This is a genomic window from Adhaeribacter arboris (assembly GCF_003023845.1).
Classification (GTDB): Bacteria; Bacteroidota; Bacteroidia; order Cytophagales; family Hymenobacteraceae; genus Adhaeribacter; species Adhaeribacter arboris.
The window spans coordinates 1324800-1440142 of the sequence record NZ_PYFT01000001.1; the positions used below are offsets into that span (position 1 = coordinate 1324800).

A 115343-nucleotide genomic window follows, 5' to 3' on the forward strand; every position below is an offset into this window, starting at 1 on the left:
ATAATAACCTACCAAAGCTTTCCGGAAGAGATTAAAATCTAATTTCGCTTTATCTAAACCCGTTTGCATAAACAAAGTATGCAAATACGTTTCGAAAGCCTGGGTTTTAACCGCCACCGATATTTCATCGGCCGCCATGTGTTTTTTAGTAAAGTTATTTTTCAGAGAAGAACCCGGCGCAAAGCTTTTGGCCGGATACCCAAAACTCACCATTAAAAAAGCGAAATAATAAATATATCTTTTAATCATTAATCGGGAATAAATTTATTTTCTGAACGACAAACGCCACTTTTTATTTAATTTGTTCCGATAAAGATGCCGAAGAAAGTTAATAAGTTTTTCCGGTGCCGTCGAAACTAGTTATTAAAAGTCGGATATTTCATGTTTTTAGCTAATCAATTAATTTGCCGCTTGTCTTTTGCTATTGTATTGTGGGGATTAGCCGCTGGCTGTAGGCCAAAAATATCTTTTCCGGATTTTAATTCCCAAGCCTGGATGAGCGATTCCTTTGCATGCCAATCCGTGCGCAGTAAAATGATTCCCGAATTAAAAAAGATTAAATCGAAACTTGAAGGATTAGCTACTACCCAAGTAATGGGAGTTTTAGGGAAACCGGACGGCGAAGCTTTACTGGCCAGTAATGAGCGGATTTATTATTATTATTTACAGCCGGGTTCCCAATGCCAGAACTCCCGCGAATTATCCACGGCCAATAAATTAATGGTGCGCTTTGACGCACTGGAAAGAGTGAAAGAAGTTTTGTTCGAACAACCCATACCTTAACGGAATCAAATAAATAAGCCGCAACTAATTGGTGGCGGCTCTATGGGGTATTCAGCTAAGATTTATACGCTAAATTTCATTAGCTTCTTTGCGCACTTTGTCTTCGCTACGAGAACGGTCGAAGTACATCATGGTAATATAGCCGGTAAAGGCACCAATCATTATTCCTAGTAGAGCATTAGCCCCGAAAAGCATTAAAGGCGATAAATTAGAGCCAAAATAATCTTGGGTCCGTAAGTCAGCCGTAAACTTCTGATCCACAAAATAAGTGTATAAGAACATAAATATGCCGTTTACTAAGGCGCTTACTAAACCAACAATAAAACCAATTCCCAGGCCGCTCAGGTAATACATGCCTTTACTTTTATGGCGCGAGTAGTAATATATAGCCATTCCAGTAGCCACAATTATAAGGAGCATACCCAGAAAACGAACCGTATCGTTGCTATCTAAGCCGATAACTTTTAAAATTAGGAAATAAACAATCATCGCTAAACCACCATAAATGCCGTAACGGATGCCGGTTTTTTCGAGGGAAGGAGTATTGGAAGCCATATGCAAAATGCTTTTATATAATTTAAGAAGCCAGCTTATCTAATACAATTAGCTGTTAGTAAAATATTATTAAACCCATTTACTTAAAACTAGCGCGGCATGTTGTGTTTTAACGCAATTTTTTATTTGGATTATTCCTAATAAAGTGCTTTTCAGGAAAATAATTAAGTTAAAGTAATCAATAAAGGTCTGTCAATTTCTTCTTATATCTTATAATTTCTATATAAAACCAAGTAGTTATTTAGTATAAAACTAAGTTTATCCTCTAAGTAAATCGGGGCAAATTCTGGATTAAGTAGATTTATTTTCGTAATTTTGCACCCGATTTTTTATTTATAAGCATTGAAAATTTATGATTAGTACTTCCAATGTAAGTTTATCTTACGGTAAGCGGACATTATTTGAAGATGTTACCATTAAGTTTGTTCCCGGCAACTGTTACGGTTTAATCGGGGCAAATGGCGCGGGCAAATCTACTTTTCTAAAAATACTTGCCGGCGAAATTGATCCCCGGACTGGTAAAGTAGAAATACCAGCGAACCAACGCATGGCGGTTTTAAAACAAAATCACTTTGAGTTTGATGAGTTTCCGGTACTTCAAACCGTAATTATGGGGCACAAACGTCTGTATGATATTATGCAGGAGAAAGATGCTATTTACGCCAAAGCTGATTTTACCGAAGAAGATGGTATCCGGGCTTCGGAATTAGAAGGTGAGTTTGCCGATTTAGAGGGTTGGAACGCCGAAAGCGACGCGGCTACCTTACTTAGTGGTTTAGGCATTGGCGAAGATTTACATTATTCTTTAGTTAAAGATTTAAGCGGTAACGAGAAAGTACGGGTTTTACTGGCGCAAGCGCTTTTTGGTAACCCGGATATTTTACTGCTCGATGAGCCTACCAACCACCTGGATGCCGAATCGATTATGTGGCTGGAAAACTTTCTGGATCAGTTTACTAACACGGTAATTGTAGTGTCGCACGACCGGCACTTTTTAGATTCGGTGTGTACCCACGTGGCCGATATTGATTTTGGAAAAATCAGTTTGTACGCCGGGAATTATACTTTCTGGTACGAGTCGAGTCAATTGGCTTCCAAACAGCGTTCCGAAGCCAACAAGAAAACCGAAGACAAACGGAAAGAACTCGAGGAATTTATTCGTCGTTTCAGCGCCAATGCTTCTAAATCCAAGCAGGCTACTTCGCGGCAGAAATTATTAAACAAACTGACCTTAGAAGATATTAAACCTTCGTCGCGCAAATACCCACACGTGCAGTTTAAGCAAGAGCGCGAAGCGGGCAACCAGTTGTTGCACCTGGAAGATATTAGTAAATCTACGGAGGATGGCACCTTGTTATTTAAAGACGTAACCTTTACGGTAGAAAAGAAAGATAAGATAGCCATTTTGGGACGCAATGATTTATCAGCTTCTACGTTCTTTAAAATATTAATGGAAGAAACTCAGCCCGATAAAGGTACTTTTAAGTGGGGAACTACTACCAACGTGGCTTTTTTTCCGAAAGATAATGCCGAATACTTTAACACCGATTTAAACCTGGTGGATTGGCTGCGGCAATACTCCGTCGAAAAAGACGAAAGCTTTATCCGCGGCTTTTTAGGCCGGATGCTGTTCTCGGGCGAAGAGTCGTTGAAAAAAGCCAATGTTTTATCGGGCGGAGAAAAAGTGCGGTGTATGTTGTCCCGGATGATGCTGCAAAGCGGTAACGTTTTAATTCTGGATGAGCCTACCAATCACTTAGACTTAGAATCGATTACGGCTTTAAACAACGGATTAAAAGATTTTGCGGGCACGGTGTTATTTGCTTCGCACGATTTACAATTTGTGGATACCATCGCCAACCGCATTATTGAATTAACGCCGAAAGGCATTATCGACAAACGAATGAGCTACGAAGAATACCTGGCGGATGAAAACATTAAGGAATTAAGACAAAAAATGTATTCGTAGTTTACTTTGTTTATGCAACCATTTATACATAAATGGCATCTACCATTAATCAGTTTCACTTAATACCACAACTTTAAAATGACTACCTTATTTATAAATAAAAAAGCTTTCGGTATATTACTGGGAGCTTTATTTTTTTATTCCGTTTCCGGAGTGCAAGCGCAGGTTAAGGATTCTACCAACCAAAAACCGGCTCTTAATAATGAATTGCCCGGAGCGCCCGTGCCGGTACCCACCCAGCCCAACTCAACATCGCCGGCTACACAGCCAACCGCTCCGGTTCAACAACCCGCGCCGCAAAAACAACCCGTTCCCAGAACCACGCAGCCCCAGCAGGATGACCAAGGTGCGCCCGTTTACCAGGCCGATCCTAATTTAGAGCCACTGCACCGGAAACCAATATCAGAAATTAATAAATCCGGGGAAGAAGCGCCCCAAACTTTCCTGGACCGGACATTTATTGGCAGTACCGGTGGAATAGGTTTTGGTTCGGATTCTTATTCGGGCTCGTACTTTAATATTAGCTTATCTCCGTTTGTAGGGTACCGGATTCTGAGCCGTTGGGCGGTAGGTCCCGGAGTTACGTATGAATACGTGGGAAGCAATGGCTATCACCTTTCTACTTACGGCGGTAAATTATTTACCCAGGTAGATTTGTTTAAAGGTATTTTGTTTCACGCCGAACATGAATTATTAAGTGTTGCCGATTTAGAATTGAATACCAGTCAGCAAATTGTAGAAACGCGTCGTAACATCAGTTCTACTTTAGCGGGCGGCGGTTATCGCCAAATGAATGGTAATTTTGGGATGGATTTATACGTCTTGTTCAACTTAAATAACGGTGTGTACCAGTACCGTTCCAACCCCGTGGTGAGAGTAGGCTTTATTTATAATTTACATTCCCGCCGTTAATCATTTACCAATTACCATTTATTAACTACCAATTATTTTTCCGGTTTGTTTTATTTACTGGATATACAACAGACCATTAATAATACCTGGTAAAAGGTAAATGGTAAATGGTATAAAAGCAAAAACCACCTGTTTTACCAGGTGGTTTTTTTATGCCAATAAGAAATTCAAATCTATCAAGCGCCCCGGATTAATCTCAGGAGAATGGCAATTACTGCTATCACCAACAGAATATGGATCAAGCCTCCTACGGCATCCGGAAAGCCCAGAAAGCCAATTAACCATAAAATAATTAACACAACGGCGATAATATACAAAGTGTTTCCCATAGTTTTTTGTTGTTTAGGTTTGTATTGGTAAAGGTTAGAGATAGATAAAAATTAAATGAAAGCATTAAGCTCTACGGATTAACCGCAAAATAACGGCAATAACCGCAATAACTAACAAAATGTGAATTAAGCCTCCCACAGCACTGGGAAAGCCTAAATAGCCAATTAGCCAAAGAATTACTAAAATTACTGCAATTACATAAAGCAAATTTCCCATAGTTTTTATTTGATATAGTTTGGTTCGGATGAATAAATTGGCTGAGTAGAATAACTCTAGAAATAGCTTTATTTATTCCGTTTTTTGTTTTTACGCACAAACATCAGAAAAGATTTATATTGGATTATTTTTTAAAATTAATGGGCAAGTACCATTTTATTTAAATTTTTGATCAAATTACTTTTATCGGTTAATTATTTTATTAAAATACCAGATAATTAGACACTTATCGCTTTTACCATTAACAATAATAGTAATATAAGATAATTCAGACCGCTAATTCAATTATTGCTATTAATTTAACTTTTTAAAGGTAAATAGCCATTAGATTAATATTATAAAATATATATTTGCATTTTTTATAAAATCCCTTTATAATTTAATTCTTATAAAAAATAATAAAAAAATTCTATGAAGAAAATTGCGGTTATTGGTTCGGGCACGATGGGAAACGGTATCGCGCATGTTTTTGCGCAGCACCAATTTAAGGTAAACCTGGTGGATATTTCAGCCGAGGCTTTACGTAAAGCGCAGCAAACTATTGCCAAAAATCTGGACCGGATGGTGGCTAAAGAACAAGTAACCCCCGCACAGAAGGAGCAAACCATTCAAAATGTTACCTTTGAAACCGATCTTGCCAACGGGGTGCAGGACGTAGACTTAGTTATTGAAGCCGCCACGGAAAATCCAGAGATAAAAAAGCAGATTTTCCGGGATTTAGAGGTAAACACCCCCCTGAAACTATTCTGGCCACAAATACTTCGTCGATTTCTATTACGCAAATTGCCTCCGTCACCAATCGTCCGGATAAAGTAATTGGGATGCATTTCATGAATCCGGTGCCGGTAATGAAGCTGGTAGAAATTATAAAAGGCTACAATACCTCCGAAGAAGTTACTCAAACTATTTTTCAGCTTTCGCATACTTTAGGTAAAACGCCGGTAGCGGTAAACGATTACCCGGGCTTTATTGCCAACCGGATATTAATGCCCATGATTAACGAAGCCATTTATAGTTTATACGAAGGAGTTGCGGGTGTTACCGAGATTGATACCGTAATGAAATTAGGCATGGCGCACCCGATGGGGCCGCTCCAATTGGCTGACTTTATTGGCTTAGATGTATGCTTGTCTATTTTAAAAGTATTGCACGAAGGTTTCGGGAACCCCAAGTACGCCCCCTGCCCTTTATTAGTGAACATGGTACAAGCCGGTCACAAAGGCGTAAAATCCGGTAATGGCTTTTATTCTTATACTCCCGGCAGCAAAGATTTAGTGGTAGCTGAGCGGTTTCGGTAGAGGCAGGTTACAAGTTGCAAGTTGCAGGTTACAAGTAGGAAGGTTTTAAAGTTGAAAGATTAGAAAGTTGAGGGTGTGGCGCAGAATTATAGGAACTAAAATTTTAAGTTTTTCCACTATGGCGCGGAAATTTCTTCCGTGACTTGCTTTTACTAATAGTTATGCCTCTCTTCGCTCTTAATCGGCACTATCTACTACTAAAGAGAGAGGCACGGAAGTAACTTCCGCGCCATAAGGAACTTTACAACCTTTCAACTTTAAAACTTTACAACCTTCCAACCAACTAAACTGCCACGCTGTTTTCGCGCAGAGCTTCGTTTAAAGAGGTTTTTAAATCGGTGCTTTCTTTCCGCTGGCCAATAATTAAAGCGCAAGGTACCTGGTAATCGCCGGCCGGGAATTGTTTGGTGTACGAACCAGGAATAACTACCGAACGCGGTGGCACATAACCATTGTAAATGACGGGTTCGGGTTGCGTTACGTCAATAATTTTAGAAGAGCCGGTAATACAAACGTTTGCGCCAACTACGGCTTCTTTGCCAATGTGGCATCCTTCCACTAAGATGCACCGGGAACCAATAAAAGCCCCGTCTTCTACAATTACCGGCGAAGCCTGCACGGGTTCCAGAACGCCGCCTAATCCTACTCCCCCACTCAGGTGCACATTCTTACCCACTTGCGCGCAAGAACCCACGGTAGCCCAGGTATCTACCATGGTACCTTCGTCCACGTAAGCGCCAATATTTATATACGACGGCATCATAATTACCCCTTTGGCCACGTAGGCGCCGTAACGGGCAATAGCGTGGGGTACCACCCGCACGCCCAACTGTTCGTAATTTTCTTTTAAAGCCATTTTATCGTGAAACTCAAATGGCCCGACTTTAATGGTTTCCATTTTCTGGATGGGGAAATACATTAAAACTGCTTTCTTAATCCATTGATTTACTTGCCATTTACCCTCACCGGTAGGTTCGGCCACCCGCATCCTTCCTTTTTCAAGATTTTCAATTACTTCGCGAATAGCATCGGTGGTTTGTGCTTCCTGCAATTTGGTCCGGTCGGTCCAGGCTTCTTCAATTAGTTGCTGCAATGTCATGTTCGTCGTATATGAGAGTATATTCGTGGCGTAAAAGTAGCAGATTCTCTCTAATGAAGAAAACCCGCATCTTACTATCTTCCGTTTTAAAGCCCGTTAATGACACCCGGATGTTCGAAAAAATCGGCGCCACTTTGGCCCGTTTACCCCACACGGAGGTCCATATTGCCGGCTTTCCGGGCGAAATTCCTTCTACCAGCGAACGCATTACCTTTCATCCATTCCATTATTTTAAAAGAATAAGCTGGGGCCGGATAAAAGTACAGTATCAGTACTGGCAATTGCTGCGGCAACTTCGGCCACAATTATTAATTATCAGTACGCACGAGCTTTTATTCATTTCTATCTTCTATAAGCTGCTCTACAGCGGAAAAATCTGGTACGATGTCCGGGAGAATTATTTTCTGAATTTAACCACTCAAAATACTTATTCCCTTTTTTCGAAATATATAGTAGCGTATATAGTCCGGATGGTAGAATATCTTACTTCTCCGTTTATAAATTATTATTTACTCGCCGAAAGAAGCTACGCTACGGAGTTGCCTTTCTTAAAAAATAAATATATCGTTCTGGAAAACAAGTTTAAGCCAAGCAAGTCCTCTGTTCCTACAAATAAAAAATTCCCGGTTCGCTTAAATTCTAAAAAAGTTAAAATGCTTTATTCGGGAACCATCTCGGAGATGTACGGCATTTTTGAAGCCGTAGAATTAGCCCGGCAATTACACCAGCAACATCCGGGCTTTTCCCTTACCATAATTGGCTATTGCGCTTTCCCGGCAACATTACAAAAGCTGCAATTCTTTATTCAGGATAAGCCTTATATTACCTTAATTGGGGGCGATCAGCTCGTGCCGCACCAACAGGTTATTCAGCATATTCAGCAAAGTGATGTTGGGTTGTTGCCTTACCAGCCCCATCCCAGCACTTTTAATTGCACTCCTACTAAATTATTCGAATACCTGGCCAATGGATTGCCCGTTTTAGTGCAGCAAAATCCCTATTGGGCAAATCGCGTACATCAGTATCAGGCAGGTATTAACCTAAATTTTCGAACATTCAATGCGCAGGATTTGATCGAACAATTGCAAAAAAAAGCATTTTTCCCGCGGGGTATTCCTACCGAAATGTTCTGGGAAACAGAGGAATCCAAATTAATTCAATTATTTACTATATCATTTTAAGATTAACTTGATAATAATATTAAATATTTTTAAAAATAATTTTAGACTTATCTAAAAATTAAAATTTTTGTTTACATTTGCTTCGAGAAAAAATACCTATGAGAAAATCTAAAATTGCAGGAGTTGGTCATTATTTACCCGAGAAAGTAGTAACCAACGCGGATTTAGAAAAAATAATGGAAACCTCAAACGAGTGGATTCTGGAACGCACCGGCATCGAAGAACGCCGCTATTTTGAACCTGGGAAAGATACTACCGCTAATATGGGAGCGAAAGCCGCCGTAAAAGCATTAGAAATGGCAGGTTTAGATAAATCGCAGTTAGACCTGATTGTATTTGCTACCTTAAGTCCGGATTATGTTTTTCCGGGTTCGGGCGTATTGTTGCAGCGCGACTTAGGTTTAAAAAATATTCCGGCAATAGATGTGCGTAACCAATGTTCCGGTTTTATTTATGCCTTATCCGTAGCCGATCAGTTTATAAAAACGGGCATGTACAACAACGTGCTGGTAGTGGGCTCCGAGATTCATTCTTCCGGATTAGATATGACTACCCGGGGCCGAGCCGTATCGGTAATTTTTGGAGATGGCGCCGGCGCCGTGGTACTTACTCCTTCCGAGGATGATACAAAAGGAATTTTATCTACGCATTTACACGCAGATGGCGAACTGGCCGAAGAATTATCTTGCCTGGCTCCCAGCAGCAACGCTCCGGAACGGCTAACGCACGAGATGATTGAAAATGCCTCTATTTATCCCATCATGAACGGGCAGACGGTATTTAAGAATGCCGTGGTACGTTTCCCGGAAGTGATTATGGAAGCCTTAAATAAAAATGGTTACCAACCAAGCGATATTGATATGCTTATTCCGCACCAGGCTAATTTGCGGATTACCTCTTTTATTCAGCAAAAAATGGGCTTACCCGCCGAAAAGGTTTTTAGTAATATTCAGCGCTATGGCAATACTACGGCCGCTTCCGTGCCCATTGCTTTAAGCGAAGCTTTGGCCCAAGGAAAAATAAAATCCGGTAACTTGGTTTGCTTGGCGGCTTTTGGCAGCGGTTTTACCTGGGCCTCTGCCCTTATCAGGTGGAACTGATTATAGTTGTTAGTTGGTGGTTGTTAGTTGTTGGTATTTAGTCTATGGTCGATAGACGATAGTCCACCGTCGACAGAATTATCAGATCACTAAACTATCAAATGCTGAATTGCTAAAAATACAACTTTACAACCTTCTAACTTTACAACGTTCTAACAACCATCAACGAACAACTAAAAAGAAGTGCTGAGTTATACCGAAGAAAATTATATTAAAACCATTTACAAGCTAGCGCAAATTGGCAATCAAGAGGTAAATACCAATGCCATTGCGGAAGGGCTGCAAACCAAAGCGGCTTCGGTGAGCGACATGCTTCGGAAGCTAAGTGGCAAAAATATTATTTATTATGTTAAGTACAAAGGAGTATCATTAACGCCGGAAGGACAGCAAATTGCCTTACAGATTATTCGTAAGCACCGGCTTTGGGAAGTTTTTCTGGTAGAAAAACTTAAATTTAATTGGGACGAGGTACACGAAGTAGCCGAAGAACTGGAACATATAACTTCTCCCCTGCTGGTACAGCGCCTGGATGAGTTTTTAGGATTCCCGAAAATAGATCCGCACGGCGATCCAATTCCAACCGCCGAAGGCATTATAGATTACCCGGACCAAGTGGTGGTAGCAAATTTGGGCCTTAATACCAGCGGGGTAGTGAGTAGCGTTAAGGATACCCAACCCCTATTTCTACAACACCTGGATAATATAGGACTATGTTTGGGTATGAAAATAACGATCGTGAATCAGATTGCTTACGATAAATCTTTGGAAATTAAACTGGATGATCATAAAACCTTATTGATTTCGCACGAAGTTGCCCGGAACATCCTGGTAATTGTTTAAATACCATGCTTTCGCACGTGGAGGAAAGTTATAATGAAAGTAATATAAATAATTCGACGAAATTAGTTTAGACTACTAATTAAGATAACTTTTTGATTTCTAAATATTTATTAGTCGAATAACGAATAACGAACAACCAATAACCAATAACTAGTTCTTACTATTAGCCTTCAAACAGCGCCATTATTATTAAGCAGTTAATTCACCAAATTACATAAAAGAATATCCTGGATTAATCATCTTTACCTTCTTGTCTATGTTAAATCAAAATACTTTACCCAGGAGTAAATCTTTAGAAGAAGTAAATGCCTCGGTAGATACCACCCACCAGAAAAGTTTTTGGCGAAAATTATTCGCTTTTATGGGACCTGCCTACCTGGTAAGTGTCGGCTACATGGACCCAGGAAACTGGGCGACCGACATTGCCGGGGGCAGTCAGTTCGGCTACAAGTTAATTTGGGTATTACTTATGTCGAACTTAATGGCGCTGCTGCTGCAAAGCTTAAGTGCGCGCCTGGGAGTAGTCCGGGGCAAAGATTTAGCCCAGGCCTCCCGCGAATCGTACCCCAAAATCATTAATATTCCGCTTTATATCTTAGCCGAAATAGCTATTGCTGCCTGCGACCTGGCCGAAGTACTGGGAATGGCGATTGGTTTACAGCTTTTGTTTGGGTGGCCGTTAATTTGGGGCGTAAGTTTAACCGTGCTCGATACCTTCCTGCTCTTATTTTTGATTAACCAAGGCATGCGCAAAATGGAAGCCTTCATTTTGGTGCTGGTGAGTATTATTGGGGGCGCTTTTGTGCTCGAAATGCTTTTTGCCAAACCGGCATTTAGCGATATTGCTTCTGGCCTAATCCCAAGTATCCCGAATAACACTGCTTTGTACATTGCCATTGGTATTATCGGCGCCACGGTTATGCCGCATAATTTGTATTTGCATTCGTCGCTGGTGCAAACGCGTAAGTTCGAACGGTCTATCGATGGAATCAGAAAGGCTATAAAATTTAATTTTATTGATTCCGCCATTGCCTTAAACCTGGCCTTGTTCGTAAACGCCGCCATCTTAATTTTAGCGGCCACCGCTTTTCATAAAAACGGCATGTTTGCGGTTGCTGAAATAAAAGATGCGCACAAATTCTTAGCTCCTTTATTGGGTACTAAATGGGCACCCATCTTATTTGCCGTCGCTTTAATTGCGGCCGGCCAAAGTTCCACGCTTACCGGTACCCTGGCCGGACAAATAGTCATGGAAGGTTATTTAAACTTGCGCATTCAACCGTGGCTCCGGCGCATGATAACCCGTTTATTGGCCGTAGGTCCGGCTTTATTTGTGATTATTTATTTCGGGGAAGAATATACGAGTAAACTACTGGTATTGAGCCAGGTAATATTAAGTATGCAATTAGGCTTTGCCGTTATTCCGCTTATTCATTTTGTCAGCAACCGAAACGGAATGGGTGAATTTGTCATCGGAACCTGGATTAAGATCGGCGCCTGGCTAGCGGCTACGGTAATCATTCTTTTAAATATCAAATTGGTTTTTGAAGAAATTTCCGGCTGGCTGGCTACAGCTTCGCATCCAACGGTTATCTGGCTCACGGCAGTTCCTTTAGCTGTAGCTGCTTTATTTTTGCTTTTGTACATAACTTTTCAACCTTTGGTGGTAAATGCTTTACGACCGCATACGGTAGCGCCGCATCACCGGGCCGTAGAATACCAGCCGCTAGCCAAACCTATTTACTCGCGCATTGCCATTACCTTAGATTTTAGCGAAGTAGATAAACACGTCATAAACAATGCTCTGGCCATCGGCAACCAAGCGGCCGAATACGTCCTCATTCATATTGTAGAAACCGCTGGAGCTTTAGTTTGGGGCGAAGACATTGAAGATTTTGAAACCAGCTCCGACCAGAAAAACCTGGATCGTTACGCCAAAGACTTGCGCGAAAAAGGGTACCGGATTAAGGTAGAATTAGGATACGGCAACCCGAAGAAATGCATTCCGAAGATTGTAAAGAACTTTGACGCCGAATTATTGGTGATGGGGTCGCACGGCCACCGTTTAATGAAAGATTTAATTTTAGGCACTACCATCGACTCGGTCCGGCACTCCGTAAAAATTCCGGTTCTGGTGGTTTAAATGGTATACTTTAAATTTTGTAGAATTCAAGATTAAACCCCCGGAACAAATACGGACTTACGGCTTGTTGCGTTAAGAATAGGTACCATTCGTTTATTCCGCTGAATACCTGGGTAAACCTTGGATTGTACCTATTCTTAAAATAATATCAACTATGCCCTTCGCCCGAATTCTGTCTTTTTTATTGCTGATTAACCTGGTGTTTACTTTTTCTACACATGCCGGTAATATGAGCAACCCTAAACCCGGTAAAGTTAAAAAAGCTACTATCCAGTGGCTTACCTTTGAAGAAGCCGTAGCTAAAAGCAAAAAAGAACCCCGTAAAATTTTTATTGACGTATACACCGACTGGTGCGGTTGGTGTAGAAAAATGGAAAAAAGTACCTTCACCGACCCAACGATTGCCGATTACGTGAATAAAAATTTTTATGCCGTACGTTTAGATGCCGAAGGAGAAACTCCCATCACGGTAAATGGCAAAATTTATAAATATAATGAGGCCAACCGTTCCCATGAGCTAGCCTTTGCTCTGCTGCAAGGACAATTAAGCTTTCCCACTACGGTGTACCTCGACGAAAATTTAAAAATGATTTCGCCGGTACCAGGCTACCTCGATGTAAAAACGTTTCGGAATATTATTACCTACTTTGGGGAAAACCATTACAAGAAAGTAACTTTCGCTCAATTTACGTCCGGACAAAAGCCAACCGGTAAATAACCAACAATCTAATCTCTAAATTGTCAACCGCATCCTATTTTTCTAATAAAGATACCATTGTAGCCGTAGCTACTGCTGCCGGAAGGGGAGCCATTGCTGTCATTCGTTTATCCGGACCGCAAGCCATTATAATTGCTCAATCCGTTTTCCGGGGCAAAGACTTACGCCAACAAGCTACTCACACCATACATTTTGGCACCATCCGCGATGGGGCCCGGTTAGTAGATGAAGTTTTAATTTCCTTGTTTTTAGCGCCTCACTCCTACACCAAAGAAAACGTGGTCGAAATTTCCTGTCATGGTTCCGACTATATCGTGCAGGAAATAATTAAGCTTTTACTAAAAAATGGTGCTCGCCTGGCCCAGGCCGGTGAATTTACCAAACGGGCTTTTTTAAACGGGCAGTTTGATTTAGCCCAGGCGGAAGCAGTAGCTGACTTGATTGCCGCCGACTCGGCGAAATCGCACGAAGTAGCTTTAAAACAAATGCGCGGCGGTTTTTCCGCCGAAATTAAAGCCCTTAGGGGGCAACTTATTCATTTTGCCTCTTTAATTGAGCTGGAACTGGATTTTGGCGAAGAAGACGTAGCGTTTGCCGATCGTTCGGCGCTTGAAAACCTGATTCACGAATTACAAAGGCTTATCCGTAACTTATTGCAATCTTTTGCTTTAGGCAATGTTATCAAGAACGGCGTCCCTACGGTTATTGTGGGCAAACCCAATGCCGGTAAATCTACTTTGCTCAACGTATTACTGAACGAAGAAAAAGCCATTGTTTCCGAAATACCAGGTACCACCCGGGATTTTATTGAAGATGAAATATCCCTTGAAGGCATTACCTTCCGGTTTATTGATACCGCCGGCCTGCGCGAAACTCAGGATAAAGTAGAAGCTATTGGGGTAGAACGCTCGCGCCAGAAAATAGAAGAAGCGGCTCTTATTATTTATTTGTTTGATGTTAATGAGCTATCCCCCGCGGAACTGGGTTCAGAACTACAAGCCTTAAATACTTCCGGCAAGCCCGTTTTAGCCGTAGCCAACAAAGTGGATTTGGCGCGTAATCTTGAACCAGCCGCTTACGAAACGGTAGTACCTGTGTTATATATTGCCGCCGCCGACAAAGTAGGTATTGAAACCCTTAAGCAAAAGTTAATTTCTACGGTAAACCAAGGTAACTTAAATACCGGTTCCAGCACCATTGTTACCAATCTTCGGCACTACGCCAGCTTAGAACAAACCAACCAAGCCCTCGATGCTGTTTTACAAGGCTTAGCTCAAGGTATCAGCGGTGATTTCCTAGCCGCCGATATCCGGCGCGCCTTATACGCCCTAGGTGAAATTACCGGTGAAATTACTACGGATGATTTGCTGGAAAATATTTTTAGTAAGTTTTGCATTGGAAAGTAATTTTGACATACAGGATAAAAAACTCCTGGATAATAATACCTGAATGAATCGTATTTCCTAAGTTGTCCTTTAAAAATAAAACATTGCTTTTTAAACACTTACATTTAATTACTTTATTTAATTGAACCATAGGTCAAAAAAGGACGAAAAAGAAATTTATAGGGTTCACTTAAATTTAACTTACATGTATACAACCACCATCGCCATTAATAATCCGGAAGTTTATATTAAAAGTCCGCATTTACTTAGAGAAGATGTACTTACCAGGCTTTGTGCGGAAGCGGAAGCTATTAATGGTACGAAACCAGGTAAAGATGAAATTGACATAATAAGCGGTTTCCCGGAACTCCTAAATAATGAATTATTACCATTTAAAGTAGAATGGGAGATTATACCGAAAGTATAACCTAGAAGAAAGCCCCTCCTTAAAAAGGAGGGGCTTTTTCATAAATTAATTGTGCCTTTAGTAGGGTGTTAAATACTTTATAAAAAGCTAATTTCTCCTTCTACTTTGGGAGTTTCTTCCCTTCTGCTTTTTATATCTGTTTTCTCTTAAATTAAATATTATTTCAACACTTCCTTGATTGTCCGCTTAGAGTAAGTGGTTGAAATTTAATCTTCGTCCTGAAGCAGTAACTGAAGCTCTAAGTATTCAGGAGTCATATTCAGTTCACTGACCACGTAAAACCCAACATTTCTTAGTAATTCTAATTCCACTTTGCTAAATCCAAAAATCTTATTAAACCTGGCTAAATCGACCAACATTCCTTTGGTTGGCGTATAAGGAAGGTAAAAAACAACCCCATTTACTTTTTTAAGAATGGAAAAGTGTAGCCCTTTATTTTCAAAATCATACAGGTAATTATCTACTGGTCCTTGTAATAAGTAAAATGCTACTTTCATTTTCTTAAATCGTACGTTTTAAAAGCAGGGTAGTATTTACTTTGCCGTTCTAGGTAATGGTAAGGTTGTAATCGGAGTTTAAGCTAAGCATATCTCTAAATAATCTTTACAGATAATAACATCTTTTATCTTATGATGGGAGTTATTATCGTCAATCCATTCTTTAATGGTATCATCCAGTTTGTCGTAAAATTGGCCTAAATCAATTCGCATACCTACCTGAGGGATCACGGGTAATTGAACTTTGTGGCTCAGGAAGTATTCGTAAATAACCTTGTTTATTTGTTGAATTGCTTCTTGTTCTTCCTGGGCGTATCCGGTAATAGCATCTTCAATGGAAAGTATGGCATCAATCATATTAAGATAGTTTAGAGGTTGTTTATATTGGATTTAGCTTAACATTCTATTTTACTGGTTCTGTAAATTAAATTTCCCTTTTCCGGTTAAACACAAACTTTAGTAAGTCAGCCGTGATGAGACACAAAGTGCCTGGGTACAATCTAGGGTACTAAGGGTAATTAAAAAAGGTAGGAGTGATTTTTTCGCAATATACGTAAATAGGGCCCTATAGAGTTGTTACCAAGTTAGGACAGTATTTCGGCAAACAACATCAAGTGGGTTTTAATGGGCTATCTTTCGGCTAATACAAAGCAATCAAAGGTTAGTCATCCTGACCTCGGATTGCTTTGTATTAGCTGGTTATACTCGGCCCATTAAAATAAAGGAAACAATCCAAAACAAAACTGTTTCTTGTTACTTCAATTTTGTGTTAAAAAAATCGATGGTACGTTTCCAGGCAAGCTCTGCCGCCGCTTTGTCGTAACGGGGAGTGGTATCGTTATGAAAGCCATGATTGGCATTCTCGTACATGTAAGCGGTGTATTCTTTTTTATTTTCTTTCAGGGCTTTTTCATACGCCGGCCATCCTTCATTCACGCGGGTATCCAGGGCGGCATAGTGTAATAACAAAGGTGCCTTGATTTTTGGAACATCTGCTACTTCTGGCTGGCCGCCATAAAAGGGTACAGCGGCGGCTAGATCCGGAATACGCACGGCCATCATATTGGCAATCCAACCACCGAAGCAAAAACCGACTACTCCTACTTTACCATTACAATCCTTGTTATTTTTTAAATAGTCATAAGCCGCGATAAAATCTTCCAACATTTCATTTCGGTCGCGTTTACTTTGCAACTCTCTACCTTGATCATCATTGCCCGGATAACCGCCTAAGGGCGTTAAAGCATCCGGCGCAATGGAAATGAATCCGGCTAAAGCTGCTCTTCTGGCTACGTCTTCAATGTGCGGATTTAAACCCCGGTTTTCGTGAACTACAATAATGCCCCCTAATTTCTTTTTAGCATCGGCGGGCCGGGACAACAAGGCCTTAATGGTACCGCCTCCTTTAGTAGAGGAATAATTTACGTATTCTGATTTTAAGCGAGAATCGTCCGCTTTAATTTGAATGCCACCTTTGTAATCGGGCATGAGAAAGCTCATCAGAGAGGCTACCGTAAGACCACCAACCGCGTAGGCGGAAAGTTTTTGCATAAATTCCCGCCGGTCTACCCGGTTATGCGCGTAATCATCATAAAGGTCAAATACTTCTTGTTTGATGTCTTCTTTTTTTATGTCGCTCATGTTCGTTGGTCCTAAATTTATTCCTGAATATAAATAATTTTACATTACCCGCTTTCATTTTCATAAAAGCAAAGATTTATTTAGAATGGATCGACCATTTCTTGCCCAAATGGACTAAATGACATTACTTTTCTAAATAATCATCTGGTGAAAAATTGTTTAACTATAAAATGAGCACTTAAATATTTAATTTTTATTTAAGCTGATTTCAAAAAAATGACACTTTAATTTTCCCAATTTCTACTATTGGGTTAGTTGAAAATTATATTGTAACGAAGAATTGTTATCCAGGTAAAGTTCTGGAATAGGCTTTATGGGTTTGCCACCAACTGGTAACAGCCAACAGTGCTAAACCAAGCACCAGCCAAATTGCGTAATCAGCGAGTTGTTCAACCCCGATAGTTATAATATTGGCTTGACCTGATACCCGTTCCAGCACCCAGGCCAATGCTGCCATTCCCGCCAGCATTGCTCCCACTATTCGGGTAGCCTTATAAATACGGGTTTGACTTAATAATATCAGCCAGGGAATTACCAAGGCAACAATACTTAATTGCATTAACTCAATACCTAGATTAAAGCCAAATAGGCTCCACAACAGCGGACCAGATTCAAGGTGCAGGTTGGTGAGAGTATCGGCAAAAGCTAATCCATGCACCAAGCCAAAACCACCTGCCACCCATGCCTCCCGACCAGGAAAAAGGGGCCGAATGGCGTGTACCGCGGAAACCAGGATAGACACGGCAATGAGAATTTCTACCGGTTGGCTGGGCAACTTTACCCATGCTAGCGTACCCAATAGCAAAGTGAATGAGTGCCCAATAGTAAAAGCAGTTACAATCAGCAGCAAACGCCGAAGGCTATAACGCACTCCCCCAAACCCATGCCATTTACTACCTGTAACCAGCAAAGGAGCCGGCAGTAGAAGCACTAGTAAAAAAAGTAAATGGTCTGTACCTTCGGCAATATGGCGAATTCCGAGCTGTACCATCGCCCGAAATCCCGTCCAGAGGCTACCCGTTTTCAGGTTCACCGGCAGAGTTGGTATCCGGTTATTAATAATATCCAGTTCAATAACGCCTACTTGGGCCGGAGACTCTTCCACTACCTGCCCCCGCACCCAATCTTGCCGAACAGAAACCAGAATTTTATGCGTGACGACCTGATGAAGAACTGCATCGTAGCGAAATACAAACTGCCTAACATCTTGCCCGACTGGTGGTACTAATCGAACTTGGGCCGTTAATTCGCGGTAAGTGCCATTAATTGGGTTCTTGGTTTCTTGTACTTTTAATGCCCCCACTGCTACAGCCCAAGGTTGGCCGTTGAGGCTTACCGGTCGAATGTGCTGAGATAAGTATTCCCGCAAATCAGGGCCAAGCCGGGCCACCAGACCAGTAGAAGAATCATTAACCGCATGCCCAAAAGCAGCTTGTAATTCACTCAAAGGAATCTGCACTTCGGCGTCAATCCGGTCGGACTGGATATTGAGTAGTACCACGGAATTAGGCATTGGGTGCGCTAGTGACGTATAAAACCGGCTTACTATTAGCAGACTGATGAGCAAAAACCTCCGCCAACCGGCTGGATAACAGAGGGTAAAAAATAAGTGCTTCACTTTAATAAATATAGGTAAGTTATTGCCCGCCATAGTCGCTGGTACGGTCGCGCCATACGGAATGTGGGTGCGGAGTACCCCGGATCACAATGCCCCCCTGATACGAAAACTCAATCCAGACACTCGGACCATCAATGCGGATATAGTCATTCTCTGAGGTAACGGCGGTTGAACCCGCAAAGGCAATGTAGGTATTATCCAGCTCGGAAGTGTATTTGTTCAGGAAGGCAGTAGCTGTTTCGCTATCCAGGTCATTTGTGTATAACTGAATGGCATTCAGGACCAAAGTTTTCTTGTCGGCACTCAGACTACCTACCTGCAGGCCCTGCTTAGTAGTAGGAAACTGCGCGTCTTTACCCGGGCCTAGCAATACGTCGTTAAAAGAGGAAGAAAGCTTGGCTGTAGTTTGTTCCGCGCTGCTTAAGGCTCCCAACATGGCCGCAAATGCTTGTCGCTCTTGTTCCATTGGCTGGTAGTTTTTGTTATTGGCCGAAACAGCATCCATAGGCTCAATGGCCCGAAAGGAAGGGGTTACACCCGCAATGGTACCGTTATTATAGGTATTGGCAAACGTGTAGTGGTGGCCGCCAAATTGTAACTCCCATAAACCAGTAACACTAGGTATACCCAAGAAAGCTAAGTAGTAATTACCGGCACCGTAGGTAGAACCTCCACCGGCAGTATTTAGATAATCGTCGGCAACTAAATTACCCAGCATTTCGTCGTAGCCCTCATTGCTGGTGTTCAGCGTTAGTACTGCAACCATCATGTCCCTGAAGGCAGCTAATTGCGTTTCATCTAGCGACGCCAGATCCAGCCCCACCCGGTTACGGTATAAACCTTCGGGCAAGTTAGACCAACGCTGGGCATTGGCTTTGCTGTACGTTAACTGTACCGCCGATAATTGCGTGGCATCAAGCGTAGACTTAAAAGATTCGGCCAGACATACCACTTTTGCCAAGCCGGTAGCTGAGCCGCAAGTGGTATTGGCGCTGGTAGTGTTTGACAATACTGTTGTGATGGAGGTGGAGAAATCAGGTGTTGTAGTCGAATCGTCTTCGTTCTCCTTACAGCCAGTTATAACATTTAACAGAAGCACGGCTGGCAAAGCATAGATTACAAAATGTTTTCTCATAAAATAAAAACTTAATTAGAAAGGCTGGCTTACAGCGAAACAAGTATTAATTGGATAAGTAAATTTACCTGTACCCGGATGGAATGCAGCTTATGTATAGATAAAGAGGCTTTATTTATCGGTGAATGGGTGATTTATCAATACAGGAACATCTGCAGGAAAAGCTCTTTAATCCGGAAAATTTTAAAATTATACTAGTTGGGATTTAAACACAACATTAACGCAATATATGTACTACCTAATTTGGCCTGCTCTCGTAATACAATCAAATCAAGAGAGGAGCAGAAGAGAATGAAAATGATAAAGCAGATCCTAGTGTTTTGTTTTTTGTTGTTATTGATAGGAATAACCGCTTGCAAAACCAGTAACACTTCTACCAATTCCACCAATACGGCTAACAGAAATCTGGCACCCCAAAATGTTGATATACGGGGAAGCATTAGTACGAGGCATTATGAGCAAGGACAGGTCATGATTGAAGTAGAAAGCTTTACTGCGCAGGGAACCCGGTATAATCGAGCGTACGTACTCGTTTTACCCACCACGCAAATTGTTGGCCCGGATGGTCAGTCTATTAGTTTAAGCGAGTTACAACAAGGGCAAATGGTAGCTGCTTTTTTAAGAGGCGGTGGCAAAGGAAATTTGGTAGGATTAGGCGTTGCCCGAAAATTGTGGGTAGAGGCAGGTATTTAAAACAGGGCAAATGAATCCTACATTCCTGCTCCGTTCTTCATCTACTACCGAAAACCTATTTTTTAAATTAATTGTTAGGTAAGTTTTAAGGATTTTCAAACTAACCAGTTTAAGAAGTACTCTTGCAATTATTATTTAGTTAAAAGGAAAACTAAAAGGCTTTTTGGACCGTGGGCACCCAGCACCAACGATTGCTCGATATCGGCGGTTTTAGAAGGACCGGCAATAAAGGTGGCGAACCCATAATCCAATGTTCCGATTTTAGCGTAAGCATCGTGCATAGTCGGTACAATATTTTCCGGATGGATAATTAACGCCAGGTGCTGGGCAATAAACGGTAAGGCCCGTTCCTGCAACAAATCCTCCGTTACCCAAACAGCACCATTTTCGGCTACGGCTAAATGAGCTTCCACCACGGCTAACTCTAAGTCGGCAAAAGCATGGGCGTTGGCGTAAGTAATGCCGGTATCCACTAATTCGGTTAATTCCTTTGCCGAAGTAAATATGGTTTTATTGCCAAATTCTTCTTTTAAAATCGTATTTATTTGGGCATAAGAAGAAACCGGGTGCACCTCCCCTCCTATGGCTTGTACCACTTCCGAAAACTTTTGTGCTAAATCGGTAAAAGGCTGCTCAAAAAACGGAATAGCGGGTAAACTTGTATTTTCCGGTTGATTCCTTTTTACGGCATCTAATATCTTTTCGCGGCTATGCATGACCATTCTGCTGGCGGTTTTTTTTATACCAATCGTGGAAAGATTCCTTGGGAGGTTCGGGCATATCGCGTTGCTTAAACCAAGGGTTTAAATTATTATTAATTACAAAAGGAGTAGTTTTCATAAACCATTTGCCGGTTTTACCCGCCATCCGGTAAAAAGCCGGGTGACTAAAAGTAAAAGCCATTCCCTGCATCGCTGCTTTTTTAGCAGCAGGGGCATATCCTTCCTGTACCAAGACCTGCCGCCATTTGTACAACTGATCGTGAATATCAATCTTTACCGGACAAACATTAGTGCACGAGCCGCACAACGTTGAGGCAAATGGTAAATCGGCGTAATCTTTCATATTCAGGTTGGGCGCCAGAATAGAGCCAATGGGTCCGGCAATGGCATTGTGATAACTGTGCCCTCCGCTTCGGCGGTAAACCGGGCAGGTATTCATGCAGGCGCCGCACCGGATACATTTTAAAGAATTACGGAAATCTTTGCGGCCTAATTGGCGGCTGCGCCCATTATCAACCAGCACAATATGCATTTCCTGGCCAGGCCGGGGCTTTTTAAAATGACTGCTGTAAGTAGTAATGGGCTGACCGGTAGCGCTACGGGTTAACAGGCGCAAAAATACTCCCAAATGCCGGCGGAGCGGAATAAGTTTTTCAATGCCCATACAGGCAATATGTACCTCAGCTAAGTGGGCTCCCATATCGGCGTTGCCTTCGTTCGTACACACCACAAACTCCCCGGTTTCAGCTATGGCAAAATTAACGCCGGTAATAGCTATTTTACGGGTCAGGAATTTTTCGCGTAAATGCAAACGGGCGGCGGCGGTTAAAAAGTCCGGATCGGCATTTCCGGCCGGGGTGCCCAAATGCAGGTGAAACAACTCTCCTATTTCTTCTTTCTTTTTATGAATACACGGTAATACAATATGACTAGGCGGCTCTTCCGCTAATTGCACAATGCGTTCTCCTAAATCGGTATCAATTACTTCTATTCCTTCCTGCTGAAGATACTCGTTCAGGTGACATTCTTCGGTGAGCATGGATTTGCTCTTGACGAGCTGCGATACGCCCTGCTTTTGCAAAATACTTTTCACAATGGCATTATGTTCTTGCGCATCGGCGGCCCAATGCACCTGAATACCATTTTTTAAAGCGTTTTCTTCAAACTGAATTAAATATTCGCTCAAATTAGCCAGAACATTGTGCTTAATCTGGGAGGCCAGGTTGCGTAATTCTTCCCATTCGGGTAAGGTATGGGCGGCTTTATCGCGTTTGGCCCGCACCCACCACAAAGTCTGGTCGTGCCAGTTTACCCGTTCTTCATCCTGGTTAAATTTATCTGCTAAGGCGGGGTGTTCGGCTATTGTTTTAGGCATAGCTATTTAAGATTTCGGCAATATGTTTTACCTGTACTTTACTTTTTTGACGTCGTAAAATGCCTTCCAGGTGCATTAAACAACTCATATCGGCTCCGGTTATAAACTCGGCGCCGTGCTCCAGGTGATCTTTTACCCGGTCTTTTCCCATTTTGGCGCTGATAGCTTCTTCGGTTACACAAAAGGTGCCGCCAAATCCACAGCATTCGTCTTTACGGCTCAATTCAATCAGTTCCAGGTCTTCTACCATGCGCAATAATTTCTCGGGTTTGGAGAATGGTTCGGCTACCAGTTCGCTCATCTGCGAAATTTTTAAACCTCTTTGTCCGTGGCAACTCTGGTGCATGCCTACTTTGTACGGGAATCGGGCCTTTAAATTTTCTATTTTTAAGATATCCGTTAAAAATTCCGTCAGCTCATAAATTCTTTTCCGGATATGGTGAGCAACTGGCTCGTCAGCAGCATTTTCCGCGTGTAAATGGTCTTTAATATGCAACACACAACTGCCCGAGGGCGAAACAATATAGTCTACGTCTTTAAAATTTTGCATAAACAAATTATTGCAGCCTTGGGTTAAGTGCGCGAAGCCGGAATTTGCCATGGGCTGACCGCAACACGTTTGATTAAAAGGATACACCACTTGTAGTCCTTGTTTTTCCAACAGCTCCAAAGTAGCAATCGCCGCCTTCGGGTAAAACTGATCCACGTAACAAGGAATAAATAAGCCTATTGTCATAAATGAACTAGATACGATTGAACCTACTATTTCAGTTTTAAAGTATACTTGGTAAAAGGCAATGTGATTAAAAATTTAAAACCGGAACCTTTAAATATAGAACCTGGGTCTTTTCCACAGCAAGAATTTCAGTAAGAAAAATCTTCAACTAAAATTAGGAGAATCACAAATGGTAAGTATCCTGTACTGTACTGTTGGTTACCCGATAATTTTTAAGAATTAGAAAATGTTATAAATACTTTTTTCTTCTTACCATTATTTTCCCTACTGGTAACGCTTGGTAAAAAAATTACTTTTCGGCTATCCAAGTTAAATTCCGTTCGTAAACGTTTAGAAATTGTTTTAACTAAAATTACGGCTATGGATGAGAAAATGGAAGGAATGGATGAAAGTATGAAAGCCATGCAACGGCGTTTAGAGGAAGTAGGTAAAAATAATGAGGGGCAGAATATAAATATTGGCGGCAATAAAAAAGTGCAAGACCAGGACCAGGACAGAATGAATCCGGGAGCAATGGCAGGTGCTGCCGGGGGTACAGGCGGTCTTGGTACCGATAAAAATTCGGGCGGTGAACTGGGTGTTCCCACCGGAGAAGGCGTTAACGGTCATGTAGGGGGAACCGGCACGGAAAACGGCTAAACTTAAAAATCCAAGTAAAACAAAAAAGCTTTCTTAGGATGGAGAAAGCTTTTTTGTTTTGCTGTAAACCTTGGGTATTTTAAATTAAGCGTTAGGACAAAAGCAGTAATTGAATAGGGAAAAAGCTAACAATCTAATTATCTTAAGCTGATTAAAACCCACTCCAGATTCTGATTTTATTGCTTTAATCTAAGAAAAACACTGATCTTTAATAAATTATGTTCGTCTTTTAGATCCTATTATTGGGTATTTAGTGGCCTTTATATTTTCTGAAAGGGGGTGTTTAAAACATCAAAGGCATAACCAATGTCGTACAGCCAAGCAGCTACCAAAAACATTACTAATTTAGCTTTGTTTTATTCACTTTTATATGCAATTTTTCGGCGGATTTTATCCGTTCTTTGGTATGTTCCAAGGTAAAAAACATAGTAGCTGCCGGTACCTTTTCGGTTAAAAGAGCCGTAGCACAAGCTTTTGTTTCTTCCAGAATTAGCCGAATCAAGAGTAGGTAAGCAAAGTTTGGGCTGGTTAGGCGCTCATTTTTGTAAAATGAAAAATGCTGGTAAGTAAAATAGCCGTTTGCAGCAATGCCTTAGCGGAATAAGATTGCTGTCGCAAATAATACATGGCTATTAAGGTCTATAAGGCTTTGAATCTGCTTATTCTGTAGTAATTAAAATACTCTGGGTTTGGTACTTTAAAAATTTCCATTGAGTTTTTATTCAGGAATTCCCGGGCTTTTAAAGCTTCTTAAAAGAAATATAAACCGCTGAACTTCAAAAAAAACTATTATAAATTTAAAGATATATAACTATTTCTTTGCTTTTACTTTTAAATAAACCTTCCTTATCCTCAGGGCTGTTTGTAGTTGGAAAAATTCAGATGTTTAATGATTTTGCTATAATAGATATTATTTCAAACTCTTGGAAATAAGTTTAATTCAATCTTGGCTACATTTTCCTCTCAGAAGATAGCGGGTTAGCGGGCACAGTTATGGAAGGAGTATATCTAAATACCGATTGGACCATTCATAATTTTTAGAGGAAGTCTGTTTATTCTTTGCATTTTTCTTCCGCAAGAATGGTAACTATAATTGCCTTTTGGTTAATAATTGCCTTGCTCTTATCCGATTGCGCTACCTTTTTTTGTTAAAAGTGCCCTAAAAATGAACACTAAACTGTTCGGTTTCGCGACACTTTTCTGGAAAGCTTTAAGTAGAAAGTAGCTTAATGAGCTTGTTTAAGCCCTTTCTCCTTTTGGCAGATCATTTGTTAAACAAATATGAAGATAATCCACTTTCATCCAGACCAGCATGGGGAGAACTTATTTAGGAGAATTTGAAGAGTTAGTTTTATTAACCGTAGCCTCCCGTAAAGAAGAGGCGTACGGGGCCGCCCTCACCCAAACCATTCACCAGCAAACGGGGCGGATCGTGGTCCTGAGTGCCGTGCACGTCGCCTTGTACCGGCTAGAAGAGAAAGGTCTGGTTACTTCCTCGCTGGGAGGAGCGACCCAGGAAAGAGGGGGACGCCGGAAAAGATTGTTTCGCATCACGGCTTACGGCCTGCAAGTACTAACGGAAATCCGGCAGGTACGCGAAGAATTGTGGCAACTAATCCCAAAAAACATCCAGCCTTTTTCGCTATGAAAATGAAACTGCAACCACCGGCCTGGCTCGACCAGCTTTTAACCTGGCGCCTCCCTGCCGAACAGTTGGAGGAAGTACAGGGGGATCTGCACGAATTATACAATCAATGGACCGAAGAAAAAGGGAAAAGAAAAGCCCAATGGCAATATACCCTTTCTGTCTTGAGCTTCTTACGGCCTCTGCCCAAACGGAATAGCCACTTTTCCCAAACTAACTATTCATCCTTAATTTTTCAATCCGATATGATTCGTAGTTATTTAAAAATTGCTTTTCGCACTCTGGCGCGCAACAAAGTTTACTCGGCTATTAACGTGATGGGGCTCAGTATTGGCTTAGCGGCCGCCATGCTGATCATGCTCTATACCAAAGATGAACTCAGCTACGACCGTTTCCATCGCAATAACCCGCACATTTACCGGATTACCGGCAAGAATATTACCCCGGAAGGTAAAGTCAGCAATTTGATGGCCAGTACCGGTTTGTTCCAAGGACCAAAATTTGCAGCAGCCGTGCCGGAAATTCAGTCCTTTGTTCGCTTTCATGAAAACCGTCATGACCTGAAGCGAGGGCAAGAAATTATTAGTCAAACTATTTTGCGAGCGGATTCCAGTTTCTTTTCCATCTTTTCCTTTCCGCTGCGGAGAGGCAATCCTAAAACGGCTTTGCAACAACCTAATTCGGTGGTGATTTCGGAAAAAATGGCCGAGCAACAGTTCGGAACCACGGATGCCCTGGGCAAAGTCATTTTCTTAAAAGATTCCTTTGCCAAAGACAGCCAATTTGCACCCTACCTGATAACCGGAGTGGCTCGAAATTCCCCGCAAAATTCGTCGATAAAGTTTGATGTGCTGCTGCCGTTCGTAGAAAAAAAAGAAGACATGCAAGACAACGAGAACTGGTTTAATATCTTCTTGAACACTTTCGTAGTACTGCGCCCGGATGCAAACATTAAAGCGGTGGAAGCAAAAATGAACCGCGTTTATCAAGCGGATGCCAAAGAGGCTATCCTGAAGGCGGCGGAAAAATACGGATTTAAAGACCGGCAGGAATTTAGTTTACAACCTTTCACGGCCATGCACCTGAGTAAAGATTTACCGGCCGATAATGGGCTAGTGGACGCGAGTAATCCGATGTTCAGTTACATTTTATCCGGTATTGCGGTGTTCATTTTACTAATTGCCTGTATTAACTTTATTAATTTAACCGTAGCGCGGTCGCTCAAGCGGGCCCGGGAAATTGGTGTCCGGAAGGTAATGGGAGGTGGACGTTTGCAACTAACGGTTCAATTTCTGGGCGAATCGTACGTGTTATGTTTCCTGGCCTTTTTATCGGCTTTGGCTTTGGTGTACCTAACTTTGCCTACTTTTAATCAACTGGCCAATAAAGCCCTTTCGCTTTCTTATTTACTCGATACCAAATTGGTGATGGGCTATTTAGCATTATTCCTGGTAACCGGACTATTATCTGGTTTTTATCCAGCGTTGGTGCTATCGAGTTATAATCCCGTTCAGACCTTGTACAATCGATTTAACTTAGTGGGTAAAAATTACTTGCAGAAGTTTCTGGTGGTGCTGCAATTTGCTATTGCCTCCTTTCTGATTATTGGAACGCTAACGATTTATTCGCAATTCAATTATCTCACCCGTAAAAACCTGGGTTATGATGATAAGCATGTCATAAGCGTTGAAAAGGCAAATTTAACCCGACCAGAAGCAAAGTTATTGCAAGAACAATTAACGCAGAATCCAAACATTTTAGCCGTTGCTCCCAAAAATGGCGGCAGATGGGGAACCCTGGCTAAAGTCAACGGCGATGCGGAAATTAATTTTGAATACGAAACCGTTGATCCGGCCTATTTGTCCTTGTTCAAAATTCCGGTAATAGCCGGACGAAACTTTTCGCGCACTCATCCTTCTGATTCGGTAAAATCGGTACTGGTGAATGAAGCATTTGTGGAACAAGCAGGCTGGAAAGCGCCCCTTGGACAAACGGTAGATTTTTGGTACAATAATGAAAAATACACCGTAATTGGCGTAGTGAAAAATTATCATTACGCTGCGTTAAATGAGAAAATCGGTCCCCAACTATTCACGATGCGAGCAAAGAATGGCTATGGGAAAATCTTCCTCAAAATTAAACCGCAAACCGAAAGTGCGAGCCTGCAGTACCTGGAAGAAACATTTACCAAGCTATTTCCCCTTCACGCCTACAAGTATGAATTTCTGGATGAAAATAATTTAAAAAAGTACGAAGCAGAAGCCAAATGGAAACAGATCATGCTATTTGGCGCGCTCCTAACTATTTTTATTTCCTGCATCGGTCTTTTTGGGTTAGCTACGTTTACCGCCGAACAGCGCACGAAAGAGATTGGCATTCGCAAAGTGCTGGGTGCTTCGGTCACCAGTATAGTCCGTTTACTTTCTTCTGACTTTCTGAAATTAGTTGGTTTCTCCTTTGTATTTGCCTTCCCGGCGGCATATTACGCCACTGCCAAGTGGCTACAAAACTATCCTTACCGCATTGATATAAGCGCCTGGACCTTTGTAATAGCGGCCGTATCAGCTGTTTTAGTTGCCTTTTGCACGGTTAGCTTTCAATCCATTCGGGCAGCACGCGTGAACCCGGTGAAAAATCTACGGAGTGAATAAAAGAGTAAAAAGTAACCGGACAAAAATGTGTTAAACCATTCCGACCTGCCGAAAAAACCTAGTGAGCTACCTAGCCGGGTAGTTTCCTCCGGAAGGACACCCCTACTAAAGTTGCTCTATTCAAACTCATTTTAATTGCTTCAGTAATTCGACTAAATTAATTTAGATTGCCATTTATTTAATCTGGTGATTGGTAAATTTTTACTAATCGAAATAACCAACAACTACTTACTACCAATTAGTATAACCAATAATCCGTAGGAAAATACTTTGCCCGCATTTTCCTACGGATGCACCTAATTTTTAGGCACTGCCGCTTCCGTTATAAGTTTCCCAAGATAAAGTTAAGGTACAACCAGAACCATTGGAAATAGGGAATCCGGTTAAATGAGCGCCGGCATAAAACTCTTGTTCAAAAGTGAGTTGCAGCGGCAAGGGTGGAATCAGGCTGTCGGGTATCCGCAGACTCAGAGCCGAGGTATACTTAGGTGGCAGGTATTTGGCAAAGAACATGGAAATTACATCGGCGGTTATTACCGGGGTTCGGGTACATGGCCCGCGGCCATTCTCGCAGGAACTGGTGCCGGATTGTAAATAATCCCAGTGGCGGCCATCTTTAAAAATAGCCAGGTGCTTCTGCAGGGCCAGGGAGGACCATAAGGTATTACTCACATTGGTAAACCAATCATCGGTTCCCCGGACAAATAAGGAAGGCTTATTCCAGCCTTGAATAGGCAAGGGTCCGGATGGCCAATCTTCCCACACCCCGGCAATGGAAACAAAAGCGGCTAATTGATTCATGCTGGCAAATCGGGCCGCCAGCAAAGCGCCAAAGGAATGACCGATTATACCCGTATGCACCGCCGAAGAATAAAGTAAATTACTATGCGGCCAGCCCAATCGCATCCAGGTTACTATTTGGCCCAGGCGGGTTAAACTAGGGTGTTCCGGGTGGGAAGGATGGATAGAAATACCGGGCATTTCGGGCACCACTACCACGTAGCCACACCGGGCCAGTTGAGCCGGTAATTGAAACCACTTCGTATAATGATTCATTTCGTCGCAATGGCCGTGGGCTAGAATTATAAGCGGATAAAGGTAACGGGCCGGTAAAATAGCAGCATTTTGGGGCGAACCATCGATACTCGGGTAAAATACCCGGCATTTACCCGGTACCCCGTCGGTGGCACTATAGTCTTTAAATCCGTAAAATACCGGGGTTAAGGCGTGTGGCTGCCAGCTAATGGGCGAAGGATTTGGGGGATTATCTTTACAGCTTCCTAATAAAAGTCCGCCTAAGCCCAGGCCGGCTAACTGCATAAAGGTGCGTCTGTTAAAGGCACGGGAATTTGCCAGGTTGCCAGATTCTAAACTGTTTATAAGGGATGGATTATCTGTTTTCATAGTAGATTATAGTTTGGAATAGAAGATGAAATGCATATTTGTCCGCGATAAAGGGGCGTACAGGATAGTTGTAAGAAGGAAGGGGCTTAGTTAAGTAAGTTTACCTTCCGGATGGGAATGCAGAATCTCTTTTTGAATTACTTCCTTAGCAATTACTTATGAAGTACCATTTTCTTGGTGTCCACCCGTTCATTTTCTACCAGTAGCGAGTAGTAATAAATACCCGGAGTAAATTGACCGCCTTCAATTTGTAACTGACCATTTCCGTTGGCCGCCACCGGATAGGTTTTAACAATTTTGCCGTTGAAATCGGTGATTTCAATAACCGCACTACCGGCTTTTTGCGGCACATAATAGTGAATGGAGGTAGTTTGAGTAAAAGGATTAGGCGCATTTTGGGTAAGCACGGCCAGATTAGTATCCGCACTCTTTTGGGCGGAACCCGTATTACCCGGTAGCGATCGGGCGCCTAAAAGCTGATTTACCTGGGCGGTGAGCTTTTCTATTTGCTGGTCCTGGAGGGTTATTTTCTCCTCTTGTTCCTGGACCGCTTTTACCAGGATAGGAATGAGCCCGGTATAGTTTAAGGCTTTAAATTCAATAATTTCCGATTTAATTTGCGGTTGCCGCACGATATTTCCTTTCGCATCCACCTTGGACGGCAATGCTTCCAGGGCAGTATCAAACTTGGTATTCTTTACCAGGCCGGGCAGTACTTTTTCAACTTCTTGGGCCAGCAGGCCGTACTGTTCTTCGGTCGGCAATTTTAATAGTTTGTAAGCGCCATCCTGGCGGTATTGGTATTTCTTTGGGTGCAGCTGATTTATAATGCCCAAGGCGCTGGTAAAATCCTGGATATTTTGTTTTAGCTTTTGGTCGGAACTGGAATAATAGCCGCCATTTACAAATATACTTTTGTTAAAATAGGCAGCATAGGTAGCGTGGGTAGTAGTAGCATACAAACCATAATTCGTGGACGAGGACCCAAATAATCCGAGCCCCGATTGACTAAATGCCGAAACTCCAGTGCCGCTACCGCCGTGACTTCCTTCCACTCCTGCGGTTCCCGCTTGCCCGTTTTGAGCATGCCCCGACACACCGCTGCCATAAAGAGAGGCATACCCCACAATGCCGCTGCCTGGTCCGTCGGTAACGCCCATGATAGTAGCGCTTGAAAAAATGGCGGATAAATTACGAACATACACGGCGTTACCATAACCTGATTTTTCGCTGTACAAGGCAGAAGCGTTTACCGGATCTTTTACAAAAATACCCCCGCTGCCAATAGCTACCGCGCCCCCTTTAAAATTTAAATTAAGGGTATCCGCCACTCCGTTCTTTCGTGCCTGTATCTTATTAAAATCAAAGGCAAGATTATTGGATTTAAGCGAACCTATTAAAAAGTTGTCCGTGGTAGAAAGCGAAACATTGCCTCTAGAAGGTATATGCAGGAGCGCTTGGGGGGAAATAATGCCGATTCCTACAAAACCATTACCGAGTATACGCATGCGTTCCCGGTTATTGGTCCGGAAGACAAGTGATCTATCATCTTTGGTACCAATAAAGTTTGAGGCGGGATTGGTGCCCGTATTACCCGTAAGCGACCAATTCTGGGCTTGAGCGGATAGGGTAGCTGCGCCAAACAGGATAGCAGCTATAATTATATTTCTGTTTTTCATTTCTTTTTACTGTTTTATAATGAGTTGGTGGTATTTGTTCTTTAGTAAGATGGGTTAAAGAGTAAATGATTAGTTGATGGAATTGATTTTAAAGTTCTTTCCAGGTCTGAAAAGCCTAAGATGGGGAATGGTAGAAATGCTTTTATTCGTTTTCTACCATTCCCAGTATTGATGACCTTGTGGCTATTTAACTAAAATAACTTTTTGAACGGTTACCGCGTGGGAAGTACTTAGCCGGAGGATATAGATACCCCCTTTTTCGGAAGTAATTTGCCAGCTCAATTCATACTTTTTGCCGACTTCTACTGTTCCTTTAAACAAGGTTTTTACTTCCGTACCCTGATTATCGTACACCTTAAGGTTAACTAATCCGGTTGTTTCCGGGGTAAAATCAATAGAAAGTTTATCCGTGAAAGGGTTGGGATACGTATTTAGGCGAAGGGTTTGTTTTACCGGCCCTTGTTCCGGCGCTAAGGTTGGTTCCACTTCTGAGATAGCTTCCGCTGGTGGCGCTATGGCTCCACCTGTAGGCGATACTTTTACCAGCCAGTAATCCGTGCCTCCCTGAGTCGGTTGGGTTCTATCACCCGAAAGATCCGATTCTGATCTACCCCCGAGCAAATATCCGCCATCTGTTGTCTGCACCACGGAACGTAAGTTATCATCGGCATTGCCGCCAAAACGCTTGTCCCATTGTTTAGTACCGCTGTTATTAGTTTTTACAATCCAGTAATCGTAGCCGCCCTGACTGCCTTGTGATTTATCGCCGCTGTTGCCGGAGTTGGAACGGCCACCTAATAAGTAACCGCCATCGTTCGTTTGAATGAGGGACTGAAGTTCTTCCACATCGGTGCCGCCAAAGCGTTTATCCCATAATTTGGTGCCGCTGCTGTTCATCTTCACGAGCCAGTAATCGGTACCGCCCTGGTTGGTTTGCGAATGATCGCCGCTGGCGTATGATCCGGAAGTACCCCCTACTAAGTAGTTACCATCGGAAGTACGAATTAGCGTTTGTAAGTCATCGTTTAAGCTGCCACCAAAGCGTTTGTCCCATTGCTTCGCCCCATTCGCATTAATCTTAATAACCCAGTAATCTCTACCACCCCGCGAAGGTTGGGTTTTATCGCCATTTTGTCCCGAAGTGGAGCGGCCACCGAGCAACAAACTGCCATCGGTATTTAGCACGGCGGCTTCTAACCAATCGTCGCCGGTGCCACCATAACGCTTGTCCCAGATTTTGTTACCGGTGCTGCTGATTTTAACTACCCAGTAGTCGGTGGCTCCCCAGTTTTCTACGGTTTTATCGCCATTGTCCCCGGATAAGGAATGACCCGCCAGAATGTAATCGCCATTGGATAATTGAATTAAAGCGCGTAGATCATCATCTAAAGTACCGCCGAAACGTTTGTCCCACTGTTTCACCCCGTTGGCATTGACCTTGACTACCCAGTAGTCTTTATTTCCCCGGGAACCTTGGCTTTTATCACCCGCTATCACCGAAACGGAGTTACCGCCCAGTAAGTATCCGCCATCGGCCGTAGCAATTAAAGCATTCAGGTTGTCATCGTCGTCGCCGCCAAAGCGTTTGTCCCATTGTTTGTTGCCCAAAGCATCGGTTTTCACCAGCCAGTAGTCGTTGCCGCCACGGCTGCCCTGGGTTTTATCGCCGCTGACCGAGGAAGGAGAATGACCACCCAGTAAATAGCCGCCATCCTTGGTCCGAATGACCCGGGTGAAGTTATCCGTACCAGAGCCGCCAAAGCGTTTATTCCACTGCGAAGAAGCTACCACCGAATTAGCAATGGTAATAGTATAATCTTCCACTTCGCCGTTGGCAAAATCCGAACAAGCATCGGTACTCGTTACTAAGGTATTATACTTGCTCATTACCCGTAGCCGGCGTTGTCCGGTAGAAACAGTAGCCGGAATGGTAACAGTAGTACTAAAGAGCTCCGAACTAGCAGTAGGAGAAGCATACACAAATTCTCCGGCATCGTCGAAATCCTGGTCGTTGTTGTAGTCAATCCAAACCCCGAAGCCTTGCGGAAAAGAACCCGCCTGCACTTTCAGGGAAAATCTTTTTCCTTTAACCACGGTAGTGGTATTCGAACCCGTAGCCGGAAAATTGGTATAACCGCCAATTATTCCATCGCAGCCCGATTCGTTGTGCACCAAAGTGTTAAAGCTGAAATTATTAATGTAATCGCCTTGCTGACAGTTAAGGGTTGGGACACAATAGCCAATAGCCACAGTATAATCTTCGGTTTCGCCCACATTAAAGGTGGTACAAGATTCATTGGCGGCAGGCACCGCAAAATATTTGGTTCGTACCCGCATCCGCCGTAAACCGGTCGAAGCATTGGTTGGCACCGTTACCGTTCCGGTAAATACATTTTTGCCGGCCGAAGGAGATTTATAGACAAATTCGCCGGTATCGTTAAAATCTCCGTCATCGTTGTAATCAATCCACACCCCAAAGCCTTGCGACAGGTTTGGTCCACCTTGCAGGCTGATAGAATAACTCTGCCCTTTTAAGAGGCGGGTGGTATTGGTCCCTACCGGCTCATAGTTAATATAGTTGGCGGTTTGCCCGTTGCAGCCCGAATTATTATTGATAAGGGTATTGAGGCTAAAATTATGAATAAAATCGCCGGAAGAACAAGGATTTTGGATAGCCGGTATACAGTAAGCGGATATGATCCATTGAAAAGGGCTGGTGCCGGTGCCGGCGGCATTGCTCACCTGGATGTATCCCGAACCCGCTCCAGCCGGCGATTTGGCCATAATGGTAGTTTCGTTCACGACGGTAAACTCTGCGCTAACCCCGTTAAAAGTAACCGAACCAGCGCCCAGGAAATTTTTACCAATGATTTTTACGCTGGTACCCACTGGTCCGCCAACCGGTTCAAAACCGTAGACAAGCGGTAAGCCCTGAATAAATTGTAAAGCTCGATAAGCATTCACCCGGCCGTATCCCATTTCATTGTTCCAGGTACCGTACGGGTGACCAGCGAGCGTTAAATATTCATAACCGCCTACTTTTTCGGCTGATTTTTGAAGGGCAATGGTATAATTAAGCGCGCTGTACTCCGGACGAAGGGAAGCCATTAATCCTACTACCCCTGCTGCAATAGGGCAAGCGGCCGATGTACCATCGAACAGGGTGTAATCGTCGTTGACGTACCCGGATAATCCGCTCCGGTCGGTGGTAATGGTACTAACACCAGGAGCTACAATATCCACGTATCCCCCGTAATTAGAAAAACTGGCTCTTTTATCACTTACATTGGTGGCTCCGACACCTACCACGAATTCATAATTGGCCGGGTATAAGATAGGCGTATTTTTATTATCGTTGCCGGTTGAGCCCAGGATTACCGCACCCAGGCCTCCCCGACTGTTGTAGTGCATGGCCGAAAAACTAGCTTCTACGGTAGCAGCAAAATCATTTGAGCCGAACGTGTAACTATTACTCACCGCGACTACTCCGGGGGTATTGATAATCCGCGAGGCAGCCCGGGCGATAATGTCGGCATTGGTATACCACCGGCCATTGGGTTCCACGTTGTAGCCCATCATTACTGGCATTACCTTTATATTGTTACCCACACTGGAACCACCAATCCGATTGTTGGTGGCACCGGCAATTAAACCGGCGCAGGGAGTACCGTGATTGGCGTACTCATTCTGGGGCAAAGGAGAATTATCATCATTGGAGGCATCGTAAGGATTCACTATTTGCCCAGCCATGTCCGGATGGGTTAGGTCATAGCCGTGCCCGTCAATTACAGCTACCACTACCGAAGAAGAACCGGCAGTAATGTCCCAGGCTTCCGGGGCATCAATGTCGGCGTCCGAGTCCTGACTGAGGAACCACTGCGAAGGATAGAAAAAATCGTTAGGAAGATAGTCGGAATGGCCCGAGAACGTAAAATCCGGCTCGGCGTATTCTACCTGGCCGCTTTCAAACAATTTATTCGCCACTCTAAAAACATCCTCTCCTTTTTCAATGGCAGCTACGTATATTTTTCGGTCTCCTAAGTCAATTTCTGCTACCAGAGCGGTTTTATGATTATTCAGAAAGGTTTTGACCTGTGCCGGGTTATGGCCTTTTTTAATTGTGTAGATTATTTTATTGCCGACGTATACTGTTTCTTTCCCGATTTTAAACGCGGGATAAGCCGTAATTACGTCCGGATTACTGGTAAATTGTTTCGTAAGGACTGGTACCGCACCGGTCATGGCTTTATTCTGGGAATTTATTCGGTACCGAACTGCATTTACCGGCGCAAATACATCTTCCTGCTGAACTTTTGTTACCTGGTTTTGTAGTTGATTGGCAAAAGTTTTTCCTTTGGCAAGATTCACTTTAGAGGCAAAGGATACAAAAACTTCGTTTGTTTGGGGAGTCAAAAGTACTTTTTTACCTTTTCGGTAATAGGCATACTCAACCGGGTCAGTGAGTTTAGGTTGTGCAACGGCGGTAAAACACAGCAGTAAAAAGCACCAGAAGGTAGTAGTAAAATTAGTGATTTTCATGTTTGATTTAAGAAATTAATTAATTGTTAGAAGGATTTTGAAGTTGTATTCCGGCGGAGTACATTTTTATTTGGCGGTGTGAAACTACCAATCAAGGCTATCCCGCCGGATTAATTTTTACCAGTTAAACAAAGGCCTTTGCTGCTGATTTACAGATTAGTAGCTAACCTGAGAAAAAGGTTAGCAGGAAAAAGTAAAAAAATTTACTAATGGTAGAAAAGGTTAGAAGGGCGTACGTTTAAAGCCAGGTACACTTAATTAGCCTTAAAAGTAGGCCTTAATTTAAAAGGTAGAAGATGGTGAAAAAGCCTTAATTGCTCTCCCACCATCTTCCGTAGAGCCCTCTTTATTATTTTCTCAGGATAACTTTTTGGTAGGCTGTTGTGCTCGGCGAAACGAGTCTCACCACATACAAATCGGCTTTTTCGGAAGTAACCGGCCAGATTAATTCCATCTTTTTACCCGCTTCCACCTGGCCTTTCCACAAAACTTTTACCTCAACCCCTTGGCTGTTGTAAACCTTCACGGTAACAGATTCGGTTTTGAGTGGATGAAAGCGAATGGTAAGTTTATTTGAGAAGGGATTGGGAAAAGTTTCTAACCGGAATACTTCTTTCTCTGGCGCCTGCTTGATCAACAAGTCTTGTTTTGGCTCCTCCTGGATACTGGCTGTGGTAGTAGGCACAATGGCTGCCCCGAAGGATGACACTTTAACCAACCAATAATCTACGAGTCCTTGGGAGGGTTGGGTCTTTTCACCCGAGACTCCGGATTTGGAACGGCCGGCTAACACATAATTGCCATAAACGTTTGGTAGTCCGCTTCGTATGTCTTCTTCCAGTAGGGTACGTAAGTCTTCCTCGGCATTGCCGCCAAAGCGCTGATCCCATTGCTTGGTACCGGTACTGGTGGTTTTCACCATCCAAAAATCATAATCACCTCGGCTACTTTGCGTTTTATCCCCATTGATGCCCGAATCTGACCTTCCGCCTAACAGGTAACCGCCATCGGCAGTGGCAATAAGCGTTTGCAACTCATCCGACGCGCTGCCCCCGAAGCGTTTATCCCACAATTTGGCGCCACTGTTATTAATTGTAATTATCCAGAAGTCGTTCTCGCCCCGACTGCCTTGGGATTTATCGCCGTTTGCGGCCGAGGCCGAGGTACCCCCTAACAAGTAGTTGCCCTCCGAAGTACGGGTTAAAGCTTGCAGATCATCATCCCCGCTGCCGCCATAGCGTTTGTCCCATTGTTTTACGCCGTTGGCGTTTATCTTCACCAACCAGTAGTCTCTTCCACCCCGCGAAGCTTGCGATTTATCGCCATTTTGGCCGGAAGCCGAGCGTCCGCCTAGTAACATGCTACCATCGGTATTCAGCAGAGTAGCTTCTAACCAATCTTCGCCGGAGCCCCCAAACCGTTTGTCCCAAAGTTTAGTACCCGCGCTATTAATTTTCACTACCCAGTAATCGCTTCCTCCTCTGGAGGCTTCGGTTTTATCGCCACTGGTGCCGGAGGCCGAATAACCCGCCAGCATATAGTCTCCACTAGGCAATTGTACCAAGGCCCGTAAGTCATCCTCCCCGGTGCCACCAAAGCGTTTATCCCACTGTTTTACCCCATTAGCATTTATTTTTACTACCCAGTAGTCCTTGCCGCCGCGGGAAGCTTGCGATTTGTCGCCGGATTTACCCGACAAAGAATTGCCGCCGAGTAAGTAGCCGCCATCGTTGGTAGCAATGAGAGCGTTCAAAAAATCATCTTCCTGGCCGCCATAGCGTTTATCCCAAAGTTTGTTGCCATCCCCATCCGTTTTCACCAGCCAGAAATCCTTGCGCCCTTGAGTGCCCTGACTTTTATCCCCGCTGGTGGGCGAAGAAGAATGACCCGCTAGTAAGTAGCCGAAATCCGCCGTCCGGATCATCCGGGAAAAGACATCGGCGCCAGAGCCGCCAAACCGCTTGTTCCACTTAGTAAGGGATACTTCGCCATCCTTAATGGTAATCGTATAATCTTGCGTTTCGCCATACTCAAATGGGTAGCACGATTGCTCCTTTGTCATAACAGCCCCATTCCGACTTCTTACCCGCAAGCGTTTCTGACCGGGAGAAATATTGACCGGAATGGTAATTGTTCCCTTAAACACTCCCGTTCCGGAGGCAGGCGAACGGTACACAAATTCTCCGGCATCATCGAAATCCTGGTCGTTGTTATAATCTATCCATACACCGAAATTTTGGGCTTTCGGGCCGGATTGCAGGCTGATGGGATAACTCTGGCCCAGGTTTACGGAAGTGGTGTAGAAGAAAGGAGTTAAATTGGAGTAATTTCTTGGGTAATCATAACAGCCGTGGTTCTCGTGCACCAGAGTGTTAAAACTAAAATCATCAATATAATCGCCGGAAGAGCAAGAGTGGGCATATACCGGTACACAGTAATCAATTTCAATTGTGTAGTCTTCGGTTTCCCCGCTGGCAGCAAAAATTTTATTAGCTTCTAAAGCCGTAGGAACATAATCATAAACGCTCCTTACCCGCAGTCGTTTTATACCCGTAGATATATTCTGAGGAATAGTTATGGTTCCGGTGAATACTCCGGTTCCGGCTACGGCCGAGCTGTAGACAAATTCCTCCGGGTCATCAAAAACCTTATTTTCATTATAATCAATCCAGACACCAAAGCCCTGGGGTCTGGGTCCGGATTGCAAACTAATGGTATAGGTTTGGCCCCGGTGAACCTGGGTGGTTTTACTACCAGTTGGTTCGTGATTGATGTAGTTGTTAGCTAAACCGTTGCAACCGGAAGAGTTATTTACCAAAGTATTCAGGCTGAAATTATTGATATAATCGTTAGTGCTGCAATAGGGATAAGAAAGCGGAAAATCATAGCCGCCCGAAGACAGAACGTCGCCGACGGTAAATAATGCTTTGTATTGAGAAGGAGAGCCGGGTTCGAACACGGAAATACCATGAATATTAATACCCGTGCTGGCGTTGGTATACGTTCTGGAATTGGGATAAGTAGCATCGTTAAACGCGGTTTTATTACCCGAACCGGGAAAAAGATCGCCCGCATCACCCCGATTAATCCTGTTGTCTAAATCATTCCGGCCATCTGCTTCTTCTAAATCCACCATTTTCATGTTTTCGTTGGCATTACCTGACTGGCCGGATAAGTTAGAGTTAACATGGTAAATGGCCAGGCCACTGCCTCTTAGTCCAACATCCAAGTTTAATTTTTGGCGGTTTTCTATTAAAAAATATTCGTTGGGTAAAGCAGTAGGAATCTTATAACCTATGCTGCCAAAATACAAAGAGTAGTTGCCCGGCCGGCTAATTTCCCAAGGTGTCATCCACCCGAGCGTTGTTCTCGACCAGGCACAAAAATTTCCGGGAGTATGCTCGTCGCCTAGCCAGGCGGCACCCGCCATTAACGACCATTCTCCTAAACCTTCCGAACTACCATCTATATCGTATAAATCGGGTAACCCGAGGAGATGGCCAAATTCGTGGCAGAATATTCCCCGGCCTACAATATCATTGGTATAAATTCTTCTTTCCGGATTAATTATATAATCGTCAATCCATACACCATCATACTTTACCTGATTGTTTCCCGCCGATAATACCCACCGGTGCGACCAGATATATTGTAATTGGGAACCTTCTTCTGCGCCCGGGCCGGCATGAGCCACCATAATTCCGTCCACGTTACCATCTTTGTCATTATCGTATTTAGAAAAATCTACTCCTGCTAACTGGGCGGCATCTACGGCTTCCCTTATTAGGGCAGTGGCTCGTTGGTCACCATTTTGGCGGCCATAATACTCGTAATTATGGCCAGCAGTATACCATCCCACTACGTCGGTGTCTACCAGCAAACTTCCTACGGAACTACTGTAATAAAAATCCCGGAAACTACCAATACCCTTGAATTGGGGATGGTTCATCAGGTTTTCGAAAAAGAAATGGTTGTAGGTGTTGGGGAGGTCTGGATATTGAATTAGAATAAGAAGGGCTTTTCTTTGACCTGTTACCGGAAAGCCCGCTTTTTGCGGTCCGGATATTGTTTGTTTGGATTCAAAAAAGGCCGGTGTATTGGCTTTAGCCGGAGCATCGGGTTTAATAGATTTCACCACTTTTTGCAGAAAGGCAGCATCGGCAGGTTTTCGATCGCCGGCATTTCTGGCCACTATGCCCGTAGGCACCAGTTTGCCTTTTACTTTATTAGCATATTCGTAGTTGCCGTTTTTATGAACGAGCGTATACCCGTCTACCGTCTCGGTCCAGGAATTTAACAAATTACCTTTGCCAATAATCGTCAGGGAGGAGCCATCGGCTTGTTTCACGGTAATAGGATACGGTGAAGCCTGGCAGTTAGAAATTTGCTGAGCCGATACCGGTATCCGCAGCAGAATTAAAAACAGCCAAATAGTAGAAATTTTAATTTTCATAGGTGGGTTTTAAAATGGATTGTTCAAAAAGGTATTTAGTTTGTTTTGGAGGTAAGAAGCAGCGGTCAATCACCGCTTTATCTTAGCAATAAAACTATTCTTAGAAAAATTGGGCAGCAGAAAGCCTTACCCTGGTTTTTAGTTTAAAAAACCAGGGTAAAAGCAAGAATTAGTGAGTGGAAAATTAAGCTTTAATAAGCTTGCGGCACTTTCCGGTTTAAATGGAGTGATACTCTAGATTTAGGATATTATGCCTACAGGAGCTATTAAAAGTTGGATAAATGAAACTTAGCCAAATGCGGTATAAACAAAATAACTCTGCTTTAAAGCTACCAGCAAGTGATTTTAAAATAGTGTGATGTAGCAACGGTAATTAAAACTTTTATTTTCTGCCGGAAATAATTACGGCTCCATAGTCCAAAGCCGCTTTTTGATCGGGGCATTTCTCGTCTACTACTCTAAAAACTTCCTGCTTAATTTTATCTATGGTGGCGGCGTCGGCTTTACTTAACGCCGCTACCACCGGGGCTACTACATCGTTGGTAAAATTCCAGTAAGTATCGTTGTTACCGCAAGGCAATTTGCCTCTTACTTCCGTTTCCGTGATATTTTTTAATCCGGCTTGTTCAAACAAGTTAGTTATAAAACCGGGAGCGCTACATCGGAACAGACCCGGAGATCCGGGAGGAGGAGCAGGGAGCTGCATATTTTTGTTAATAACACCCATGGTGGCCGTGCCCCAGAAATTTTTATCCGGTGTTCCCCAAATGGCAGTAGCTATTCTGCCGCCGGGCTTTAATACCCGGGCCATTTCTTTAGCGGCTTGCAACATATCCGGGAAATACATAAATCCTAACCGGCAACTTATTGCATCAAAGGTTTCATCTTCAAAAGGCAATTCGCTGGCATCACAAACTTGCGTTTGAATGTTCGTCATTCCTTTTTTAGACGCATGGTCGCGGGCTACTTCCAGCATTCCCTCGGCCAGGTCAGTAATTACTACTTGTCCGTTTTTTACGATGCTGGCAATGGTTAGTCCCGGTTCGCCGGTTCCGCCGGCTACATCCAACACGTTATCGGTAGGCTTTAATTGCAAGGCATGAATAATTTCTTCGCCCAAGGGTTTTAACCAGTTCATGGTAAAATCGTCCCATTTGCGCCAGCCCGGCGAAAATTTGTTCCAGGTTGCTTTTTGTTGATCGCGGATTTGTTCTAATTCTAATTGCATGGTTTTTTAATTGATTAATGGTTAAATGGTTTTATTTTTAATTGTTTGGTTTTCGACAAGATGGATGCTGCATTTAAAAGGAATAAAATACTGTTTTAGAAGTCCTTAGATTCATTAACTTTATTGTTTTAAATCAACCGTAAATCAGTAAAGGTATTTAGTTTGTTTCCCCGACCTATTTATGTAAATGCTTATAGGGGAGTACTTTGCTGCGTTTCCGGAATAGTACTTTTTGGCCGGTTTACAGGTTAGTAGCCTGCTTTTAAAAAGGTTAACAGCCATAACAAAAAAATTTTACGTAAAAATCAGTCCTGGTGCTTAAGACAAGAGTTCTAAAGGATTTTTGCGCGGGTGGCATATTTTTTTAAGCGTAGATGTTAACCTTTTGCCCTACCGCTTACTAATAATTAAATACAGGTTAATCTTATTAAACATTATTATAATTCTAAATAAGATTTGAAGATAACACACCAATCCGACGAAGTATTAATCCAAGGGCTTCAAATAGGAAGCCGGCAGGCGCTCGAGTTTATCTATAGCACTTACTGGCCCATGATTGCCAATTTTGTGCGGTTGAACAATGGTAGTCCAGAAGAGGCGGAAGATTTATACCAGGAAGGAGTTATTATCCTGTATGAGCAGGTAAAAAAAGGTAATTTTTCTATGAATTCCTCCCTTAAAACGTATTTATACGCCATTTGCCGCAATAAATGGTTGAGCAAGCTGAAAAAGCAAGTACCTATTACCGACGTGGAGGAACAGTTACAACAAATTCCGATGGAAGAACCGGCAATGGACACTCCTTACGTGGAGGAGGCTGCTTTAAAACAAGCCATTGAGAGTTTAGGGGAACCTTGCCGCTCCGTGATTGTAGGATTTTATTACCATAAATTAAGTTTAGAGCAATTAGCCGCAGACTTGAACTATTCTAATGCGAATGTTGCCAAACAACAAAAGTTTCGCTGTGTGGAACGCTTAAAAAAGAAATTTCTTCATTTATCTTTATAAAACACAAAAAATGCTACCCGGAAACGAAAGACCTTTACATACCGAATGGATTGAACGGTATTTATTGGGAGAACTACAAGGCGAGGAGTTAGAAAAGTTTATTTATCGTTTGCACCGCGATAATACTTTCCGGCAGGAAGTAACCGTGCAACGCTCCATTGTAGATCAGGCTCATGTAATTGGCCGGGAAGACCTGCGCCAGGATTTAAAAAGCCTGCACCGCCAGCTTGGCTTTAACAAAGGAGAAAATAATAAACAAGAAAAAAATACCTCCTCTTTTAATTTTTACGCTGTTGCCGCTTCCATACTTTTGCTTTTGGCTGCAACGGCGGTATTTTATTTTGCTTACCACCCCTCCGAAAAAACTCCTACTGTGGCTCAGGTTAAAACGCCGGAATTATCTAGCCAGCCCCAACACTTGAATATCAAGTATCAAATAATCGGGCAAGATCCGGCCATTGGTTTTTCGGGCACTAATACTGATTCCAACACTACTATTTTGCTGTATCAAGCATCCTCTCCTGCTTATCGGTTCGATGACACCTTACGTTTATACGGTAATTTCGCGGCTAAACAGCTTACCTTGCAATATAACCAATCTAAAGAGCAATATACTCTATTGATTGATTCCCTTTCTTACCCCTTACAGCGTTACCGCCCGAAACAAGCCCTTAAGCAATAGTTGTTAGTTGCTGGTTGTTCGTTGGCAGTAGGTTATTTGAGCTGAGGAAAAGAAAAATGCACAGGGATTTTAGTAAAGCAAAGCTCTTAGCTGGTGCGCGTTAATTACTCGCATTACTTTTCGCTTCTGAAATATAGCGCTACGAGACCTAGCTCGCACTAACAGGTAAGAAATATAATTTTTTACACACGTTGTTTAGTGATGGCCCAGCCGGTAGCACCGTCAGGCCTATGTATACCTGGTGTTAACAACAATATATTTATATTCCTGAAGTTTTATTTTTATTAAATAATACTAATAATCCAACCAACCACATACCCGAAAATTAGGTTGATACCAATCATAAACAAATAAGTGAGGGTATAAGCTTTAAAGATTTAAGCTTGGATAAGCGATTGAAAAATTGGGAATAACACCAATACATTAAAATAAATTGCAAAGCCTGCGCGATAAGTGCATAGTATTTCATATTATCACCACCACTATTCTGATAGGTATAAAGCACCGGAAAGAACAAGAAACTAATCACCAGTATCTAAACCCATATAGAAAGTATTTAATACTAAATGCTCCACAAAATTAAAGCGCATTTTTTTAAACACTAGATAGGAGGCAATGGTATAACTTAGGATTAATACCAAGGAAGCGTAAGCAAAATGGTCGATAGTCCATTTGATTAACTTTTCATAAGCACTTACTATATTCTCTTCGGCATGTAAGGGTTGAACGTTAAAAATATCCTTAATAAAATAGTGATAATGCAAGCCATACAAGGTTGCCAGAACTACCACCAGCGATAAGGGTTTAAAATGCCGGACTCTTTTCCCTTCAATAAATTCCCGGATAGTATGGCCGGGCCTAGTTACAAGTTGCTTGATAGAGTAGAAAATGCCGTTGTCGAAATGAAAAAGCCCATGTTGTAAATCATGCCAGATAAAATGCAGGTTCAGCTTATGGGTAGCAGCTGCTTGTCCACAATGGTTACAAAAGTTGCCTTCGAAATGATTGTTGCAATTTTTGCAAATAGTGGCCATGCTTTTTATTTTTGTTTATCTACTTTCCTTCTCTTAGATTTTGCCGCTAACTATTATAATCAAGAGGTGGTTATAAATTATTTGTAATTTAGCTAACTATTTGCCAACTAAAACAAAAGGTGCCCAGTAAAAAGGAGGATGATACTTCCGCTGCTTCGCCATTTTCCGTTTGGCGATTTGTAAAGCCTGGGCTTTGTCTTTTCCGGAAAGTAAAGCGGCATAGAAGTTTTCCATTAATTCCGCCGTTGATTCATCGGGAACTTTCCAGAAAGAAACCACCATATTACGTGCCCCCGCGTACAAAAAAGCGCGGGTTAGACCAATTATTCCTTCTCCGCTGGCCAATTTTCCCAAACCTGTTTCGCAAGCCGATAAAGTAACCAACTCCGCCTTTAATCGAAGATTATAGATTTCACCCATATACAAGATTCCGTCTTCCTGGGCCGTACTGTCCTGGGCCAATAATAACCCGGATAATTCCGGATAGCTTTCATTCACAAAACCGTGGGTGGCTAAATGCAAATAATTGTAATTTTCTACTTCCCCGGATTTGAGCTGTTCTTCGCGGGCTTGGTTATACAAATATACTTTCGCCGTATTTCCCCGCTGCTGAAACCTTAAGGCAATTGATTCTACTTCGCGTATAGAAGCCAGCAAAGGTGAAACGTACTGCCCGTTCCGTAACCAACCCCTGGTAATATCATTTGGATTGCTTTCTGCTTGGTTTTTACGAACGCTACTAACAATTGATTTTCTTACCGTACTATCTGAATTTTGCACCAATAAGGAATAATTCGTGTCTACCATTGCGTTTGTACCTGAATCGGCAAAAACCGGCGCTAAGGCCAGGAGCTGTTTTCCGGAATTTTCGTCGGGTTGCGTTAATCTTTCAAAAAGCAAGCGGGCAGAGTACGCGTAGCTAATGGTATATTGATGCATTAAGTAAGAGTTAGCCCGTTTTTTATGGTTTTGCGTTAGTAAGGCTTCAAAAGGTAACGTTGTGAGTTCGCCATCGGGAATAATGAGTAACTGCTGAATAGATTTAGGTAAGAGAGAAGGCAGTAATATTTTAGACAAAGAAAAAGCTGTTTGCTGGTACAAAGCCGCATCCTGGCTAAGAATAGCGTGGCGAAAAGCAGCTATTTTCCGGCGAAAAGTGCTGTCAATAGTTAAAGACTGTACCTTAAAAGACTGGCGGGTTAGCGTAAATATTTGCAAGAGTGTATCGCCCACTACGTACTCCAGCATGGCTGTTTTATCGTCCAGTAGTTTTTGAATTTGAGTAAAGTCAATGGTATTTGGCCGGTATTTGAGATTATAATACTGCGGATATTTTTTTTCGAGCTTGCTAATTAAATTTTCTTGCTGGCGATGCGCCGTAAATAATAAAGTTTGGTATTTCTGCAATTTATTGTTACTTCCGGCGCTATCCGCTTGCACCAATTCTTGCGCCACTTGCTGGGAATAATCTGCAATTTGGGTGCGAAGTTGTTGGTCTTTTAGTAGCAGGGAATCGGCAATCCCGGCAAAAGTTTTCGCTTTTGCCTCGGCTAGCGTAGCGCTCAATACGATAGCCTTTCCTCTTTCGGCAAAGTAAAAAGCTTTATTCAGGTAATCCGGTTCCTGGGTAACGCGGTGTAGTTGCATAGATACCCCTAAGGCGGCCTGGTAAACTTGCCGGGTTCTATGGGTAAAAGCTACTTTGTCATTTTCTCTCGTGTAAGCTTGCTGAATCCGGGCCATTAAGGTATCCGCGGAGCAGTAAATCCGGTAAGCCTGTTGTAAATCCGGCAGGGCATGCGATTGGGCAAATTGCATCTCCAGAATAATCCCTTTTGCTTGCAGCGAAGAGAGTAAATAATTTCCGTCCAGATAAATTGAGGCTTGATGGGCCAGGGTAGGATTAGAGGTAAGTAAAGTATCCTGAAAAGTAACCACATTCGCCACCATCGCTTTTTGATAATACCGCAGGGCAGCAGTATAACTACTTTTACCCAGGTAAGCGGCCCCGAGCGCATTATAAGCCGCCGCCAGGTTAGGGCTTTTTTGTCCGATGGATTGAAGCAGAATCTGCAAATTAGTTTGATAATATTCCAGGGCTTTATCGTAATCGCCTTGCGTAAAATATACATTACCAATGCCAAAGTACGACTCCGCTACATCGTCGTGCACTTCTCCTAAGGACTTTCGCCGGATTTGCCAGGCTTTTTGCAGGTTTTGTAAGGCTAGTTCAAAATTTTTCTGTTTGGTATATACCGTACCCAAATTATGGTAAACGCTGGCTAAATCCGGATGATTTTCGTCGAAAGATTGCAGGAGAATTTGCAAATTTTTCTGATAATATTCGGCCGCTTTTTCGTATTCGCCTTTTTCCTCGTAAATGGTTCCGATATTATTGTAAGCGGCCGCTACATTGGGGTGCGCCTCACCGAATGCCGGTAACCAGAGGTGCAAGGCTTTAAAATTGTATTCCAAAGCCTTATCTAGCTCACCTTTAGAAGAATAAATATTACCCAGGCTATTGTAGGTATTGGCTAAATCAGGGTGAAACTCTCCGAGCGCTTCTTGTTTAAACTTTAGGGCTAGTTGCGTGTAAGTAAGGGCCTGCTCGTAATCTCCTTTATCGAAATACACGTTGCCGATATTCCCGTAGGAAGCTCCAATACTCACGCGGTTATCTCCGTTTTTTTTCAGGCAAACCTGCAAGTCCTTCTGATAATACTCTAATGCCTGTTCGTAATCTCCTTTCCGGTAGTAAATAATGCCGATATTATTATAAGAAGAAGAAAGATTCGGGTGGGTATCGCCCAGCAAAGCAAGTTTAAGTTGTAAGGCTTGCTGGTAAAATTGCATGGCCTGGTCGTAATTACCGCGGTAATAATGCACAATACCCATTACATGCAGAGCGTCGGCAACAACGAGATTGGCTTTTTTTAGTTTAATTTTACTTTCGTGCAAGGCGACCAAAGCATTTTGCAAAGCAACTTCGTATTTACCCTGCATTAAAAGAACGCGGGTAATTTCATTGGAGCAGTTTATTTGTTGGCGCCAAAGTTTATTTTTCTGGTAAATTGCAGCTGCCTTTTCCAAGAGTATTTGCGCACTATCGGCACTGCCTTTTTGCTTTAAAGTGAGCGCCTGTTGGTACCATTGCCGCGCCAAAGTAGTATCCGCCCCAAATGCTTGCTTCTGGGCTAGCACCCAGTGGTTACCCCAACTAAAAAATACCAATGCAAAAAAGAGCAGAATTTTCATGGGCCTTGTTTACTTATCAGGAAAGGGTTCCGGTGCGGGTTATTTCATTGAAGCGGATGAATTTTAAGGATTTATTTTTAAATTCGAATTATCAGGGAAATTACGAAATGTAAGGCGGATTTGAAATTATTCTTTATTTTTTTGCCTATAAGCGGCTAACCTAATGCAAAAACAGCTACTAATAATGGTTGAATAAAGTATAAGAAGAACGAACCATGAAGGCTTTAAATAACCCAGGTTACTTGTTACAGCTGCTTTCTAATTTTTGGGGGAAAGTAGGCTTAAGTAGCCTTTATTTACTTTTTTTTAGCCCTAGCAGCATGGGTTACGCGCAAAACCTGCTGCCCGAAACCTCCCCGAAATACGTGGTAACGCGCCAGGTATTCGACCGCTTAACTTACGTTTTTGCGAACAGCCGGCCGCAACCGCAACTGGAAATCAGAGCGAGTAAATCCAACCTGCCAAAAATTATTGCGCAATATCAACCGGGCAATCGCCCGGTTATTCAGTTAAGCGAAGAACTGTATGATTTATGCCGCGGCTTGGGTAAAGATTCGCTTCATGCCTTGGCCGTATTGCTCAGCCATGAATTGGCGCATCATTACGAAAAACACGATTGGTATTACACTTTCGGCATTGGTAAAGCTAGCCCGTCAACTTCTAAGAAGGATATTGAACGATTTGAATCGGAGGCAGATTTTTACGGCTGTTTCTACGGCGAACTGGCCGGATTTTCTACCGGACGGGTATTTCCGCAGATTATAGATGTATTGTACCAGCGCTTTCGTTTAGCCGATCAGTTGCAAGGTTATCCCAGCAAGGAAGAACGAAAAGCGATTTACCGGAAAAAGCAAACGGAGGCCGGCCAAATGGTAGCCATTTTTAAAGCCGGTCAATTTATGTATTTGCTGCAGGAGTTTGACTACGCGGCTACCTGTTTTGATTACTTACTTAACCGCTTTCCCAGCCGGGAAATATTAAATAATCTTGCCGCCGCAAAGCTGCAGCAAGCTTTGGTATTGTACCAAGCCACGGAGCCACCCGGATTTACCTACCCCGTAGAATTAGATGCCCGCAGCCGATTAACGGCCCTTCATCGGGCAGCCCCCGATCCGTTTAAAGCCAAACAATTAGGACGATTATTAAATGAAGCCCGGCGCTACTCCGAAAAATCGCGGGAGATTGATCCGGGTTATTTGCCGGCTTACATTAATTTAGCTTGTATTTATTCGCTTCAGGGAAACCAGGCAGCCGCTATTGGGGTAATTAATGAGCTAGAACCCGCCAAACTAACGGGAAATGCCTATACTATCCGGGCGATTGCGTATTACCAAGACAAACAACCCGATAAAGCCCGGCAGGATTTTGAGTTGGCCCGGCAAAAGCAAGCGTACATGGCTTTATACAATTTAAATTTATATACGAAGCTGCAGGAACCGTTAAGGGCCAATTTAGCGGAATGGATCCGGAATTGGTTTGACCAGGAAGAATCTGCTCCGCTCCCAAACAAAAATAAAGCTGGTAAAGCTGAGCAAATTAACGGCGAAATAGCCAGTGTTGCTTTACCAAATCCTACTGCAACGCTAAAAATAAGCGAAAAACCGTATTTACTCTTACAATGGAAAACAGAACACGACAAGTTATTCTTGGGGGTACAAACTTCTGACTGCCGGTATTTAGTCCGGTACACGCCAAAAAATTACGCTGGAAAAACGAATAAGGGCATTCGATCCGGCAGCGCTGCTGCCGCATTAATGCAGCAATACGGACCGCCCACCTATACTTACCCGGCCACTTTAGGCGAATATTGGCTATACCAAAACCAGAAATTGGGTTTTGAATTAGGGCCGAATAAACAAGTAGTAAACTGGTTCATTTACGCCAAATCCATGTAGTAGCTGTTCTTTTACTTTTCAAATAAAAAAAGATGGGTAATCAGGTAATTTTATAAAGTTTCATAATGTAAGTAAACGAAAATTTCAAATACAGATTAAATTAAAAAGATATTCTTTCCAGACTTAAAAGGATATCTGATTGTCGGCACAACTAACCTTAAAAAATTAAAGTAGGCGGAAACGGTAAGAAAATAATGTAAAACAGAGAATACTATAACCTTTCTTTACTACCAAACCCACCGGCCAAGGCACTGGCTTAGGCTTGTCGTTGAGCTACGATATTATTACCAAAGGAAATGGCGAGAATTAAAGGTGGAAACGAGAGATGGAGAATATTCCGAATTTACAATTTTTGTTACCATTGTAAGTTCCTACTTAAAGTTTATAAACAACTATAGGTTACTCCTTTTATTTTCCTCTTACAACAACTTACTACGCCTCAAACGTATTTTCATTTATTCCCAGCTTGTTTTTCGAGTGAAGTTCCACCGGAAATCCCCATAAATACCGAATATGTTCCAGGGTTTCCTGGGTGCTTTCAATATCGAGTTTGCGGTCTTTTTGAATTGTATGGGTCAGGTATAATTTACTGGTTTGATGCTGATCTACTTTGGTAACCTGGATGTTCGGAACATAGGAAGAACGGTCGTATTGGTTACTCAGTTGTTCCCGGATTTTTTTGTAGCCCCGCTCGTTGTGGATTGCTCCTATCTCGTATTCATTCTCCTGTTCATTATCCACGATGGTAAATAGTTTCATATTCCGGATAACTTTAGGAGACAGGTATTGTAAAATAAAACTGTCGTCCCGGAAATTTTCCATTACATAATGCACCTGCTCCAGCCAATCTTTGCCAATCAGATCCGGAAACCATTGTTTATCTTCTTTGGTGGGGCTTAGACAAATCCGCTTAATATCCATAAAAATGTTAAAACCTAGGGTGTACGGGTTCAGGCCGGAATAATATTTACTGTTGTATTCCGGTTGGTATAAAACACCGCTGTGGCTTTTTAAAAATTCCAGCATAAAGCCATCGTTTACGTATCCTTCCTCAAAAAGCTTATTGATAATGTGGTAATGGGTAAAAGTGGCAAAACCCTCGTTCATTACTTTGGTGGCTCCCTGGGGGTAAAAATATTGGGCTACTTTTCTCCCTATCCGGATAATTTCTCTTTTCCAGGCGGGCAAAGCGGGCGCAAACTTTTCAATGAAATACAGAATATTTTCTTCCGGCTCTTTCGGAAACTTTTGGTCCTCTCCGGAAGTTGCCTCCGGTAATTTTAGACCCGTAGGCAGGGTTTTCCAGAGTTCGTTAAAGTTTTCTCTTTTTATGGCTATCAGTTTTTTCAGCCTTTCGTTTTCTTCTACCGACGATAACCGGAAGGGCTTTTTGTAATTGTCTACTCCCTGGTTCATCAGGGCATGGCAGGCATCCAAAACATTTTCTACTTCTTCTTCGCCGAATTCTTCTTCGCATTTTAAAATAAAATCCCGGGCAAAAACCATATAATCCACGATGGTACCCGCCGAAGTCCATTCCCGGAATAAATAGTTATTCCGGAAAAACGCATTGTGGCCCTGGCAGGCATGGGCAATCACCAGCAGCATCATACAAGTGGAGTTGTTCTCCATATTATAACTGATGCAGGGGTTGGAATTGATCACCATTTCATAGGAAAGCCCCATGCGGCCCTTGGTATAATTATTTTGATTCAGAACGAAATCTTTGCCGAATTTCCAGTGCGGGTAAGAGGTGGGTAAACCGGTTAAGGCATACGCATCCAGCATTTGCTCCGAGGTTACAATCTCAATTTGGTTCGGATACGTTTTTAGTTTCAGGTACTCCTTCCCTATCCTACTGGTAATTTCATCTGCCGCTTCCAGGGTGGCGTAATCCCAGTTAGGATTACAGAACATCGCCCGGTATTTTTCTTTATCCATCATTACTTAATTTTTACCCAACTCTAACCTGCTTTTACGCCGTTTCTTTTCCGGAAAAGCCCCTGAAATACCGGCCAAATGTCAAATACTTCGTTAATGTGTCTTATGGCAAAATTTTCATCGTTGCTGATCTGGTTGTAGGCTTGCCACAGATCGCTTTGTTTCGTTCTATTGTTTATTTCGATGTAGGCCATGTATTGAATAGCCGGTAAAATAGTTTCCTGCACCAGGTTTTTACACTCCATAGCGTCCTGCTTCGACCATACGTCCCCGTCCGATGCCTGGCAACAATACACGTTCCAGCTTTCATCGTACCTTGTGCGAATAATCTGGTGCATTAATTTTAGGGAAGGAGCTACAACCGTTCCCCCGCTTTCTCGGGAGTTGAAAAACTCCTCTTCGTTTACCTCTTTGGCTTCGGTATGGTGGCGGATAAATACTAGCTCTACGTTTTTATACAGCCTAGTAAGAAAGATATATAAGAGCGTGAAGAATCTTTTAGAAATGTCTTTTTCGTGAAAGCCCATGGAACCCGAAACATCCATGATACAAAACATAACCGCCGAAGTAACCGGAATCACTACTCGTTCGAAATTATTAAACTTCATGTCAATATCTTCGAAAAAAGGAACAGTGGTAGCCTGACGTTTTACTTTCTCTATTTCTTCTTTTAAAGCAGCTATCTCATTGGGATGGGTACTGTTAGCTAATTGCTCCTCCAGGTTCTTTAGTTTTTTATCTAAAAAGCCTTTTAAAGCCAATCGCCGGCCAAGCGATTGCTGAAAAGTACTTTTTATGTTTAAACGGGAAGGGACACTATCGCGGGTATAACCCGCTCGTTTCATTTCAAAGGTTTCGGTGCTCGCCATTAATTTCTTTACCAGGTTGGGGAGCGCCAGGTCATCAAAAAAATATTTCAAAAATTCTTCCCGCGATAAAACCACGGTAAACTCATCTTCCGTTACTTCCGGATTGTTGGACCCTTTTTGCCTACCCATACCGCCCTCGCCCTCCTTGGGTTTAGGTATCCGGTCGCCTTCGTTAAACCGGTCGTTGCCTGGCCTTACGATTTGCTTTTTGCCGGTTTTGGGATCATGTTGAAAGCTGGGCTCATCCAAACCACGCACGGGTACCTTCACATTGCCCCCCGTATGGCTGTCTTTGATGCTTTCCTGGCTAATTATATCCGGAATAGCCTTTCTGATCTGGCCTTCCACCCTTTTCAGGAATTTCTGCCGGTTACCCGTAGACTTTCCCTTATCGTTTTTTCTTCTATCAATTATATGGCTCATGGATGATTTTGAATTTCTGAATGAGTGAATTTTAAATGAGTAAATGGATGAATTTCTTTTAATACACTTTACTCGCAGCAAGTTCACCTTACCACAAATTGAGTTGATGACCCATTCAGTCATTCAAAATTCATTCATTCACTCATTAAACCTACGCTAGCGTTTTTCTTACCCGCATAAACCAATCTACCAGTATCCGGATTTGTTTGTCGGTGTAGCCGCGCTCCTTCATTCTTCTGGTAAAATCTTTATGCTTCTTCTCATCTTCTTCGTTGGTTTTAACCGTAAAAGAAACCACCGGTAACAAGTCTTCGGTATTGGTGAAGATTCTTTTCTCAATTACGTTTTTAATTTTTTCGTAAGAATCCCACCGTGGGCTTTTACCACCATTATTGGCCCTGTAACGCAAGAAGAAATTCGTTACTTCAGCCCGGAAATCTTTTGGGTTGGCAATACCCGCTGGTTTTTCTATTTTCTCCAGTTCATCATTCAGAATTTTCCGGTCGAGCATCTCCCCGGAGTCCGGATCCCGGTAATCGTTATTCTGCATCCAGTGATCGGCATAGATAACATACTTCTCAAAGATGTTCTGACCGTAGGAACTATACGATTCGATGTAGGCTTTTTGAATTTCGTCGGAGATAAATTCGGCGTACTTGCTGGCCAGTAACGATTTTATCAGGTGCAAATACTTGGATTCGGTTTCGGGTGGCAGCATCATTTTAATTACTTCCTGCTCCAGCACATAAAGTAAATGCACCGGGTTGGCCGCAATTTCTTCACTATCAAAGTTGAATACCTTCGATAATATTTTAAAGGCAAACCGGGTGGAAATACCTTGCATTCCTTCATTTATCCCGGCATCGTCGCGGTATTCTTGTATCGACTTGGCGTTCGGGTCGGTTTCCCGTAAGGTTTCCCCGTTATACACCCGCATTTTAGAGTAGATAGAAGAATTTTCCGGTTCTTTCAGCCGCGACAGCACCGAAAATTCAGCCAATAATTCAATAGTTTTAGGGGCACAAGGCGCATTCCGGAGGGAGCTTTCCCGGATAAGTTTCTCATAAATCTTGATTTCCTCGCTCACGCGCAAACAATAAGGTACCTGTACTTTATAAATTCTGTCCAGGAAGGCCTCGTTCTTTTTGTCGTTCAGGAATTTGGCCCATTCCGACTCGTTGGAGTGCGCCAGAATAATGCCGTCGAAAGGAATAGCCCCGATTGGTTCCGTGCCTTTGTAGTTTTTCTCCTGGGTAGCCGTTAACAAAGGGTTAAGCACTTTTATCGGCGCTTTAAACATCTCCACAAATTCCAGTAATCCCTGGTTAGCCAAACAGAGGCCACCCGTGTAGGAATAAGCATCCGGATCACTTTGCTGGTAATCCGCCAGTTTCCGAATATCTACTTTACCAACCAGCGTGGAGATATCCTGGTTATTTTCATCACCGGGCTCGGTTTTAGAGATCGCAATTTGATCCTGAATGGAAGGATACAATCTAATTACTTTAAACCGGTTTATATCCCCGTCAAACTCCCGCAGCCTTTTAGAAGCCCAGGGGCTCATGCAACTGGGAATATAACGCGCCGGAATACGATATTCTTCTTCCAGTTCCGCGGTATAATCGGCAAACAAACCCAGCGGACTCTCAAATACCGGGCTTATTTGGTCACCCGCTTTCAGCGCGTAAATGGGAAACTGCTGCATTAAATGCTTCAGCTTTTCGGCTAAAGAACTTTTACCCCCGCCAACCGGGCCCATCAGGTACAAGATTTGTTTTTTTTCTTCCAACCCTTGGGCCGAGTGCCGGAAGTACGCAACAATTTGCTCAATGGTACTCTCCATACCATAAAAGTCTTTAAAGGCGGGATAAATTTTAATTTTTTTGTTAGAGAATATTCGGCTCAGCACCGGGTCCTGGCGGGTATCCAAAATTTCCGGTTCGCCGATGGCATCCAAGATTCTTTCTGCTGGTTTGGCATAAGCTTTCGGGTCCTTCTTACACTCCTCTAAATAGGCCGCAACTGTCATTTCATTCATTGAGGCACTGTAATTAGTCTTAATTTTTTCTAAAATGTTCATAATGGTAATCATTAATTCAACTTATCAGAATTATTTTATACCCTAGACAAATTAACAGCTGATCAAATTATTATTTCGCAAGTGTCGCTTACGGCAACGCAAGTAGATAACCTGATTTTAGTTGTATTTAAAGGTTTCGGTATAAAATAACTGCCGTCATTTAATTTACTAAAAATATCTGTAATAGGTAATATGTTGATAGTTATATTTATAACGCTTTTAGTTTTGCATTTAACATATCATTCATAATTAAACTATCCGGCATACCTCTTCCAGCCCTTCGGTACCACTAAACAATCCGGACAAGGTACTGGTTTAAGTTTATCCTTCCATTATGCTAGTACCCTTAAAGGGCTGGAAAAGAAATAAAAGTAAAAATCGGGAAGGGGAATTCATCCAATGTATTATTCTACTGTAAAAAGCAATAGCCAATACCTAATTTGCTTTCTAACAATAGTCTACTTACTTGATTTTACTACTTATTACCTGTATATTAACCTTAAATTAATAGTATTTCAGAAACTTTACCTTATTATCCTATCTAATTTGGAGCTGGCGTTGATCCGCTCTTTCTTTTACCTGGTTGTGCCCATTTATTGCGTGAATAAGTACCCGGTCGATTAAAACCCGGCCATACTATTTAATTGATTAAGTGCCTTTTGTGTTTACCGCTCCGTAATAATTAGATTTTCGGATAATAGTTTCCCGCAAAATGTTAGAAGTAAAGTTTTCAAATTTTATTTCTAGACTTACTTAAGCCGGTTAAGCCGGAACTAATTCAGATTCAGGAGCAGCCTTGCCCTTTTATTTTTTACCAAAGGCCTTGTAGCGTACGGAGATCGGTAACCGAAGAGAATGAGTTGGCTGCGTGAGCCGTTCCGTTTACCAGAAACAAAAATTTAAAAGAACCATACTCGCATGAAACTTCTTCTAACGGTCTTTATTATTTTAATATTTGGAGGTACCGCCTTTACTCAAACGGCCAAGCTCGATAGTTTAAATAAACTTATCAGCCAAGCTTCTACGGATACCGCCCGAATTAATTTAAAGAACAAAAAAATTTCTATTATCAGCAGAATCGATATCGACTCTGCTATTGCCTTAAGCAAACAAACTGTTAAAGAAGCCATAAACATCCATTACCAGAAAGGGGAAGCTACCGCCAGATTACAACTGGCCAGCAATTATTGCATGAAAGGCACCTATCCCTTAGCGGCACAGAACCTGCTTTTATCCAAAAAAATATTTCTCTCTTTAAAAGACTCTTTGGGTTTTTGTGATACCTATTCTGTTTACGGGATGATGTATGGCATGCAAAGTAAGTATGATACCTCTATTACCTACTTAGAAAAAGCCATTGCTGTGGCCGAACGAAATAAATACAAAGAAAGGTTAAACGCTTACTATAGCAATCTTGCCATTGGCTACCAAATGAAGGGGAATTATTTAAAAGCCTTAGAATTTTACCAGAAATCATTAGACCTCGCTAAAGAGAAAAAAGACACTGTTGCTCAGGCTAAAACAGATTTAAATATGGGCTCAGCCTATATTAATACGGGAGATACCATTAGAGCCCGAAGATTTATTCTGGAAGCTATCCGGCTTGCTAAAAAGGAGAACTTGAAAAATGTGGAATTATACGGCTATACTAACCTGGCCGAACTTTACTTGGAAATGCAGCAACCCCAACAAGCTTATACGTATGCTTTGCAAGCAGCTAATCTGGGCAAAGAAATGGGCGATAACGGAATTAGATCCGTCAGTTTGGCAAAAGCGGCTAAATCACTTGCCAAAATGCAAAAATTCACAGAAGCGCTCACCCTAGCCAAACAAGCCATCACCATGGCCGATTCTTCCGGTCAGACCTATAATCGATACCAGGCTTATTCTATTATGGGTTCCATTTTAAAACAGCAACAGCAATATAAAGCCGCTATTCCTTTCCTGGAAAAAGGCTTGGCGGTATTAGAAAAAACCGATTTTTATGGAGAAGATGTGGGAGTTACGTATACTACTTTATCGCATTGTTACGAAAAAACGGGCTATTATGAGAAAGCTTTATCTTTTTATAAAACGTCCAAGCAAATTGCCGATTCCATCCTTACCCGGGATAATATCCGCAAAACCACGGAACTCAGCATGAATTATGAGTTTAATAAAAAGCAAGAAGCCCAGCGGATCGAACAAAAAAACAAAGATGCCATTACCCAAGCCCGGCTGTTAGCGGTACTTATTATATTTGTCTTAACTTTAATTTTGGCTATGGTGGCTTTTAGGGCCTACCGCAATAAGCAAAAGGCAAACGCGCAACTGCAACTTCAAAAAGAAGAAATCCAGAAAACCTTATCTAAACTCGAACGCACCCAAGCGCAACTCATCCAACGCGAAAAAATGGCTTCGCTCGGTGAGTTAACGGCCGGTATTGCCCACGAAATTCAAAACCCTTTAAATTTTATCAATAATTTTTCGGAGATAAATACCGAATTAATTACCGAGCTAAAAGAAGAAGCGGATAAAGGAAACTTAAAGGAAATCAAAGAAATAGCCGCTAATATTGAAGAAAACGAACAAAAAATAAATCAGCACGGTAAGCGGGCCGATAACATTGTAAAAGGCATGCTGCAACACTCCCGTACCAGCACCGGCGAAAAACAACTTACTCCTATTAATGCTTTAACCGAGGAATACCTGCGTTTGGCCTACCATGGCTTGCGCGCCAAAAATAAGGATTTTAATACCACCTTAGTTACTGATTTGGATAAAAGCTTAGGTAAAATAGAAGTGGCGCCGCAGGAACTCGGCCGCGTGTTACTCAACCTGTTTAACAATGCCTTCTACGCGACCCAACAGAAAAAAGCCCGGCTTAACGGCCAGTACGAGCCCGAAGTAAAAGTAACTACCCGCCAACTAGACGGCAGTATCCAAATTAGGGTCCGCGACAATGGCATGGGTATACCGGAAAATGTGCAAAGCAAAATCTTTCAACCTTTCTTTACCACCAAACCCACCGGGCAAGGTACGGGATTAGGCTTGTCGCTGAGTTATGATATTATTACCAAAGGGCACGGGGGGGAACTGGAAATGCAATCGAAAGAAGACATATATACCGAATTTATTATCCGTTTGCCATTAAAGAACAAAGAATTCTAAGTTAAGGTATTTTCCTGACCAATAATAACATGAAAATTCAGCTTTATTCCAAGGTACTTTTAATTCAATTGCTCTTTACTAGCCTAATTAGTTATGGGCAAATCGGGCAAGTTAAATTTAACCTGGTGGAAGGAATGAATGGGATTTCTGTAGGCAAAGTTACCGGCATCACCCAAGACCCACAAGGATATGTGTGGTTTGCTGATCAGACACAAAGGTGCATTACTCGGTTTGATGGTTACCAAATGAAAAGTTACCGTTATAACCCTTCGAATCCGAATTCCTTAGGAGGCAATTATCCCGAAAGTATCTGGGCTGATTCAGCCGGAACTATCTGGATAGGGTTTTATGGTATGGGACTAGATAGGTTCGAGCCGGAAACAAATACATTTACTCATTACCGCCATAATCCGGATGATAACACCAGTTTAAGCAATGATAGTGTTACGGCGATATTGGTGGATCACAAGGGGATTGTTTGGATAGGCAGTTACGGAGGGTTGGATCGGTTAGACCCCATAACCGGTAACTTTACGCATTATCGCCACCATCCTGAAGATAAAAATAGCCTGAGTAATAACCGGATTAGGGCGCTTTATGAAGATCGACAGGGTACCTTATGGATTGGTACGGGTTTACCGTGGGAACCTAAACCGCCAGAAATAGGTGGACTGAACCGATTTAATCGGCAAACAGAATCATTTACCCGCTACTTACATGACCCCCAAAATGCGCACAGCCTAATTGACAATAATGTACGAGCCATATATGAAGATACCCGGGGAACTTTTTGGGTGGGCACAGCTGGGGATGGACTGCACACCATGGACCGGGAAAAAGGGAGTTTTATTCGTCATACTTATAATCCCGCCCAGCCAAATCAGCTCAGTCGACCGCCAGTAAAGAAAAGCAGTATTTACGATCATATTACCTTTATTACAGAAGATGGTGCGGGAGCTATCTGGATTGGTACTTTTTTAGAAGGAATTACCCATTATGATCCAGGAACTAAAAAACTTACTCATTACAGTAATGATGTAAACTCCTCAAGTGGTTTTAAAGATAATAGTGGTTGGGTGAGTTATACTTCCCGCGATGGTATACTTTGGGTTAGTACGCAACAGAATAATTTATACCGCATTGATCCCTTCCATAAACAGATTCCGCATACCAATTTAGAAAGTCGGGTACTTGCCTTACAGGAAGAAATGCCAGGTATTTTATGGGTAGGTACAGAGAATGGGCTTAAAATTCACGACCGGAATAAAAATAAAATTCAAACATTCATCCACGATCCAAGTAATCCCGCAAGTATCAGCAGTAATATAATTTATTCCATTTATAAAGATAAAAGCGGCACTATGTGGGTAGGCACTCTTAATGGATTAAGCTATACCCAAGCTCCTAACCGTGCTTTTAATAAGTATCTGTTTCAACACCTTAATAATGAAATTTTTGCAGGAAGGTTTGTAACAGCCATTTTCGAAGATGGTAGTAGGCAATTCTGGTTAGGAACCCATAGAGGCTTGATTTTGATGAACCGAAATTCTAGGATGTTTAAATACTTCCTGCACCATCCCAAGGATCCTACTAGCTTAAGTAATAATTATATTTCGGTTATCCAAGAAGACCAGCTAAAAAACATTTGGGTTGGTACCTGGTATGGTGGAGGAGTTAACCTATTTAACAAACAAACCGGCAAATTCCAGCGTTTTCTAGCTGGCTATACTGTTAATTCCATTTATGAAGACGCCTTTGGTAATATTTGGGTTGGAACGGAAAATGGCTTATTCCGCTTTGATGAGCATATAAATAAATTTATCAACTTTCATCATTCACAATTTGATTTAAGTACAGCCTTCGTTACTAGTATCATAGAAGATAATCAGAAAAATCTTTGGATAAGCACTTTGTCCGGCATATACCGCCTTAACCAGAAACAAAATGAAATAATAGTTTATGGGAAGAATTATGGGGTTAATACCACCAGCTTAATGGCTGCTGCTGTTTATAAGACTAAGCAGGGGGAACTTCTTTTTGGAAATTCAAATGGTTATTTTACTTTCTACCCAGAAAAAACAGTCAATACCTCCCAACCACCCAGCATTCTTCTTACTGATTTTAAAATAAACAATCTACTGGTAAAAAGGGAAGCAACAAGCCCTTTAAAAAAGCCTTTGACCCAATCCAATTTGATCAAACTTCAACATAACCAAAATAGTTTTTCCTTCTATTTAGCTGGAATTCATTACGGAAATCCGGCAGGAAACCAGCACTTTTATAAATTGGATGGTTATGATAACACTTGGCGTGAAGCTGGTACGGATAATACTATATACTATCCTAAGGTGCCGAATGGAAGTTATAACTTGCGGGTTAAAGTTGCCAATAATGATAGTTTATGGGCTACTAAATCTATCCGTATTATTATTCTTCCGCCTTGGTGGCTTACCTGGTGGGCTTACACTGTATATGGTTTGTGTTTAATAGCGATGGGCATTGCTTTTGACCGTTACCAACGAAAAAGGCTGATTCAAAAAGAACGGGAAAAAGCCAGGGAGAGAGAACTAGAGCAAGCCCATGAGATAGAAAAGGCCTATCACAAATTGAAGCAAACCCAAGAACAGTTGGTGCAAAAAGAAAAGATGGCCTCCTTAGGAGAACTCACCGCCGGTATTGCGCATGAAATCCAAAATCCTTTAAACTTTGTCAATAATTTCTCGGAAGTAAGTACAGAATTGATTGATGAAATTAAGCAGGAAACTATTGCGAACCATACTAAGGAAGTGTTGGCGATTGCCGATGATTTAAAGCAGAACTTAGAAAAGATTCACCATCATGGAAAACGAGCCGATGCTATTGTGAAAAGTATGCTGCAACACTCCCGCAGCAGCACCGGCGAAAAAGAACTTATTAATATCAATGACTTAGCCGAAGAAAATTTACGATTAGCTTACCATGGGTTAAGGGCAAAGGATAAAAACTTTAATGCTAGCTTGCTTACCGACTTTGATAAAAGTATTTATAAAGTAGAAGTAGTGCCCCAGGAAATAGGAAGAGTGCTGCTGAATTTATTTAATAATGCCTTTTACGCCACCCAACAGAAAAAAGCCCGGCTTAATGGCCAGTACGAGCCCGAAGTAAAAGTAACTACCCGCCAACTAGACGGCAGTATCCAAATTAGGGTCCGCGACAATGGCATGGGTATACCGGAAAATGTGCAAAGTAAAATCTTTCAACCTTTCTTTACCACCAAACCTACGGGCCAAGGAACGGGATTAGGCTTGTCGCTGAGTTATGATATTATTACCAAAGGGCACGGGGGTGAGCTAAGAGTAGATTCGAAAGAAGGTGAGTTTACCGAGTTTAGTATTATATTACCGCGTTCAACGAAGGCATTAATTGTTTAATTAATTACCTTTAGCCTAAATTCCAGCCGGTTACTGTATGTATTTTTTTACGTTACTTTCTGTTTTTCTGCTTCTGCGGCGCCTACTTAAATCTAATAGGGGTACTTCCCAGACGTTTAAGTGGGATCAATGGCTGAACGTTTCCAGTTGGATTACGTTGGGTCTTATGTTTGCCATTGGCAGTTTTTTAAGCGACGAAGTATCTAATTTTAGCGCGGCTATCTACCTGTGGTTGGTTATATTCTTCATCTACAAAGAACCCGATTTTTATTCGTCCCGCGCCTTTGTTACGCCTATTTTGCCGTTTGCCGTTATTGCTTTTTTAAGCGGTTTTTTAAATTTAATCGTGCCTGATTTTTACAAAAACTGGGAAGGTTATTGGAGTGCGGCGATAATGGGAGCATTCGTCTGGAATTTTGCCAGTTGGATAAACGCGAATAAACGGGAGAAAGAACTGGATTACGAACGCCAGCAAAGGCAACTGGAAGAACAACAAAAATTAGCTCTCTCCGTCCGTAAAGACCAGTTAGAAGTGTTAGTAGCCGAGCGGACCGCCGAAATTACGCAGCAAAAAGAAGAACTGGAAGCCACGGTAAAAGAATTACAAGCTACCCAGACCCAACTGATTCAGCAGGAAAAATTGGCTTCTTTAGGCGAACTCACCGCGGGCATTGCCCACGAAATTCAAAATCCCTTAAATTTTGTTAATAATTTTTCGGAAGTAAGCACCGAATTACTGGAGGAGCTAAAAGTAGGACCTTTGCAAAAATTACCGGAAAACGAAAAACAATACGCCAATGAAATTTTGTTTGATTTAACGCAGAATTTAAACAAAATCTCGCAGCACGGCCGGCGGGCCGAAAAAATTGTAAAAGGTATGCTCCAGCATTCGCGCACGACCAATAACCAGAAAGAACCCACCGATATAAATGCTTTAGCCGATGAATACCTGCGGCTTTCTTACCATGGTTTACGGGCCAAAGACAAATTTTTTAACGCCACTTTAAAAACCGACTATGCGCCCGATATCAGTCCCATAGAAGTAATTCCCCAGGATTTAGGCCGGGTATTGTTAAACTTGTATAATAATGCCTTTTACGCGGTTAGTGAGAAAAAGAAAATTAAGAACGGTTCCTATGAGCCCACCATTTTTGTAACTACCCAGCAAAAAGACGGCAAAATAGAAATTAAAGTAAAAGATAATGGTTTGGGAATACCGGCGGCTATCCGGGATAAAATTATGCAGCCTTTTTTTACTACCAAACCGGCCGGCAAAGGTACCGGTTTAGGGCTGTCTCTTAGCTACGATATTATCACCAAATCCCACGGTGGCTCCATTGACGTGAATACCCAGGAAGGCGAATTTTCGGAATTTATCTTGCGGTTACCTCGGAATAATGGATAATATATAATAATTTAAACACAATTTAGCCCAATTTTATAAGTACATGAAAATATTGGTAGTAGACGACGAAGCCGATGTGCAACCCTTGTTTTTACAGCGCTTCCGGCGGGAAATAAGAAACGGAGAACTGGATTTTGCCTTTTCCCAGTCCGGGGAAGAGGCGTATACTTACCTCGAAAAACACGACTCGGAAGTAGTACTTATTTTATCAGACATTAATATGCCCGGCATGAGTGGTTTGGAATTGTTACGGTTAATAAGAAAGAAACACGAAACCAAACCCCCTACCATAATGATGGTTACCGCTTACGGCGATGAAGAAAATTACCAGCAAGCCATGAAACTGGGGGCCGACGATTTCTTAACCAAGCCCTTGGACTTTACTCAATTGAAAGATAAACTTAAAACTTTTGCATCCTGATGGCAAAAATATTGGTGGTGGATGACGAGACGGATTTAGAGTTGCTCATAAAACAAAAGTTTCGCCGGAAGATTAGAGAAAATGCCTATGAATTTGTTTTTGCGCACAATGGCTATGAAGCTTTAGAAAAATTAGCCGAACATCCGGATTTAGATATTATTTTGAGTGATATTAATATGCCCGAAATGGATGGCCTTACCTTACTCACTAAATTACCCGAGGCAAACCCTCTGGTAAAAGCGGTGATGGTTTCCGCTTACGGCGATATGGAAAACATCCGGATGGCTATGAACCGGGGCGCTTTTGATTTTGTGTGCAAGCCCGTTAATTTCGAAGACCTGGAATTAACCATGGACAAGACCTTACAACATGTGTATCAATTGCGCGAAACCATGCAGGCCATAAAGGAAAATAACATCCTTAAAATGTACGTCGACGAAAATGTGCTGCATTTTATGACGCACAAAGAATTCGAAAACAGCTTACTGGAAAATGAGACCATTGAAGCCACCATTATGTTTATTGATATTTGCGGCTTTACCTCCATTACCGAGAAAGTATCGGCCAACGAAGTAGTGCACTTGCTTAATAAGTATTTTGACTTGATGGTGAAAGAAATTATTGCGCAAAAAGGCCACGTAGATAAATTTATGGGCGATGCCATAATGGCTGTATTCCGCGGGAAATTCCACCTCGATCGGGCCATTGATGCCGCCCTGGCCGTTAAAGAAAAATTAAATAGCGAAGAAGAAGTACAGTTAGACGGAATTGCGTTTAAACCAAAAATTTCGATTGGCATAAATTCGGGCGAGGTTATTTCGGGTAACATTGGTTCTGCTTCCCTCCGGCGCTTAGATTTTACCGTTATCGGCGACGAAGTGAATGTCGCGCAACGGCTGCAATCTATTGCCAATCCTAACCAGATAATTATTTCCGAAGCCTCCTATGAAAAAGCCAAAGAATCGTTTAGCTGTCAAAAGGTGAAGGAAGTAAGTTTAAAGAATAAAGTAAAGCCAGTTATTATTTACGAAGTTCTGGAATGATGCTGCTGGAGGCAAGATGCTAGACACTAGATGCTAGATGTTAAATAATAGGGGTTATGTGATTATTTATCAGGTATTTACATTAAAACAAGTAATAATTTTAGTCAATTATTATCAAGTAAGTCGAATAATGAACATTGAATATCTAGTATCTAGTGTCTAGCATTTAGTATCGAACATCAACTTGAATGAAAAGTCGGATTTTTACCTTATTAAATATTAAACCATCGGAAGGTGGGTTGGTGAAGCAACTTTTTTTGGTGCAATTTTTTTTAGGGGTAGGTACCTCTTTTTTATTTACCAGTGCCCTCACGTTATTTTTAGCTACTTACCCCATCAAAGAGCTACCTAAAGTTTCATTATTAGCCGCCGGCTTATTGTTAGTGGCCAATTTTGTTTATGCCCGCTTAGAAGCCAAGTTATCCGCTAAAAAACTGCTGCAGCTTATAATTTTGTTTTCCCTGGGTTCTATTGTGTTTACCTGGCTGGAGGCTACTATTTTTTCTATTTCCTGGTTGCCTTTTTTCTTGTCGGCCTGGAATTTAGTGGTGTACATGGTGGTAAGCTACGCCTTTTGGGGAATGACCGCCATTATTTTTAACGTGCGGGAAAGCCGTAGACTATTTTCGGTGGTAGGTTCCGGCGATATTCCTGCCAAAATAATTGGCTACGCGGCGGTCGCAATTTTGGCTCCGGTAATTGGCGTCATTAATGTTTTAGCTCTCTCTATCGTTGCCTTTCTGCTCGGTTATTATTTCTTAAGGCAATTTCAGCACCCCAGTATTGTGGCCGTTCCGGAGCATAGCCATTCTTCGCACGGGCCTGGTCATGCAGCGGGTAATCATCCGCCTATAATAGAACGTTTGTTTCAGAACAATCTCATATTTGTTATTGCCATTTGGTCTTTTCTGGGTTTTACTATCTACACCCTCATTGATTTAACTTTTGTAACCGAAATTAAAGTAAGATTTAAATCCAGTCAGGAGCTAGCTTTTTTTCTGGGGGTGTTTTTTGCTATTGGCCGCGTTTTAGCCATTTTCCTGAAATTAATTTTTAGCAGCCGGGTTATTAACCGGCTGGGTTTAGCTAACTCTTTGCTTATTACGCCCGCGGTTTTATTACTCATTACCGGGACGGTTCTGCTCGTCGATAAATCATTAAATACCGGCTTAATGGTTTTTGGCGTAATGGTTTTATTCTCGGAAGTTCTGAAATCGGCGGTGCAGGAACCGGCCTTTTTTATTTTATTTCAACCTCTGCATCCGCACTCCCGCTTAAAAGGTCATTTAATTACCAAAGGATACACCCTGCCGTTTGCTTTAGTGGCGGTTAGTATTTTCGCTTTTATTTTCCGGGACCAGAAAGGAGATATTTCTATTTCGTTGGTTTGCGGTACGCTGGTAATTTTGCTCGCTGCTTGGTCGCTGCTTGTTTCGCTGATTAAAAAAGAATACTTGCATACCCTTATTCGGGCTTTAAAAAAAGGATATTTTACCGGCACCCAGTTATTTTTAAACGATCAACCGGTAAGAGAGTTGTTACTGGCCAAAACCGAAAGCCCGAAGCCCAAAGAAGTGCTTTTCGCTCTGGAGTTATTGGAAAAATCGGGTTATACTAAGTTTAATGATTTACTTTTACGAGAATTAAACAGCCCCTTTGCCCTGGTTAAAAAGTTTGTTCTTGCCCGAATCATTCACCGGAATATTACGGAGGCTTTACCGCTTGTTCAGCAAAAAGTAAGCGCTTCTTCCGACCCGGAATTAAAGCCGGATTTAATTACTGCCCTTTATTATTTAAATTCCGACCACGCCGGGGAACAAACTAATTTTCAAAATCTTGACCCCATTAGTAAGAAAGCGGCTTTATTAGGTTTAGCCGCCCGAACTGAATTAAAAGTAATTAGTTTAGTAGAGCAGGAAGTCGCCTTTTTAACAACCAGCCCAGGGGAAGAAGATAAGTTAATAGCCCTGGAAATTATGGCCGATGCTCCGCACGGTGAATTTTACGCCAGCTTAAAAACTTTATTGCAGGAACCAGCTCCCGCGATCTACAAAAAAGCTATCGAAACGGTGGGTAAAGTACGGGCCTTCCCGCTATGGCGAGCAGCAACTAAAGTAGCAATTCAAAAAAAGGCTACTAATTCCCTGCAAAAATCAATGCTGTTTTTTGGAGACGCTATTTTTGCCCCGGAATATACTAATAACCCTGATTTACCGAATGAAGTTATTCTGGCGCATATAAAATCGGCGGGAAATTGCAATGGCAAGTTCTCTACCGCTTATTTAATGAATTGTTTAGCCCCGGAAAATGAGTGGAAGGATGCCGCCTTAGCCGCACTTTTTCACAAAAAAGTAAATGTGGCGGGCTCCGTTGGGGAAAAAGAAGTTGTTTTATGGCTGGAAAATAAATTAGAGCAAGGGAAACGCAAAGTAAGCAGCTACCCTACATTAGCTGCTTCCGCCTCTGCCACCCTCTTGGCTGCTGCCGTTAAATCGGAAATAGAACAAGACTTGCAGTTAATTTTAAAGGCTTTTGCCCTTTTGTACGACCGGCAAGGTTTGGAAAGAGTGCTGCAATTAGTAAAAAATGCCGGCAACGATACCCGAATTTATAATGCCATTGAAATGTTAGAATTAAGAGTTCCTAAACGGTATTTTTTACAAGTAGATAGTATTTTGGAATTTTTACTGGATAGTGGCGTGGCGCAACCGGAAATTTCGCGGAACGCTAACCTAGAACTTACCTCGCTGATAAAAGAAATAATAAGCGCTCCCGCCGGTGATTATACCATCTGGACGAAATCGGTGGCACTTTACCTAATTCCAACTCTGGCCGATAAATCGCTGTATAAAATCTTAGCAGAACCTCAGGTAGAGGAGAATAGTCCTTTATTTAGCGAAACCAAAAATTTTGTTTTATCTCAAGTAGATTTCTAATTACCCCATGCTACTCATAGAAAAAGTGCTGACGTTACGGTCTTCGGATATTTTCAGCAATACCCCCGAAACGGAATTGGTGGAATTGGCCGGAGTTTTAGAAGAGCTTTACCTAAACCCTAACGAAAATTTGTTTCAGAAAGGAGATACAGGCGAATGCATGTATTTTATTTATAAAGGAAAAATCCGGATTCATGATGAGGAATTAACTTTGGCGGTTCTGGAAGAAAATGAAATTTTAGGCGAATTGTCGGTGCTCGATGCCGAAACCCGCTCGGCGAGCGCTACGGCTCTGCAAGAAACCATATTGCTAAAACTGGAACAAGAGCCTTTTTACGATATTATGATGGCCAATGCCGAAGTATTAAAAGGAATTTTAAAAACCTTAGGCCGGCGTTTGCGCCTAATGGATGCAAAAGCCAAACAAGCCGAAACTACGGTTGCTGCTCCTGCCGGGCAACCTTCGCTTTAACCTCGGCTAAGTGTTGCTGTTTCAGCGGGTCGCGGCGTTGCTTAGACGATGGCGTAAAGTAATGGTGGTTTTCTAAAAATTTAACCTGAACCTGGTTCCATTCCCGTTCATTCGTTACCAAGCCCTGCCACCTAAACTCCTGGTAAAGACCGGCTCCAATCAAAAAAAAATCTTTACGGCCCAGGTAATCCAAATCGGCATCGCAGATTATTTGCTCTAATTTTGATTGCGGCTTTTGCGGAACCTGAGTGGCTCGGATTAATCCGAAGATTATTTCTTTTGAAAAGTAGTAATCCCAAAGTGCGTTAAATCATTTTCGGCAATTTCACAGCTTTTTTCTTCGTGTCCCTGGTACGTATTCAGAAATCCGCTATCGTGGTATAAGGCTCCAATTTTTAAAAGAAAAATATCTTCTTCCGCAATTATTTTTTCTAAACGGGCAATACGCTCACTCTGTTCTAACACATCTAAGGTATGATTAACATGGTGGTAGGTGAGCCTTTCTGATAATCCAGCAGTTAATTTTGCAATAACAAATCTCTGAATTTCAGAATAAGCAGCAGTCGTCATTATGGTAAGCTGGGGTTAGCTAAATATAGCTAATTGAACGGTTATTGTAAATTCTGATTTTAGATGAAGCGCAACAAATTTAGATTATTTTGCACCTTCTGAGTATATTAGTATACTGATAGTTAAAGTTGTTTTCGATCCACTTTGCCATAATCTAGCTTTCCCAGGCATTCTGCTTTCGTTTCGTGAAATGAGTTTAAAACTTGCTTAAAAATGGATCATTTTCTATTATCAAATATTCCTCTTTTTGCCAGTCTGGATAAAGAACATTGTGCGGCCCTGGCCAAAAAGTTGCAGATAAAGAGGTACCAATTTGAGCATTGTAAATTTTTCAAGAGAACGTAGTAGTACCAATGATTCCCTTCTAAATTGAACAATCTAACCCTTCCGGTTCAGAAAAAGCTATTTTGCTCATTAACAATTAACGGATGATTTACACAAAAGTGAATGGATTTTTAGCGGGAATGTGGGTAATTTTTATCCCGGGCACTTTGGGTTGCAGCCATTTGACGGCGTACTGCATCCCGGCTTCTTCACTTACCGCGTGGCTCAGGACCAGTAACGAAGTTTTTTGCCCCATTCGCCGGCCGTCCCGAACCCGTTCTACTGTTTCCCATTCTCTGGTTTCGCCGCTTATAAATAAATCCGGCTTAAATTCCTCAATGGCCGCAATTTGCCGTTTACTATCCATGTAGCCTAGAGCCATGTAAATCCGGGTACAATTTTGTTTTAAATCGCCTACCAGTCGCACCGTGGAGATACCTAATTTTTCTTTCGTTAAAGCTACTATTGCCTTTACAGCTACCGGATTAGGTAAAGTAAGCAAGCGGGGATTTTCGGGGTTATAATATTTTTCCCAACCTAAGGTGCTAAGAGTGCCCATTAAAATACCGTCGGGTTTGTGGGCGTGCCAGTAATCATGAAAGCGCCAGATAGCAATGTTGTGCTTTTTTAATAATGCTATTTTATACTGATAAACCTCATCCTTTTCCAGCCAATCGGTTTCATCCTGGTTGTTGTAAAAGGGAGTTTCGTGCGCAATTATAAAATTAGCTCCTACTTTAGCGGTTTGTTCAATTACCTCTAAGGTAGGGAAAGTGGTCGTTACAATTCCGGTTACCATCTGATCCATAGTTCCTGTTCGTAACTGATCAACGGTTGTCGCAAAGGGTGCCCCGGGAATTTCTTTCAGAATTATAGCAATTACCTGCTGCACGGTAAGTGCATAATTTTTCGGCCAGAATTTCCCGGCAAAACTTAACCTGGGAAAGGTTAAAATTACCGAGGTACCTACAGCTTTCGTCACGGAAGTTAAAAATTTTCTTCTGTCCAGGTTTGCAGTATCAGAATAGATGTTTTTAGTCGATTTCATTTGTTCAGGTAAGAGGTTTTATCGATAAAGTAACAGCCGCGCCTTTAAATAGTAACCACCAGAAGTAAATTAAATGCCCCCAAAGCTATAAAGAAAGAAGTTGGTATTAAAAATTAAGTCAGATGCAATCGAAGCATTTAGGAAAACCATTTGTACCACCGTTCCCAATCATTAAATTTATACCTTTATGGCAGTTGATTTAAGCGCTTTAACATGATATCGGCTTTCCGTCAGTACTTTTCAATTTTATTTATCCTAGAAATGCTCAAGTTTAATAAAATCGAAAAAGAACCGGAAACCAGATGTAATAAGTAATTATTTTTTCATTCGGCTAATATTTTTCCTTATTTAGAATCTGAAAGCAAGTTACCCGGACTTTACACAAAATATTCCCGCTTACTTTATGTTAGCAACTAACGACCGACCATTAATAAAGGGAGAAATTGCGGATTATTGGCTGGACGAAGAAGGGATTTTGTATTCTTATTCTAAAAATCCGAAGCGCACTGTCAAAAACATCTCGGAGAATGTGGCCTTGGTAAAACAAATTACCGGTAATAAAAAAGTGCCTTTATTGATTTATTTGAGCAACTCCCCGGTACCGGATAAGGAAACCCGTAGATATTCGACGGAGCAATTACCCGAGATTTATAAAGCCATGGCGATGGTTTCTAAACCGGGCTTGGCTCAATTTATCCTAAACGTATTGTTCAAATTTAAGTCGCCGCTTATTCCTACGCAGTCATTCTCGGACGATCAACAAGCCCGGGAATGGCTAAAGCAATTTTTGTAAGAGAACTAAGGCCATAGACTTTATCAGCGACTTATCTGAATATTTATTTTACGACGGAGATTCATCATAAAAAATCAAGAAAATTACGCTTAGGTAATTACGCGTAACCGGCTGACTTCTATGAAGTGGAAAAGATTTTTACAAAGTCTGCTTGTAATGGGAGCTTCACCGGCATTCCCCACTAAACTTTTTACGGCCATGAAACCTAATAACCGTATTCAGCTACTCCGCCATGCTACCTTGGTTATTCAAATTGGTAATGGAAAGATTTTGGTGGATCCCATGTTGTCTGCGAAAAATGAAATGGACCCTATACCTAATTGCGGCAACGATATTCGCATTCCGATGGTGGATTTACCCGTGCATGCCGAAGAATTAAACAAAATTATCAATGATGTAGATGCGGTTGCTATTACGCATTTGCACCGCGACCACTGGGATACTGCTGCCCAAAATTTGATTCCCAAAAACAAGTTAATTTATTGCCAACCTGCGGATACGGCGAAAATAAAAGAACAAGGTTTTTTACAAGTAACCCCGGTTGATACCACTCTAAATTGGAAAGAAATAACCATTAGCCGCACCCAAGGCCAACACGGCACCGGCGAGATCGGGCAACAAATGGGCGAAGTATCGGGCTTTGTTTTCCGGGATAAAAACCAGACTATTTACGTAGCCGGCGATACCATCTGGTGCCCGGAGGTGGAAGCTGCTTTACAAAAGTATAAACCCGAAATAACTATATTAAATGCCGGTGGCGCGCAGTTTTTAACCGGTGGCCCCATTACCATGACGTCAGTAGATATTTTGAAAGTACAGGAAACACTACCTCATACCAAAGTTATTGCCGTACACATGGACACCGTAAATCATTGTTTCGTCAAGCGCAGTAACTTAAAAAGAGTAATTTTCGAGCAGAACTTAACTGCCAAGGTGATTATTCCGGAAGACGGGCAACTACTTTCGGTTTAAGTAAATTGCTTTATTCGTGAACAACGGCGACGTTCCTATTTCCTAAATTCCCCTAATTTTTTCTATCTTTCCCGTTCGAGCACGTAATTACCCTTTTTATCCTGAATGACGCTTACCGAAATTATCATCCAAAGAATTCAACAGGAAGGCCCAATTTCCTTTCGTGATTACATGGAAATGGCCTTGTATTACCCGGAGTTAGGTTATTACACTTCGGCGCCGCATAAAATAGGTACTCAAGGCGATTTTTACACCAGTTCTAGTCTGGGATCGGCTTTTGGTACCATGATTGGCCGGCAACTCGAAGACATGTGGGAATTACTGGGAAAAGAAGCCTTTACCATTGTGGAGTACGGAGCCGGTACGGGTGCCTTGTGCCACGATATCCTGAATTACCTGAAAAACAACGAAGAACTGTACGCCCATTTGCGGTATTGCATCATTGAAAAAAGCCCCAGTATGCGCCAAATAGAAGCCAGTCACTTAACGGAAAAAGTGAGCTGGCACGATTCCATTCAGGAACTGGCTCCTTTTACCGGCTGCGTTTTATCGAATGAGTTGTTGGATAATCTGGCGGTACACCAGGTAATTAGGCGCGAGGAACTGATGGAAGTATTCGTGGATTATCAGGCAGGTTTTACAGAAAAGCTCCTCCCCGCCTCTCCTCCGCTGAAAGATTACCTGGCGGACTTACATGTAATTTTACCCCCTAATTTTCGGACGGAAATAAACCTGGAAGCATTGGATTGGCTCCGGGAAATTGCCTCTTCACTTACCAAAGGCTACGTTCTTACTATTGATTATGGATTTACTTCGGACGAGTTGTACCAAGACTACCGCCGGACCGGAACTATTGTCTGCTACCACAAACACCAGGTAAACGAAAACCCCTACCAGAATATCGGCGAGCAAGATATTACTACCCACATTAATTTTTCGGCTTTAATCCATTTGGGCGCAAAATTCGGTTTGGAACTTTGCGGGTACACCAACCAAGGCCGTTTCTTGTTAGCATTGGGTTTTAAAGAATATTTAAAAAATATCGCTATTCCCGGCCAGGACGAAGCTAACTTTAAACAAGAACTTTTTTTAACCCAAACCCTGCTCATGGATATGGGCCGGAAATTTAAAGTGCTCATTCAAGGCAAAGGAATACCGCCAAAAGAATTATTAGGTTTGAAGCTTTCTTAACCGCAGGTTCACGTAAACGGAGATCAGGGCCGCTAAAGCAAAAAGAACAGCCGTTACGGTATCCATAAACAAAGCATTTATGTCCTGGTGCAGCAGTTTATCCGCGTAATACTTGATAAAAGAATTCGGTAAATTTTGTTCGCCCAGCTTTTCTTTAATTTGCCACTGATAATCGGTGATGGAGCAATAGCCCCAGCCGAACCAAATACCTAAAACTACCCAGCGAAAAGTTGTCAGGCCTACACAAATCAAATGTAACTTCCGGGTAGCGGACCAAATCCACCCGAATAAATTAAAACAAATAATTAACAAATGAATACCGGTAAACAAAACGTCCAGAAACGTTAACATCAGTCGTACAATTTGCGAAAGGCATTTACTCGTTTTCCAGCAATTAGGAGTCGGCTAAATCCGGTTCCGGCTAATTTAAAAATATTCCTTTCCAATATAAGCCGAAATGTTACGTTTTAGGCTGCCTTTTCTTTTCGGGCTTCTCTTCTTTCTTCCCGGCGCTCTTTTCGTTCCTCTTTCCGTTCTTCCTTTTTCTCCTCTTTCTTTTCTTGAGTTTTTTCTTTAACGGCATCCAAAACCGTTTTTAATTTACCCGTAGAATTCAGGTTTATTTTGCTGTCCTGGAGTATATTAGATTTGGTAACCAATTCGGTTTTCATTTTTACGTCGTAGCTCACGTCTTTGCCTTCCTTAATAATATCGAGTAAAGTTTTGCCCATTTCTTTAAAGGTAAGCTGCACCGGTATGGTAAAGTTGGTGGTACCCTTGGCGGGTATCTGAATGGTGCCCGGTTTAGTACCCTCCACGGCTTCGTTGTCTTCTAATTTAACGGAATAAGCTATATCTTTTAAGCCTAAGGCAAAAACGTTGCGGTTTCTAACGGTTGCCGCTACCTGCATGGTAGCCCCTTTCAATTTTAAATCGTTTATTTTAATGTCCGTGATTTTTACTTCCGGTATGGTTACCAAAGGCAAACGTTTTTCTACTTTCAGGTTAAATTTATCTTTCGGAATAAGTTTCGTTTTAGAGAATATAGTGGCGTTTACCCGGTAGTTAACGCTGTCCTGCTTTTGCTGAGCGAGCCGGTCGGTTACTTCTTTCAGCTTATCGTAGTACAAAGTTAAAGGTAAAGTAATTTTGGTACTGTCTTTGGCCTCCAACCGCAACGTGTCCGGGTACGTGGTGCGGGCTACTTGCTGGTCGGCGATAAACACTTCGTAGTACAAACTATCCATGGTAAATCCAATGGGCGCCGGATTATCAATGATCATTCCCATTTTCACGTCGGCTTTTTCGGCGGTTAAATTGGTGAGCTGCATGCTCGTCAGGGTAAGTTTAGGTATAATGTAATCGGCTACCTTTTTATCGGAGCGCTGAAACTTAATTACCGCGTAGCCAATTGCTAAGAGCACCGCTAAAATTATTAATCCTATTATCCAGTTTCTGCTTTTTTTTTGAGTATTCATTTTCGTATTTCGTTTACTAGCGCCTAATTCTTGCCGGCAGCATCCGGATTTTTCAGGCGTGCTTTTTCTACCCTACGAAAATTTTCTATTTTAACTAAATAAATTTTAAAGAACCGATTTTGAAGTGCTTAGATTTTTTCTTTTCATACCTTTCTGCCGTTAAAGGCCGTAACTAAAGAAAATAATTCTTGTTTTTCTGAATACTCCAGTCCAGAGAAAGTAAAAGACGTAATGGTAAGGCTGGTAAGTATCCGATTAAAATCAAGTATACGTTTTATTAAGTATACGTTTTATTAGTGTCCACATTAATAAGCCACCATTTGTTAACGTACAACCTATAACTTAAAAACGTATTACCTACTTATGCCTTATTTAAAAATCACTTGTTCCGATGCGGAGCACGCGCAATTTCAGGATATGGCGCAAAAGTTAACTGCCGAAATAATTAATTTGTTTTATAATCCTCAAAGCCGGGTTACCCGCGAAGAACTCCGCCAAAGAACTACGATTCACTTTGTGCCTTACCAACCAGATGAATTATATATTGGAGGCCAGACGGTAAGTCAACGGGGCAGAAAGGATGTAACCGTCGAATTATCGGATTGGAGTATGTCGGTAAAAAAGCAAAAGCAAGTGGCCCAAGTACTTACTCCGGTGTTGGCGCAGTTATTTAGCATTCCGGTAACAGAAACAGATTCAATTAATATCCGTTTTCATTCTTATTCACCCAGCGATTTTGCCATAGGCGGTAAGCTTCTCTCCGATTTGGTTCCTACGGTGGGGCGAATTGCCAAAAGCATTTTTGGCTGAGAAAATCTACTTCTTACTGCTGCGCTTGTTCCTGCATTTGGGTGGTCAATACATCTACGTAATAAGAAGTATAATTCTGGCCTTGTGTTTTGAGTATGCCCCGCAAAGGACTGCAATCGCTGTAATCTACGCCGTGGGCGGCTTTGATATGATTTATTCCTACCAGCAAATTATTCGTAGGATCAAAACCGAACCAACCGTGTCCCGGAATAAAAGCCTCCGCCCAGGCGTGCATTACCGCAGAACCCACGAAACCTCCTCCCTGGTTTAAATACCCCGACACGTAGCGGCAAGGAATCCGGTTTAGGCGGGCAATCGCTAAAAACAAATGCGTATAATCCTGGCAAACGCCTTTCCCTAAGTAAAAAACTTCGCTGGCCGTAGTATGCACGTTGGTAGGCACCGGATCAAATTCGAGCAACTCGTTCACGTATTGGTTTAATTGTTTCAGGTAATCATAAACAGATTGTTTCCGGGGGCGGTTTAACAAACGTTTATGATACGACTCTAAAATGCTGGTGTAGCGGGTAAAGCCTAAGTATAAATGATGGTCGATGAAAAAATCGCGGGAAACCAGAATAGCCTGTTCTTCTTCCAGAGGCAGAGAGTTAACTACCAGCCAGGGTTGGCTTTTTTCGACGGTGGCCCGCATGGTAAATTTAAATTCGGAGAAATGTTTGGCTGAACGCAGGCAAGCCACCTGAAAACCAAACGGGTTCCCGTGGTGATACATTTCTTGGCCCAAGGAATTGGTATACGATATACGGGTAATTCGTTGGGTAGCCTCGGTACAGGGAGCAACTAATAACTCGAATAAGGCTTCGGTAACCGGGGCTTCGTATTTATTATGCGTGTGGTAGTTAATTGTGTATTCGGTGGCCATTGACAACTTTTAAAGTAAAAAAATTAATAAACAAGGTACTTTTCTTCGAGCAACCGGCCCAGCTTGTATAATTTATCCAGCGCTTTATTTAAAAAGCCAATGGTATCATCTTCTACTTCTTCTATGGTCATGAATTGTAGCTGAGCCGCACTTTTGCCCACCTTAAACGTTATGGAATCTTTTCCTTTTGCTTCCTGAAAAGCAATGCTCTGCACATTTTTTTGAATATAGCTTAAATTATAAGCCAATGATTTCGGAAAAGTGGCATTAAACAGCAGAAAATCCAGAATGTTACGGCGCCAGGTATTGGTTTTATAATACCGTTTGTACATATCAAAGGCTTGAGCGCTTTTCAGCAGCATCGTCCATTGGTAATTTTCGGCGGGGCCGCCTCGTTTTGCCGGATCTATTTTTTCTACGTCGTACAAAGTGGTTAAAATCATTTTACAAATTTGCACGGCCCGCTCCAGGTTAATGCCTAAAGATATTAACATCCACACTTCGTCGCGGATGAGCGTATTGGCGATTAAACCTTTAATTACCGAGCTGTTTTCTTCTACTTCCCGGGAAAAACTAAAAATTCCTTTTTGCTGAAATCTGGTGGCATCGTACTTATTAATGCTGTGATAAAACCGGTTAATGGCTTCCCATATTTCCATCGAAATACTGTCGCGGGTACCCCGGGCATTTTCCCGGATTAAATTAACGGTAGATACAATGGAAGAAGGATTATTATCGTCGATGGTAATAAAGCAAAGTACATCATCATCGGTTAGTTGCCCGTATTTTTGGTAATAATCGGCTTGCTGACCCATTAAATCTAAGATAGATTCTAAAGTATTTTCTTTATTCAGCGCCAACGGAGCATCCAGCGACGAAACATAATGCACTTTGGTGTAACGGGCTACGTGTTCGGCCCGCTCAATGTAGCGCCCCATCCAGAATAAACTATTACCAATTCTTGATAACATAAATTTAGTTAAAAGTTACAGGTTGCAAGTTGCAAGTTGAAAAGGTTAGAAGGTTTAAAAGTTAGAAAGTTGAATGGGTTTAAGGTTAGAAGTTAAAATTGTTCTGGCTTTACATAATATTTTTCCCCTAAACCATCCAACTTTTAACCATCCAACAATATAACAGTATGCTTTAATCTGAGATTATAGATTATGGACTATAGATTACGCACAATTCAACAAACCAGCAATTTCATAATTGGTCGACTGTGGACCGTGGACTAACACTTATTTCGCCAGCACCCAGGTATCTTTAGAACCTCCGCCCTGCGAGGAGTTTACCACTAAGCTACCTTTAGTAAGCGCCACCCGCGACAAGCCGCCTTTTAATACATACTGTTTGTCTTTGCCCAAAAGGGTGTACGTGCGTAAATCAATGTGGCGCCCTTCAAATTTGTTTTCCTTTTCGATAAAGGTGGAATGCAGCGAAAGCGACATAATGGGTTGCGCAATGTATTTCCGGCGGTTGGCCGCGATAACTTTTTTTAATTCTTCGCGTTGCTCCCGGGTAGAATTACTGCCAACCAAAATTCCGTAACCCCCCGACTCATCAACCGGTTTTACTACCAGTTCCTCCATGTGCTCTAATACATACGAATAATCATGGTCGAGTTCGCAGCGGTAAGTATGTACATTATTCAGAATCGGGTCCTCGCCCAGGTAGTATTTTATAATTTCCGGCACGTAGCTGTACACGGCTTTGTCGTCGGCGGCGCCGGTACCGGGAGCGTTGAGTAGCGAAACATTTCCTTCGCGGTAGGCTCCCAATATACCCGGTATGCCTAAAACCGAATCCGCTTTAAAAGCCAATGGGTCCAGAAATAAATCATCGATTCGCCGGTAAATAACATCTACCCGCTGCGGGCCATAAATCGTTTTCATGTACACGAAATTATGATCCACGAACAAATCGCGTCCTTCTACCAGCGGGATGCCCATGGTAAGCGCCAGAAAGGAATGTTCGTAATACGCCGAATTATATACGCCCGGCGTTAGAACCACGCAGGTAGGTTCGTTATCGCTGTTTGGGGCCACGGACTGCATAATGGACAGCAACTGTTGCGGATAATCCTGGACCGACAACACATCGTGTTTGCGGAAAAGATTAAACAGCGTTTTCTTCATGGCTTCGCGGTTGGAAAGTACGTAACTAACTCCCGAAGGGCAGCGCACGTTATCTTCCAGCACGTAATACTGGCCGTCGCTGTGCTTAATTAAATCCGTTCCCGAAATATGGTTGTAGATATTACCCACCGGGTTAATGCCCAGCATGGCTTTGGCGTAATGACTCGAACTAAAGATAAGCTCAGCCGGCACAATCCCGTCCCGAAGAATCTGCTTTTTGTTGTAAATATCCTGAATAAATAAATTTATGGCCAGGTTCCGTTGAATAACCCCTCGTTCTAAATGGTCCCAATCACTCGCCGAAATAATGCGAGGGAAAAGATCAAAAGGAAAAATCCGCTCTACGCCCCGGGCTTTGTCGGAGTACACGGCAAACGTTACGCCCTGGTTAAAGAAAGAAACTTTGGCCAGTTCATTTAGTTCGTTAAAATCTTCGGTGGTAAATTGCTTAAACTGATCCAGCACTAAATTATAATGCGGGAAAACTTTCCCCTCCGGGCTAAATACCTCATCCAGAAACCCTGGCTTTAAATCGTAACCGCTAAAAACCCCTTGGTAGGTTTCATAACTCCGGACATCACTCATACATCTTCGTTTATAATGTATACTATTTAACCTAAATAAGTATTAATTTACTAATATTAACTAATTATGGTTGAAATTTTAACTATATTTTTAAAAGTAGTAGTAATTTTCTCTAAGCACCCTTTCATTATGAACTTAACTTAGTGCAACATAATAATAAAATCCGAAATGCCAGTTTTGTTTGGGCCTTTACTTATTTTTAAATAAAAACGAAAGTTAACATTAAAAATAACCGAAATTGCCCTCGGATGGGAGAAGGAATATAATTGCCTTATGCGACTCTATGCTACCATCCCATGCTAAATGACCGGACGAAAGGCTCTACTACATGCCAGATGTTCTAATTAGTAACGTATATACGTAATAATCCGGTTTATCGGCGAAGTTCCTACATTGTTTAAAAGATAGAGCCACTATTCTGTATTTCTTTTATTACTTGATTTTATTTCTTTAAGACTTAATAAGAGCTTACCTAGTAACTACTGGTAGTCAGCCTAAATCTTCTAAATTATCGTACACTGTTTTTTAACGTGAAATATATACTACGCCCTTATGAAAAAATATAAAGTATTAAGAAGCATTTCCGCGGAAGCCTTTGAAAACGAGTTAAATTCCTTGGCAAAAGCCGGTTGGAAAGTAATTTCGGCGAATCTGGCCCAACAAGGCTTAGAAAGCGATGAAGCCATTTTCTTCGCCTTACTGGTAATAAACGATGTTGACGTAGAATTAAAACAGATGCTCGAAGAAAATGTAAATGAGCTGGAAGATATTGATTTAAACCCTTCGGATAATTAATGACATGGTAAAGGGAGCGATTAAGTTATCGGGCTTAAGACAAAAATTAAGTTATTTCTACCTTTAACTAAAGGATAACGCATTAATCCTTTTAGAAAAAACTTATATTTAACCCCGCACAGAACAACTTATTATTCATGAAAAAAATATCTTATTTATTTTCTTTGCTCTTATTTTCCGGTCAGTTTTTACCGGACGCGGAAGCTCAATCCGGCAAGCCTTTGTTTCCGCAAATGCCTGGGATGGAGGCGTATACCTACCGCGAAAGTTTTAAGAAGAACGTAGCGGCTACGCTCGATACCATTAAAATGCTGGGGTTTACCGAGTTGGAAAGCGGCGCTAGTCCTTATGGACTAACGGCCGAAACTTTCCGGAAAATGCTGGATGAACGCCGCTTAACTTGTCCTTCAGTGGGAGCTGGTTACGACGAAATTGTAAAAGACCCCGCCGAAGTTGCCCGGAAAGCCAAAGTATTGGGAGCCAAATACGTAATGGTGGCCTGGATACCGCATAAAAAAGAATTTACGCTAGCCGACGCGCAAAAAGCTGCCAGCGATTTTAACCGGGTTGGTAAGATTTTAAAAGATCAAGGCATTACTTTCTGTTACCATAACCACGGTTATGAATTCGGGCCTTACCAAAATGGTACCCTCTTCGATTACCTGGCCGCGAATACCGATCCGCGTTATGTTTCGTTTGAACTGGATATTTTATGGGCTTTTCACGGGGGGCAAGACCCGGTGCAACTCCTGAATAAATACGGCAGCCGCTGGAAACTCATGCACTTAAAAGATTTGAAAAAAGGCGTGAAAGGCGATTTAACCGGTAATACTCCCATCGAAAACGACGTAGTCCTCGGAACCGGCCAATTAGATATTCCGGCCATTTTAAAAGCGGCTAAAAAAGTAGGCATCAAACATTACTTCATCGAAGACGAAAGCCCCCAACCCCACAAGCAAGTGCCGCAAACCCTGGCTTATTTAAAAAGTTTAAAGGAGTAAGTACAGATTGTAATTACTTATATTACTTATAAAAGTTAAGAAAGCACCGGTAATTCGCTGGTGCTTTTTCATTTTCGTAATTTATTGGCAGTAAACAGAACCAGCTTACTTATTTTTATTAGTTTGCCTCTACCAGTTTACCGTAAAAAATCAACCCATTATTTTTACTAACTCTTATTTCCATTATTAAATCTCACATCCAGGATCTACAATAGTTTAGGCCGCATTAAAAAATTAACGAAACGTATGTTTTGGTTTCATATAAACATCTTTTTGGGAACCGAAATTCTTTAATTACATTAATCCGGTTTCTGGTAAAGTGTGTCAATTATCAAAACCATAACTAATGCATTCGGTAGCTAACAATTATTAAAAACTAATCTGATGAAAGTTTTGCCATTACTTTTAATGTTCCTGCTTTTTGCCGCCACAGGCTATACCCAAAAGCTAATGGGTTTCACGGATGTAAATGCGGCTAAACAAATTGATTGGGAAAAACAGTTTGATGCGCAGCTAAATGCCAAAAATCTGGATACCTGGATGCAGTTTCTCACGTCACATCCGCACCATGTGGGCAGTCCGCAAGATAAAGCAAATGCCGAATACATGGCGAATTTGTTTAAACAATGGGGATACCAAACCGAAATTGCTTCTTACGATGTCTTATTTCCTACCCCTAAAACCAGGTTGTTGGAACTCTTAGGCAAGCAACCTTACAAGGCCAAACTGGAAGAACCCAGCTTGCCCGAAGACAAAACTTCCGGCCAAAAAACAGAACAACTACCCGCTTACAACGCTTATTCAGCCGATGGCGATGTAACAGCGGAATTAGTCTTTGTTAATCGGGGTGTTCCGGCTGATTATGAGGAACTAGAAAGATTTGGTGTTGAGGTGAAAGGCAAAATTGCAATTGCCAAATATGGTGGTTCCTGGCGCGGTATTAAACCCAAATTAGCGGCAGAACACGGCGCTATTGGCTGCCTTATTTATTCCGATCCGCAAGATGACGGTTATGCTCTCGGAGATGTGTACCCCCAAGGCGCTTTCCGGCCAAAAGATGGAGTGCAGCGCGGTTCTGTAATGGATATGCCGGTTTCTCCCGGCGATCCGCTAACTCCCAATATAGGAGCAACCAAGAAAGCCAAGCGCTTGGACCGCAAGGAAGCCAATACTATCATGAAAATTCCCGTTCTGCCCATCTCCTACGAAGATGCAATGCCTTTATTACAGTCCTTAGCGGGCCCGGTGGTGCCCGCTAATTGGCGAGGAGGTTTACCGATTACGTATCATGTTGGTCCAAGCAAAGATAAAGTGCATTTGAAAGTGGATTTTAATTGGGATATCAAACCGCTTTATAACGTAATTGCCAAATTGCCGGGTAGTGAATTTCCGGATGAATGGGTTATTCGGGGAAATCATCACGATGCCTGGGTAAACGGGGCAGCTGACCCTACCAGCGGAATGGTAGCCGAAATGGAAGAAGCCAGAGCCATTGGCGAATTAGTTAAAAAAGGATTTAAATTAAAGCGGACGCTGGTGTATTGCGCCTGGGATGGGGAAGAACCGGCTTTGCTGGGTTCAACGGAATGGACAGAAGATCACCAGGATGAATTACGGAAAAAAGCCGTCTTCTATTTAAATTCCGATGGCAATTCCAGAGGCTTCATTGAAGTCGGGGGATCTCATACCTTAGAACCTTTTTTTAACGAAATAGCAGATGCGGTGATAGATCCGCAAACCAAGGTGAGTATAAAAGATAGAAGTTATGCTGCCACTATGGTAACTGCAAATAAAAACGCCCGGGCTAAATTAACCGGAACTAAAACTATAAAATTGGAGGCGCTTGGCGCAGGTTCCGATTGGTCTGGTTTCTTGCAACATTTAGGTATTGCCTCCATGAATCTCGGTTTTTATGGAGAATCGGAAGGGGGTGTTTATCATTCCGTTTACGATTCCTACGATCATTTTATAAAATACCAAGACCCGGGTTTTAATTATGGCGTGGCCTTATCCAAAACTGCCGGGCGTATAATAATGCGAATGGCCAATGCCGATATTTTGCCTTTTGAGGTAAATAGCTTTTACAAAACAGTAGCAGAGTATATTACCGATTTAAAATCCCAATTAGATAACACCCGAGCCGAAAATGAACTGGAAAATAAAATGATTCAGGATAAGTTATTTGACCTGGCAAAGGATCCTACTTCAAATTATAAAATACCAAAAATAAAAGATGCTGTACCTTATCTTAATTTCAGTCACCTGGAAAATGCCCTGGTACAGCTAAGAACCAATACCGAAGCATTAGGAAAGCAATATGGCAGCGCTCTAGGAATGCCTGTTACCAAACAAAAGCAACTAAATGAAATCTTATATAAACTGGAAAGAAAACTGATTACGGAAAAAGGATTACCCAGGCGACCCTGGTATAAGCACCAGATTTATGCCCCAGGATATTATACCGGCTACGGCGTAAAAACCTTGCCGGGTATTCGGGAGGCTATAGAACAGCGCAATTGGCCAGAAGCACAGGAAAATATAGAAGTAATAGCCAAAACAATGGAATCGTATACGCAACAAATTCAACTGGCCCTGGCTGTTCTTAGCAGATAAAATAATTAAAATTGGTTAAGGGGTTCATTGAAGATTTGCCTAACAAATTTACCTTAGTCATTGACAAAGATAATTATTAAATAAACTTGCCTTATGTTTCTGCGGCAATGCAAGAAATAAATGGAAAATGTAAATACTCCTTCCTCTACAGAATACGAGTCTAAATCCCTAAAATCAACCTATACCCTCCAGTTCTGGTTATTATGCCTATGCTCCTTTCTTTTTATGGCGGGCCATTACATGATTTTACCCGAATTACCGGCTTATCTTAGTTCTATGGGCGGCGGCGATTACAAAGGCTATATAATTGGCTTATTTACCGTTACCGCGGCCATTAGCCGGCCGTTTAGTGGCCGTTTAGCGGATAAAATCGGGCGGATTCCGGTTATTGTTTTGGGTACCGGCGTTTGCTGCGCCTGCGCTTTGGTTTATCCCTTTGTAGGTTCCGTAGCGGCTTTTCTTTTTCTCCGGTTAATTCACGGTTTTTCCATGGGCTTTCAGCCGACCGGGACTTCGGCGTACGTAGCCGATATTGCTCCGGAAAATCGCCGCGGCGAGGCCATTGGATTATTTGGATTGTTGGGAAGTCTGGGAATAGCCTTCGGGCCGGTAATTGGCAGCACGGTGGCGCAGCAATTTTCCTTAACCACTATGTTTTACCTTTCCTCGGTTTGTTCCTTGGTTTCCGTTTTATTATTATCTAAGATGCGGGAAACAGTAGCCGTACCCGTACCTTTCGCCTTTTCTTTACTTAAAATTAAAGTAAAAGAGCTTTTTGAACCGCGGGTATGGATTCCAGCCTCTATCTTGTTTTTGATTATGTTTCCGAACGGCATGGTGCTCACCTTAATTCCGGATTTTAGCCAATTTTTAGGTTTAAGTAATAAAGGAGTATATTTTACTTTTTTTACCGGTGCTTCTTTGGCCACGCGTTACCTGGCGGGCCGGGCTTCGGATAAATATGGCCGGGTACCCGTTTTGCGTTGCTCTTTGCTTATTTTAATTCTGGCCATGATGGTTACGGCCTTAGCTACTTCGCCGGGTATTTTAATAGTGGCCGCCATTCTTTACGGGATTACCTCGGGTATTAGCTCTCCAACTCTTTACGCCTGGACCGTAGATTTAAGCCGGGATCAACAACGCGGCCGCGCTATGGCGACGGCTTATTTTGCCGTGGAAGCCGGCGTAGGAGCCGGTGCTTTACTAGCCGGCTGGGCATTTGCCAACCAAGCCCGGAACATTCCCACGGTATTCTGGCTCGCTACTTTGTTTGGTTTTAGCGCTTTTTTGTTTTTGCTTTTGGTAGCTAAATCAAATCGGCTGAAATAACTTTTGGTATACTGATACCTGGCTAAAGTATTCTGATTAAGGCTGGTTCGTACCAGTTTTCATATTCGCTAATCCTTATTTTTTGATCCATTCCCGGTAATTTATCGAGTTAAATTTCTTCCCCATTAGGCCGCGGAATTCCGGCGAAAGTAACATATTCAATTCCGTTTACCGGTGCAGGCCGACTTTTGGTTTTCCGTCTCTAGTATGTATCAAATTACTGTTCATATTCACCCGCCTATCCATTTCCGAGCTCGATTGAGCCACACGAATTATTACCAAATAGCTACAATTTCCTGGTACCCGGAACAAGCAAACATGACCGAAGTTGAAAAGTTAAACCCTTTTCCGCTAATTGCTGCACGACCCTATTGAAAGCCCTGGTTCATCCCAACATTATCTACCCGAAGGAGCTAGCCAGGCAACTTACTTTTTGCTTTTTAGGCTAAAGCGGTTTACTAGCAGAAAAAGGTAAAATGAATTAAAGGAAATAAACACTTTTTTCATGTTACTAAATCCATGGCTTTCAATTGGGTAAAATAAACGAAGAACGGTCATCAAACTTTTATATAAACTCTTTTTTTGTCCAGCAAGTACCCAATCAACCACAAGACTAACATATAGGATATTGCAAACAACAAAGAAGCATTTTTGCCAGCCAGCCAGTTAGCGTAACCATGTTGGTAAATCCAGCCTTGCAAACCTTGATCCCCTATTTTAATTAAGCCCAGGGTTTTCACTATCATGCCCGACAAAGCGTAAATAAACAAAGGATTACGGCCAAATACTTCAAAGAAATAAGTCCATTTTTTTAAATTAGCTATTTCTATTATAAACAGTAAGCCAGCTAAAATAAGCAAGTCTAAACCTACCGTTTGTAATACATAGGAACTAGTCCAGATGGGTTTATTAATCGGGAAATAGATATTCCATAGTTGAGCCACTACCACTAATAGCACTACTGTCCAGTTTAAGGTAGTTATCGTTTTTAGATTATTTCCGCTTTTCTGAATAAATACTCCCGTCAGGTAACCAGCAATTACGTTTACGATAGCCGGCAAAGTGCTCAACAAACCTTCCGGGTCGAAGGGAATACCATAGCCTTTGTATAAATTTTTAGCGGGTAGTACCAAAAGATCGAATTTTAATGCGGCATTACCGGAAAGGCTGTAAGGCTCCGGTTGGTCGCCCAGGAAATACAGGATGGCCCAGTACGCACTTAAAGCCAGTACACTGAAGATAACGACGCCTCTGATTTTGAAATAATGAATAATTAATGCGGCAAAACCATAACAAAGCGCAATGCGCTGCAACACCCCCATAATCCGGAGCGCCGAGAAATCTTTTAACGGATAACTGCCGTCTGAAAAGGTAATAAACGGATACGCATTTAAAAATAACCCGATCAAAAATATAAGAGCGGTCCGGGTAATTATTTTGGTCAGAAAAGCTTTGTTATCCTGCTGCGCGAATTTTTGCCTGCTAAAACTTAAAGCATTGCCTACTACAAACAAAAAAGTAGGAAAAACTAAATCGGTAATGGTAAATCCGTGCCATTCGGCGTGTCGGAAAGGCGCGTAAACTGTTTCCCAACTACCCGGCGTATTTACCACAATCATAAGCGCCACGGTCATTCCCCGCAATACATCCAGAGCCAGATACCGCGCTTTGGTTTTCGGGGTAAGTATTGCATTCGTGACTGCCACCGGCGAAGAATAAGCTTTATGCATAATAGTAGAAAAAGTAAGAAGAGCTATAAAAGCAATTATATCAGAATTATTTAAAGGAACTACCTTCCGGCTGTACTTTTATTTTGAATATTTTTGTCTCTTGCTTCCCTACATCCGCTCGCAAGGAAGTATTCGTATGTTCCCGGATAAAAATGAAATGAATAGATTTTATAAATATAACCGGAAACAGTATTCATTTTTGAACTGTTTCCGGTTCATTTGCTTTGTAACCCTAAGAATCTTTATTTTAGTTGAATGTTTTTACCTTTGAACTCTAGCTGTTAATTCTTATGGTCTAAATCTAAACTATAAGCTTAACCTAGCAATTTATTTTTATGCTGGAAAATACTAGTCGGAAAGAGACCGAGCGGGCTTTGGCAATTTCTCTACAGCAAGGTCAACCGCAAGTGCTTGCTTTATTGTACGATGCTTACGCTCCGGTACTATTGGGATTGATTACCCGAATCGTGCGGAACCCGCCGAAAGCGGAATTGATTTTACAGGAGACTTTCCTGGCTATATGGCAAAAGCGGAACACGTATCATGCGGCGCAAAGCGGGCTTTTAACCTGGATGATTATGGTGGCGAAAGAAACAGCCTTAGCTAATTTAGAAAGCGATAAATGGAATGATAATGCGAGCGAGAAAGAAACCGATAGCACCTTACCGGCCGATGATGCGCCAGTAGTCAAATCATTCCAGGAACTAGAAGCAAACGAAAAAGCGGCTTTAGATTTAGTCTATCTTAAAGGTCAGTGTTGTGCCGATGCAGCGGCTACCCTAGGTATATCGGAAGAGACTTTAAAAAATAATTTACGAATGGCCATTAAGCACTTAAGGGCCAATAAACCATGAAAGATACTGTTACGGAATATATTGAATCGGGTATCCTGGAACTTTACGTTATGGGCTTAACCAGCGCGGCAGAAAACGAAGAAGTAGAACTAATGGCTGCTACGCACAAAGCCATCCGCCAGGAACTCGATACCATTCTTACTACTATGGAGCTGTACGCTTCTGAACACGCTGTTGCCCCAAGGCCGCTTATGAAATCCTTGTTTCTGGCAACGGTGGATTACCTTAACCGCTTAGAAAAAGGGGAACCGGCCAGCTTTCCCCCTCTTTTAACCATTAGTTCTTCGTTAAGCGATTACGCGCCTTGGCTGAACCGGCCGGATATGTTTCTACCTGAAATTGCCGAGGATACTTATATAAAAATTATTGGCCATATTCCCACCATGACTACCGCTATTGTTTGGCTTAAAAATAAGGCTGATGCGGAAGTACACCGGAAAGAATACGAACGCTTTCTTGTAATAGAAGGCACTTGCACCGTAACTGCCGGCGAAGCCATTCATTCTTTAGCGCCCGGTAATTATTACGAAGTTCCCCTGCACACCTCGCACGTTATTCAGGTAACTTCCAAGCAGCCTTGTAAAGTAGTTTTGCAGCGGGTAGCGGTAGAGTAGCTTTTAATATTTGATTTAGTATTAGGAGCTACTTTCCCATTTTAAGTTCCTCTGCCTAAATTTCACATTTTTACCGCTTCTTTAATTTTACTAACAGGTTATTGCCCCATCTATGGCTATTCCGCCATTTAACCCTTCTTTGGTTAAGGTTAACTTTAAGGTGAAAATTTTTATTTAGAATTGTTCTAAATAAATTTGGAAGGAATGTGGATAGCTTTTATGTTTGTGACAATTTAGAATTAGTCCAAATAAAAATTATGAAAAAAACTATCCTCCTCCTATACCTACTATTTTTTTGTATCCTATCCAGTAATCTCGTTTTCGCGCAGCAAAGAACCGGCAGTATTCACGGGCGTATTCTTACTTCCGATGGTAGTCCTGCGGGCTACGTTTCGGTTGGTTTAAAAGAAGTGCCGGGTGGCAGTATATCCGAGGCAAATGGCAACTACCGCTTAAACCGCATTAAAGCAGGTAGCTATACCTTGCGGGTAAGCGCCGTAGGCTTAGAAGCGCAGGAAAAACCCATCACCGTTTCGGCGGGGCAATCTCTTACCGTGAACTTTACTTTACAAGAGAGTGCTGCCCGGCTAAAAGAAGTAATCGTAGAAACCAGCAAACCGAATCGTTTTGCCAAAACCGAAAGTTCGTTTGTGGCTAAGATACCGTTAAAAAGTATAGAAAACCCGCAGGTTTACAGCGTGATAACCAAAGAATTATTGAATGAGCAACTTGTTTTTACCGCCGATGATGCCGTCCGAAACACTCCCGGTATTCAGAAAATGTGGGAAGCTACGGGCCGGGGCGGCGATGGCGGCAGTTATTTTAATTCGAGAGGTTTTATTTTGCAGAGTCAATTACGGAATGGAATTGCGGGTATTGTTACCAGCACCATTGATGCAGCTAACCTGGAAAGGCTGGAAGTAATTAAAGGGCCCTCCGCTACTCTTTTCGGCAGCAGTCTTACGTCTTATGGAGGGTTACTGAACCGGGTAACCAAAAAACCTTATGAAAATTTTGGCGGCGAAATAGCTGTATCCGGCGGAAATTATGATTTTAACCGGGTAAGTGCGGATATAAATACTCCTTTAGATGCCGCTAAAAAAATTCTTTTCCGGGTAAATTCGGCTTACCATTACGAAGGTAGTTTCCAGAATAATACTTTTAACCGTAGCTTAGCCGTAGCGCCCAGCTTAGTCTACCAACCTACCGACCGTTTATCGGTGCACCTGGATGCCGAAATGTTTTACGGCTGGAACTCCGGTAAACAAATCCTCTTTTTCTATTACCCGGCTGCCGCTTTGGGGGCTACCCGCGCCGACCAGTTACAGGTGGATTATACTAATTCGTACCGGGGCGGTGGGCTTACCCAAAAAACCAGAAGCACCAACTTCTTCGGGCAGGTTAATTACAAAATTTCCGAGCATTTTACTTCTTCTACTAATTTTACTTCCAGCCACAGCTTCTCCGACGGGTTCGGGCCTTATTTTTACCTGGTTCCGGATAACGTCGTTACTCAAAACGAAGCGGATACTGGTAAAGCCAATTATATTGCCCGGGCCGATCAATCGACGGGTAATTCCAAGAGCCAAGTATTGGAAGTCCAGCAGAACTTTAATGGCGATTTTGAGATGGGCAGTCTGCGTAACCGGATAGTTGTAGGATTAGACTTTTTCCATACCAACTCCGACCAGAACTTCTTTGGCAGTAATTTAGACATTGTGCCCCTGAATGTACCGGATTACGATTACAGTTCTTTTAACGGCACTACTATGGCGGCCAAATACGCGGCCGGTCCACCCGATTTTACTTACCCGGTCATTAATAAAACCAATACGTACAGCGCCTTTGCTTCGGATGTTTTAAACCTGACGGATAACTTTAGTGTGCTCGCTGCCTTACGGGTTGACCACTACGTGAACAAAGGCGACCATACCGGGGGTACCATCACCGAAGGATACGAACAAACCGCTCTATCTCCTAAATTTGGCATCGTGTATCAGCCGGTAAAAGATAAAGTAGCTTTGTTCGCCAACTACCAAAACAGCTTTAATAACCAGGGCACTTTTAACGCCTACAACCCAACTGATCCGAGTAAAGGCTTAGCCGCTATGGCCGAGCTGGAACAAGCTAATCAAATTGAGGGAGGCGTGAAATTAGATTTGCTGGCCGGCAAACTAAGCAGCACCATCAACTACTACAACATTCAGGTAAAAAATATATTACGAACCGACCAGCGGGCGCCGGCCGTGGCGCAAATTCAGGACGGTACGCAGTTAAGCAAAGGGGTAGAGATTGAAGTGATTGCTAATCCGTTTGTTGGGTTTAACGCCGTGGCTGGTTTTAGCTTCAACGACTCTAAATACGAAAAAGCCGATGCCGACGTAAACGGTCGCCGGCCTACTACTGCTTCTTCGCCTTACCTCGCGAACCTTTGGTTAAGCTATCGCTTGCCGGAAACCATTCTGAAAGGTTTAGGACTGGGCTTTGGGGGTAATTACGCCAGTGATAATAAAATTATGAACAGTGTTTCAATGGGCGAATTTACTTTACCCGCCTACACTATTTTGGGAGCCACTGCCTTTTACGAACAACCAAAATACCGGCTGGGTTTAAAAGTTGATAACCTGACCAACGAACATTACTGGATTGGCTATACCACCATGAATCCGCAAAAATTAAGAACCATTGTGGGCAGTGTAGCTTATAAATTTTAATTAAGGTGTCTTATTTCAACGCTTCTGCCTTAAAACCAGGAGCGTTTAATCTAATTCTTCGCCATGAAACCGGAAAAAAGAAGATTTAAATACTGGATTGGGCAAATGCACTTATGGCTGGGGATGGCCTCGGGCTTGCTGGTGCTTTTTTTAGGAATTACCGGTTGCATCCTCGCTTTTGAACGCGAAATTGAAAATGTTACTCAATCTTACCGGTTTACCCCGGTGCAAAAGCAAGCCTTATTGCCACCGTCCGCTTTAAAGAAAATTGCCGATAAAGCGTTACCGGGTAAACTTGCCCACAGTGTTAGCTACGAACCCGGTAAGTCGGCCCAGGTGGTTTATTTTAGCTTGGCCCCGGAATATTATTACAGCGTTTTTTTGAACCCCTATACCGGTAATGTTCTGAAAGTGAAAAATATGAACGAAGATTTTTTCCGGATTGTGATTATGGGACATTACTTCCTATGGTTACCTCCGGCTATTGGGCAACCGATTGTAGCTACGGGTACTTTAATTTTTGTCATTCTTTTAATAACCGGCTTGGTATTATGGTATCCTAAAAACAAGGCCGCCCGCAAACAACGATTTTCAATTAAATGGAATGCCAAATGGCGCCGGGTTAACTACGATTTACACGGCGTGCTGGGCTTTTACATGACCTGGGTAATTATTTTCATTGCTTTCACTGGCTTAGTATGGGGTTTTCAGTGGTTTGCGAAATCCACGTATTGGATTGCCTCCGGAGGAAAAAACCTGGTTGTTTTTGAAGAAAGCTTTTCCGATACTACCAACGCCCAAAAAGCCAACTTAAACCAACCGGCCATGGATGTATTATGGGAATGCGCCCGAGCGGCTAACCCTAATTTCACCGGCAGCATTGATGTACACGTACCCGATGGGCCAAAAGCCGCTATTGAACTAGCGCTGAACCCGGATACCAAAACATACTGGAAAACTGACTACCGCTATTACGACCAGTACACCTTAAAAGAAATAGAAGTAAAACACCAATACGGAAATTTTTCGAAAGCCAGTGCGGCGGATAAATTAATGCGCATGAACTACGATATTCACGTGGGCGCCATAGCCGGATTAACCGGGAAAATAATTGCTTTTTTTGCTAGTTTACTGGCGGCCAGCATGCCCGTTACCGGTTTTCTGATTTGGAGGGGCCGGAGAAAAAAACAATCTATTTCGGCTCGTGAGCGGATTATGTTACCATCCACTTCCATTAGGAAAAGAAGAATGCCAACCCCTTCACCACTAATTCAGGAAGAAAATACGTGAAGAAGATTAATATTCATCCCCTTACTTCTATTTATTTTATCATTCGTTGGATCTGAAAAACGGATACTTTATTAGTTTTTAAAGATTCCGCAGCATAAGGCTGTTTGGTAAGACGCCTTAAAGTATTGCTTAACCTTATGCGAACTGGGTAACATAAATCCGTCTTTCATAAAGAGAGTTCTTTCATTCATCCGGTAACAGCATTTTACCGCGCAAGCGCAACGCTCGGGTACTTTTATTATCCTACCGCTCACCGGCTCAAACATAGCTTTTCTCTTTTTATGAGCGGAATGGAGCGCGCAGATTGTAAAATTACCGGGTAAAGAACAAGCCGCGTTGTCCTTGTTTTAATTTCTAAGTTGGTTATTGTTTATGTGCGAAATCCTCATCTTAAGCAGCAAAAATACCTCTACTATTAGTCAGTACCTGCATTGTCAAACTATTTTTCTCTGGCATAATAATTTATTATTGAGTTTTACTCAGGCGGAGTTTCTGGCTTTTCAAAAAATAACCACTCAATTTGAATTTGACGTGCATTCGCTACCTTTTCCGGATAACGTAAAACGATTAGTTATTCAATTACCCAAGCATCAGGTTGGTTTTGCTTTTACCGACGAAGAATGGGATGATTTGTTAATTGTGATAAGAGAATCCTTGTTAATGCAGGAAGTTTATGCAGCCATGCGGTAAAAAAATATTCTTGCGGGCTGAAAGAACCTGATGACAGTTAATTAACTTTCTTTTTAGGCGTGTTTACAAGTAGAAGAATTTACTATTACTCGATCTTTATATGTAATGCAGCATGCCGCTAAACTGGGCGCCGAACTGCAAAGCCCCCTTTTTTTGCCCCATTTCAATGCGCTCCACGGCTTCCACTGGAATACTGTAATGCGAAGCCGGATAACCGTACCTATTAAAATTAGTAATAATGCTGTTCTTCCGAATGTTAAATTACTAGTCCCGTGCGGGTCTAAATCACGGGTAGAAATATTTACCTCGTTACCCGAACCATCCACGACGTTCACAAACACGCTGGGAACTTTGGCAAGTAACTGGTGGAGCGTTTTTTCACTGATAGTCGCATGTAATCCATTTAAGGTAATCACCTCCGTTTTTTTACCCAAAAAGAGAAAAGTTTCCTTTAGATGGGATAAACGTTGAATATCCGATTTTGAACAGTAACCAACCGTAACCTAATTGAGCGGCTTAATTTTAGTACTATTTAATTAAATTTGTGCCCACACGGATATATCAGACGAGAAAAGGCAGGTACAGAGTAAATAATTTTCATAATTTTCCGCCACCGGTATTATAAAGCAAATTTTAAAAAAACACCCATATTCTATTTTCAATTTTAACCTGAAGGTGTTCTTACTTAAATCCGTGTTTATGAAAAAGCTACTCCGGGTTATTTTCTTCATTTAAAATTAACAGCAATAGCTAACTGCCCGCTAGCCGAAAATAGAACTGCTTCGTAGGAAAACTTTGTGGATTTATAATCAATGAATTTTACTTTACTTTGAACCGGCAAATTATTTCTTCCATAGGTTGTACTAGGCAGCCTTGAAATCTAATAAAATGAAAAAAAACTGGCTTTTATTTTTTTGCATCTTTTCGTTTACTTCCTTATTCGCCCAAACCAAAATTTCCAAAAACCAAGAGTTACCCCGGCCCAAGCTGGTGGTAGGCATTATGGTCGACCAAATGCGATGGGATTATTTATACCGCTTTTATAATCGCTACCAGGCGGATGGTTTTAAACGCATGCTAAACGAAGGCTTTAGCTGCGAAAACACCTACATCAATTATATTCCTACGGTTACGGCCGTGGGCCATACCACGGTTTATACCGGCTCAGTACCGGCTTTTCACGGGATTACCGGCAACGATTTTATTATTCGGGCAACCGGTAAAAGTATGTATTGTACCGAAGACCCAGCGGTGCAAACGGTTGGCAGTTCTTCGGCGGCCGGTAAAATGTCGCCGCGCAACTTGCTGGCCAGTACCATTACCGATGAGCTAAAGCTAGCCACTAATTTCCGCTCCAAAGTAATTGGCATTGCCTTAAAAGACCGGGGCGGCATTTTACCCGCCGGGCACACCGCCAATGCCGCTTATTGGTTCGACGATGCAACTGGCAACTGGATTACCAGCACGTATTACATGCCCGACTTGCCCACTTGGGTAAAGCAGTTTAACGCCCAGAAACTGCCCGAAAAATATTTGAAACAAGATTGGAACACCTTATACCCTATTAACACTTACGCGCAAAGCACCCCGGATAACAACCCTTACGAAGGTATTTTTACCGGCATGACGACTCCTACGTTTCCGGTTAGAACTTCCGGCCTGTTCAGCAAAGATTATAGCATTATTCGTACTACGCCGTATGGCAATACGCTTACCTTGGATATGGCGAGAGCCGCGGTAGAAAAGGAGCAGTTAGGCCAGGGAGAGTTTACTGATTTTCTAGCGGTAAGCTGTTCTTCTACGGATTATATCGGGCATAAATTTGGGGTAAATGCCGTTGAAATAGAAGATACGTATTTGCGCTTAGACCAGGATTTGGCTAATCTTTTTAAATTCCTGGATGGGAAAGTAGGCAAAGGCAATTATACCGTTTTCCTGACCGCCGATCATGCGGCCGCTCATAATCCTAAATTTTTGCAAGACCACCAAATTCCGGCTGGTTCCTGGCCGGGCGCCGCTTTCGAAGCGGAATTAAATAAGCAATTAAAAAGTAAATACAAGGTAGACAGTTTGGTTTTAGGCTTCGAAAACTACCAGGTTCATTTAAACCATCTCCTAATTAGTAAAAATAAACTGGATGAAGGCGCTATTCGCCAGGATTGCATTCAATTATTAAAAACAAAACCCGGCGTGGCGTACGTTATTGACCTGGATAAGGTGCCGCAAAGTACGATACCGGAAATTTTGCGCCAACGCATTATTAATGGCTATCATTCGGCCCGAAGTGGCGCGATCCAGATTATTTTACAACCGGCCTGGTTACCCGGAGGATACACTACCGGAACCAGTCACGGTGCCTGGAACGCCTACGACGCGCACATTCCTTTAGTCTGGATGGGCTGGGGCATTCAATCCGGAAAAACAAATACGCCTACCCACATGACCGATATTGCGCCCACATTAGCCGCTTTGCTGCACATCCAGGAACCCAACGCGAATATCGGGCAGCCTATTACACAAGCTTTAAAGTAATTGCAGCTTAATTTAAATAGTAAGCATCCCTACCAAAACACAGATAAGCCACCTTCCATTCTTCGGAGACAGTAAAGTTAAATTAACTTTAGTACTGCTTCCGAAGAATAAACGGCGCTTTCCATCCTCCATAACAATACTTTATCCTCTGCTTTTATTATTAAGAAAATCAATTTGTCTTCCAGTGAAGCTAGTCAATAATTCTTATCAGCCGGATAATGGCCTAACCCTTGTTTTACTAAAGTAAGTAGTACACTGTTTAAGTATTTGTTTAGGTGTTAAATCTGATTTTAAAGAATTCAGAGGAGAAACCAAGGTAATTAAGTAACCTTTCCGCGCAAAATCATTATAGTTATTACTATTACTAACAACTATAATCGAATCGAACTATGAAACAACCCATTACCCGGCAAATGCATGGCTTTGCCGACTACAGCTATATTCCGACAATTACTGCCGCTCCCGAACTTTTTAATTTTAAGGAAGAAAAAACAGCCGCTACTTTGTGCCGCATTTTAGGGGGCAAACTATTTCTCTCCACCATCTTAACCCGGGCCGAATGGGGTATAGTAAAGGTTTTGCCTTTTAAAGCGCACTTAGCTTTAGATCTGGCAGCCGGTATTTTTACCGTTGGCGCCCCCTGGCTGTTTGGCTTTGCGGATAATACCAAAGCGAGGAATGCTTTCCTGGCATTTGGCTTAACCAGTATTGCCGCCGCTAGTTTAACGGAACCAACCGAACTAGGTGAGAAGGAAGAGTAATCAGGGAGGGAATTTAGAAATGGCGGATAAACAAAAATACGCTCTGGTTACAGGAGCTACCCAAGGTATCGGCTATGAACTGGCCAAGTTATTGGCCCAGGATAAATACAATCTGGTAATTGTAGCCCGCCATCAGGAAGAACTTGACGCCAGAGCAACAGAATTTAAACAGCAATACGGCGTAGAAGTAATAACCCTAGCCAAGGATCTATCTACCCGGCAAGGCCCTTTTGAAGTATACGAAGCCGTAAAAATGCAGGGCATTCCGGTAGATGTTTTGGTAAATAATGCCGGTCAGGGTCAATACGGCGAGTTCGTGGAAACCGATATTACTCGCGAACGGGAAATTGTGGATTTGAATATTGGGGCGTACCTGGTGTTAACCAAATGCTTTTTAAAAGAAATGGTGGCTCGCAACGAGGGCAAAATATTAATGGTTTCCTCGATTGGCGGTGAGCTTCCCGGCCCTTTGCAAGCGGTTTACCACGCTACCAAAGCCTTTGTTTCTTCCTTTACCGAGGCCATTCAGAACGAAACCAAGGATACCAACATAACCATTACCAAGCTTTTGCCCGGCGTTACGGATACCGACTTTTTTAACAAAGCCGATATGACGGAAGCTAAAATAGTTAAAGAAGGCAGCAAAGCCGATCCGGCAGAAGTAGCCAAAGATGGTTACGCAGCTTTAATGACCGGCAAACTCGAAATTATATCCGGCTTAAAGAACAAAGCCATGGTAGCCGCCAGCAAAGTAATACCCGACAGCCTAGTAGCCGAAAACATGCACCAGCAAGCGAAACCCAGCGAGAAGTAAAAACCTTAGTATTTATTTCAACACAAATCCCTGGCTAATACAAGTTAGCCAGGGGATTTTTATTAAGTAAATAGAACAAAACGGGATTATTCGCCTGTAAAGAAAAACAGATGAGTAACTCGCAAGCTCGTAGGTTTGCCCGCTCCCGGGTACTGCTGAGTGGCTAATTGGTATAAGTAATTTTTAGTACGGCTCCTAAGGTTTACAGGACTTTCGCCAATAAAGAGGCAAGCCTTTACACTTTCCCTATCTTTTCTTAAGGAAAAATTTTCTCTATCAGGCGAAAGTTCTGCTATATTACGGATAAGCCTGACTATTTTACTAGTACCATTTTGCGGGCCGCTACCTGTTGACCATCCAGGTCGATGGTATAGACAACGAGGAAGGATTGGCACATCCTATGGGGGAAGGCAACGGCTTAAGAAATTTTAAGAAACGGGCGCAAAAAATGCAGGCCGACTATTCTCTGGTAACGCAACCAAATCAAGGAGTAGAAATTAGACTAACCATTAACTTATTACAATTTAATAAATTGGACTTAGCCCTGGCAGAAATCCCATAATCATGGGGTATCTATTTCGTTAGCTTATTGTTACTTTTGTTCAAATCCCCCCATCTATATGGCTATAAGAATTGCGATTTACGAAGATGATATCAATTTACGCCAGCCACTCCGCGAACTGATTCAAATGGAAGACGATTTGGAAGTAGTAGGCGCTTTTGAGAATTGTCTTCAGGTGGAAAAGCAGGTGACAGAGCTGCAACCCAATGTGGTTTTAATGGATATTGAACTGCCGCAAATAAATGGCATTGCTGCCACCAAGCTCTTGCGGGCGAAATGTCCGCAAGCCGAAGTATTGATCTTAACCAGTTTTGAAGATAACCAGCAAATTTTCGAGGCCATCTTAGCCGGGGCCCGCGGTTATATTGTGAAAGGAGAAGATAATGGCCAAATAATAGACGCCATTAAACAAATTATGGCTGGCGGCGCTCCCATGACTCCTTCTATCGCCCGGAAAGTTCTGGAATTTTTTGCTTCTCCCACGCACCAAAAGGAAGTGGACAAACTTTCCCAGCGGGAATTTGAAATTTTGAAGCTATTAAAGGACGGCTTAAGCTACAAGATGATTGCTGCGAAAACATTTGTGGAACTATCAACGGTTCAAAGCCATATCAAGAATATCTACAAAAAACTGGAAGTACACTCGGCTCCGGAAGCTTTCAAAAAGATCTTTAAAAATTAACTTCATTACAATAAAAGCATTACCTGGAGAATTTAACAAGTAAAACTTAATATCCAAAGACTTATATCCATTCCATTACTTAACCAATTTAATTTATAGAATACTAATATCCAATAGATAGGAATAAGATGTATGAGTAACAGTAGTTAAATGAAAGAACACCCGTTTGGCTAGGCAGGGCCTTCTAAGGTTGCGGTGCTTGAGCATTCTGCCAAATTAATGGAGGTAAAGAAAAAGAAGTAGTGGCCGCTTCTCCTCCCCTGTTTTTAGCTTGTCCAAAGGACGGAGAAGTCAAACCAGGCCCGCCGGCCACGAGGAATACACGAACCGCTCCACCGCATCCGCACTGTATTATGTATTATTGAAACAGGAACAGTCTCAACAGATAAACCGTCCTTAATACGTCTTTCCTATTTCAATCTAGTATAATTAACTTTTAATCCTAACCTCAAATCTACTATTCCGAAGGAAGCAGTTGTTTCTTATAGCCCGGAATATTGGTGAGCAATACCCCCAGTAAAATTACCAGTAAGGCTCCTACCTGCACCAAAGTTATTTTTTCCGCCGCAAATAAGCCGCCTAAAAATACCGCCACTACCGGGTTAATGTACGTGTGCGTACTAACCAAAGCCGGTGGCCGCACGGATATAAGCCAAACGAACGACAAATAAGCGACTAAGGAACCCATTACAATTAAAAACAACAACCCGCCCCAGGCTTGCAGGGAAACTTCGGCAAAAGAAAACCCGGGCCATTCTTTCGTAAATAAACTAATTAGCAAACTAACCATTCCCGCGGCCATTAACTGTTCTGCCGTCGTCATAATGGTAGAATCCGAATTGCCGGTTCCTCTTTTGGAAAGCAACGAACCTACTACCCACGATACCGAACTGCCGAGCAAAACCAGGTAAGCCGTTAATTGCGCCGAAGAACTACTCGCAGCATTTCCGGATTGCACAAAAAACAAGATTACCCCGAAGAACCCGATCAGTAAACCGGCAATTATTAATTTCTGCGAAAAGTAAGTAGACCAGCATTTTTTATCTAGCAAAATAAACCAGAAGGGCTCGGTAGCAATAATAATGGCCGCACTGCCCGAACTTATAAATTGTTCGGCCCAGGTAACCAACCCGGAACCACCTACCAGCATCAGCGAACCACAGAGAGTATTCCGGCCCCAGTTTTTAAATGTAGGGAAAGCTTCGCCTTTGAGCAAACACCAGCTAAACAAAATAAGGCCGGCAGTAAGGAAACGTAAAAATGATAAAATGAATGGCGGAATACCATCCAGGCCAAATACAATAGCTAGGTAAGTAGAGCCCCACACTATATAAATATTCGCGAAAGCTACTAAAACCATCCAACGGGGAGCTGCAGTTTTTTGGCTCATAATAAAACGTTTTAAGAGTTATGAACTTTAGTAAGTATTAGTTAAAAGGCTGTTTTAAACAGACTACATGTATAAACTCTGCGGCATTATTTGGCCCGCATAATAAGATATCAGCAAAAGTTATCTATTTTTACTACTTAAAAGCTTTTTAAACGTAAAAATAAAAACAATTGTTACTAGTAAAATTAACTTAAGTAGTAAAAATAAAAATGGCGCATCAAAACACAATCGAAACCATTCAGTTTGATGGGGGTGCCCTTTGTCTGGATTTTATAAATACTGTCCGGAACCGGAAAGTACCCGTTATGCATAATTACCTGGCTACTTACCAAAGCTTTATTATTTGGTGCCGAAGAATAAATGCGTGGCCAGAAGAATTGCTACATACTTTATGGGCGTACAGCCAGGCTCATCCGGAAAAAGCAGAATTGGCACTTCAAAGTATTTTGGCTACCCGAGAAAACATGTACGCTCTATTCTCAGCGATTGCGGCGGAAAGTACCCCCGACTCTACGGAACTAAAAAACTTTAATCACTATTTATCCAATGCTTTAACTCAGGCAATGCTAAATTTTGATAACCATAGTCTTAAAGTAGAAATAAATATCTGGGAAAATGATCTGGAAGGACCTGTAAAAACGGTGCTGTATTCGGCTTTTCAAACCTTAACCCAAGCCAATCCGAAAAAAATAAAAGAATGCGCTGAATGCGGCTGGTTGTTTTTAGATACTACTAAAAACGGGAAAAGACAGTGGTGTAATCCGGGTTATTGCGGCAGTACTTCCAAAGCCCGGCGCTATTATCACCGGAAAAAAGAAAAAGAGCAGAATTAAGTTATATGTTTTAAATTGTACGTTTATAAGGTTTTCTGTTCCGTTTACTTTATTTTATCTCTAATCCACCTTTTCAGGTTAAGTCAATCTTCTCTTACTACTCTCCCTTCTACTTGGTTCATTTAAACGAGAAATCAACTAATGTGCGTTGCAAAAGCATTATTGAACGTTCGACTAAACAAGGTTTGGCGCTTTGTTAAACTACTTGCTAAAGGAAAAGGATTAAGCTTAACTATTGCAGAGTTAAGCTTTCTTTGCGTTAAAAATCTTATATTTACAAAAGTCGCTTGCCAATTAAATTAGCTTTTCGGATTTTAAGTACCCAACCTTTTATTCTTGTTCTCGTGTAACCATGAAAAGACGACCTTTTATAAAATTATCTTCTACGGCCACGGCGGCCAGTGCTCTATTTCCCGTAACGGAATGGCTGCCCGACGAAAAAATAAAAAATTGGGCCGGAAATATAGTTTACAGTACCAGTTCTATCGCTTATCCGAAAACCCGGGAAGAAGTACAAGCTTTTATCAAAAATCATTTGAAAGTTAAAGGACTCGGCACCCGCCATTGCTTTAACCGCATTGCCGACAGTAAAGATTACCTGCTTTCGACGAAACAGTTAAATAAGGTAATTTCCTTAGACACTCAGGCGCATACCGTTACGGTAGAAGGTGGTATTAAATACGGCGAACTGGCTCCTTACCTGCACGAGAAAGGATACGCGCTTCCTAATTTGGCATCCTTGCCGCATATTTCGGTGGCGGGTTCTATTACTACGGCTACGCATGGCTCCGGGGTAAAAAACGGCAACTTGGCTACTTCGGTGGTAGGTTTAGAATTAATAACGGCCGACGGCAAAGTACATACTTTCTCCAAAGAAAAAGATGGTGAAACCTTTAACGGGGTAGTGGTTGGTTTAGGTGCTTTAGGTATTATTACCAAAGTTACCTTGGCCTTAGAGCCTACCTTCCAGATGCGGCAATTTGTGTACGAAAGATTGCCGATGGACCAATTAAAAGAAAACTTCGAAAAAATAGTTTCGGCGGGGTACAGCGTCAGTTTATTCACCGATTGGCAAAGCAACAGCATTAACGAAGTATGGATTAAAAGCCGCCTGGATGATACCACGAACGCCGAAGTGAAATCGGAATTTTACGGTGCCGTGCCGGCAACTAAAAATCTGCACCCCATTGCCGAACTCTCCGCCGAAAATTGTACCGAACAAATGGGTGTCCCCGGTCCGTGGCACGAGCGTTTACCGCATTTCAAAATGGGCTTCACTCCTAGCAGCGGCGTGGAATTACAATCCGAATATTTTGTACCGCGCGATCAAGCCGTAGCAGCCATTCAGGCCATAGCGCGTTTAGGTAAGCAAATTAGCCCCCACCTATTTATTTCCGAAATCCGGACCATTGCCCCCGATAGTTTCTGGATGAGTCCGTGTTACCAACGCCCTAGCGTTGCACTGCATTTCACCTGGAAGCAGGACTGGCCGGCCGTAAGTAAACTGTTACCAATTATTGAAAAAGAATTGGCGCCTTTTAACGCCCGCCCCCACTGGGGGAAATTATTTACTTTGTCCTCCCAAACCTTAGCGTCGCGTTACGAAAAACTGGCGGATTTTAAAAAATTAGTAGCTCAATTTGATCCCCAGGGCAAATTCCGCAACGAATTTCTGAATACGACTATTTACAGCAGTTAATCAGGTGAAGGTTTTAGTTTTTCTACCAACTGTAACCGGAAAGCAGCCGTTATAAACAAAATGGCTCTTTCCAGGTTACAGTTGGTACATTTATATCCTCTTGAAAGGATTTAGTCAGAATGATTGATTTTCACCTGGAAACCCTTTACGAAAACGATTTTACCCGAATTGAATGGAGTAAAGAGCTAGCTTTGATTCAATTAACCTTCCGGCAGCACCCGGAACCGGAGCGCTTTCGGAACAGCTACCATCTGGCTATTGATACCGCCCAAAGAAAAGAAGCTAAGTATTGGTTAACGGATGCCCGGCAAATAAAAACCATGGAACCGGAAAATCAAAGCTGGTTGGTACAGAACATGATGCCTTTACTGAAGTCAAATCAAATCCGGAAGTTTGCGATTGTCATGGACCCAAAGTGTTTTGTCATGACTAGTCCGACCAAAGTTTATGAACGCCCCAGCACCAGTACCGAAACCGCTCCCATGGGCACCATAAAAGTTCATTTTGATATAGAGGCGGCTTGTAATTGGCTTTTCGGAGAACTGTAAAACTTCTCTTATTCTATTATTTCCTTCTGAAAAACTTTATTTATCTGTAACCCTCTTTGCAAGGTAAGTCCGATACATTCTGTTAAAAGCTTTATTTCTTAACCCTTTTACCAGAAGAGCCACCTTATTCTTTATTATTATTATGCGTTGTTTTGGGGAGTCGGTTCCCGTCTCCAGGCTGCGGAGCTATCTTGTTTGACAAGTACCCTGTTTGCCGCAAAGGCCGGCGGGCCCCGTCGGAACACTCGGGCGGGCTGCTTTTCCTTTGCTCCTTGCGTCGCAATGGCTTGCGCCATCGGAAAACCAGCCCGCCGGCGGGCCCCGTCGGAACACTCGGGCGGGCTGCTTTTCCTTTGCTCCTTGCGTCGCAATGGCTTGCGCCATCGGAAAACCAGCAGGCCCTCGCTGTCCCGACTGCTGTCTATTATTCTTAGCTACGGCTTACCAGATTTTAACAGATTTATATTTACTTATTCTTGTAATCTGCTACTTCTAGTGATACATACATTTTTATTTTTTCCCGATAGTAATTTGTTAGTTTACAAAAACAGCATTTTTAAAACCAAAATAGAGCAACTAATTTTTATTCTGATAGTAAGAAGCCTGAAGTGACTAAAATCTATCTTTGGGCGGGGAAAGCAGTTTTGGGGTAAAATCCAGTTTCGCTGGCATAAAGCCCCGAGATAAATGAAAACACAACAATTAAGGATTAACAGCAAGAATAGCAGGGTAAGCAAAGAAATGGTACAAGCGGTAGAAACAGAACCGATACAGAATTCAGTAATTGAAGAAACTTCCAAAAAATTCCAAATAGATCAAAAAGTTAAGCAGCGACTATTTCTCAGCTTATTTTTCTTTCTTTCGGGATTTAATTTTGCCAGTTGGGCTTCCCGGATTCCGACGATTAAAGCCGCGCTGGGTTTGAACGAAGCCGAATTAGGTTCCGTTCTCCTGACCATGCCCATTAGTTCCATGATTGGGTTGCCCCTTTCGGGTTGGTTGGTTTCCCGCTACGATACGCGCGTTCCCTTAACTTTGGCTTTTCTCTTAAATGCCGTGAGTCTTTCGCTAATTGGTCTGGCTCATTCTACCTTTAATTTGGTGATTGCGCTGTTTTTGTTTTCGTTGAGTACGCGCATTTTTAACATTGCCATGAATACCCAAGCCATCACCTTGCAAAAGCTTTTCGACCGCAAAATAAACGGGTCTTTTCATGGGCTTTGGAGTACCGGTGGCATTGTGGGGGTGGGCGTAACTACTTTCATTATTTCCCAGGGTATTTCCATTACCCCTCACCTGGTAACCGTTGCCGTAATTACCATTTTAATTACCTTGTTTGCATCTCGTTTTCTGCTGCGTAACGACCGCGCGGCGACTAAAACGAAACAAGCCTTCGCTAAACCGGATGCTTATATTTTGTATTTGGGTTTACTGGTATTTTTTGCCGCCATTTGCGAAGGAGGTATGTTCGACTGGAGCGGTATTTATTTTCAGAAAGTGGTAAAAGAAGATTTATTTACCATTGGCTACCTAACCTTCATGACCTTTATGGCTTTTTCCCGGTTTGTGTCGGACCGCATTATCGAGAAAATGGGCATGGCTCCTACTTACCTCATGAGTGCCTTGTGCATTTTCACGGGCATTAGCTTGGCTATCTCTTTTCCTAGTTTTTGGCCGGCATTAATTGGTTTTTCCTTTGTTGGGTTTGGCACTGCCGCCGTTATACCTATGACTTACACCCTGGCCGGAGCATCAGAAAAATACTCCCCGGGAGTAGCTATTTCTTTAATTGCCTCGTTTGGGATTGTGGGCATGCTGCTCGGCCCGCCATTAATTGGATACATCGCGCACGCCTCAAATTTGAAAATGTCCTTTATTGCTTTTGCGGTATCTGGTATGATGCTGATTCCTATTTCCCGTTTGTTTTTTAAATTAACCAAGCTGAATAATTAATTTTAATGTTGTAAGGTATCGTAACAAGTGAAGTTAGCAAATTAGCAGAAAAAATCCCCTTAGAAGGGGATCGGGGGAGGATAATCGTTAGTTGATTAAAACTTCTAAAAAATACCATTCCTTAACTTGATCCTATTGAGCGCGAGCGTCCACCTCTTGTCTCACCATTTGAGGCGACTCTAGTTTTGCAAACTAATATAAGTTCTTAAACAATCAGGTAAAATTCCTATTGGCCAGAGGCCGGACGATATTTCTCCCGAGCGGGACGCTCGCGATATAGCATGCTCAAAATTTTCCTACTTTTATAAAAGTAAAAGGGTGATGCTTTTTATAGCAATTTTAAAATATAAATGCAAAACAAGTCCCTATTTTTAAACAACCATTTACTACTTAGCCAAAGCTTTAATATCTTTCACTTCGAGTACTGGTTTAGCATAGCCTCTTTCTACCGCGTGAATCATGGCTAAACCTAATTCCCGTAAGGTCGACATGTAATTAAATAAAAAAGGTTTTACTAAGGGTACCATCCAACGAATATAAGAATACATTTTCAAGGTATTTTTTAAACCGGGCGTGGGTTCCAGGAAACCGGGCCGGAACATATAAGCTCGCTTAAAGGGCAGTTTTAATAAATCATTTTCCGTTTTGCCTTTTACCCGCGCCCAGTTCGACCGGCCTTTTTCGGAGCTATCCGTACCGGCACCCGATATATAACAGAAAACTAGATTAGGATTTTGCGCAACCAGGGTGCGGGCCACCCCCAAGGTAAGTTCGTAAGTAGCGCGGTAATATTCTTCTTTCGCCATCCCCACCGACGAAACTCCCAGGCAAAAGAAACAAGCATCGTAGGTCGAAAAATCAATCGTTAAATCGGAGAATTTAAAAAAATCCGGTTGAATAACTTCTTTTATTTTGGCGTGCGCTATACCACTGGGCCGGCGATTTATGAGTAGCACTTCCTCTATGTCGGGGTATTGCAGACATTCGTGCAACACGCCCTCTCCTACCATGCCGGTGGCGCCCGTAATAATTACTTTTTTCATCATAACCTACCCGAAGTTTAAAATTTAGCTGAAAACAGGTGCTTGATTAACCTTTTTTTAACCAATGCTTTACTTTTTTGCGTACCAGCAAAAGTGCAGGCAAACGTTATAGGCAACAATTAGCCTGTGTATTTGTTTACCTAAAATTTATCTTAAACTGCATTTATTTAATCGCAAATACAACACACGAACTATGGAATTCAGACAATTAGGTGCTTCTGGTTTATTTGTGCCGGTTTTAAGCTTTGGTACGGCTACTTTTGGCGGCAGCGGCGAATTTTTTAAAGCCTGGGGCAGCACCCAGGTAGAAGAAGCCACGCGGCTCATCGATATTTGTATGGAAGCGGGCGTTAATTTTTTTGATACTGCCGATATTTATTCGCAGGGTTTATCGGAAGAAATTTTAGGTAAAGCCATTGTAGGAAAGCGGGATAAAACAATTATTTCGACGAAAGGTACTTTTCCCTTCGGGAAAGGGCCAAATAACCAAGGTTCTTCCCGCTTTCATTTAATAAAACAGGTGGAAGGCAGTTTAAAACGCCTGGGCACCGATTACATTGATCTTTACCACATGCACGGTTTCGATGGTAATACGCCCGTGGAAGAAACCCTGCACACCCTGGATACTTTAGTGAAAGCCGGTAAAATCCGGTACATTGCGGTTTCTAACTATTCGGGTTGGCATGTAATGAAATCTTTAGCGGTGTCGGAGAAATACGGCTGGACAAAGTACGTAGCGCACCAGGTTTATTATTCTTTAGCGAACCGCGATTACGAGTGGGAATTAATGCCCTTGGGTATTGACCAGAAAGTAAGCAGCCTGATTTGGTCGCCGCTGGCGGCCGGACTTTTGGGGGGCAAATACCGCCGCAACCAGCCTTTGCCGCCGAATAGCCGCATTGCCCAAGGAGGCAGCCCCGTACCGGAGGCGGTAGTGAACGAAGAAGTACTTAACAATACCATTGATGCCTTAGACGAAGTAGCCGCCGAAGTTGGTAAAAGCGTGGCCCAGGTAGCTTTAAATTGGCTGCTGCAACGCCCTACGGTGGCCAGCATTATTATTGGTGCCCGCAACGAAGAACAATTACGACAAAATTTAGCCGCCGTGGGCTGGAACCTGACCGTAGAACAAGTAAAAAAACTAGACCAGGCCAGCGAAGTACCCGCTGTTTACCCTTATTGGCACCAACGCCAAAATACCCAATTAAACCCTCTGCCTAATTTTTATAAAAAGTAATTTTTCTCGGGAAAGCTCTCCCGTTCCGGAGGGCTTTCTTTCCGAATGCCAATCCTCTTAAAATTCAACGCTTCCCTTAATGTACTGCTGAGGCTTCATGAAGAAAGTATAACAAAATCCGGAACATGAAAGAAGATCAAATCCTGCGCGATCAATTAACGAAACTGATGCAAGGCGGACAAGCCTTTAAACCTTTAGAGGAAATATTACAGGGTATTACCGTCGATGAAGCCGGCAAAACCGTACCCGACTTGCCCTACACGCTCTGGAAACTCATAGAACATCTGCGCCTTGCTTTGTACGATATCCTGGAATTTAGCCGCGACCCGAACTATGAATCACCGGAATGGCCTACCGGTTATTGGCCAACGGAAAATGCTCCCGCTGATCAGGAAGCTCTGGATGCCAGCATTAAAGCCATTCAAGAAGGATTAAATCAAATGATTCTACTGGTGCAAGACCCAGCCCGAAATCTTTTTACTCTTTTTCCCCATGGTAACGGACAAAATTTGCTCCGGGAAGCCTTGTTGGTAGCGGAACATAATGCGTATCATTTAGGGGAAATTGTTGTGTTACGCCGGCTTTTAGGGCATTGGCAGTAAGTTCCGATTTTTTGTTTGTCATTTTTTTCTTCTTTTTACTGTGCTGATGCAGTTAAGGTAGTTTACCTTATAGGAGGGTCTTACATCTTCAATTCTTTAATCAGTTTTATTCTGTTTGTTCCGTTGAGACTGGCACAATCTCAACGGAAATAAATAAAAATTGGAAGAAACAAGAAAAAAATTATCCCGCTTCGCGGCCATTATCCTGATTATTCAGATTAAGATTATGCGGCGCGGCATTGCGGCTTAACAATATTTCCCGGATACGGTCCACGTGAACTTTCATTTCATTAGCGCGTTCCTGTTGCATTTCGGCCCAGCGGGTTTGACCTTTACCCCGGTCTTGAGCCGCCATGGTCATCAGCATGGTGCGGCGTTCTTCCAGAATCCGCATCTACACCCATAACGTTTCTTCCAGGGCCGAATTCATATTCTGCAGCAAACTTTCTTCGTTGTAAGCGTGACCGGAGTGGCACCGGAACCGGGTTACCTTACCTTGGTTTAATTCCCAAAGTCCGCCGCCACACTCCGGACAACTGTAACTGGCACGATTTCCTAACGCATCCATATTTTTAATACTACTCATGGTACTGCTAGTCATTACCCGTTCAACCATTTGAGCTTCATCAATTATATCCTGCGGTACGGTAACACTATCAGCTGAAGGGGTACGGCTGAGTTGGTAAAGCAAAGTGCCCATTTCTCGTACAGGAACCACGTAGTCAATGCTTACATTACGAATAGCACTCCGGGGCATGTCCGGGTGCTCGGCGTCGTGAGGGTCTTGTACTACGGTAAAACCGCCACTGCGTTTTATTGCTTCCATACCCACCGTGCCGTCGTTCATCATACCTGTTAAGATGACGCCAATTACCCGCGACCCGTGATAAGCTGCCGCCGACCGGAATAAAGGATCTATGGCCGGGCGGAATTGGTTTTCGCGGGGTCCCTTCACCACCAAAATGCGCTTTTTCGTGAGCAAGATGTGGCGATCGGCCGGGGCCAGATACACGGTATGCGGTAGAATTATGTCGTCGTGTTCGGCTATTTTTACCTGTAATCCGGTATGCTTGGCCATGCGCTTCACCAGGTGCTGGCTAGAAGAGTCGATGCTTAAATGTTGCACGATAAAAATAGAAGCCGGTATTTCATCCGGCAGTTGTTCCAGCAGTTTACAAATAGCTTCCATACCGCCGGCCGAGGTTCCTATTACCACAATATCATGAGCATCAGTAAACATGCCGATTAGCTTTAATTTAAAAATGTAGATGTAAACCTAAAATTAGCTTCTAACTAAACGTTTTTAAACCGACTTCGGATAAGTAATTTACCAATAATGTGGGCGTATTCTTTAAAATTTTAATTTCTCCGTATAAATAGCTAGGCTTAAAATGGCAGGGTCTGGTACATATACGTAAAACTACCGGAATATGTAAAACATCCGTTTGCAATCGCTATCTTAACCATTTCTTGCCTATTTAGATAATGAGTAACTCCGAAGATAAAAATGCAAAGGATATTTTACCGGCAGACGCAAACGGTAAAATGCAGGATAAAAACCCGTATGTAATTGGCATTGGGGCCTCGGCCGGGGGATTGCAAGCCTTGCAAACTTTATTTGAGCATATTCCGCCGGATAGTGTATCGTACGTAGTGGTGCAGCATTTATTACCCGATCACCGCAGCATTTTAACCGAAATTCTCGCCCGGGAATCGGTATTAAAAATTCAGGATGCCGAGAATGGCATGCCTGTACAAGAGAACCAGGTATACATTATGCCCCCGGATAAGAAAATTACTATCCGGAACAATGTATTATACTTAAGTGAGCGGCCGGATAACACCGCTAATTACGGGTCTATAAACACTTTTTTTAAATCATTAGCCGCCGATAAGGGAAACAAAGCCATTGGCATTGTATTATCGGGCACCGGTACCGATGGTACCGAAGGCATTGCCGCCATAAAAAAAGCCGGGGGTTTGGTGCTGGTGCAAGACCCGGAAACGGCTAAGTTCGATGGCATGCCCCGCAGTGCCATTCAATCCGGACACGTAGACTATATCTTGCCCCCCGAATTAATGCCCGACGAAATTTTTAATTTCGTAAAAGTAGCGCCCCTTACCCAGGAAATAACCGAAATTGTTAATACCCAGCAGGAAGATACCTTAAACCACATTCTGAATATTGTCCACGACCGTACCGGCTTAGATTTTGTCAATTACAAACGCCCTACCATTATCCGGCGGTTATCGCGCCGCATGGCCGTTACCCACATTAATAATCTTGTTGATTATTTAGACTATTTACAGTTGCACCCCGAAGAAGTAGAAACCATCAGTAAAGAATTTTTAATTGGGGTAACTAAATTTTTTCGCGACGAAGAAGCTTTTGAGGTAATTAAACGCAAGGTAATTCCCACCCTGGTGGAAGAAAAAAACACCACCGAACAACTCCGGATTTGGGTGGCCGGCTGTTCTACCGGCGAAGAAGCTTATTCCCTGGCCATATTGGTGCGCGAATACCTGGAGAAAATACAAAAAGAATTAGAGGTTAAAATTTTTGCTTCGGATATAGACCGCGAAGCTCTGGATTTTGGCCGCAAAGGATTGTATTCGTACAGCAGCTTAAACGACATATTGGAAGAAAGGCTTTTTAAACATTTTGTAAAAGAAGAGGGCAAGTTCCGGGTAGGCCAGCAAATCCGAAAAATGGTCATTTTTGCCCCGCATAACATTGTCAGCGACCCTCCTTTTAGCCGGGTAGATTTGGTGAGTTGCCGCAACATGCTCATTTACCTTAACCCGCTGCTACAGAAAAAAATCATCACCAAGTTTCATTATGCCTTGCAAGAAGGCGGCTACCTGTTTCTGGGTTCCAGCGAAAGTGTGGGCACGATGAAAAACTTTGTGGAAGTAAACAAAAAATGGAAAATATTTCGCAACGTAGAAAAATCGCGTTCTCCGGGCCTCGAAAATTTTTCTTCGAACCTAAGCCGGACGGATTACCAGGTGGCAGTTCCAAAATCTACTCGCGACTTAGGTCCTAAACTCGCCTTTAATCACCACCTAGCCGAAGCCTTGAATGAAACCGTTTTAGAAGAATTTGGGTATGCGGCCGTTTACGTCGATTTAAATTTTGAGGTGATGCACGGTGCCGGCGATTATAACAAATACCTAACCCTACCTGATAAAGCCCTTACCCTGAACCTGCTTAAAATGGTTCCGCCGGATTTAGCGTTAAGTTTAGGTACGCTGCTGCGCCAAGCTTTGCGCGAAAAAGAAAAAATAAATATCAACAAGGTACCCGTTCGCGATAAAGAAATACTACGGCACATTAACCTGGTAATTAAACCGTACCTGGAAGATAAAAAATTATTGCAAAAGTTTATATTAGTATTATTCTCCGAAGAAAAACCGGTTCCTTTAGTTATTGAAAACCCGGAAAAGTATTGGTACGAGCACCAAAACGAAGGCCGCTTAACCGAATTGGAAATGGAGCTGCAGCACACCAAAGACGATTTACAGGCGGTAGTAGAAGAACTCGAAACATCCAACGAAGAGCTGCAAAGCACCAACGAAGAGCTCCTCTCCTCTAACGAAGAATTGCAAAGTACCAACGAAGAACTGCAATCGTTAAACGAAGAATTGCACACGATTAACGCCGAGCATCAGTATAAAATTAAAATATTGATGGAGCTCGACGATGATTTAAACAATTACTTCCGGAGTACGAACATCAGCCAGATTTTTGTGGACCGCAAGCTCGAAATCCGGAAATATACCCCGGCGGCCACCGCCCAGATTAACCTTATTGAAAGCGACATTGGCCGTTCTATTTACCAGATATCCAACAATTTAAAATACAGTCATTTAATTGAAGATATCCGGCAAGCCATTTCTAACTTTAAAACCACTGAAAAAGAAGTTCAGGATAAGGATAACGTTTGGTATCAGATGCGGGTGCAGCCTTATATTACCCAGGATGGTAAAATAGACGGCGCCATTATTATTTTCATGAATATTCATGAAATAAAAACTTTGCATTTGCTGCAAGAGGGCATTCTGAATAGTTCGGTAAATTTTATTCAGGCGTTAAAAGCTGTTAGAAATAAATCTAACCGGATCGTAGACTTTGAATGGACTTTGATTAATGAACCCGCTCAGCAATTCTTAAATCGCTCCGAAGCCAATTTAATTGGCCACCGGTACCGGCAGGAATTTCCAAATTTAATGCCGCTTGATTTGTTCACGCAACTGGTGCAAGTAGTAGAAACCGGACAATTGCTGGAGACCGAAGTAGAGCTGGCCCACGACGATAGATGGTATTGGTTTTATATAATAGCCGTAAAATTAGACGATGGGCTGGTATTAACCTTAAACGACATTACCGAACGGAAACAAGCCGAAGCACAGATTGACCGCCAAGCCGAAGAAATTCGGGAAAATGCCGAAAAATTCCGGCTCCTCTCCGAAGCTATACCGCAACTTATCTGGCTCAGCCGGCCGGATGGTTCTACGGTTTGGTTTAATCAAAACTGGTTAAATTTTACGGGTCTTTCCATGAAGGAATCAAGCGATTGGGGCTGGACCCAGGCCATTCACCCGGAACAAGCCGCTGACGTGCAGGCAGCGTATTTGGCGGCGGTTCGCTCGGGCCAGGTTTTTGAAAAAGAAGTACTTATCCGGCGGCACGACGGAGCTTTCCGGTGGCATATCAACAATGCCGTTCCCATCCGTAACCCCGACGGCGAAGTTACTTCTTGGGTAGGCACCGCCACAAATATTCACGAGCAAAAAGAATTTATCCGGGAATTAGAAGAAAACCGGCATTTTATCCGGCAAGTGGCCGAAACTTCGCCCGATTTTATTTACGTGTTCGACCTGGTCGAGCAGAAAAACGTGTATTTAAACCAAAACCTCGCCGAAGCGCTGGGTTATACCCTGGACCAGGTTCTGGCCAGCAAAGAATTTGTTTTATTTAAATTTGTTCACCCGGAAGATAAACCCCAGTTAGAAGAATTTTTATCTGGTTTTTCGGATGTAGCAACCGGAGAAATCCGGGAACTTTTGTACCGCGTTTTCGATGCGCAGGGCAAGATCCGGTGGTTCCGCGATCGTTCCACTATTTTTAAACGCGACGAAAGCGGCCACACGAACCAAATTGTGGGTATTGCCCAGGATGTTACCGCCTACGTTACCGCCCAACAAACCTTAAAACGCGAAAAAGAATTTTCCGAAAACCTGCTCGATAACAGCATCGATGGTATTGTGGCCTTTGATAAAGATGCCTGCATTACCGCCTGGAACACCATGATGGAAGTGTATAATGGCATTTTAAAAGAAGAAGTACTGGGTAAAAATATATTTGATTTATTTCCGGAATACCATACCAACGAGGAAGGAAAAGCCGTGCATCAGGCGCTCCAAGGACAGAAAACGGTATTACACGATCATTCGTACGGTTTACGCGATGGCGCTATTATGAAACCAGTACGATTCCCCTTCAGAATGAAGCTGGTGAGGTAATTGGCGGCTTGAGCATTGTGCATGATATTACCGAACGCAAGCGCATGGAAGATGAACGCATTAACTCGAAATTAACGCAACAAAAAGCCATCTTAAATGCCATATTAGATACCCAGGAAGCAGAACGCAAACGCATCTCCGAAGCCTTGCACAACGGCCTGGGCCAATTGCTTTACGCCACTAAGTTACAACTCGGCGACATGCACCCGGAAAAACCGCTGGAGAAAGAACTGCAAACCAGCATTGATAACTTATTAAACGAAGCGATAAAAGAAACCCGCCAGCTTTCTTTTGAATTAATGCCTTCTATCCTGCGGGATTTTGGGCTGGAAGCCGCCATTGAAGAAATCTGTAAACGGGTATCGTCGTCTAAAATTCAGCTGCAGTGCGAAGTACTCGGTTTAAAAGACCGGCTCGATGAAATACTGGAAACGGCCATTTTCCGGATTTGCCAGGAATTGCTGAATAACATAATCAAACATTCGCAAGCCACCGAGGCCAGCATACAGCTCTTAAATCAAAAAACGAAAATTGTGTTACGCGTAGAAGACAACGGTATTGGTTTTGACCCGGAAAAATTAGATCGCACCGGCCTGGGCCTGAGCAGTATCCGCAACCGGCTCCAACTCATCGACGGCACCCTCGACATTGAATCCGAACCCGGCCAAGGTAGTTTGTTTACGATTAAGATTAATAAGAATAAGCTGAAGTAAGGTTAAATTGAGAAGATTGTCCCCCTTGGAAGGGGGTAGTGGGATGATTTTTTATTTCACATCTTTACTTAGTTTACTCGTTGTTACACTTTTTTATTCGATTTATTCCGTTTTTCCGTTGAGACTGTACCAGTCTCAATAAGGCAGTGCGGATGCGGTTCAACGGTCTGTGGTTGCCTCGTGGCCGGCGGGCCTCGTTTGACTCTCTCGGGCGGTTTAGCGAACCTTGGCTCACTGCGTTGCGCCCTGCTGCTGCGCAGCACCGGAACGCTAAAAGGCCCTCGATAGCCAAACTGGTATCAGTTGCCAGTAGTTGAAGCCTTTCTTATTTATGGCTTTCATATATTCATAATTTGTATCCTAAAATCCACGACTTAATCTAAATTATTGTTTTTTACCACCCGTGCCCCTTCTAAAATAGGAGGGAAGCTTGTTTTATGAATTTTATAAGATATTAAAATTAGAAGATACCGAGAAACTTTATCTCAATTACTAGTAATATCCGGAGTTATTAGCAACTGACACTAGTTTGGCTGTTGAGGGCCTTCTAAGGTTGTGGTGCTTTAGCATTCCGACGTAGGAGGAAAACAAGCTTAGACCGCCCGAGAGAGCCAAACGAGGCCTGCCGGCCATGAGGCATACAGGGTACGGTTTAAATTAGATAGCACCAATGCCTGGAGACTGGTACAGTCTCAACGGAAAAACGGAATAAATCGAATAAAAAAGTGTAACAACGAGTAAACTAAGTAAAGATGTGAAATAAAAAATCATCCCCCTACCCCCTTCCCAGGAGGACAATCTTCAAAATCTATATCACCTTATCGACATTGCTCCAATTTGATTCCAAAAGATAAATTAAATCTTACTTCTAAACCCCAAAACCGTCATTAAAGCAAATAATAAAGCCACAAAAAGCAGCGCTAGTCGCAACGTCTGCCAATCCGCGAGAAAACCAATAATGGGCGGCCCGAACAAAAAACCGGAGTACCCAACGGTGGTAACCATGGATAAACCCACTCCGGGTGGCAAACCGGGCGCATTACCGGCGGTACTGTAAGCAATAGGAACTACCGTGGCCAAACCTAAACCCACAATAAAAAACCCGGCAATTACCAGCCAGGCAACGGGAAAAGCCAAAGACAAAGCTAAACCCAGAAAAGCGATACTCCCACTGTAAATTAACAAACGCCGGTCGCCCAACATCGCGCGGGCCCGGTCGCCCAACAAGCGGCCAATGGTCATGGCCAGCGAAAATGCGGCTAAAGCCATAGGGGCTAAGGCTTGGGAAGAACGGGCAATATTTTCCATGTAGTTCGAGCTCCAGTCCGACATGGCCCCTTCCCCGGTCATGCCGCAAAAAGCAATAATACCAATGTTTAGAATAGCTTTGGTTGGTAAGCGAAACCCACTCCCTTCTTCTCCGGCCTGCGCCTGCGGCGTATCCCGAATTAAATGCTGAGAAGCCCAGCCAACGAGTAAAAGACTAATCAGTACTACGCTTAAAAAATGCGCGAACAAGCCCACACTGAACTTGGCGAACAAAGCCCCGCAGCCGGCCCCTATCATCATACCCACGCTAAACAAAGCATGAAACGACGACATAATGGGCTTTTGGTATTTTTGCTCCACCAACACCGCCTGCGCATTCATCGAAACATCCAGCAAACCCGCCGACACGCCCAGAAAATAAAATAAAATTCTTACCTGCCACACTTCCGGCAGCAAAGGAATAGGCGGCACCAACACACAAAAAATAATGGCTCCGAGTAAGGTAATAAAACGGCTGCTTTTTTTATGAATTAACCAACCGGTAAAGGGCATAGAACTAATAGCTCCCACCGAGACGAAGAGCAATACCAGCCCCAAAGATTTATTATTTAATTGGTAGAGTTCCTGAATACGCGGTAAACGGGCAATCCAATTCGCGTAAATAAAGCCGTTTATCAGAAAAATAATATTAACGGCCAGCCGATCTAATTTCATACTTTACCGGCGGCTTATACGGCTACCGGCGCTTTTATAGCCGGATGCGGATTATAATTTTCGAGTTTAAAATCATCGTAAGTAAAATCGAAGATAGAAGTAACCGCCGGATTTATAAGCATTTGCGGCAAAGAGCGGGGCTCGCGGCTGAGTTGCAGTTGGGCTTGTTCTAAATGGTTGAGGTACAAATGCGTATCGCCCCCGGTCCAGATAAATTCACCGGCTTGCAATCCGCATACCTGGGCCACCAGTAAAGTAAGCAAAGCGTAAGAAGCAATGTTAAACGGAACGCCTAAAAACACGTCGGCGCTGCGCTGGTACAATTGGCAGGATAATTTACCCTCGGCCACGTAAAACTGGAAGAACGCGTGGCAAGGCGGCAGTTTCATTTTATTGATTTCCGCTACGTTC

At 42.5% G+C, this 115343-nt stretch carries 90 protein-coding genes and 2 pseudogenes (2 of these 92 cut by a window edge); 52 read left to right on the forward strand and 40 right to left on the reverse strand.

Going from position 1 to position 115343, the window contains the following annotated elements:
• On the reverse strand, positions 1-249 hold the beginning of the coding sequence (locus AHMF7605_RS05590) for a murein L,D-transpeptidase catalytic domain family protein (RefSeq protein WP_233218954.1). The gene continues 552 nt to the left of window position 1, outside the view; only the first 249 of its 801 coding nucleotides appear in the window; the start codon lies at positions 247-249; its stop codon lies off the left edge, out of view.
• 132 nt (positions 250-381) lie between these two features.
• On the opposite strand from AHMF7605_RS05590, the gene AHMF7605_RS05595 reads away from it, so the two are divergent.
• Positions 382-783 carry an acyl-CoA dehydrogenase family protein gene (locus AHMF7605_RS05595; RefSeq protein ID WP_106927261.1) on the forward strand — a complete coding sequence of 134 codons (402 nt, stop codon included), beginning with the start codon at positions 382-384 and terminating at the stop codon, positions 781-783.
• 69 nt (positions 784-852) lie between these two features.
• Here the strand turns inward: AHMF7605_RS05595 and AHMF7605_RS05600 are convergent, their stop codons facing one another.
• Positions 853-1338, reverse strand: coding sequence for a DUF4199 domain-containing protein (locus AHMF7605_RS05600; RefSeq protein WP_106927263.1), 486 nt, complete (start codon positions 1336-1338; stop codon positions 853-855).
• A 352-nt stretch (positions 1339-1690) separates the two neighbouring features.
• On the opposite strand from AHMF7605_RS05600, the gene AHMF7605_RS05605 reads away from it, so the two are divergent.
• Positions 1691-3307, forward strand: coding sequence for an ABC-F family ATP-binding cassette domain-containing protein (locus AHMF7605_RS05605; RefSeq protein ID WP_106927264.1), 1617 nt, complete (start codon positions 1691-1693; stop codon positions 3305-3307).
• A 78-nt stretch (positions 3308-3385) separates the two neighbouring features.
• On the forward strand, positions 3386-4219 hold the full coding sequence (locus tag AHMF7605_RS05610) for a hypothetical protein (protein WP_106927266.1): 834 nt from the start codon (positions 3386-3388) through the stop codon (positions 4217-4219).
• Between the two features lie 176 nt (positions 4220-4395).
• Here AHMF7605_RS05610 and AHMF7605_RS05615 read toward each other — a convergent pair whose 3' ends face one another.
• The gene (locus AHMF7605_RS05615; protein WP_106927268.1) at positions 4396-4548 is read right to left on the reverse strand and encodes a lmo0937 family membrane protein; all 153 of its coding nucleotides are present in this window, start codon (positions 4546-4548) and stop codon (positions 4396-4398) included.
• A 64-nt stretch (positions 4549-4612) separates the two neighbouring features.
• Positions 4613-4765, reverse strand: a complete 153-nt coding sequence (locus tag AHMF7605_RS05620; protein ID WP_106927270.1) for a lmo0937 family membrane protein — start codon at positions 4763-4765, stop codon at positions 4613-4615.
• A 411-nt stretch (positions 4766-5176) separates the two neighbouring features.
• Here AHMF7605_RS05620 and AHMF7605_RS05625 point away from each other — a divergent pair.
• A pseudogene (locus AHMF7605_RS05625) lies at positions 5177-6063 on the forward strand (3-hydroxyacyl-CoA dehydrogenase family protein).
• 283 nt (positions 6064-6346) lie between these two features.
• On the opposite strand, the gene AHMF7605_RS05630 reads toward AHMF7605_RS05625, so the two are convergent.
• The gene (locus AHMF7605_RS05630) at positions 6347-7162 is read right to left on the reverse strand and encodes a 2,3,4,5-tetrahydropyridine-2,6-dicarboxylate N-succinyltransferase (protein ID WP_106927272.1); all 816 of its coding nucleotides are present in this window, start codon (positions 7160-7162) and stop codon (positions 6347-6349) included.
• A 53-nt stretch (positions 7163-7215) separates the two neighbouring features.
• On the opposite strand from AHMF7605_RS05630, the gene AHMF7605_RS05635 reads away from it, so the two are divergent.
• From AHMF7605_RS05635 to AHMF7605_RS05665, 7 genes are all read left to right on the forward strand, one after another.
• Entirely contained in the window at positions 7216-8343 is a 1128-nt protein-coding gene (locus AHMF7605_RS05635; protein ID WP_158267455.1) for a glycosyltransferase, read from the forward strand.
• Between the two features lie 98 nt (positions 8344-8441).
• Entirely contained in the window at positions 8442-9443 is a 1002-nt protein-coding gene (locus AHMF7605_RS05640) for a 3-oxoacyl-ACP synthase III family protein (protein WP_106927274.1), read from the forward strand.
• A gap of 183 nt (positions 9444-9626) precedes the next feature.
• Complete coding sequence (locus AHMF7605_RS05645) at positions 9627-10283, forward strand: metal-dependent transcriptional regulator (protein ID WP_106927276.1); 657 nt, start codon at positions 9627-9629, stop codon at positions 10281-10283.
• 256 nt (positions 10284-10539) lie between these two features.
• Positions 10540-12426, forward strand: a complete 1887-nt coding sequence (locus tag AHMF7605_RS05650; protein WP_106927278.1) for an Nramp family divalent metal transporter — start codon at positions 10540-10542, stop codon at positions 12424-12426.
• 154 nt (positions 12427-12580) lie between these two features.
• On the forward strand, positions 12581-13144 hold the full coding sequence (locus AHMF7605_RS05655) for a thioredoxin family protein (RefSeq protein WP_233218955.1): 564 nt from the start codon (positions 12581-12583) through the stop codon (positions 13142-13144).
• 20 nt (positions 13145-13164) lie between these two features.
• The gene (gene mnmE, locus AHMF7605_RS05660; RefSeq protein ID WP_106927281.1) at positions 13165-14550 is read left to right on the forward strand and encodes a tRNA uridine-5-carboxymethylaminomethyl(34) synthesis GTPase MnmE; all 1386 of its coding nucleotides are present in this window, start codon (positions 13165-13167) and stop codon (positions 14548-14550) included.
• A 184-nt stretch (positions 14551-14734) separates the two neighbouring features.
• The gene (locus tag AHMF7605_RS05665) at positions 14735-14956 is read left to right on the forward strand and encodes a hypothetical protein (RefSeq protein WP_106927283.1); all 222 of its coding nucleotides are present in this window, start codon (positions 14735-14737) and stop codon (positions 14954-14956) included.
• Positions 14957-15162: 206 nt separating this feature from the next.
• Here the strand turns inward: AHMF7605_RS05665 and AHMF7605_RS05670 are convergent, their stop codons facing one another.
• The 5 genes from AHMF7605_RS05670 to AHMF7605_RS05690 form a co-directional block, all read right to left on the reverse strand.
• On the reverse strand, positions 15163-15453 hold the full coding sequence (locus AHMF7605_RS05670) for a hypothetical protein (RefSeq protein WP_106927285.1): 291 nt from the start codon (positions 15451-15453) through the stop codon (positions 15163-15165).
• Between the two features lie 78 nt (positions 15454-15531).
• Positions 15532-15810 (reverse strand): hypothetical protein, encoded by a 279-nt coding sequence (locus AHMF7605_RS05675; protein ID WP_106927288.1) that lies wholly within the window; start codon positions 15808-15810, stop codon positions 15532-15534.
• Between the two features lie 396 nt (positions 15811-16206).
• Positions 16207-17094 (reverse strand): dienelactone hydrolase family protein, encoded by an 888-nt coding sequence (locus AHMF7605_RS05680; RefSeq protein WP_106927290.1) that lies wholly within the window; start codon positions 17092-17094, stop codon positions 16207-16209.
• Positions 17095-17377: 283 nt separating this feature from the next.
• Positions 17378-18607 (reverse strand): HupE/UreJ family protein, encoded by a 1230-nt coding sequence (locus AHMF7605_RS05685; protein ID WP_106933359.1) that lies wholly within the window; start codon positions 18605-18607, stop codon positions 17378-17380.
• Between the two features lie 124 nt (positions 18608-18731).
• Positions 18732-19847 carry a DUF3500 domain-containing protein gene (locus AHMF7605_RS05690; protein WP_106927292.1) on the reverse strand — a complete coding sequence of 372 codons (1116 nt, stop codon included), beginning with the start codon at positions 19845-19847 and terminating at the stop codon, positions 18732-18734.
• A 297-nt stretch (positions 19848-20144) separates the two neighbouring features.
• Here AHMF7605_RS05690 and AHMF7605_RS05695 point away from each other — a divergent pair, with 297 nt between their 5' ends.
• On the forward strand, positions 20145-20540 hold the full coding sequence (locus AHMF7605_RS05695) for a hypothetical protein (protein WP_146153522.1): 396 nt from the start codon (positions 20145-20147) through the stop codon (positions 20538-20540).
• Positions 20541-20671: 131 nt separating this feature from the next.
• Here AHMF7605_RS05695 and AHMF7605_RS05700 read toward each other — a convergent pair whose 3' ends face one another.
• From AHMF7605_RS05700 to AHMF7605_RS05710, 3 genes are read right to left on the reverse strand one after another with little or no spacing between them, the layout of a single operon-like run.
• Positions 20672-21262, reverse strand: coding sequence for a LutC/YkgG family protein (locus AHMF7605_RS05700; protein ID WP_233218956.1), 591 nt, complete (start codon positions 21260-21262; stop codon positions 20672-20674).
• Entirely contained in the window at positions 21249-22637 is a 1389-nt protein-coding gene (locus tag AHMF7605_RS05705; RefSeq protein ID WP_106927298.1) for a LutB/LldF family L-lactate oxidation iron-sulfur protein, read from the reverse strand. Before AHMF7605_RS05705 ends, AHMF7605_RS05700 begins: the two co-directional genes overlap by 14 nt.
• Complete coding sequence (locus AHMF7605_RS05710) at positions 22630-23373, reverse strand: (Fe-S)-binding protein (RefSeq protein ID WP_106927300.1); 744 nt, start codon at positions 23371-23373, stop codon at positions 22630-22632. The genes AHMF7605_RS05705 and AHMF7605_RS05710 overlap by 8 nt, the downstream gene beginning before the upstream one ends.
• A gap of 360 nt (positions 23374-23733) precedes the next feature.
• On the opposite strand from AHMF7605_RS05710, the gene AHMF7605_RS05715 reads away from it, so the two are divergent.
• Positions 23734-24012, forward strand: a complete 279-nt coding sequence (locus AHMF7605_RS05715; protein WP_106927302.1) for a hypothetical protein — start codon at positions 23734-23736, stop codon at positions 24010-24012.
• 340 nt (positions 24013-24352) lie between these two features.
• Here AHMF7605_RS05715 and AHMF7605_RS29625 read toward each other — a convergent pair whose 3' ends face one another.
• Entirely contained in the window at positions 24353-24514 is a 162-nt protein-coding gene (locus AHMF7605_RS29625; RefSeq protein ID WP_158267456.1) for a hypothetical protein, read from the reverse strand.
• Positions 24515-25324: 810 nt separating this feature from the next.
• On the opposite strand from AHMF7605_RS29625, the gene AHMF7605_RS05720 reads away from it, so the two are divergent.
• Positions 25325-25660 carry a PadR family transcriptional regulator gene (locus AHMF7605_RS05720; RefSeq protein ID WP_106927304.1) on the forward strand — a complete coding sequence of 112 codons (336 nt, stop codon included), beginning with the start codon at positions 25325-25327 and terminating at the stop codon, positions 25658-25660.
• Positions 25657-28308 (forward strand): ABC transporter permease, encoded by a 2652-nt coding sequence (locus tag AHMF7605_RS05725; RefSeq protein WP_106927306.1) that lies wholly within the window; start codon positions 25657-25659, stop codon positions 28306-28308. The genes AHMF7605_RS05720 and AHMF7605_RS05725 overlap by 4 nt, the downstream gene beginning before the upstream one ends.
• 303 nt (positions 28309-28611) lie before the next feature.
• On the opposite strand, the gene AHMF7605_RS05730 is transcribed toward AHMF7605_RS05725, so the two are convergent.
• From AHMF7605_RS05730 to AHMF7605_RS05750, 5 genes are all read right to left on the reverse strand, one after another.
• Positions 28612-29712, reverse strand: coding sequence for an alpha/beta hydrolase (locus tag AHMF7605_RS05730; RefSeq protein ID WP_106927308.1), 1101 nt, complete (start codon positions 29710-29712; stop codon positions 28612-28614).
• Between the two features lie 152 nt (positions 29713-29864).
• Positions 29865-31391: a tail fiber domain-containing protein gene (locus AHMF7605_RS05735; RefSeq protein WP_106927310.1), complete on the reverse strand. Its 1527-nt coding sequence runs from the start codon at positions 31389-31391 to the stop codon at positions 29865-29867.
• A 183-nt stretch (positions 31392-31574) separates the two neighbouring features.
• Positions 31575-35930, reverse strand: a complete 4356-nt coding sequence (locus AHMF7605_RS05740) for a GEVED domain-containing protein (protein WP_106927312.1) — start codon at positions 35928-35930, stop codon at positions 31575-31577.
• Positions 35931-36279: 349 nt separating this feature from the next.
• Positions 36280-40383 (reverse strand): M6 family metalloprotease domain-containing protein, encoded by a 4104-nt coding sequence (locus tag AHMF7605_RS05745; protein ID WP_106927314.1) that lies wholly within the window; start codon positions 40381-40383, stop codon positions 36280-36282.
• A 382-nt stretch (positions 40384-40765) separates the two neighbouring features.
• Positions 40766-41611, reverse strand: coding sequence for a class I SAM-dependent methyltransferase (locus AHMF7605_RS05750; RefSeq protein WP_106927316.1), 846 nt, complete (start codon positions 41609-41611; stop codon positions 40766-40768).
• A gap of 456 nt (positions 41612-42067) precedes the next feature.
• On the opposite strand from AHMF7605_RS05750, the gene AHMF7605_RS05755 reads away from it, so the two are divergent.
• Together AHMF7605_RS05755 and AHMF7605_RS05760 are read left to right on the forward strand one after the other, a co-directional pair.
• Positions 42068-42619 carry an RNA polymerase sigma factor gene (locus AHMF7605_RS05755; protein WP_106927317.1) on the forward strand — a complete coding sequence of 184 codons (552 nt, stop codon included), beginning with the start codon at positions 42068-42070 and terminating at the stop codon, positions 42617-42619.
• A 10-nt stretch (positions 42620-42629) separates the two neighbouring features.
• Positions 42630-43301, forward strand: a complete 672-nt coding sequence (locus AHMF7605_RS05760; RefSeq protein ID WP_106927319.1) for a hypothetical protein — start codon at positions 42630-42632, stop codon at positions 43299-43301.
• A 521-nt stretch (positions 43302-43822) separates the two neighbouring features.
• Here AHMF7605_RS05760 and AHMF7605_RS05765 read toward each other — a convergent pair.
• Positions 43823-44335, reverse strand: a complete 513-nt coding sequence (locus tag AHMF7605_RS05765; protein WP_106927320.1) for a DUF3667 domain-containing protein — start codon at positions 44333-44335, stop codon at positions 43823-43825.
• A 96-nt stretch (positions 44336-44431) separates the two neighbouring features.
• Positions 44432-47590, reverse strand: coding sequence for a CHAT domain-containing protein (locus AHMF7605_RS05770; protein WP_106927322.1), 3159 nt, complete (start codon positions 47588-47590; stop codon positions 44432-44434).
• Between the two features lie 215 nt (positions 47591-47805).
• On the opposite strand from AHMF7605_RS05770, the gene AHMF7605_RS05775 reads away from it, so the two are divergent.
• A complete protein-coding gene (locus AHMF7605_RS05775) occupies positions 47806-49485 on the forward strand; it encodes a hypothetical protein (RefSeq protein ID WP_106927324.1) in 1680 nt (559 codons plus the stop codon).
• Positions 49486-49702: 217 nt separating this feature from the next.
• Positions 49703-49836, forward strand: a pseudogene (locus AHMF7605_RS31085) (two-component sensor histidine kinase); the annotation flags it as partial.
• Positions 49837-49917: 81 nt separating this feature from the next.
• On the opposite strand, the gene AHMF7605_RS05780 reads toward AHMF7605_RS31085, so the two are convergent.
• The 3 genes from AHMF7605_RS05780 to AHMF7605_RS05790 form a co-directional block, all read right to left on the reverse strand.
• Complete coding sequence (locus tag AHMF7605_RS05780; protein WP_106927326.1) at positions 49918-51429, reverse strand: SpoVR family protein; 1512 nt, start codon at positions 51427-51429, stop codon at positions 49918-49920.
• Between the two features lie 20 nt (positions 51430-51449).
• A complete protein-coding gene (locus AHMF7605_RS05785; protein ID WP_106927328.1) occupies positions 51450-52718 on the reverse strand; it encodes a YeaH/YhbH family protein in 1269 nt (422 codons plus the stop codon).
• 151 nt (positions 52719-52869) lie between these two features.
• The gene (locus AHMF7605_RS05790; RefSeq protein ID WP_106933360.1) at positions 52870-54798 is read right to left on the reverse strand and encodes a PrkA family serine protein kinase; all 1929 of its coding nucleotides are present in this window, start codon (positions 54796-54798) and stop codon (positions 52870-52872) included.
• Between the two features lie 918 nt (positions 54799-55716).
• On the opposite strand from AHMF7605_RS05790, the gene AHMF7605_RS05800 reads away from it, so the two are divergent.
• From AHMF7605_RS05800 to AHMF7605_RS05830, 7 genes are all read left to right on the forward strand, one after another.
• On the forward strand, positions 55717-57948 hold the full coding sequence (locus tag AHMF7605_RS05800) for a tetratricopeptide repeat protein (RefSeq protein ID WP_106927332.1): 2232 nt from the start codon (positions 55717-55719) through the stop codon (positions 57946-57948).
• Positions 57949-57977: 29 nt separating this feature from the next.
• Positions 57978-61358, forward strand: coding sequence for a sensor histidine kinase (locus tag AHMF7605_RS05805; protein ID WP_106927334.1), 3381 nt, complete (start codon positions 57978-57980; stop codon positions 61356-61358).
• A gap of 37 nt (positions 61359-61395) precedes the next feature.
• A complete protein-coding gene (locus AHMF7605_RS05810) occupies positions 61396-62763 on the forward strand; it encodes a sensor histidine kinase (RefSeq protein WP_106927336.1) in 1368 nt (455 codons plus the stop codon).
• Positions 62764-62806: 43 nt separating this feature from the next.
• Entirely contained in the window at positions 62807-63184 is a 378-nt protein-coding gene (locus AHMF7605_RS05815) for a response regulator (protein ID WP_106927338.1), read from the forward strand.
• On the forward strand, positions 63181-64227 hold the full coding sequence (locus tag AHMF7605_RS05820) for an adenylate/guanylate cyclase domain-containing protein (protein WP_106927340.1): 1047 nt from the start codon (positions 63181-63183) through the stop codon (positions 64225-64227). The genes AHMF7605_RS05815 and AHMF7605_RS05820 overlap by 4 nt, the downstream gene beginning before the upstream one ends.
• 188 nt (positions 64228-64415) lie before the next feature.
• A complete protein-coding gene (locus AHMF7605_RS05825) occupies positions 64416-67163 on the forward strand; it encodes an MFS transporter (RefSeq protein ID WP_106927342.1) in 2748 nt (915 codons plus the stop codon).
• 7 nt (positions 67164-67170) lie between these two features.
• The gene (locus AHMF7605_RS05830) at positions 67171-67635 is read left to right on the forward strand and encodes a Crp/Fnr family transcriptional regulator (protein WP_106927344.1); all 465 of its coding nucleotides are present in this window, start codon (positions 67171-67173) and stop codon (positions 67633-67635) included.
• On the opposite strand, the gene AHMF7605_RS30455 is transcribed toward AHMF7605_RS05830, so the two are convergent.
• From AHMF7605_RS30455 to AHMF7605_RS05840, 3 genes are all read right to left on the reverse strand, one after another.
• A complete protein-coding gene (locus tag AHMF7605_RS30455; protein WP_233218957.1) occupies positions 67598-67828 on the reverse strand; it encodes a hypothetical protein in 231 nt (76 codons plus the stop codon). The two genes, AHMF7605_RS05830 and AHMF7605_RS30455, sit on opposite strands and share 38 nt — an antisense overlap.
• A 77-nt stretch (positions 67829-67905) precedes the next feature.
• Positions 67906-68205, reverse strand: a complete 300-nt coding sequence (locus AHMF7605_RS30460) for an HD domain-containing protein (RefSeq protein ID WP_233218958.1) — start codon at positions 68203-68205, stop codon at positions 67906-67908.
• 433 nt (positions 68206-68638) lie between these two features.
• Entirely contained in the window at positions 68639-69577 is a 939-nt protein-coding gene (locus AHMF7605_RS05840; RefSeq protein WP_106927346.1) for a Nif3-like dinuclear metal center hexameric protein, read from the reverse strand.
• A gap of 403 nt (positions 69578-69980) precedes the next feature.
• On the opposite strand from AHMF7605_RS05840, the gene AHMF7605_RS05845 reads away from it, so the two are divergent.
• From AHMF7605_RS05845 to AHMF7605_RS05855, 3 genes are all read left to right on the forward strand, one after another.
• Positions 69981-70370, forward strand: a complete 390-nt coding sequence (locus AHMF7605_RS05845) for a DUF7793 family protein (RefSeq protein WP_106927348.1) — start codon at positions 69981-69983, stop codon at positions 70368-70370.
• 120 nt (positions 70371-70490) lie between these two features.
• Positions 70491-71342, forward strand: a complete 852-nt coding sequence (locus AHMF7605_RS05850) for an MBL fold metallo-hydrolase (RefSeq protein WP_199200200.1) — start codon at positions 70491-70493, stop codon at positions 71340-71342.
• A gap of 105 nt (positions 71343-71447) precedes the next feature.
• Positions 71448-72533: a class I SAM-dependent methyltransferase gene (locus tag AHMF7605_RS05855; protein ID WP_106927350.1), complete on the forward strand. Its 1086-nt coding sequence runs from the start codon at positions 71448-71450 to the stop codon at positions 72531-72533.
• Here the strand turns inward: AHMF7605_RS05855 and AHMF7605_RS05860 are convergent.
• On the reverse strand, positions 72513-72884 hold the full coding sequence (locus AHMF7605_RS05860) for a DUF2784 domain-containing protein (RefSeq protein ID WP_106927352.1): 372 nt from the start codon (positions 72882-72884) through the stop codon (positions 72513-72515). The two genes, AHMF7605_RS05855 and AHMF7605_RS05860, sit on opposite strands and share 21 nt — an antisense overlap.
• 116 nt (positions 72885-73000) lie before the next feature.
• The gene (locus tag AHMF7605_RS05865) at positions 73001-74011 is read right to left on the reverse strand and encodes an NDR1/HIN1-like protein (RefSeq protein WP_106927354.1); all 1011 of its coding nucleotides are present in this window, start codon (positions 74009-74011) and stop codon (positions 73001-73003) included.
• Positions 74012-74374: 363 nt separating this feature from the next.
• Between AHMF7605_RS05865 and AHMF7605_RS05870 the strand changes: the two genes are divergently transcribed.
• Positions 74375-74821, forward strand: a complete 447-nt coding sequence (locus AHMF7605_RS05870; protein ID WP_106927356.1) for a hypothetical protein — start codon at positions 74375-74377, stop codon at positions 74819-74821.
• A gap of 13 nt (positions 74822-74834) precedes the next feature.
• Here the strand turns inward: AHMF7605_RS05870 and AHMF7605_RS05875 are convergent, their stop codons facing one another.
• The 3 genes from AHMF7605_RS05875 to AHMF7605_RS05885 all read right to left on the reverse strand — a co-directional run bounded on the left by AHMF7605_RS05875 (position 74835) and on the right by AHMF7605_RS05885 (position 78424).
• Complete coding sequence (locus AHMF7605_RS05875) at positions 74835-75704, reverse strand: transglutaminase domain-containing protein (protein ID WP_106927358.1); 870 nt, start codon at positions 75702-75704, stop codon at positions 74835-74837.
• Between the two features lie 23 nt (positions 75705-75727).
• On the reverse strand, positions 75728-76675 hold the full coding sequence (locus tag AHMF7605_RS05880; protein ID WP_106927361.1) for an alpha-E domain-containing protein: 948 nt from the start codon (positions 76673-76675) through the stop codon (positions 75728-75730).
• 267 nt (positions 76676-76942) lie between these two features.
• Positions 76943-78424 carry a circularly permuted type 2 ATP-grasp protein gene (locus AHMF7605_RS05885; protein WP_106927364.1) on the reverse strand — a complete coding sequence of 494 codons (1482 nt, stop codon included), beginning with the start codon at positions 78422-78424 and terminating at the stop codon, positions 76943-76945.
• A gap of 552 nt (positions 78425-78976) precedes the next feature.
• On the opposite strand from AHMF7605_RS05885, the gene AHMF7605_RS05890 reads away from it, so the two are divergent.
• The 4 genes from AHMF7605_RS05890 (at position 78977) to AHMF7605_RS05905 (ending at position 84162) form a co-directional block, all read left to right on the forward strand.
• Positions 78977-79219, forward strand: a complete 243-nt coding sequence (locus tag AHMF7605_RS05890) for a hypothetical protein (RefSeq protein ID WP_106927366.1) — start codon at positions 78977-78979, stop codon at positions 79217-79219.
• A gap of 137 nt (positions 79220-79356) precedes the next feature.
• Positions 79357-80220, forward strand: a complete 864-nt coding sequence (locus AHMF7605_RS05895; protein WP_106927368.1) for a sugar phosphate isomerase/epimerase family protein — start codon at positions 79357-79359, stop codon at positions 80218-80220.
• Positions 80221-80604: 384 nt separating this feature from the next.
• On the forward strand, positions 80605-82833 hold the full coding sequence (locus AHMF7605_RS05900; RefSeq protein ID WP_106927370.1) for a transferrin receptor-like dimerization domain-containing protein: 2229 nt from the start codon (positions 80605-80607) through the stop codon (positions 82831-82833).
• A gap of 120 nt (positions 82834-82953) precedes the next feature.
• Positions 82954-84162 carry an MFS transporter gene (locus AHMF7605_RS05905; RefSeq protein WP_106927372.1) on the forward strand — a complete coding sequence of 403 codons (1209 nt, stop codon included), beginning with the start codon at positions 82954-82956 and terminating at the stop codon, positions 84160-84162.
• 557 nt (positions 84163-84719) lie between these two features.
• On the opposite strand, the gene AHMF7605_RS05910 is transcribed toward AHMF7605_RS05905, so the two are convergent.
• Complete coding sequence (locus tag AHMF7605_RS05910; protein WP_106927374.1) at positions 84720-85892, reverse strand: acyltransferase family protein; 1173 nt, start codon at positions 85890-85892, stop codon at positions 84720-84722.
• Between the two features lie 335 nt (positions 85893-86227).
• Between AHMF7605_RS05910 and AHMF7605_RS05915 the strand changes: the two genes are divergently transcribed.
• From AHMF7605_RS05915 to AHMF7605_RS05935, 5 genes are all read left to right on the forward strand, one after another.
• A complete protein-coding gene (locus AHMF7605_RS05915; protein ID WP_106927376.1) occupies positions 86228-86746 on the forward strand; it encodes an RNA polymerase sigma factor in 519 nt (172 codons plus the stop codon).
• Positions 86743-87360: a cupin domain-containing protein gene (locus tag AHMF7605_RS05920; RefSeq protein ID WP_106933362.1), complete on the forward strand. Its 618-nt coding sequence runs from the start codon at positions 86743-86745 to the stop codon at positions 87358-87360. The genes AHMF7605_RS05915 and AHMF7605_RS05920 overlap by 4 nt, the downstream gene beginning before the upstream one ends.
• 257 nt (positions 87361-87617) lie before the next feature.
• The gene (locus AHMF7605_RS05925; RefSeq protein ID WP_106927378.1) at positions 87618-90074 is read left to right on the forward strand and encodes a TonB-dependent receptor; all 2457 of its coding nucleotides are present in this window, start codon (positions 87618-87620) and stop codon (positions 90072-90074) included.
• Positions 90075-90137: 63 nt separating this feature from the next.
• Positions 90138-91364, forward strand: coding sequence for a PepSY-associated TM helix domain-containing protein (locus AHMF7605_RS05930; protein WP_106927380.1), 1227 nt, complete (start codon positions 90138-90140; stop codon positions 91362-91364).
• Between the two features lie 372 nt (positions 91365-91736).
• Positions 91737-92054 carry a DUF6686 family protein gene (locus AHMF7605_RS05935; RefSeq protein WP_106927382.1) on the forward strand — a complete coding sequence of 106 codons (318 nt, stop codon included), beginning with the start codon at positions 91737-91739 and terminating at the stop codon, positions 92052-92054.
• A gap of 53 nt (positions 92055-92107) precedes the next feature.
• Here AHMF7605_RS05935 and AHMF7605_RS05940 read toward each other — a convergent pair whose 3' ends face one another.
• The gene (locus tag AHMF7605_RS05940) at positions 92108-92488 is read right to left on the reverse strand and encodes a hypothetical protein (protein ID WP_106927384.1); all 381 of its coding nucleotides are present in this window, start codon (positions 92486-92488) and stop codon (positions 92108-92110) included.
• 454 nt (positions 92489-92942) lie between these two features.
• On the opposite strand from AHMF7605_RS05940, the gene pafA reads away from it, so the two are divergent.
• From pafA to AHMF7605_RS05965, 5 genes are all read left to right on the forward strand, one after another.
• A complete protein-coding gene (gene pafA, locus AHMF7605_RS05945; protein ID WP_106927386.1) occupies positions 92943-94586 on the forward strand; it encodes an alkaline phosphatase PafA in 1644 nt (547 codons plus the stop codon).
• Positions 94587-94975: 389 nt separating this feature from the next.
• On the forward strand, positions 94976-95347 hold the full coding sequence (locus AHMF7605_RS05950) for an SPW repeat domain-containing protein (protein ID WP_106927388.1): 372 nt from the start codon (positions 94976-94978) through the stop codon (positions 95345-95347).
• Complete coding sequence (locus AHMF7605_RS05955; protein ID WP_233218960.1) at positions 95331-96161, forward strand: SDR family NAD(P)-dependent oxidoreductase; 831 nt, start codon at positions 95331-95333, stop codon at positions 96159-96161. The genes AHMF7605_RS05950 and AHMF7605_RS05955 overlap by 17 nt, the downstream gene beginning before the upstream one ends.
• 349 nt (positions 96162-96510) lie before the next feature.
• Positions 96511-96723, forward strand: coding sequence for an ATP-binding protein (locus AHMF7605_RS05960; RefSeq protein WP_106927392.1), 213 nt, complete (start codon positions 96511-96513; stop codon positions 96721-96723).
• Positions 96724-96781: 58 nt separating this feature from the next.
• On the forward strand, positions 96782-97405 hold the full coding sequence (locus AHMF7605_RS05965) for a response regulator transcription factor (RefSeq protein ID WP_106927394.1): 624 nt from the start codon (positions 96782-96784) through the stop codon (positions 97403-97405).
• A gap of 457 nt (positions 97406-97862) precedes the next feature.
• Here AHMF7605_RS05965 and AHMF7605_RS05970 read toward each other — a convergent pair whose 3' ends face one another.
• Entirely contained in the window at positions 97863-98795 is a 933-nt protein-coding gene (locus AHMF7605_RS05970) for an EamA family transporter (protein WP_106927396.1), read from the reverse strand.
• 209 nt (positions 98796-99004) lie between these two features.
• Between AHMF7605_RS05970 and AHMF7605_RS05975 the strand changes: the two genes are divergently transcribed.
• From AHMF7605_RS05975 to AHMF7605_RS05990, 4 genes are all read left to right on the forward strand, one after another.
• On the forward strand, positions 99005-99628 hold the full coding sequence (locus AHMF7605_RS05975) for a CGNR zinc finger domain-containing protein (protein ID WP_106927398.1): 624 nt from the start codon (positions 99005-99007) through the stop codon (positions 99626-99628).
• Between the two features lie 352 nt (positions 99629-99980).
• A complete protein-coding gene (locus AHMF7605_RS05980; RefSeq protein ID WP_106927400.1) occupies positions 99981-101327 on the forward strand; it encodes an FAD-binding protein in 1347 nt (448 codons plus the stop codon).
• A 119-nt stretch (positions 101328-101446) separates the two neighbouring features.
• The gene (locus AHMF7605_RS05985; protein ID WP_106927402.1) at positions 101447-101875 is read left to right on the forward strand and encodes a VOC family protein; all 429 of its coding nucleotides are present in this window, start codon (positions 101447-101449) and stop codon (positions 101873-101875) included.
• A gap of 687 nt (positions 101876-102562) precedes the next feature.
• Entirely contained in the window at positions 102563-103828 is a 1266-nt protein-coding gene (locus AHMF7605_RS05990; protein ID WP_233218961.1) for an MFS transporter, read from the forward strand.
• A 386-nt stretch (positions 103829-104214) separates the two neighbouring features.
• On the opposite strand, the gene AHMF7605_RS05995 is transcribed toward AHMF7605_RS05990, so the two are convergent.
• Complete coding sequence (locus AHMF7605_RS05995; RefSeq protein ID WP_106927404.1) at positions 104215-104874, reverse strand: NAD-dependent epimerase/dehydratase family protein; 660 nt, start codon at positions 104872-104874, stop codon at positions 104215-104217.
• Between the two features lie 190 nt (positions 104875-105064).
• Here AHMF7605_RS05995 and AHMF7605_RS06000 point away from each other — a divergent pair, with 190 nt between their 5' ends.
• Entirely contained in the window at positions 105065-106108 is a 1044-nt protein-coding gene (locus AHMF7605_RS06000; RefSeq protein ID WP_106927406.1) for an aldo/keto reductase, read from the forward strand.
• Positions 106109-106233: 125 nt separating this feature from the next.
• On the forward strand, positions 106234-106710 hold the full coding sequence (locus tag AHMF7605_RS06005) for a DinB family protein (protein ID WP_106927408.1): 477 nt from the start codon (positions 106234-106236) through the stop codon (positions 106708-106710).
• A 181-nt stretch (positions 106711-106891) separates the two neighbouring features.
• Here the strand turns inward: AHMF7605_RS06005 and AHMF7605_RS06010 are convergent, their stop codons facing one another.
• Positions 106892-107104 carry a hypothetical protein gene (locus AHMF7605_RS06010; protein WP_106927410.1) on the reverse strand — a complete coding sequence of 71 codons (213 nt, stop codon included), beginning with the start codon at positions 107102-107104 and terminating at the stop codon, positions 106892-106894.
• Positions 107105-107950, reverse strand: coding sequence for a chemotaxis protein CheB (locus tag AHMF7605_RS06015; protein WP_106927412.1), 846 nt, complete (start codon positions 107948-107950; stop codon positions 107105-107107).
• Between the two features lie 245 nt (positions 107951-108195).
• Between AHMF7605_RS06015 and AHMF7605_RS06020 the strand changes: the two genes are divergently transcribed.
• Both AHMF7605_RS06020 and AHMF7605_RS06025 read left to right on the forward strand, forming a co-directional pair.
• Positions 108196-112236, forward strand: coding sequence for a chemotaxis protein CheB (locus AHMF7605_RS06020; RefSeq protein ID WP_106927414.1), 4041 nt, complete (start codon positions 108196-108198; stop codon positions 112234-112236).
• Complete coding sequence (locus AHMF7605_RS06025) at positions 112206-112949, forward strand: sensor histidine kinase (protein ID WP_394336233.1); 744 nt, start codon at positions 112206-112208, stop codon at positions 112947-112949. Before AHMF7605_RS06020 ends, AHMF7605_RS06025 begins: the two co-directional genes overlap by 31 nt.
• An 855-nt stretch (positions 112950-113804) precedes the next feature.
• On the opposite strand, the gene AHMF7605_RS06030 is transcribed toward AHMF7605_RS06025, so the two are convergent.
• Together AHMF7605_RS06030 and AHMF7605_RS06035 are read right to left on the reverse strand one after the other, a co-directional pair.
• Positions 113805-114932 carry an MFS transporter gene (locus tag AHMF7605_RS06030; RefSeq protein WP_106927418.1) on the reverse strand — a complete coding sequence of 376 codons (1128 nt, stop codon included), beginning with the start codon at positions 114930-114932 and terminating at the stop codon, positions 113805-113807.
• A gap of 14 nt (positions 114933-114946) precedes the next feature.
• Positions 114947-115343, reverse strand: partial view of a thymidylate synthase gene (locus AHMF7605_RS06035; RefSeq protein ID WP_106927420.1) — the 3' portion only. The gene runs 398 nt beyond the window's last position; 397 of the gene's 795 nt are visible here — the last part of the coding sequence; its start codon lies beyond the right edge, outside the window — the gene reads right to left on this strand; the stop codon is at positions 114947-114949.

Bases quoted from the DNA above. Each gene is read 5' to 3' on its own strand.
- pafA (WP_106927386.1), top strand. From the start codon at position 92,943: ATGAAAAAAAACTGGCTTTTATTTTTTTGCATCTTTTCGTTTACTTCC.
- AHMF7605_RS05735 (WP_106927310.1), bottom strand. From the start codon at position 31,391: ATGAAAAACAGAAATATAATTATAGCTGCTATCCTGTTTGGCGCAGCT.
- AHMF7605_RS05815 (WP_106927338.1), top strand. From the start codon at position 62,807: ATGAAAATATTGGTAGTAGACGACGAAGCCGATGTGCAACCCTTGTTT.
- AHMF7605_RS05915 (WP_106927376.1), top strand. From the start codon at position 86,228: ATGCTGGAAAATACTAGTCGGAAAGAGACCGAGCGGGCTTTGGCAATT.
- AHMF7605_RS05985 (WP_106927402.1), top strand. From the start codon at position 101,447: ATGATTGATTTTCACCTGGAAACCCTTTACGAAAACGATTTTACCCGA.
- AHMF7605_RS05705 (WP_106927298.1), bottom strand. From the start codon at position 22,637: ATGCCTAAAACAATAGCCGAACACCCCGCCTTAGCAGATAAATTTAAC.
- AHMF7605_RS05855 (WP_106927350.1), top strand. From the start codon at position 71,448: ATGACGCTTACCGAAATTATCATCCAAAGAATTCAACAGGAAGGCCCA.
- AHMF7605_RS05785 (WP_106927328.1), bottom strand. From the start codon at position 52,718: ATGAGCCATATAATTGATAGAAGAAAAAACGATAAGGGAAAGTCTACG.
- AHMF7605_RS05630 (WP_106927272.1), bottom strand. From the start codon at position 7,162: ATGACATTGCAGCAACTAATTGAAGAAGCCTGGACCGACCGGACCAAA.
- AHMF7605_RS05715 (WP_106927302.1), top strand. From the start codon at position 23,734: ATGGATGAGAAAATGGAAGGAATGGATGAAAGTATGAAAGCCATGCAA.
- AHMF7605_RS05900 (WP_106927370.1), top strand. From the start codon at position 80,605: ATGAAAGTTTTGCCATTACTTTTAATGTTCCTGCTTTTTGCCGCCACA.
- AHMF7605_RS05870 (WP_106927356.1), top strand. From the start codon at position 74,375: ATGCCTTATTTAAAAATCACTTGTTCCGATGCGGAGCACGCGCAATTT.
- AHMF7605_RS05620 (WP_106927270.1), bottom strand. From the start codon at position 4,765: ATGGGAAATTTGCTTTATGTAATTGCAGTAATTTTAGTAATTCTTTGG.
- AHMF7605_RS05765 (WP_106927320.1), bottom strand. From the start codon at position 44,335: ATGGCCACTATTTGCAAAAATTGCAACAATCATTTCGAAGGCAACTTT.
- AHMF7605_RS05725 (WP_106927306.1), top strand. From the start codon at position 25,657: ATGAAAATGAAACTGCAACCACCGGCCTGGCTCGACCAGCTTTTAACC.
- AHMF7605_RS06020 (WP_106927414.1), top strand. From the start codon at position 108,196: ATGAGTAACTCCGAAGATAAAAATGCAAAGGATATTTTACCGGCAGAC.
- AHMF7605_RS05910 (WP_106927374.1), bottom strand. From the start codon at position 85,892: ATGCATAAAGCTTATTCTTCGCCGGTGGCAGTCACGAATGCAATACTT.
- AHMF7605_RS05720 (WP_106927304.1), top strand. From the start codon at position 25,325: ATGGGGAGAACTTATTTAGGAGAATTTGAAGAGTTAGTTTTATTAACC.
- AHMF7605_RS05825 (WP_106927342.1), top strand. From the start codon at position 64,416: ATGAAAAGTCGGATTTTTACCTTATTAAATATTAAACCATCGGAAGGT.
- AHMF7605_RS05865 (WP_106927354.1), bottom strand. From the start codon at position 74,011: ATGAATACTCAAAAAAAAAGCAGAAACTGGATAATAGGATTAATAATT.
- AHMF7605_RS05650 (WP_106927278.1), top strand. From the start codon at position 10,540: ATGTTAAATCAAAATACTTTACCCAGGAGTAAATCTTTAGAAGAAGTA.
- AHMF7605_RS05995 (WP_106927404.1), bottom strand. From the start codon at position 104,874: ATGATGAAAAAAGTAATTATTACGGGCGCCACCGGCATGGTAGGAGAG.
- AHMF7605_RS05880 (WP_106927361.1), bottom strand. From the start codon at position 76,675: ATGTTATCAAGAATTGGTAATAGTTTATTCTGGATGGGGCGCTACATT.
- AHMF7605_RS05605 (WP_106927264.1), top strand. From the start codon at position 1,691: ATGATTAGTACTTCCAATGTAAGTTTATCTTACGGTAAGCGGACATTA.
- AHMF7605_RS05600 (WP_106927263.1), bottom strand. From the start codon at position 1,338: ATGGCTTCCAATACTCCTTCCCTCGAAAAAACCGGCATCCGTTACGGC.
- AHMF7605_RS05710 (WP_106927300.1), bottom strand. From the start codon at position 23,373: ATGACAATAGGCTTATTTATTCCTTGTTACGTGGATCAGTTTTACCCG.
- AHMF7605_RS05830 (WP_106927344.1), top strand. From the start codon at position 67,171: ATGCTACTCATAGAAAAAGTGCTGACGTTACGGTCTTCGGATATTTTC.
- AHMF7605_RS05640 (WP_106927274.1), top strand. From the start codon at position 8,442: ATGAGAAAATCTAAAATTGCAGGAGTTGGTCATTATTTACCCGAGAAA.
- AHMF7605_RS05595 (WP_106927261.1), top strand. From the start codon at position 382: ATGTTTTTAGCTAATCAATTAATTTGCCGCTTGTCTTTTGCTATTGTA.
- AHMF7605_RS05615 (WP_106927268.1), bottom strand. From the start codon at position 4,548: ATGGGAAACACTTTGTATATTATCGCCGTTGTGTTAATTATTTTATGG.
- AHMF7605_RS05685 (WP_106933359.1), bottom strand. From the start codon at position 18,607: ATGCCTAATTCCGTGGTACTACTCAATATCCAGTCCGACCGGATTGAC.
- AHMF7605_RS05925 (WP_106927378.1), top strand. From the start codon at position 87,618: ATGAAAAAAACTATCCTCCTCCTATACCTACTATTTTTTTGTATCCTA.
- AHMF7605_RS05975 (WP_106927398.1), top strand. From the start codon at position 99,005: ATGGCGCATCAAAACACAATCGAAACCATTCAGTTTGATGGGGGTGCC.
- AHMF7605_RS05930 (WP_106927380.1), top strand. From the start codon at position 90,138: ATGAAACCGGAAAAAAGAAGATTTAAATACTGGATTGGGCAAATGCAC.
- AHMF7605_RS06000 (WP_106927406.1), top strand. From the start codon at position 105,065: ATGGAATTCAGACAATTAGGTGCTTCTGGTTTATTTGTGCCGGTTTTA.
- AHMF7605_RS05850 (WP_199200200.1), top strand. From the start codon at position 70,491: ATGAAGTGGAAAAGATTTTTACAAAGTCTGCTTGTAATGGGAGCTTCA.
- AHMF7605_RS05890 (WP_106927366.1), top strand. From the start codon at position 78,977: ATGAAAAAATATAAAGTATTAAGAAGCATTTCCGCGGAAGCCTTTGAA.
- AHMF7605_RS05665 (WP_106927283.1), top strand. From the start codon at position 14,735: ATGTATACAACCACCATCGCCATTAATAATCCGGAAGTTTATATTAAA.
- AHMF7605_RS05800 (WP_106927332.1), top strand. From the start codon at position 55,717: ATGAAACTTCTTCTAACGGTCTTTATTATTTTAATATTTGGAGGTACC.
- AHMF7605_RS05950 (WP_106927388.1), top strand. From the start codon at position 94,976: ATGAAACAACCCATTACCCGGCAAATGCATGGCTTTGCCGACTACAGC.
- AHMF7605_RS05780 (WP_106927326.1), bottom strand. From the start codon at position 51,429: ATGATGGATAAAGAAAAATACCGGGCGATGTTCTGTAATCCTAACTGG.
- AHMF7605_RS05680 (WP_106927290.1), bottom strand. From the start codon at position 17,094: ATGAGCGACATAAAAAAAGAAGACATCAAACAAGAAGTATTTGACCTT.
- AHMF7605_RS05970 (WP_106927396.1), bottom strand. From the start codon at position 98,795: ATGAGCCAAAAAACTGCAGCTCCCCGTTGGATGGTTTTAGTAGCTTTC.
- AHMF7605_RS05775 (WP_106927324.1), top strand. From the start codon at position 47,806: ATGAAGGCTTTAAATAACCCAGGTTACTTGTTACAGCTGCTTTCTAAT.
- AHMF7605_RS06010 (WP_106927410.1), bottom strand. From the start codon at position 107,104: ATGCGGATTCTGGAAGAACGCCGCACCATGCTGATGACCATGGCGGCT.
- AHMF7605_RS05990 (WP_233218961.1), top strand. From the start codon at position 102,563: ATGAAAACACAACAATTAAGGATTAACAGCAAGAATAGCAGGGTAAGC.
- AHMF7605_RS05790 (WP_106933360.1), bottom strand. From the start codon at position 54,798: ATGAACATTTTAGAAAAAATTAAGACTAATTACAGTGCCTCAATGAAT.
- AHMF7605_RS05905 (WP_106927372.1), top strand. From the start codon at position 82,954: ATGGAAAATGTAAATACTCCTTCCTCTACAGAATACGAGTCTAAATCC.
- AHMF7605_RS05700 (WP_233218956.1), bottom strand. From the start codon at position 21,262: ATGGTCATGCATAGCCGCGAAAAGATATTAGATGCCGTAAAAAGGAAT.
- AHMF7605_RS05965 (WP_106927394.1), top strand. From the start codon at position 96,782: ATGGCTATAAGAATTGCGATTTACGAAGATGATATCAATTTACGCCAG.
- AHMF7605_RS30460 (WP_233218958.1), bottom strand. From the start codon at position 68,205: ATGACGACTGCTGCTTATTCTGAAATTCAGAGATTTGTTATTGCAAAA.
- AHMF7605_RS05840 (WP_106927346.1), bottom strand. From the start codon at position 69,577: ATGAAATCGACTAAAAACATCTATTCTGATACTGCAAACCTGGACAGA.
- AHMF7605_RS05750 (WP_106927316.1), bottom strand. From the start codon at position 41,611: ATGCAATTAGAATTAGAACAAATCCGCGATCAACAAAAAGCAACCTGG.
- AHMF7605_RS05675 (WP_106927288.1), bottom strand. From the start codon at position 15,810: ATGATTGATGCCATACTTTCCATTGAAGATGCTATTACCGGATACGCC.
- AHMF7605_RS05745 (WP_106927314.1), bottom strand. From the start codon at position 40,383: ATGAAAATTAAAATTTCTACTATTTGGCTGTTTTTAATTCTGCTGCGG.
- AHMF7605_RS05655 (WP_233218955.1), top strand. From the start codon at position 12,581: ATGCCCTTCGCCCGAATTCTGTCTTTTTTATTGCTGATTAACCTGGTG.
- AHMF7605_RS05875 (WP_106927358.1), bottom strand. From the start codon at position 75,704: ATGGCCACCGAATACACAATTAACTACCACACGCATAATAAATACGAA.
- AHMF7605_RS05760 (WP_106927319.1), top strand. From the start codon at position 42,630: ATGCTACCCGGAAACGAAAGACCTTTACATACCGAATGGATTGAACGG.
- AHMF7605_RS05895 (WP_106927368.1), top strand. From the start codon at position 79,357: ATGAAAAAAATATCTTATTTATTTTCTTTGCTCTTATTTTCCGGTCAG.
- AHMF7605_RS05860 (WP_106927352.1), bottom strand. From the start codon at position 72,884: ATGTTAACGTTTCTGGACGTTTTGTTTACCGGTATTCATTTGTTAATT.
- AHMF7605_RS05740 (WP_106927312.1), bottom strand. From the start codon at position 35,930: ATGAAAATCACTAATTTTACTACTACCTTCTGGTGCTTTTTACTGCTG.
- AHMF7605_RS05730 (WP_106927308.1), bottom strand. From the start codon at position 29,712: ATGAAAACAGATAATCCATCCCTTATAAACAGTTTAGAATCTGGCAAC.
- AHMF7605_RS05845 (WP_106927348.1), top strand. From the start codon at position 69,981: ATGTTAGCAACTAACGACCGACCATTAATAAAGGGAGAAATTGCGGAT.
- AHMF7605_RS05885 (WP_106927364.1), bottom strand. From the start codon at position 78,424: ATGAGTGATGTCCGGAGTTATGAAACCTACCAAGGGGTTTTTAGCGGT.
- AHMF7605_RS06015 (WP_106927412.1), bottom strand. From the start codon at position 107,950: ATGTTTACTGATGCTCATGATATTGTGGTAATAGGAACCTCGGCCGGC.
- AHMF7605_RS05805 (WP_106927334.1), top strand. From the start codon at position 57,978: ATGAAAATTCAGCTTTATTCCAAGGTACTTTTAATTCAATTGCTCTTT.
- AHMF7605_RS05695 (WP_146153522.1), top strand. From the start codon at position 20,145: ATGATAAAGCAGATCCTAGTGTTTTGTTTTTTGTTGTTATTGATAGGA.
- AHMF7605_RS05770 (WP_106927322.1), bottom strand. From the start codon at position 47,590: ATGAAAATTCTGCTCTTTTTTGCATTGGTATTTTTTAGTTGGGGTAAC.
- AHMF7605_RS05690 (WP_106927292.1), bottom strand. From the start codon at position 19,847: ATGAGAAAACATTTTGTAATCTATGCTTTGCCAGCCGTGCTTCTGTTA.
- AHMF7605_RS05635 (WP_158267455.1), top strand. From the start codon at position 7,216: ATGAAGAAAACCCGCATCTTACTATCTTCCGTTTTAAAGCCCGTTAAT.
- AHMF7605_RS05610 (WP_106927266.1), top strand. From the start codon at position 3,386: ATGACTACCTTATTTATAAATAAAAAAGCTTTCGGTATATTACTGGGA.
- AHMF7605_RS05670 (WP_106927285.1), bottom strand. From the start codon at position 15,453: ATGAAAGTAGCATTTTACTTATTACAAGGACCAGTAGATAATTACCTG.
- AHMF7605_RS06030 (WP_106927418.1), bottom strand. From the start codon at position 114,932: ATGAAATTAGATCGGCTGGCCGTTAATATTATTTTTCTGATAAACGGC.
- AHMF7605_RS05935 (WP_106927382.1), top strand. From the start codon at position 91,737: ATGTGCGAAATCCTCATCTTAAGCAGCAAAAATACCTCTACTATTAGT.
- AHMF7605_RS05920 (WP_106933362.1), top strand. From the start codon at position 86,743: ATGAAAGATACTGTTACGGAATATATTGAATCGGGTATCCTGGAACTT.
- AHMF7605_RS05810 (WP_106927336.1), top strand. From the start codon at position 61,396: ATGTATTTTTTTACGTTACTTTCTGTTTTTCTGCTTCTGCGGCGCCTA.
- AHMF7605_RS06005 (WP_106927408.1), top strand. From the start codon at position 106,234: ATGAAAGAAGATCAAATCCTGCGCGATCAATTAACGAAACTGATGCAA.
- AHMF7605_RS05980 (WP_106927400.1), top strand. From the start codon at position 99,981: ATGAAAAGACGACCTTTTATAAAATTATCTTCTACGGCCACGGCGGCC.